The organism is Dermacoccus nishinomiyaensis (assembly GCF_900447535.1).
GTDB lineage: Bacteria > Actinomycetota > Actinomycetes > Actinomycetales > Dermatophilaceae > Dermacoccus > Dermacoccus nishinomiyaensis.
In genome coordinates, this window is the sequence record NZ_UFXX01000001.1 from 1,303,933 (window position 1) to 1,419,275 (window position 115,343).

Annotated in this window: 98 protein-coding genes, 2 tRNA genes, 1 pseudogene and 1 riboswitch (2 of these 102 only partly in view); of the genes and pseudogenes, 54 read left to right on the top strand and 47 right to left on the bottom strand. The window is 69.2% G+C overall.

Annotation, left to right across the window (positions count from 1 at the left end):
* Positions 1-253, bottom strand: partial view of a DUF2382 domain-containing protein gene (locus DYE07_RS06150; protein ID WP_172462955.1) — the beginning only. 374 nt of this gene lie to the left of the window's left edge; only the first 253 of its 627 coding nucleotides appear in the window; the start codon lies at positions 251-253; its stop codon lies beyond the left edge, outside the window.
* Positions 254-579: 326 nt separating this feature from the next.
* Between DYE07_RS06150 and DYE07_RS06155 the strand changes: the two genes are divergently transcribed.
* A complete protein-coding gene (locus DYE07_RS06155) occupies positions 580-1,047 on the top strand; it encodes an SRPBCC domain-containing protein (protein ID WP_038570291.1) in 468 nt (155 codons plus the stop codon).
* 230 nt (positions 1,048-1,277) lie between these two features.
* On the opposite strand, the gene DYE07_RS06160 is transcribed toward DYE07_RS06155, so the two are convergent.
* A complete protein-coding gene (locus DYE07_RS06160) occupies positions 1,278-1,559 on the bottom strand; it encodes a hypothetical protein (RefSeq protein ID WP_115296560.1) in 282 nt (93 codons plus the stop codon).
* Positions 1,560-1,711: 152 nt separating this feature from the next.
* On the opposite strand from DYE07_RS06160, the gene DYE07_RS06165 reads away from it, so the two are divergent.
* Both DYE07_RS06165 and DYE07_RS06170 read left to right on the top strand, forming a co-directional pair.
* Positions 1,712-1,975, top strand: coding sequence for a hypothetical protein (locus DYE07_RS06165; RefSeq protein ID WP_006946272.1), 264 nt, complete (start codon positions 1,712-1,714; stop codon positions 1,973-1,975).
* 285 nt (positions 1,976-2,260) lie between these two features.
* Positions 2,261-3,100, top strand: coding sequence for an SGNH/GDSL hydrolase family protein (locus DYE07_RS06170; protein WP_040014827.1), 840 nt, complete (start codon positions 2,261-2,263; stop codon positions 3,098-3,100).
* A gap of 25 nt (positions 3,101-3,125) precedes the next feature.
* On the opposite strand, the gene DYE07_RS06175 is transcribed toward DYE07_RS06170, so the two are convergent.
* Complete coding sequence (locus DYE07_RS06175) at positions 3,126-3,854, bottom strand: TetR/AcrR family transcriptional regulator (RefSeq protein WP_160126176.1); 729 nt, start codon at positions 3,852-3,854, stop codon at positions 3,126-3,128.
* An 87-nt stretch (positions 3,855-3,941) separates the two neighbouring features.
* On the opposite strand from DYE07_RS06175, the gene DYE07_RS06180 reads away from it, so the two are divergent.
* On the top strand, positions 3,942-4,955 hold the full coding sequence (locus tag DYE07_RS06180; protein WP_115296562.1) for a zinc-binding dehydrogenase: 1,014 nt from the start codon (positions 3,942-3,944) through the stop codon (positions 4,953-4,955).
* Between the two features lie 72 nt (positions 4,956-5,027).
* A complete protein-coding gene (locus tag DYE07_RS06185) occupies positions 5,028-6,794 on the top strand; it encodes an oleate hydratase (protein ID WP_115296563.1) in 1,767 nt (588 codons plus the stop codon).
* 139 nt (positions 6,795-6,933) lie between these two features.
* Here the strand turns inward: DYE07_RS06185 and DYE07_RS06190 are convergent, their stop codons facing one another.
* The 4 genes from DYE07_RS06190 to dnaK all read right to left on the bottom strand — a co-directional run bounded on the left by DYE07_RS06190 (position 6,934) and on the right by dnaK (position 11,272).
* On the bottom strand, positions 6,934-7,443 hold the full coding sequence (locus DYE07_RS06190) for a heat shock protein transcriptional repressor HspR (protein WP_115296564.1): 510 nt from the start codon (positions 7,441-7,443) through the stop codon (positions 6,934-6,936).
* Positions 7,440-8,456: a DnaJ C-terminal domain-containing protein gene (locus DYE07_RS06195; protein WP_006946096.1), complete on the bottom strand. Its 1,017-nt coding sequence runs from the start codon at positions 8,454-8,456 to the stop codon at positions 7,440-7,442. The genes DYE07_RS06190 and DYE07_RS06195 overlap by 4 nt, the downstream gene beginning before the upstream one ends.
* 178 nt (positions 8,457-8,634) lie before the next feature.
* Positions 8,635-9,264 carry a nucleotide exchange factor GrpE gene (locus tag DYE07_RS06200; protein WP_062255928.1) on the bottom strand — a complete coding sequence of 210 codons (630 nt, stop codon included), beginning with the start codon at positions 9,262-9,264 and terminating at the stop codon, positions 8,635-8,637.
* 121 nt (positions 9,265-9,385) lie between these two features.
* Positions 9,386-11,272 (bottom strand): molecular chaperone DnaK, encoded by a 1,887-nt coding sequence (gene dnaK / locus DYE07_RS06205; RefSeq protein WP_115296565.1) that lies wholly within the window; start codon positions 11,270-11,272, stop codon positions 9,386-9,388.
* 328 nt (positions 11,273-11,600) lie between these two features.
* On the opposite strand from dnaK, the gene DYE07_RS06210 reads away from it, so the two are divergent.
* Both DYE07_RS06210 and DYE07_RS06215 read left to right on the top strand, forming a co-directional pair.
* Positions 11,601-12,653 carry an alpha/beta fold hydrolase gene (locus DYE07_RS06210; protein ID WP_050786556.1) on the top strand — a complete coding sequence of 351 codons (1,053 nt, stop codon included), beginning with the start codon at positions 11,601-11,603 and terminating at the stop codon, positions 12,651-12,653.
* Positions 12,654-12,771: 118 nt separating this feature from the next.
* A complete protein-coding gene (locus DYE07_RS06215) occupies positions 12,772-13,218 on the top strand; it encodes a tetratricopeptide repeat protein (RefSeq protein ID WP_081873572.1) in 447 nt (148 codons plus the stop codon).
* A 97-nt stretch (positions 13,219-13,315) separates the two neighbouring features.
* Here DYE07_RS06215 and DYE07_RS06220 read toward each other — a convergent pair whose 3' ends face one another.
* Positions 13,316-14,179, bottom strand: a complete 864-nt coding sequence (locus tag DYE07_RS06220; protein WP_062255924.1) for an oxidoreductase — start codon at positions 14,177-14,179, stop codon at positions 13,316-13,318.
* Between the two features lie 66 nt (positions 14,180-14,245).
* On the bottom strand, positions 14,246-15,007 hold the full coding sequence (locus tag DYE07_RS06225; RefSeq protein ID WP_074041116.1) for a sulfite exporter TauE/SafE family protein: 762 nt from the start codon (positions 15,005-15,007) through the stop codon (positions 14,246-14,248).
* Between the two features lie 133 nt (positions 15,008-15,140).
* On the opposite strand from DYE07_RS06225, the gene DYE07_RS06230 reads away from it, so the two are divergent.
* Positions 15,141-16,064, top strand: coding sequence for a patatin-like phospholipase family protein (locus DYE07_RS06230; RefSeq protein WP_006946092.1), 924 nt, complete (start codon positions 15,141-15,143; stop codon positions 16,062-16,064).
* Between the two features lie 131 nt (positions 16,065-16,195).
* On the opposite strand, the gene DYE07_RS06235 is transcribed toward DYE07_RS06230, so the two are convergent.
* Positions 16,196-17,818 carry a DEAD/DEAH box helicase gene (locus DYE07_RS06235; protein WP_172462956.1) on the bottom strand — a complete coding sequence of 541 codons (1,623 nt, stop codon included), beginning with the start codon at positions 17,816-17,818 and terminating at the stop codon, positions 16,196-16,198.
* A gap of 410 nt (positions 17,819-18,228) precedes the next feature.
* Here DYE07_RS06235 and DYE07_RS06240 point away from each other — a divergent pair, with 410 nt between their 5' ends.
* The 4 genes from DYE07_RS06240 (at position 18,229) to DYE07_RS15110 (ending at position 21,922) form a co-directional block, all read left to right on the top strand.
* Positions 18,229-19,569, top strand: coding sequence for an MFS transporter (locus DYE07_RS06240; protein ID WP_115296568.1), 1,341 nt, complete (start codon positions 18,229-18,231; stop codon positions 19,567-19,569).
* A 229-nt stretch (positions 19,570-19,798) separates the two neighbouring features.
* A complete protein-coding gene (locus tag DYE07_RS06245) occupies positions 19,799-20,515 on the top strand; it encodes a peptidyl-tRNA hydrolase (protein WP_237723895.1) in 717 nt (238 codons plus the stop codon).
* 123 nt (positions 20,516-20,638) lie between these two features.
* The gene (locus tag DYE07_RS15105) at positions 20,639-21,451 is read left to right on the top strand and encodes an alanine racemase (protein WP_237723890.1); all 813 of its coding nucleotides are present in this window, start codon (positions 20,639-20,641) and stop codon (positions 21,449-21,451) included.
* 84 nt (positions 21,452-21,535) lie between these two features.
* Positions 21,536-21,922 (top strand): type III PLP-dependent enzyme domain-containing protein, encoded by a 387-nt coding sequence (locus DYE07_RS15110; protein WP_237723887.1) that lies wholly within the window; start codon positions 21,536-21,538, stop codon positions 21,920-21,922.
* 44 nt (positions 21,923-21,966) lie between these two features.
* On the opposite strand, the gene DYE07_RS15375 is transcribed toward DYE07_RS15110, so the two are convergent.
* The 4 genes from DYE07_RS15375 to DYE07_RS06270 all read right to left on the bottom strand — a co-directional run bounded on the left by DYE07_RS15375 (position 21,967) and on the right by DYE07_RS06270 (position 25,967).
* The gene (locus DYE07_RS15375; RefSeq protein ID WP_311200878.1) at positions 21,967-22,419 is read right to left on the bottom strand and encodes a metal-sensitive transcriptional regulator; all 453 of its coding nucleotides are present in this window, start codon (positions 22,417-22,419) and stop codon (positions 21,967-21,969) included.
* Positions 22,416-24,854, bottom strand: a complete 2,439-nt coding sequence (locus tag DYE07_RS06260; RefSeq protein WP_172462957.1) for a heavy metal translocating P-type ATPase — start codon at positions 24,852-24,854, stop codon at positions 22,416-22,418. The genes DYE07_RS15375 and DYE07_RS06260 overlap by 4 nt, the downstream gene beginning before the upstream one ends.
* Positions 24,855-24,856: 2 nt before the next feature.
* Positions 24,857-25,069 carry a heavy-metal-associated domain-containing protein gene (locus tag DYE07_RS06265; protein ID WP_074045985.1) on the bottom strand — a complete coding sequence of 71 codons (213 nt, stop codon included), beginning with the start codon at positions 25,067-25,069 and terminating at the stop codon, positions 24,857-24,859.
* A 97-nt stretch (positions 25,070-25,166) separates the two neighbouring features.
* Positions 25,167-25,967, bottom strand: a complete 801-nt coding sequence (locus DYE07_RS06270; protein WP_115297097.1) for an SDR family oxidoreductase — start codon at positions 25,965-25,967, stop codon at positions 25,167-25,169.
* Between the two features lie 252 nt (positions 25,968-26,219).
* Here DYE07_RS06270 and DYE07_RS06275 point away from each other — a divergent pair, with 252 nt between their 5' ends.
* Positions 26,220-26,684, top strand: a complete 465-nt coding sequence (locus tag DYE07_RS06275; protein WP_038566879.1) for an NUDIX domain-containing protein — start codon at positions 26,220-26,222, stop codon at positions 26,682-26,684.
* A gap of 176 nt (positions 26,685-26,860) precedes the next feature.
* Positions 26,861-27,259 (top strand): DoxX family membrane protein, encoded by a 399-nt coding sequence (locus tag DYE07_RS06280; protein WP_006945735.1) that lies wholly within the window; start codon positions 26,861-26,863, stop codon positions 27,257-27,259.
* A gap of 560 nt (positions 27,260-27,819) precedes the next feature.
* On the opposite strand, the gene DYE07_RS06285 is transcribed toward DYE07_RS06280, so the two are convergent.
* The 7 genes from DYE07_RS06285 to DYE07_RS06315 all read right to left on the bottom strand — a co-directional run bounded on the left by DYE07_RS06285 (position 27,820) and on the right by DYE07_RS06315 (position 36,685).
* Positions 27,820-28,545, bottom strand: a complete 726-nt coding sequence (locus DYE07_RS06285; protein ID WP_115296571.1) for an SDR family oxidoreductase — start codon at positions 28,543-28,545, stop codon at positions 27,820-27,822.
* A 470-nt stretch (positions 28,546-29,015) separates the two neighbouring features.
* Positions 29,016-30,209 carry an alcohol dehydrogenase catalytic domain-containing protein gene (locus tag DYE07_RS06290; RefSeq protein WP_062257463.1) on the bottom strand — a complete coding sequence of 398 codons (1,194 nt, stop codon included), beginning with the start codon at positions 30,207-30,209 and terminating at the stop codon, positions 29,016-29,018.
* A gap of 385 nt (positions 30,210-30,594) precedes the next feature.
* The gene (locus tag DYE07_RS06295; protein WP_115296572.1) at positions 30,595-30,906 is read right to left on the bottom strand and encodes a hypothetical protein; all 312 of its coding nucleotides are present in this window, start codon (positions 30,904-30,906) and stop codon (positions 30,595-30,597) included.
* A gap of 71 nt (positions 30,907-30,977) precedes the next feature.
* Positions 30,978-31,919, bottom strand: coding sequence for a 2-hydroxyacid dehydrogenase (locus tag DYE07_RS06300; protein ID WP_115296573.1), 942 nt, complete (start codon positions 31,917-31,919; stop codon positions 30,978-30,980).
* An 82-nt stretch (positions 31,920-32,001) separates the two neighbouring features.
* Positions 32,002-32,244: a hypothetical protein gene (locus DYE07_RS06305; RefSeq protein WP_006945682.1), complete on the bottom strand. Its 243-nt coding sequence runs from the start codon at positions 32,242-32,244 to the stop codon at positions 32,002-32,004.
* 198 nt (positions 32,245-32,442) lie between these two features.
* Complete coding sequence (ppc, locus tag DYE07_RS06310; RefSeq protein WP_115296574.1) at positions 32,443-35,349, bottom strand: phosphoenolpyruvate carboxylase; 2,907 nt, start codon at positions 35,347-35,349, stop codon at positions 32,443-32,445.
* A gap of 169 nt (positions 35,350-35,518) precedes the next feature.
* Positions 35,519-36,685 carry an MFS transporter gene (locus tag DYE07_RS06315; protein ID WP_040014707.1) on the bottom strand — a complete coding sequence of 389 codons (1,167 nt, stop codon included), beginning with the start codon at positions 36,683-36,685 and terminating at the stop codon, positions 35,519-35,521.
* Positions 36,686-37,060: 375 nt separating this feature from the next.
* On the opposite strand from DYE07_RS06315, the gene DYE07_RS06320 reads away from it, so the two are divergent.
* Positions 37,061-38,107, top strand: a complete 1,047-nt coding sequence (locus DYE07_RS06320; protein WP_074045979.1) for a lipid II:glycine glycyltransferase FemX — start codon at positions 37,061-37,063, stop codon at positions 38,105-38,107.
* 61 nt (positions 38,108-38,168) lie between these two features.
* A complete protein-coding gene (gene hrpB / locus DYE07_RS06325; RefSeq protein ID WP_074045978.1) occupies positions 38,169-40,895 on the top strand; it encodes an ATP-dependent helicase HrpB in 2,727 nt (908 codons plus the stop codon).
* 176 nt (positions 40,896-41,071) lie between these two features.
* Here hrpB and DYE07_RS06330 read toward each other — a convergent pair whose 3' ends face one another.
* From DYE07_RS06330 to DYE07_RS06340, 4 genes are all read right to left on the bottom strand, one after another.
* Positions 41,072-41,683, bottom strand: a complete 612-nt coding sequence (locus DYE07_RS06330) for an antibiotic biosynthesis monooxygenase (RefSeq protein ID WP_074045977.1) — start codon at positions 41,681-41,683, stop codon at positions 41,072-41,074.
* Positions 41,684-41,846: 163 nt separating this feature from the next.
* Complete coding sequence (locus tag DYE07_RS06335) at positions 41,847-43,940, bottom strand: thioredoxin domain-containing protein (protein ID WP_074045976.1); 2,094 nt, start codon at positions 43,938-43,940, stop codon at positions 41,847-41,849.
* 114 nt (positions 43,941-44,054) lie between these two features.
* Complete coding sequence (locus DYE07_RS14495) at positions 44,055-44,240, bottom strand: hypothetical protein (protein WP_136788793.1); 186 nt, start codon at positions 44,238-44,240, stop codon at positions 44,055-44,057.
* A 151-nt stretch (positions 44,241-44,391) separates the two neighbouring features.
* Positions 44,392-45,555, bottom strand: coding sequence for a phosphatase domain-containing protein (locus DYE07_RS06340; protein ID WP_074045975.1), 1,164 nt, complete (start codon positions 45,553-45,555; stop codon positions 44,392-44,394).
* Positions 45,556-45,722: 167 nt separating this feature from the next.
* Here DYE07_RS06340 and DYE07_RS06345 point away from each other — a divergent pair, with 167 nt between their 5' ends.
* Complete coding sequence (locus DYE07_RS06345; protein ID WP_074045974.1) at positions 45,723-46,016, top strand: GNAT family N-acetyltransferase; 294 nt, start codon at positions 45,723-45,725, stop codon at positions 46,014-46,016.
* Here DYE07_RS06345 and DYE07_RS06350 read toward each other — a convergent pair.
* Together DYE07_RS06350 and DYE07_RS06360 are read right to left on the bottom strand one after the other, a co-directional pair.
* Entirely contained in the window at positions 45,986-46,207 is a 222-nt protein-coding gene (locus tag DYE07_RS06350; protein ID WP_062257452.1) for a glycosyltransferase family 2 protein, read from the bottom strand. The two genes, DYE07_RS06345 and DYE07_RS06350, sit on opposite strands and share 31 nt — an antisense overlap.
* 773 nt (positions 46,208-46,980) lie before the next feature.
* Entirely contained in the window at positions 46,981-48,501 is a 1,521-nt protein-coding gene (locus DYE07_RS06360) for an amino acid permease (protein ID WP_115296575.1), read from the bottom strand.
* 387 nt (positions 48,502-48,888) lie between these two features.
* Between DYE07_RS06360 and DYE07_RS06365 the strand changes: the two genes are divergently transcribed.
* Positions 48,889-50,412 (top strand): MFS transporter, encoded by a 1,524-nt coding sequence (locus DYE07_RS06365; protein ID WP_006945703.1) that lies wholly within the window; start codon positions 48,889-48,891, stop codon positions 50,410-50,412.
* A 105-nt stretch (positions 50,413-50,517) separates the two neighbouring features.
* Here DYE07_RS06365 and DYE07_RS06370 read toward each other — a convergent pair whose 3' ends face one another.
* Positions 50,518-52,212, bottom strand: a complete 1,695-nt coding sequence (locus DYE07_RS06370; protein ID WP_083607266.1) for a long-chain-fatty-acid--CoA ligase — start codon at positions 52,210-52,212, stop codon at positions 50,518-50,520.
* Positions 52,213-52,476: 264 nt separating this feature from the next.
* Here DYE07_RS06370 and DYE07_RS06375 point away from each other — a divergent pair, with 264 nt between their 5' ends.
* The 8 genes from DYE07_RS06375 to crcB all read left to right on the top strand — a co-directional run bounded on the left by DYE07_RS06375 (position 52,477) and on the right by crcB (position 58,445).
* Positions 52,477-53,019: an O-acetyl-ADP-ribose deacetylase gene (locus tag DYE07_RS06375; RefSeq protein ID WP_115296576.1), complete on the top strand. Its 543-nt coding sequence runs from the start codon at positions 52,477-52,479 to the stop codon at positions 53,017-53,019.
* A 129-nt stretch (positions 53,020-53,148) separates the two neighbouring features.
* Positions 53,149-53,544 (top strand): MazG nucleotide pyrophosphohydrolase domain-containing protein, encoded by a 396-nt coding sequence (locus DYE07_RS06380; protein WP_115296577.1) that lies wholly within the window; start codon positions 53,149-53,151, stop codon positions 53,542-53,544.
* On the top strand, positions 53,541-54,116 hold the full coding sequence (locus DYE07_RS06385) for a methylated-DNA--[protein]-cysteine S-methyltransferase (RefSeq protein WP_006945687.1): 576 nt from the start codon (positions 53,541-53,543) through the stop codon (positions 54,114-54,116). The genes DYE07_RS06380 and DYE07_RS06385 overlap by 4 nt, the downstream gene beginning before the upstream one ends.
* Positions 54,117-54,201: 85 nt before the next feature.
* Positions 54,202-54,789, top strand: coding sequence for an RNA polymerase sigma factor (locus DYE07_RS06390; protein ID WP_062257442.1), 588 nt, complete (start codon positions 54,202-54,204; stop codon positions 54,787-54,789).
* Positions 54,789-55,403 carry a methylated-DNA--[protein]-cysteine S-methyltransferase gene (locus DYE07_RS06395; protein ID WP_062257441.1) on the top strand — a complete coding sequence of 205 codons (615 nt, stop codon included), beginning with the start codon at positions 54,789-54,791 and terminating at the stop codon, positions 55,401-55,403. The genes DYE07_RS06390 and DYE07_RS06395 overlap by 1 nt, the downstream gene beginning before the upstream one ends.
* Before the next feature lie 156 nt (positions 55,404-55,559).
* Entirely contained in the window at positions 55,560-57,599 is a 2,040-nt protein-coding gene (locus tag DYE07_RS06400) for a PhoX family protein (RefSeq protein ID WP_062257438.1), read from the top strand.
* 112 nt (positions 57,600-57,711) lie between these two features.
* Positions 57,712-58,098, top strand: coding sequence for a FluC/FEX family fluoride channel (locus DYE07_RS06405; protein WP_231729460.1), 387 nt, complete (start codon positions 57,712-57,714; stop codon positions 58,096-58,098).
* Positions 58,095-58,445 (top strand): fluoride efflux transporter CrcB, encoded by a 351-nt coding sequence (crcB, locus tag DYE07_RS06410; protein ID WP_006945705.1) that lies wholly within the window; start codon positions 58,095-58,097, stop codon positions 58,443-58,445. Before DYE07_RS06405 ends, crcB begins: the two co-directional genes overlap by 4 nt.
* Before the next feature lie 63 nt (positions 58,446-58,508).
* On the opposite strand, the gene DYE07_RS06415 is transcribed toward crcB, so the two are convergent.
* Together DYE07_RS06415 and DYE07_RS06420 are read right to left on the bottom strand one after the other, a co-directional pair.
* Positions 58,509-60,035 (bottom strand): sensor histidine kinase, encoded by a 1,527-nt coding sequence (locus tag DYE07_RS06415; RefSeq protein ID WP_115296578.1) that lies wholly within the window; start codon positions 60,033-60,035, stop codon positions 58,509-58,511.
* Positions 60,032-60,760 (bottom strand): response regulator transcription factor, encoded by a 729-nt coding sequence (locus tag DYE07_RS06420; RefSeq protein ID WP_006945717.1) that lies wholly within the window; start codon positions 60,758-60,760, stop codon positions 60,032-60,034. Before DYE07_RS06420 ends, DYE07_RS06415 begins: the two co-directional genes overlap by 4 nt.
* A 310-nt stretch (positions 60,761-61,070) precedes the next feature.
* Between DYE07_RS06420 and DYE07_RS06425 the strand changes: the two genes are divergently transcribed.
* The gene (locus tag DYE07_RS06425) at positions 61,071-62,135 is read left to right on the top strand and encodes a DUF8548 family protein (RefSeq protein WP_115296579.1); all 1,065 of its coding nucleotides are present in this window, start codon (positions 61,071-61,073) and stop codon (positions 62,133-62,135) included.
* Here DYE07_RS06425 and DYE07_RS06430 read toward each other — a convergent pair.
* Positions 62,126-64,459 carry a bifunctional metallophosphatase/5'-nucleotidase gene (locus DYE07_RS06430; RefSeq protein ID WP_115296580.1) on the bottom strand — a complete coding sequence of 778 codons (2,334 nt, stop codon included), beginning with the start codon at positions 64,457-64,459 and terminating at the stop codon, positions 62,126-62,128. The genes DYE07_RS06425 and DYE07_RS06430 overlap by 10 nt on opposite strands.
* A 269-nt stretch (positions 64,460-64,728) precedes the next feature.
* On the opposite strand from DYE07_RS06430, the gene DYE07_RS06435 reads away from it, so the two are divergent.
* On the top strand, positions 64,729-65,778 hold the full coding sequence (locus DYE07_RS06435; RefSeq protein WP_115297099.1) for a pirin family protein: 1,050 nt from the start codon (positions 64,729-64,731) through the stop codon (positions 65,776-65,778).
* An 81-nt stretch (positions 65,779-65,859) separates the two neighbouring features.
* Here the strand turns inward: DYE07_RS06435 and DYE07_RS06440 are convergent, their stop codons facing one another.
* A complete protein-coding gene (locus tag DYE07_RS06440) occupies positions 65,860-66,501 on the bottom strand; it encodes a hypothetical protein (protein WP_115296581.1) in 642 nt (213 codons plus the stop codon).
* A gap of 255 nt (positions 66,502-66,756) precedes the next feature.
* Here DYE07_RS06440 and DYE07_RS06445 point away from each other — a divergent pair, with 255 nt between their 5' ends.
* Entirely contained in the window at positions 66,757-67,653 is an 897-nt protein-coding gene (locus tag DYE07_RS06445; RefSeq protein ID WP_115296582.1) for a lysoplasmalogenase family protein, read from the top strand.
* 10 nt (positions 67,654-67,663) lie between these two features.
* Positions 67,664-68,149: a hypothetical protein gene (locus DYE07_RS06450; RefSeq protein ID WP_062255792.1), complete on the top strand. Its 486-nt coding sequence runs from the start codon at positions 67,664-67,666 to the stop codon at positions 68,147-68,149.
* Positions 68,150-68,321: 172 nt separating this feature from the next.
* On the opposite strand, the gene DYE07_RS06455 is transcribed toward DYE07_RS06450, so the two are convergent.
* Positions 68,322-68,735, bottom strand: coding sequence for a YqfO family protein (locus DYE07_RS06455; RefSeq protein ID WP_006945701.1), 414 nt, complete (start codon positions 68,733-68,735; stop codon positions 68,322-68,324).
* Positions 68,736-68,741: 6 nt separating this feature from the next.
* A complete protein-coding gene (locus DYE07_RS06460; protein WP_006945748.1) occupies positions 68,742-69,788 on the bottom strand; it encodes an ATP-dependent 6-phosphofructokinase in 1,047 nt (348 codons plus the stop codon).
* Between the two features lie 211 nt (positions 69,789-69,999).
* Here DYE07_RS06460 and DYE07_RS06465 point away from each other — a divergent pair, with 211 nt between their 5' ends.
* From DYE07_RS06465 to DYE07_RS06475, 3 genes are all read left to right on the top strand, one after another.
* A complete protein-coding gene (locus DYE07_RS06465; RefSeq protein WP_115296583.1) occupies positions 70,000-74,175 on the top strand; it encodes a Pls/PosA family non-ribosomal peptide synthetase in 4,176 nt (1,391 codons plus the stop codon).
* Complete coding sequence (locus DYE07_RS06470) at positions 74,175-75,554, top strand: M1 family metallopeptidase (RefSeq protein WP_115296584.1); 1,380 nt, start codon at positions 74,175-74,177, stop codon at positions 75,552-75,554. Before DYE07_RS06465 ends, DYE07_RS06470 begins: the two co-directional genes overlap by 1 nt.
* A 97-nt stretch (positions 75,555-75,651) precedes the next feature.
* Positions 75,652-76,494, top strand: coding sequence for a thioesterase family protein (locus DYE07_RS06475; protein WP_115296585.1), 843 nt, complete (start codon positions 75,652-75,654; stop codon positions 76,492-76,494).
* Positions 76,495-76,517: 23 nt separating this feature from the next.
* On the opposite strand, the gene DYE07_RS06480 is transcribed toward DYE07_RS06475, so the two are convergent.
* The 3 genes from DYE07_RS06480 to DYE07_RS06490 form a co-directional block, all read right to left on the bottom strand.
* Positions 76,518-77,681 (bottom strand): ABC transporter ATP-binding protein, encoded by a 1,164-nt coding sequence (locus tag DYE07_RS06480; protein ID WP_006945740.1) that lies wholly within the window; start codon positions 77,679-77,681, stop codon positions 76,518-76,520.
* A gap of 140 nt (positions 77,682-77,821) precedes the next feature.
* Positions 77,822-79,495: an ABC transporter permease gene (locus tag DYE07_RS06485; RefSeq protein ID WP_081873567.1), complete on the bottom strand. Its 1,674-nt coding sequence runs from the start codon at positions 79,493-79,495 to the stop codon at positions 77,822-77,824.
* Between the two features lie 10 nt (positions 79,496-79,505).
* On the bottom strand, positions 79,506-80,600 hold the full coding sequence (locus DYE07_RS06490; protein ID WP_115296586.1) for a thiamine ABC transporter substrate-binding protein: 1,095 nt from the start codon (positions 80,598-80,600) through the stop codon (positions 79,506-79,508).
* Positions 80,601-80,655: 55 nt separating this feature from the next.
* A riboswitch (TPP riboswitch) is annotated at positions 80,656-80,764 on the bottom strand.
* 270 nt (positions 80,765-81,034) lie between these two features.
* Between DYE07_RS06490 and DYE07_RS06495 the strand changes: the two genes are divergently transcribed.
* The 4 genes and pseudogenes from DYE07_RS06495 to DYE07_RS06510 all read left to right on the top strand — a co-directional run bounded on the left by DYE07_RS06495 (position 81,035) and on the right by DYE07_RS06510 (position 85,460).
* Entirely contained in the window at positions 81,035-81,370 is a 336-nt protein-coding gene (locus DYE07_RS06495) for a DUF4235 domain-containing protein (protein ID WP_115296587.1), read from the top strand.
* A gap of 288 nt (positions 81,371-81,658) precedes the next feature.
* Positions 81,659-82,423: pseudogene (locus DYE07_RS06500) on the top strand (DUF72 domain-containing protein).
* Positions 82,424-82,447: 24 nt separating this feature from the next.
* Complete coding sequence (locus DYE07_RS06505; protein WP_006945728.1) at positions 82,448-83,977, top strand: circularly permuted type 2 ATP-grasp protein; 1,530 nt, start codon at positions 82,448-82,450, stop codon at positions 83,975-83,977.
* Between the two features lie 199 nt (positions 83,978-84,176).
* Positions 84,177-85,460: a DUF4921 family protein gene (locus DYE07_RS06510; protein WP_040014711.1), complete on the top strand. Its 1,284-nt coding sequence runs from the start codon at positions 84,177-84,179 to the stop codon at positions 85,458-85,460.
* Between the two features lie 12 nt (positions 85,461-85,472).
* Here the strand turns inward: DYE07_RS06510 and DYE07_RS06515 are convergent, their stop codons facing one another.
* Positions 85,473-85,904, bottom strand: a complete 432-nt coding sequence (locus DYE07_RS06515; protein ID WP_040014727.1) for a nucleoside deaminase — start codon at positions 85,902-85,904, stop codon at positions 85,473-85,475.
* A gap of 64 nt (positions 85,905-85,968) precedes the next feature.
* On the opposite strand from DYE07_RS06515, the gene upp reads away from it, so the two are divergent.
* Positions 85,969-86,619, top strand: coding sequence for a uracil phosphoribosyltransferase (gene upp, locus DYE07_RS06520; RefSeq protein ID WP_006945708.1), 651 nt, complete (start codon positions 85,969-85,971; stop codon positions 86,617-86,619).
* Positions 86,620-86,725: 106 nt separating this feature from the next.
* On the opposite strand, the gene DYE07_RS06525 is transcribed toward upp, so the two are convergent.
* Complete coding sequence (locus DYE07_RS06525) at positions 86,726-87,817, bottom strand: small ribosomal subunit Rsm22 family protein (RefSeq protein ID WP_062255809.1); 1,092 nt, start codon at positions 87,815-87,817, stop codon at positions 86,726-86,728.
* A gap of 192 nt (positions 87,818-88,009) precedes the next feature.
* Here DYE07_RS06525 and DYE07_RS14690 point away from each other — a divergent pair, with 192 nt between their 5' ends.
* From DYE07_RS14690 to DYE07_RS06560, 8 genes are all read left to right on the top strand, one after another.
* Positions 88,010-88,186 carry a hypothetical protein gene (locus DYE07_RS14690; protein ID WP_006945715.1) on the top strand — a complete coding sequence of 59 codons (177 nt, stop codon included), beginning with the start codon at positions 88,010-88,012 and terminating at the stop codon, positions 88,184-88,186.
* 4 nt (positions 88,187-88,190) lie between these two features.
* On the top strand, positions 88,191-89,225 hold the full coding sequence (locus DYE07_RS06530; protein ID WP_115296588.1) for a PH domain-containing protein: 1,035 nt from the start codon (positions 88,191-88,193) through the stop codon (positions 89,223-89,225).
* A gap of 39 nt (positions 89,226-89,264) precedes the next feature.
* Positions 89,265-90,821, top strand: coding sequence for an APC family permease (locus DYE07_RS06535; RefSeq protein WP_115296589.1), 1,557 nt, complete (start codon positions 89,265-89,267; stop codon positions 90,819-90,821).
* A gap of 269 nt (positions 90,822-91,090) precedes the next feature.
* Positions 91,091-91,666 (top strand): peptide deformylase, encoded by a 576-nt coding sequence (def, locus tag DYE07_RS06540; protein WP_006945693.1) that lies wholly within the window; start codon positions 91,091-91,093, stop codon positions 91,664-91,666.
* Between the two features lie 59 nt (positions 91,667-91,725).
* Complete coding sequence (locus DYE07_RS06545) at positions 91,726-92,601, top strand: SMP-30/gluconolactonase/LRE family protein (protein ID WP_115296590.1); 876 nt, start codon at positions 91,726-91,728, stop codon at positions 92,599-92,601.
* 359 nt (positions 92,602-92,960) lie between these two features.
* Positions 92,961-93,033 (top strand) — tRNA-Arg (locus DYE07_RS06550).
* Between the two features lie 106 nt (positions 93,034-93,139).
* Entirely contained in the window at positions 93,140-93,859 is a 720-nt protein-coding gene (locus DYE07_RS06555) for a sulfite exporter TauE/SafE family protein (protein ID WP_115296591.1), read from the top strand.
* A gap of 194 nt (positions 93,860-94,053) precedes the next feature.
* Complete coding sequence (locus DYE07_RS06560; RefSeq protein ID WP_006945733.1) at positions 94,054-94,689, top strand: hemerythrin domain-containing protein; 636 nt, start codon at positions 94,054-94,056, stop codon at positions 94,687-94,689.
* A gap of 221 nt (positions 94,690-94,910) precedes the next feature.
* On the opposite strand, the gene selB is transcribed toward DYE07_RS06560, so the two are convergent.
* The 3 genes from selB to DYE07_RS06575 form a co-directional block, all read right to left on the bottom strand.
* On the bottom strand, positions 94,911-96,728 hold the full coding sequence (gene selB, locus DYE07_RS06565; protein ID WP_115297100.1) for a selenocysteine-specific translation elongation factor: 1,818 nt from the start codon (positions 96,726-96,728) through the stop codon (positions 94,911-94,913).
* A 118-nt stretch (positions 96,729-96,846) separates the two neighbouring features.
* Positions 96,847-98,202: an L-seryl-tRNA(Sec) selenium transferase gene (selA, locus tag DYE07_RS06570; RefSeq protein ID WP_115296592.1), complete on the bottom strand. Its 1,356-nt coding sequence runs from the start codon at positions 98,200-98,202 to the stop codon at positions 96,847-96,849.
* Between the two features lie 224 nt (positions 98,203-98,426).
* Positions 98,427-98,519, bottom strand: a tRNA-Sec gene (locus DYE07_RS06575).
* Between the two features lie 121 nt (positions 98,520-98,640).
* Here DYE07_RS06575 and selD point away from each other — a divergent pair.
* Positions 98,641-99,630, top strand: a complete 990-nt coding sequence (selD, locus tag DYE07_RS06580) for a selenide, water dikinase SelD (protein ID WP_006945665.1) — start codon at positions 98,641-98,643, stop codon at positions 99,628-99,630.
* 131 nt (positions 99,631-99,761) lie between these two features.
* On the opposite strand, the gene nrfD is transcribed toward selD, so the two are convergent.
* From nrfD to DYE07_RS06605, 4 genes are all read right to left on the bottom strand, one after another.
* Positions 99,762-101,105, bottom strand: coding sequence for an NrfD/PsrC family molybdoenzyme membrane anchor subunit (gene nrfD / locus DYE07_RS06585; protein ID WP_006945724.1), 1,344 nt, complete (start codon positions 101,103-101,105; stop codon positions 99,762-99,764).
* Positions 101,102-102,328 (bottom strand): 4Fe-4S dicluster domain-containing protein, encoded by a 1,227-nt coding sequence (locus tag DYE07_RS06590; RefSeq protein ID WP_006945686.1) that lies wholly within the window; start codon positions 102,326-102,328, stop codon positions 101,102-101,104. Before DYE07_RS06590 ends, nrfD begins: the two co-directional genes overlap by 4 nt.
* Positions 102,328-105,597, bottom strand: coding sequence for a formate dehydrogenase (fdh, locus tag DYE07_RS06595; RefSeq protein WP_172462958.1), 3,270 nt, complete (start codon positions 105,595-105,597; stop codon positions 102,328-102,330). Before fdh ends, DYE07_RS06590 begins: the two co-directional genes overlap by 1 nt.
* A 154-nt stretch (positions 105,598-105,751) precedes the next feature.
* Complete coding sequence (locus DYE07_RS06605) at positions 105,752-106,150, bottom strand: HAD hydrolase-like protein (protein WP_237723882.1); 399 nt, start codon at positions 106,148-106,150, stop codon at positions 105,752-105,754.
* 49 nt (positions 106,151-106,199) lie between these two features.
* Here DYE07_RS06605 and DYE07_RS06610 point away from each other — a divergent pair, with 49 nt between their 5' ends.
* The gene (locus DYE07_RS06610; RefSeq protein ID WP_006945659.1) at positions 106,200-106,853 is read left to right on the top strand and encodes a histidine phosphatase family protein; all 654 of its coding nucleotides are present in this window, start codon (positions 106,200-106,202) and stop codon (positions 106,851-106,853) included.
* A gap of 103 nt (positions 106,854-106,956) precedes the next feature.
* Here DYE07_RS06610 and DYE07_RS06615 read toward each other — a convergent pair whose 3' ends face one another.
* Positions 106,957-107,679: a hypothetical protein gene (locus tag DYE07_RS06615; protein WP_115296594.1), complete on the bottom strand. Its 723-nt coding sequence runs from the start codon at positions 107,677-107,679 to the stop codon at positions 106,957-106,959.
* A 181-nt stretch (positions 107,680-107,860) separates the two neighbouring features.
* Between DYE07_RS06615 and trhO the strand changes: the two genes are divergently transcribed.
* The 6 genes from trhO to DYE07_RS06645 all read left to right on the top strand — a co-directional run.
* Complete coding sequence (gene trhO / locus DYE07_RS06620; protein ID WP_231729477.1) at positions 107,861-108,679, top strand: oxygen-dependent tRNA uridine(34) hydroxylase TrhO; 819 nt, start codon at positions 107,861-107,863, stop codon at positions 108,677-108,679.
* Positions 108,680-108,896: 217 nt separating this feature from the next.
* Complete coding sequence (locus tag DYE07_RS06625; RefSeq protein ID WP_237723878.1) at positions 108,897-110,654, top strand: ABC-F family ATP-binding cassette domain-containing protein; 1,758 nt, start codon at positions 108,897-108,899, stop codon at positions 110,652-110,654.
* A gap of 62 nt (positions 110,655-110,716) precedes the next feature.
* The gene (locus tag DYE07_RS06630; protein ID WP_006945671.1) at positions 110,717-110,890 is read left to right on the top strand and encodes a CsbD family protein; all 174 of its coding nucleotides are present in this window, start codon (positions 110,717-110,719) and stop codon (positions 110,888-110,890) included.
* A 357-nt stretch (positions 110,891-111,247) separates the two neighbouring features.
* Complete coding sequence (locus DYE07_RS06635) at positions 111,248-112,717, top strand: amino acid permease (protein WP_006945676.1); 1,470 nt, start codon at positions 111,248-111,250, stop codon at positions 112,715-112,717.
* Between the two features lie 169 nt (positions 112,718-112,886).
* Positions 112,887-114,404 carry an amino acid permease gene (locus DYE07_RS06640; RefSeq protein WP_115296596.1) on the top strand — a complete coding sequence of 506 codons (1,518 nt, stop codon included), beginning with the start codon at positions 112,887-112,889 and terminating at the stop codon, positions 114,402-114,404.
* A 187-nt stretch (positions 114,405-114,591) separates the two neighbouring features.
* Positions 114,592-115,343: the 5' portion of an amino acid permease gene (locus tag DYE07_RS06645; protein ID WP_074040599.1), read on the top strand. Its footprint extends 724 nt past the window's final position; the window shows 752 of its 1,476 coding nt (coding positions 1-752); its start codon is at positions 114,592-114,594; the stop codon falls past the right edge of the window.

Consider the following 115,343-nt stretch of genomic DNA (forward strand, 5'->3'; position numbering starts at 1 on the left):
CGCGCACGACGTCGACGACCTCGCGGCGCACGGGGACGGTGATCGTCACCTCTTCGACGACGACACGCTTGCGAACCTCGACGCGCCCGGCCTCGGCGCGCTCGACACCCGCGACGAGACGCTCCTCGTGCAGGACGACGCCCGCTTCGTCGGAGTCCACGCCATCGCGACGCATTCCGGCAGCCTGCTGACGCGTGTCCTGCTCGTAGGCCTCGGCGTCGAAGGGACGCTCGTCAGGGCGGTTCTTCGTCATCTGCAGACTCCTTCGTGTGGTGAGCGCGGCACCCCGCTGCGCCCGTGACCGGTTGGGGGCCATGGCGGCCCCGTTCGACGATCACGCTACCCGAGCGCCCGTCACGGCGCGATGCTCTCTCGGGGTGAGGCAGACGCTCACCGGGAGGGCGCGGCTGCCGTCCAGGTGCACGCGCCACGTGCGTGATTCGACGACGGCGCCCGATGGCCCTCAGCCTGCCGCCGCCCCTTCGCCGCGAGCGCGCCCGCCCACACACGTCGCCCGCATCGACGCCGAACCGCCCTGAACGCCTTGCGAAGACGCGCGCCGTGAGCCAAGGTGAAGACATGACTGACGAGAAGAAGATCATCGTGACCCGCACCATCGAGGCCCCGGCGCAGGACGTCTTCAACGTCCTCACCAACCCGGCCGAGCACGTCAAGCTCGACGGCTCGGGCTTCATCCGCAGCGTCGACCACGGCGACCGCATCCAGAAGGTCGGCCAGGTGTTCACCATGAACATGGTCGGCGAGCACATGGGCGGCGAATACCAGACCGACAACCACGTCACCGGGTACGCCGATGACAAGCTCGTCGCGTGGCAGACGGCGCCCGCCGGCACCGAGCCCAAGGGCTGGGAGTGGATGTACGAGCTCGAGGCCCACGGCCCGAAGGAGACCGCCGTCACCCTGACGTACGACTGGAGCAAGGTCACCGACAAGGAACTGCTCAAGAAGGTGCACTTCCCCCTGGTCGAGAAGCACGCCCTCGAGGAGTCGCTCGCGAAGCTCGAAGAGCGCGCCACGTCGAACTGACGCCCGTTCATCGGTGAGGCCCCATTCCCGCGCGGGAATGGGGCCTCACCGATGCTGGGAGCAACTAGTCCGATGTGCCGGTCGACGGCGGCAACGCGTCGGTGAGGTCGCGCAGTCGCCACCCGGCGCGTCTCTTGGCCCGTCAGCACGCCCGGCGGCGTTTAGCTCAGCGCGTCAGCACGACCGGCGGCGCGACCTGCGTCGCGTCAGCTCTTCCGACGCCGCGCCGCTCAGTCCGTCGGCAGCTGCGCGGGGTTGGGGTCGAGCCAGCCGTCATGCTCCTTGGCGAGCGCGTCGAAACGCTCGGTGAGGGCCTGCGCGACGGCCGAGGCAGGATCGTCGACAGTGTCCTGCTTGACGTAGACGCCCCACTCGTGATCCTCGTCGTCCTCCTCACCTGCCAGCGCCTCACGCACGACGCGCACGTCGGTGAAGTCACCCGATTCGAGCAGGTCGTCCGCGATCTCCTCGGCGACGTCACGCTCGGGAAACAACATGAGGTACTCGGTCATGGGCACTACTGTGCCAAGGAAACCTGGGGATTGTCATCGTCGCCGCGCCCACGCGAGGCGGTAGATTGGCGACTCGAGTGGGGCGGCTCGAGTCAGACGACTCCAGTCGAGCGGCTCGAGTCAAGCGCGTGGATCGAATGTGAGGAATCGTCATGGTGTGGGCCCTCGTCGTCGCCGTCGTCCTGCTCCTGCTCATCGGGTGGAGCAACCTGACGCTGCAGAAGCAGGTGCGTCACCTGCAGGAGGAGATCACCGATCTGCGTGCGGGCCAGGATCTGTCCGAGCGCGTCAGCTACCTCGTGCACAAGGGTCGCGAGATCGAGGCCATCGCGATGTATCGCAGCGCGACGGGCCTCGGCCTGCTCGAGAGCAAGAACGCCGTCGAAGTCATCGCCAAGAACAACCCCCAGCTCTGACGTGCCGCTGGCGCCCCTGCCGCCGGCGTCAGAGCGCGTCAAGCCGCGTCAGGTCACTCTTCTCGTGGCCCGCTCCTCACCTGCGATCTACGTCCACGTGCGCGATTCTTGGTCATATCGACGAATGTGGACGGGAATCGCAGATGGGACAGGAAGCGCAGATGGTCACGGCGTCTCGTCGATAGCTGCTCGTCCACCTGAGTTCACCCAGGCTTCATGCCCCGGATCACCCACGGCCAGCCGGACGCCGACATCGGGCCACGCGAACGACCTACCGTCAGCCCGATGAAGGGACGTTACGTAGCGGTCGGAGACTCGTTCACCGAGGGCGTCGGTGACGCGAACCTCATGTACCCCAACGGCGTGCGCGGGTGGGCCGATCGTATGGCCCGCCAGATGGGGCGCGTGGACGCGACGTGGGAGTACGCGAACTTCGCCATCCGCAGCAAGCGTCTCGACGAGATCGTCGACGAGCAGTTCGACGCCGCCCTCGCGCTCGAACCGACGCTCATCTCGTTCTACGCCGGCGGCAACGACATCCTCGCCGTCCGCTCCGACATGCCCGCCATCATGGAGCGTTACGAGGCCGCGCTGCAGCGCCTCGTCGGATCGGGCGCGGAGGTGCTGCTGTTCACGACGTTCGACGTGAAGATCTCGACGGCGCTCGAGCCGCTGCGGCGGCGCATCGTCTTCTACAACGACGCCGTGCGCGAACTGGCCCGCCAGTACGGCTGCCTGCTCGTCGATCACACCCAGTTTCGAGAGTTCGACGACCCGCGCATGTGGGCGTTCGACCGCATCCACATGAGCCGGCTCGGGCACAAGCACCTCGCCGCCTACGTGCTCGCCGAACTCGGCATCCCCCACACGCTCAAACTGCCGGAGCTGCCTCCGTTCGAGGCGCCGCACTGGCGCGAGAGCATCCGCACCGAGAGCCGATGGCTCGCCACCGAGGTGATCCCCCTCTTCCGGCGCCGCATCAACGGCGTCCGTGAGGGCGATACGCTTCCCCCGAAGTGGCCCGAACCGATCCGCCCCGCGGACGGCATGAAGCGACTGGCCCGTGCGCGCGCGGGCGACGCCGTCGAGGTCAGGGCACGCGCAGGTGAACGCCACGCCGGCTGAGCGCCCGCGTCACGCTCACGAGCGATCAGACGCCCGCGCCGCGCACCGCGACGTCGACGAGATCTCCGAGGCGGCGCGCCACGGATTCGACCTCGGCGCGTCCGGTACGCGTGCGGTTCAGCTCGAGCACCCCACCGGAGACGATGAGGCCCGCGGCGGCGACGCTGCGCTCCGCGTCACCCCCCGCTGCGACGAGCAGCGCCGCGATGGCGTCCTCGAGACCGGCGACCAGCGCGACGACCTTCTCGCGATACGGCCCGGGCGCACCGAACAGCACCTCCCGTCCGACGACCATCGCGTTCTCGGGGTAGTCACGGGCCTGCTGCGCGAACGGTTCGAGCAGACGCAGGACGTGCTCGCGCACCCCACCGTCACCGGCGTCGTCGGGCAGGTGATCGTCGACGAGATCACGCCACTCGTGTTCGACGACCATCATGAGCAGTTCCGCCTTCGTCGGGGCGTACTGGAACACGGTGCCGGCGGCGACGTTGGCGCGCTTGGCCACCTCGGCCGTCGTCATGCGCTCGTACCCCACCTCACCGAGCAGGCTCTCGGCAGCCGCGAGGATGCGGGCCTGCTTGTCAGCCTTGTTGCGCGCGCGACGACCCTGCTGGTCCGAGCCGCTCACGACGGGACGTCGGCAGGTCACGACCGTGGCGTCAGGCGTACCCGGCGTGGGGGCCGGCCTCGTCGGGGCCGTCGAACCGGCCGACGGTGCCGCGGAGGCGGCCGTGGCGCTGAGGGGAAGCGACATGGATCGAAACATTACCCGGGCCGAAAGGCCCTGGTGGCGCCGCAAAAAATGAGTACAGTCAAAAATATCGGAAACGAAGGAGACACCATGGACACCATGAAGGCCGCACGCCTCGACGTCACGCACCACACCCTGAACGTCGAGGAGGTACCCGTCCCGACGCCAGGGCCGGGCCAAGCCGTCATCGAGGTGAAGGCGGCGGGCGTCTGCCTGTCGGACGTGCACCTGCTCGAAGGGCTCATCGCGCCGCAGTTCCTCGACAGCGAGAAGGTGACGCTCGGTCACGAGGTCGCGGGCGTCGTCACCGCCCTCGGTGACGGCGTGCCGACACTGCCCGGCATCGAGGTGGGCAGCCGCGTCCTGCTGCAGGCCGGCCACCGCCTCCCGAACGGCCGCATCCTGACGCGCGGCGTCGACTACGACGGCGGGTACGCCGAATACGCCCTCGCGCAGGCCGAGACGCTCGTCCCGATCCCCGACGACCTCCCGTTCGAGCAGGCCGCCATCATCCCCGACGCCGTCTCGACGCCGTGGGCAGCCATCCAGACGAGCGGGCGCGTGCGCGCCGGCGAGGCCGTCGGCGTCTGGGGCCTCGGCGGGCTGGGCATTCACGCCGTGCAGTTGCTGCGTCTCATCGGCGCCTCCCCCATCGTCGCGATCGACCCGCTCGAGGCCGCGCGCGAACGGGCGCTCGCCGTCGGCGCCGACGTGGCGTGCGCCCCTGAAGACGCGGAGGACGCCATCCGCCAGCTCTCGCCCCGCGGTCTCGACGTCGCGTTCGACTTCGCGGGCGTGGCCCCCGTGCGGGCCCAGGCGATGGCCTCCCTCGCGCCGCAGGGACGTCTCGTCATCGTCGGCCTCGCCGGGTGGCCCATCGAGATTCCGTCCGACACCGCATTCGCCTACAAGCAGCTGACGCTGCGCGGCCACTACGGCAGCGAGGGAACGGACGTCCACCAGCTCGTCGCGTTGACCCGCACGAAGCGGCTCGACCTGTCGGCGTCGATCAGCGGGGTCTTCCCGCTCGAGGAAGCGCCCGAAGTGCTCGAGCGGCTCGCGCGCAAGGACGGCAACCCGATCCGTTTCATCCTGCATCCCTGACGGCGCACGCAGCCGTCCCCTCACCCATCGTCCCGCGCGATGATCTCGCGCACCCGACCTCGAGGAGGTCCCATGTACTACAGCAGTGGAAACTACGAAGCCTTCGCCCGTCCCCGCCCGCCGAAGGACGCCGCGAGCAAGCACGCCTGGATCGTCGGCAGCGGCCTCGCGGGCCTCGCGGCGGCCGTCTTCATGATCCGTGACGCCGCCGTCCCCGGCGAGAACATCACGATCCTCGAGAAGGGCTCCCTCGCCGGTGGCGCCCTCGACGGGATCGAGGAGCCCGAGAAGGGGTTCGTCATCCGCGGTGGACGCGAGATGGAGAACCACTTCGAGTGCCTGTGGGATTGCTTCCGCACGATCCCCAGCCTCGAGGTCGAGGGCGCGTCCGTGCTCGACGAGTTCTACTGGCTCAACAAGGACGACCCGAACTACTCGCTGCAGCGCGCCACCGTCGAACGCGGCCAGGACGCGCACACCGACGGGTTGTTCACGCTGAACAAGAAGGCGCAGAAGGATCTCGTCAAGGTGTTCCTCGCGACGCGCGAGGAGATGGAGAACAAGCGCATCGACGAGGTGTTCGGCCGCGACTTCCTCGACAGCAACTTCTGGCTCTACTGGCGCACGATGTTCGCGTTCGAGGAATGGCACAGCGCACTCGAGATGAAGCTGTACCTGCACCGCTTCATCCACCACATCGGCGGACTTCCGGACTTCTCGGCGCTCAAGTTCACCAAGTACAACCAGTACGAGTCGCTCGTGCTGCCGATGACGAAGTGGCTGAGCGAGCAGGGTGTGCGTTTCCAGTACGACACGGAGGTGACGGACGTCGAGTTCGACCTGACGGCGTCGGCCAAGCGCGCGACCCGCATCGAGTGGACCCGCTCCGGCGAGCACGCCGGTGACACGGGCGTCGACCTCGGGGACGACGATTACGTCCTGATGACGATCGGCTCGCTCGTCGACAACTCCGACGAGGGCGATCACCGCACCGCCGCGACGCTGAACCGCGGCCCTGCCTCGGCGTGGGACCTGTGGAAGAAGATCGCGCGCAAGGATCCGTCGTTCGGGCGCCCCGAGGTGTTCTGCAGCTCCATCGACGAGACGAAGTGGGAGTCGGCGACCGTCACGACGCTCGATGAGCGCATCCCCGAGTACATCCGGCGCATCGCCAAGCGCGACCCCTTCAGCGGACGGGTCGTGACGGGCGGCATCGTCACCGTCAAGGATTCGAGCTGGCTCATGAGCTGGACGGTGAACCGCCAGCCGCACTTCAAGAAGCAGCCGAAGGACCAGATCGTCGTGTGGGTCTACAGCCTGTTCGTCGACACGCCCGGCGACTACGTCAAGAAGCCGATGAGCGAGTGCACCGGCGAGGAGATCACCGCCGAGTGGCTCTACCACCTCGGCGTGCCCGAGGCTGACATCCCCGAACTCGCGGCGACGGGCGCGAAGTGCGTACCGGTCATGATGCCGTACGTGACGTCGTTCTTCATGCCCCGCAAGGCCGGTGACCGCCCTGACGTCGTGCCGGAGGGCGCGGAGAACTTCGCCTTCATCGGCCAGTTCGCCGAGACCAGCCGCGACTGCATCTTCACGACCGAGTACTCGGTGCGCACCGGCATGGAAGCCACCTACCAGTTGTTCGGCGTCGAGCGCGGTGTGCCCGAGGTGTTCAACTCGACCTACGACGTGCGGACGCTGCTCGACGCCTCGGCGCGCCTCAAGGACGGCGAGAAGACCGAGCTGCCCGGCCCCGCCGTACTGCGCCGCAAGATCGCGAAGGGGCTCGACTCCACCGAGATCGGCGTGCTGCTGCGCGAGCACGGCATCCTGTGACGGCAACCTGACGCCCGCATCGCGCGCCGAGGCCCTCATCCCGAGTCGGGGATGAGGGCCTCGGCCATGCAGGTGTTGTACGACGACGGTGTGGCGCTGCGTCGTGCGCTCCGGAGCGTGCGTCGTGACGAGCTCGGGCTCAGCGGGTGCTGTACGGCCGGAGCGAACGCCCGATCGAGCGCGGGCGCGGTCGTTCGCCGGGCCCCAGCGCGACGATGCCGTCGCGTCCGGCCGCGAAGACGCACGTGTGAGAGCGCGATTCGAGTGCGTCCCGGTACTGCGCGTTCTGTTCGCTCAGCTCCTCGATCTGCGCCCGTAGCGCCGTGACCTGGTGCTCGAGCTCCATGATGCGTTGGATGCCGGCGAGCGAGACTCCCTCCGACGACAGCTCCTGCACCCGACGCAGCTGCGCGATGTCGCGCATCGAATAGCGGCGGCCGCCGCCACCCGTGCGTTCGGGGGTGACGAGCCCCAGACGGTCGTACTGGCGCAGCGTCTGGGCGTGCATCCCGGCCAGTTCGGCGGCGACGGAGATGACGTACACCGGCTTCGCCGGAGCGTCGAGGCCGTGCAGCCGCTCGTCACCGACGCGTCCGTTGTGGTCGTCGACGATCTCGCCGAGCCGCCGTTCGACCCGCGACGGCGTCACGACGCGGCCTGACGCGCCTTCGCGAGCAGCTCTTCGCGCGGGTCGGCTTCGCCCGCCGCGAGGGTCTCGACGGCCCGACGCTGCTCGTCGGTGAGCTCCTTCGGCACGACGACGTGAACCTTCGCGATGAGGTCGCCGGTCGCCTTCTTCGTCTTCACGCCACGGCCCTTGACGCGCAGGCTGCGGCCCGAGGGCGTGCCGGGCGCGACGCGGACCTTGACGCTCTTGCCGTCGAAGGTGGGCACCTGCACCGTGGCGCCGAGGGTGGCCTCGGCGAACGTCACGGGCAGCTCGACGGTGAGGTTGTCACCGTCGCGGCCGAAGACCGGGTCGGTGCCGACGCTGATGTGCAGGATCATGTCGCCGTTCGGGCCACCGCCGAAGCCGGGACGGCCCTTGCCGCGCAACCGGATCTTCTGCCCGTCCTTCACCCCGGCCGGAATGCGCGCGGTGAAGCTCTGACCATCGGCGTCGCTGATGCGCACCTCGCTGCCCTCGACGGCCTGACGGAACGTGATCGACGCGCGCGCCTCGACGTCCTCGCCTCTCTGGGCGGCGCGCTGACGGGAGCCGCCGCCGAAGCCGGAGCTGAACCCGCCGCCCCCGAAGCCTCCGCCGGCGCCACCGAACTGGGCGAGCAGATCTTCGAGGTTGATGCCCTGCTGGCCACCCGCCCCACTCGAATAGGTGCGGTAACCGCTGCCGCCGCCCCCGCCGAACATCGACGAGAAAACGTCCTCGGCGCCGCCGGCACCGCCGCTGAAGCGGGCGCCGCCTCGCGCCATCTGACGCACGGCGTCGTACTCCTGACGCTGCTGCGGATCGGAGAGCACCTGGTTGGCCTCGCCGATCTCCTTGAACTTCTGCTCAGCGGAGGTGTCACCGGGGTTCTTGTCCGGGTGGTACTTGCGGGCCAGCTTGCGGTAGGCCTTCTTGATGTCCTCCTCGCTCGCGTCCTGCGCGACACCGAGGGTGGCGTAAAAGTCTTTTTCGAACCAGTCCTGACTGGCCATGCGCACCTCCTTCGTGGTTTCACGCCCGCCGGTTGCGGACCGGGCGTGCATCGCGTGCGCGTGCGAATGGGGTTTTCAGTTGTGTGTCGGCGGCGCCCGGTGGGGGCGCCGCCGCGACGTCAGCGAAGCAGGTTGCCCCGCGGCACGAAGCGACCCGGCTCGGCCGCGGCGCGCTCGATCAGCCTGCGACCGAGACGCGGGCGGGACGCACGACGCGCTCGCCCACCTTGTAGCCCGGCTGCAGCACCTGCACGACGAAGGTTCCGTCGACGCCCTCGGGCGCCTCGGCCTCGACGTGCATGAGCGCCTCGTGGACGCTGGGGTCGAACGCCTCGTCGACCTCGCCGAAGCGTGCCACACCGAAGCGGTTGAGCGTCGATTCGATCTTATCGGCGATCTTGCTCATCGGGCCCTCGGTGAGGTCGCCGTGCTGGCGCGCGAGCTCGATGTCGTCGAGGACCGGGATGAGGGATTCGACGACCGAGCCGATCGTCGTCTCCTTCTCACGAGCCCGGTCGCGCTCGACGCGGTTGCGGTAGTTGACGTACTCGGCCTGGATGCGCTGCAGGTCGGACAGGCGCTCCGCAGCGAGCTTCGTGTCCGGGTGCTCGGCGACCGCGTCGTCAGCGCTCGTCGCGTCGGGGCCGGCCTGCGTGGCGGCCTCGTCGGAACGCGTCTGCAGGTTCTCGGGCTGCTCTCCGCCGGGCAGGTCGGAACCCACACCGCCGGCGAACGAGTTGTCGGTCTCGCCCTGCGTCGCACCGTCGGCGTTGTGGGGCGTGGCGCCGCTCGTGTTCTGGTCCGTCATGACGGACTCCTTCCTGCCACCTCCTGGTGGCGAAGCGGCCGGTGGGCTCCCCGTGGGCAGCCCACCGGCCGTACTCGTGTCAGGGGCCGACCGGGGTGCGCGTGGCACCCCGGTCAGGCACTCACTTGGAGGTGTCGTCGTCGTCCTCGACGACCTCGGCGTCGACGACGTCGTCGCCACCCTGCTTCTGCTCGCCTGCAGCGCCCTCGGCACCGGCCGCACCCGCGGCGTCGCCGTTCTCGGCCTGCGCGGCGTACATCGCGGCGCCCATCTTCTGGCTGGCCTCAGACAGCGCCGTGGCCTTCGCGTTGATGTCCTCCGGCGACGCGGACGACTCCGGCTTCAGGGCCTCCTTGAGCTCGGCGAGGGCGCTCTCGGTGGCCGACTTCTCGTCAGAGGGCACCTTGTCGCCGTTCTCCTCGAGGAACTTCTCCGTCGAGTAGATGAGAGCCTCGCCCGTGTTGCGGGCCTCGGCCTCCTCGCGACGCTTCGCGTCCTCGGCGGCGTGCTCCTCCGCCTCGCGGACCATGCGCTCGATGTCCTCCTTCGGCAGCGCGGAGCCACCGGAGATCGTCATCGACTGCTCCTTGTTCGTGCCACGGTCCTTCGCGGAGACGTGCACGATGCCGTTGGCGTCGATGTCGAACGTGACCTCGATCTGCGGCACGCCACGCGGCGCGGGAGCGATGCCCGTGAGCTCGAAGTTGCCGAGAGCCTTGTTGGCCTTGGCGATCTCGCGCTCACCCTGGAACACCTGGATGTCGACGGACGGCTGGTTGTCCTCAGCCGTCGAGAACACCTCGGTGCGCTTCGTCGGGATGGCCGTGTTGCGCTCGATGAGCTTGGTGAAAAGCCCACCCTTCGTCTCGATGCCGAGGCTCAGCGGCGTGACGTCGATGAGCAGCACGTCCTTGCGCTCACCCTTGAGCACACCGGCCTGCAGCGCGGCGCCGACGGCGACGACCTCGTCCGGGTTGACGCCCTTGTTCGGCTCCTTGCCACCGCACATCTGCTTGACGAGCTCGACGACGGCCGGCATGCGGGTCGAGCCACCGACGAGGACGACGTGGTCGATGTCGGAGATCTTGACGCCCGCGTCCTTGATGACGTTCTCGAACGGCTTCTTCAAGCGCTCGAGCAGGTCCTTCGTCATCTGCTCGAACTGAGCACGCGTGATCGTCTCGTCGACGTGGATCGGGCCGTTCTCGCCCATCGACAGGTACTGGAGGGAGATGTTCGTCGAGGTCGAGCTCGACAGCTCCTTCTTCGCCTGCTCCGCGGCGTCACGCAGACGCTGCATGGCGATCTTGTCCTTGCTCAGGTCGACGCCGGACTCGCTCTTCACCTTGTTGATGAGGTGGTCGACGATGCGGTTGTCCCAGTCGTCGCCACCGAGCTTGTTGTCACCGGAGGTGGCGCGCACCTGGATGGTGGAGAAGCCGTCCTCCGCGTCCTTGCCCACCTCGAGCAGGGAGACATCGAACGTACCGCCACCGAGGTCGAAGACGAGGATGAGCTCGTCCTCCTTGCCCTTGTCGAGGCCGTAGGCGAGGGCCGCGGCGGTGGGCTCGTTGACGATGCGCAGGACGTTGAGGCCCGCGATCTCGCCGGCCTCCTTCGTGGCCTGACGCTCGGCGTCGTCGAAGTAGGCGGGAACCGTGATGACGGCGTCCGTGACCTCTTCGCCGAGGTAGGCCTCGGAGTCACGCTTGAGCTTCATGAGAATACGGGCCGAGATCTCCTGCGGCGTGTACTTCTTGCCGTCGATCTCCGTCGTCCAGTCCGTGCCCATGTGGCGCTTGACGGAACGGATGGTGCGATCGACGTTCGTGACCGCCTGACGCTTCGCGATCTCGCCGACGAGGATCTCGCCGTTCTTCGTGAACGCGACGACGGATGGGGTGGTGCGACCGCCCTCGGCGTTCGCGATGATCTTGGGCTCGTTGCCTTCGAGAACGGCGACGGCCGAGTTGGTGGTACCGAGGTCAATACCGACTGCGCGACCCATGGTGGGATCTCCTTCGTTCGATGAAACGACGATCTGTGCGCGCGCCCTGCAGGCGTGGCCCACACCGTCAGATTGACTGATATTGACTCAACTCCGTTTCGCCGTGAGTGTCAACCCTCGGCTCACCAAAGTTGCTGTTACTTGACTCAACTTGTTTGATCCGCACTTCATTCCCCGTCGCAGAAGTTTTCTCCGGGCCCCGTCTCGTCAGCCTTGGACGAGCCTCGCCCGTCGCGCGGACGCCGCCACTACCCCTGGGTAGGATCGCGGGATAGACAGGGCGAGCGCGTGTGGGTTCGCCGGCGCCGCGGGACGATGGAGAGCGACGATGCGGACAGAGCCCGAGCAACACGCGACGAGCGGAAACGTGACGGTCTCGCGCGTGCAGCACGGCCCCTCCCAAGCGCGCGTCACCTCGATCAGCGGTCCCCGCGGTCGCGACTTCGTCCTCGTCGCCGGCATCGGAGTGGCCTCCGACTATTACGTTCGCCTCGCCCTCGATCTCAATCAGGTCGGCACCGTCCACGCCATCGACCTTCCCGGCTTCGGCGGCGTTCCGCACGGCAAGCAAACGCCCGGGATCGAAGGATTCGCGGATCTCGTCGAGGCCGCGATCACCCAGCTCGAGCTGGACGACCCGGTCCTCGTCGGGCATTCCATGGGCTCACAGGTCGTCACCGAGGTCGCGGCGCGGCGCCCGGATCTCAGCACCATCGTCCTCATCGGCCCCGTCGTGAACTCTGCCGAGAGCAGCATCGCGCGCCAGGCGTGGCGCCTCGCCCAGTGCGCCGGGCGCGAACCCTTCGCGATCACCGTGCACGTCCTCATCTCCTACGTGCTCTGCGGGCCGTGGTGGTTCTTCAAGGTGCTGCCGAAGATGATGAACTACCCGATCGAAGAGCGGCTCCCGCACGTGCGCGCGCACACCCTTATCCTGCGTGGGCAGCACGACGCGACCAGCCCGCGCTCCTGGGCACGGCACCTGTGCGACATCACGCCGCACGCACGCGCCTGGGAGATCCCGAGCGCAGCGCACTCCGTCATGTACGCGCACGCCGGCGCCGTGGCCGCCTTGATCATCGAGCACATGCAGCACCCCGAAGCCGCGCACGACGACCCTCGCGATCGACAGATCGACCAGCGCACGAACCCCGACGAGCGCCGCTCGCTCGTGCGCTTCCTCTCGCGACTGCGTGGCGGTGCGACGACGCTGCGCGGGATGGTCACCGGCGACGATGCGCTCGTCGCCCGCGGCAGCCGCCGCTCCCTCGCCGGATACGACGGCCCGCACGACTCCCCCGACGTCGATGCCGTACCCCTCGACGCCGCGGAGGCCGCGGAGGACGAGTCGACGTCCGAAGCGGCACGCACGACGGACTGACGAACCCCGCGGTGTGCTGCCACCACTCGTCGGCGCGCGGTTCGGAGGCGAGGTGATCGGGAACAGCGGCGCCGCAGCGATGGTTGACGCGGACACACCGCGACGCACAGGAGCAGCCATGAGCGACGAGACCTTCGAGCCCACCACGCCGATGAAGGCGCACGAGCCGGCGGCCACGCCGACGATGGAGCAGATGCTCGGCGCGGCGACCAGTCCGTCAGGCCTGCACACGATCACCGACCCGAGCGGCGACCCCTACGAGACCCTGCGCACGGCCAAGGAGCTGTTCGACGTGCGCAAGTACACCGAGGCGGCGCGTCTCATCGAGGGCATGACCGGCACGCCGGAGGGCGCGTCGCGTGATGCTCGCGAACTGCTCGCCCGCAGCTACTACCACTCGGCGCAGCTGACGAAGGCCACCGTCGCGGCCCGTGAACTGCTCGACGTCGACCCGACGAACGTCGACGCCGCCGTGCTCCTGGCCCGCTCGCTCGAGCGTGCGGGCAAGAAGGACGAGGCCGCCCCGGTGCGACGCCTCGCCCAGTCGCTCGGCGCCGACATCTGACGCACGTCGGAGGGCAGCATCTGGTCTGTGAGGGCACGGAAGAACGCTCCCATCGACGTCAGCTGCTGCCGCTGCGACGGTGCGCGGCACGCGCCGCTCAGCGCAGGGCGTTCAGCGTCATGAGGTCGTCGTCACTGAGGGTGACGTCGCGAGCCGCCGTGTTCTCCTCGAGGTGCGCGATCGACGATGTGCCAGGGATGAGCAGGACGTTCTCGGCGCGCGCGAGCAACCAGGCCAGGCCGACCTGCGCCGGCGTGACGCCGCGTTCGGCGGCCATGCGCTGCACCGCCCGGTCGTCGCCGACCTTCGGCAGGTGCTCGAACGCCGAGCCGAGCGGGAAGAACGGCACGTAGGCGACGCCACGCTCACGGCACAACTCGAGCGTGGCGTCGTCGTCACGCATGAGGAGGTTGTAGGCGTTCTGCACGCACACGGCGCCCGCGTCGAGCGCGACGCGCGCCTGCTCGGTCGAGACGTTGCTGACGCCGAACGCCTCGAGCTCCCCCGCCTCGACCAGGCCCTGCATAGCACCGAGCTGCTCCTCGAGGGGGCAGGCGTTCTCCTCGCCGATCTCGTCGACGGGCATGACGCGCAGGTTGACGACCGGCAGCCGCTCCACGTCCAGCGTCACGAGGTTCTCGCGGACCGCGGCCACGAGCTGGTCGGGGCGCTGCGCCGGCAGCCACTCACCCGACGGGCCCCGCACGGCGCCGACCTTGGAGACGATGACGAGATCGTCGGCGTAGGGATGCAGCGCCTCCTTGATCAGTTCGTTCGAGACGTTTGGGCCGTAGAACTGCGACGTGTCGATGTGGTCGATGCCGAGCTCGACGACGCGACGCAGCACGCGGACGGCCTCGTCGTGATCGCGTGGCGGACCGAACACGCCCGGCCCGGGAAGCTGCATGGCGCCGTACCCGACGCGTCCGACGCGATGACCGGCGAGAGTGAAAGTGCTCATGCGTCATTCGACCACGTCGGCCTGGGGGCAGGCGGCGGCGCCTCGCAGATGCTCGTCAGATGAGCGTCAGAGCGTGAGAAGACCCCGCACGAGCGCCGACGCGCCACCGAGCGCGGCGAGCGCCATCGCGAGTCGCTTCGCCTGCGCCGTCGTCACGCGAGGCGTGAGACCCTCGCCGATGCGGACACCGATGAGCACGAGCACGACGACGAGCGGCATGAGCCACCAGGGCGGCAACTCGGTCGAGCCCGTCGACCCGAGCGTCGTCTTCGCGATGACCGAGATGGCCCCCATCGTCATGAAGATGGGCTGGAGGGTCGCGGCGAACGATCGATGCTCCCACCGCGTCAGCCGGGAGTGGATGACGAGGACGGGCGCCGAGACCCCGCACAGCGTGTTGAAGAATCCGCCGATGCCGCCGGCGACGGGCGTCGGCCACGCGGACGTGACGTGCGGTAGACGGCCGAGGCGATCGGCGCCGACGGTGAAGCCGATTGCGCCGAGCACCGCCACTCCGACGACGACCTGCAGCCAGGCCGCACTGACCTCGCGTACGACCACGGCACCCACGAGAGCGCCCGGCACGACACAGGCGCAGATGATGCCGGCGCGCCGCCAGTCGACGTCACGTCGCAACGTCAGGGTGAGCAGCAGGCCGGAAACGGTCGTCGTCGCGTTCGCGAGCAGGACGCCATGGGCGGCGCCCATGATGAGCGTCAGTGTCGGAGCCAGGACGAGCCCCATGCCCGAACCCGACAGGCGTTGGAGCACCGCGCCGACGAGGATCGCCGCGACGACGGCGGCGAGCATCGCGGCGGTGAACTCCATCCGCACATCCAAGCAGGTCGTCCCCCGCCGCCGTTCCTCTGGTCAGCGGGCCACGTTGGTGGCCTGGGGCGGGCGGGAGGGTTTCACCCTCGCGTTTGGCCCGTGGGGCCGACGCGCGTCAGGATGGGGAACCGTGAAGACCGTCCTCGACGTCATGCGCCACCGGCGCGACAACTCGAGCCAGCCCCTGCGGCGTCACGACCACGCGCGCGTCACCGTCGTCCTCGAAGGCGGCAGTTCCCGCGCGGCCTACGGCGGCGGCATGGTGGCCGAGCTCGAGGCTCGCGACCTGCTCACGACCGTCGATGCGGTCTACGGCGCGTCGGCCGGAGCTCTCAACGGCGCCTGGCTGATCTGTGGCCGCGCCCGGGCCAATCTGCACGGCTGGTGGGCGCCGGAGAGCATGAATGCGACGATCCGCCCGTCGAACGCGCTGCGTCGCAAACCCGTCGTCGACACCGACGTCATCGTCTACGACCTGTACGAGAACGTCACGCCGATGGGGTTCGAGGAGATCCTCGCGAGCGATGTCGAGTACCACCCCATCGCCACCGACGCGGCGAGTGGCGACGCGGTCGACCTGGCGCCGATGATCCACGACAAGGCGAGCCTGCAGGACGCACTGCGCGCCACGGCGCGGCTGCCGGTTCTCGGCGGCGCACCCGTCGAGATCGACGGGCGACGTTTCATCGACGGCGGGATCGCTGAGAACATCCCCGTCGAGACAGCACTGGCCCAGGGCGCGACGCACGTGCTCGTGCTGCGCACCAAGGCGCCGTCGCTGGATCTGAGCCGCGACAAGGCGGTCGAGAAGCGACTCGTCGCGCGGTGGATGTCCCGTCACGCGCCCGGCGCGAGCGCGGCCTGGACGCGCCGCAACCTGCGCAAGCAGGAGCTCGAGCACCTCATGTCGCACGACGACCGGGTGACGCAGGTGGCGCCGCCCGCCGACGTCGCGCGCATCTCGGTCGTCGGCCGCGCTCAGGACGTGCAGCGACGTGCCGTCGAGGACGGTCAGCGCATCATGGCCGAGACCCTCGACGCCGCAGGGTTGTGATCGACGCCCGTACCCACCGGCGATTCTCGGTCACATCTGCAGATCTGCAGATGTGACCGAAAAGCGCACAAGGGGACGAGAATCGCCGATGTGGACGCCGTTCGCCGATGTGGACGGGAATCGCGGGAGGGTCAGCGCCCGGCGCGCGAGTTCGACGAGAACCCGGCTGCACCGCCGCTGCGACGAGCGCCGCCGGAGCGTCCTGCCGCACCCGAGCCACCCTGGCCACGCGCACCCGAACCACCACGCGAGCCACCCTGGCTCCGTGAACCCGAGCCACCGGACGGACGCCCGCCCGCCCGGTTGCCGTCGCGACCACCGGTCGCAGCGCCGCCGGAGCGTCCGCTGCCCTGGTTGTCACGGCCGGCGCCGTCCTGACCGCCGCGGCCGCCGCTCTGAGCGCCTCGGCCACCGGAGCGTCCTCCGCCCTGGTTGCGGCCGCCGGAGCGTCCGCCCTGGCCACGTCCGCCTTGACGCTGCTCGCCGCCGTCCTTCGGAGCCTTCTTGCGCGAGGGCTCCTGCACGGGTGCGGTGGGCAGTGCTGCGGCGACCTCGTCGGCGCTCATCGTGCGACGCTCACCGGGCGCGAGCTTCTCGAGCAGCGGGTGCGAGGCAGTGACGTTCGTCGTCGTTGCGTTGATCTTCGCCATGCGCAGCAGCGACTTCACGTCGCCGCGCTGATCCGGCGTCATGAGGGTGATGACGGTGCCCGCGGCGCCGGCGCGGGCGGTGCGGCCCGAGCGGTGCAGGTAGGCCTTGTGCTCGGTGGGCGGGTCGGCGTGGACGACGAGTGAGACGTCGTCGACGTGGATGCCGCGCGCGGCGATGTCGGTCGCGACGAGCGTCTCGACGGCGCCCGAGTGGAACGCGTCGAGGTTGCGCACGCGAGCGTTCTGCGACAGGTTGCCGTGCAGGTCGACGGCGGGAATGCCGCGGCCGGCGAGCTGCTTCGCGAGCTTCTTCGCGCCGTGCTTGGTGCGGGTGAACACGACCGTGCGTCCGGGTGCGGAGACGAGGTCGGTGAGCACGTCGATGCGCGAGTCGGAGTCGACGGCGAAGACGTGGTGCTCCATCGTCGCGACGGGCGACTGCGCCGAATCGGCCTGGTGCGTCACCGGGTTCGACAGGAACTTCTTGACGAGCACGTCGATGCCACCGTCGAGCGTCGCGGAGAACAGCAGGTGCTGCGCCTCGCGCGGCACCTTCGTCAGGATGCGTTTGACGCCGGGCAGGAAGCCCATGTCGGCCATGTGGTCGGCCTCGTCGAGGATGCAGACCTCGACGTCGGACAGGTCGCAGAAGCCCTGGCCCATGAGGTCTTCCAGACGCCCGGGGCACGCGATGAGGACGTCGACGCCCGCCTTGAGAGCCTTGACCTGCGGGTTCTGCCCGACGCCGCCGAAGACGGTCGTGTACGACAGCCCGGCCGCCGCGGCCAGCGGCTTGAGCGAGTCGGCGATCTGGTTGGCGAGCTCGCGCGTCGGCGCGAGGACGAGCGAGCGCGGGCGGTAGGCGTCGATCTCGTAGCGCGTCTCGTCGAGACGGGCGACGAGCGGCAGCAGGAACGCGAACGTCTTGCCCGAGCCGGTACGGCCGCGGCCGAGGACGTCGCGGCCCTTGAGCGAGTCGGGCAGCGTCGCGGCCTGGATGGGTGTCGGCGTGTCGATGCCGAGCTTGTCGAGGGTCTTGACGAGGACGGCGGGCACGCCGAGATCGGAGAACGAGGGCACAGATGACTCCTGGAGAGGTTGCATGGAAAGACGAACGATCGATGGTGAAAGCCCGCGCGGTGAATCCGCGCGTCGCAGGCGATCTCGCATCTCGACGATCGTCCGACTCTCATGCGCCACGCGTTCCCGAGATCGGAGGGCGTCGTTCGACGACGTGTGCTGCCCGTTTCGGCGCTGCCGCGCGCCGGGCGCACGACGAGCGCGGGGCGCTCCGATTCGAGGGGAGGCGCAGGGGCGAGTCGGCCACCTGCACGAAGCATCCAGTCTACGCGCAAAGGTTGCGAACCTTCACATGCCACTGTCACGGGCGTGGCATTCGTCGCATCATCGTGCTTGGCTGGAGGTCACCTATTCGCCCCTGGCGCCCGGCCCTCGCACCATGACGCTCGATGCACCACCCGAGCCAAGGACGCCTCCAGCACAAGGGATCTCCCATGGCAGCCATCCCCGTCGACGCGCCACGCGCCCTCGACGCCCATCGCCCGCTGAGCAAGACGTCGCTCGCCGTCGCGGGGTCGTCGACCGTCATCGAGTGGTACGACTTCACGCTGTACCTGTACCTGACGACGGTCATCTCGCGCGTCTTCTTCGGCGGCGGCACGAGCGGTACCGCATGGACGCTGCTGGTCTTCGCCGGCACCTACCTGATGCGCCCCGTCGGCGCCGCGTTCTTCGGCCATGTCGGCGACCGCATCGGGCGCAAGCCCGTCCTTCTCATCTCCATGGCCCTCATGACGTTGGCGATGCTCGCGACGGCCTGCCTGCCGACGTACGCCTCCATCGGGCCAATGGCGGGTTACCTGATGATCGCGCTGCGCGCCCTCATGGCGTTCAGCGTCGGCGGCGAGTACTCGGGCGTCATGACGTACCTCGTCGAGGGCTCCGAACCGCACCGCCGCGGCTTCGTCACGTCGCTGGCCTCCGCGGCGAGCGAGATCGGTGGCCTGCTGGCGGTCGGCCTCTCGGCGATTACGACGTCGTACTTCGTCGGTGACGACCTCGATTCCTGGGGCTGGCGCGTGCCGTTCTTCATCGGCGCGGCGATGGCTGCGACGACCCTGTTCATGCGCTCACGCATGGAGGAGTCGCCCGTGTTCGAAGAGGAATCCGAGGCGGACAAGTCGAAGAACCCGCTCGTCGAGGTGCTCAAGACCGAGCCCGCCGCGGTGTGGCGTGGTTTCGCCATCTCGGCGCTCGGGTCGATCACGTACTACGTCGGCATCGGCTACGCGCCGACGTTCCTGCAGTCCGCAGGCAAGTTCAGCGAGTCCGACGCCCTGTGGCTCGGTACCGCGGCGGCGATCGCCGTCATCCTCGTGACGCCGCTGGCGGGCCTCGCCGCCGACCGCTTCGGCCGCCGTCCCATCCTGCTCATCTTCGGGGTGCTCGCGGCCGTGACGTCGCTGACGATGTTCCAGCTCATGGCGAACGGCTCGACGGGCGCGGCGCTCGCGGGCGCCCTCGTGCTCGCCGCCGTCGCGGGCGGGTGGAGCGCCGTGGCCGCGTCGGCCATCGCGGAGCAGTTCAAGTCGAAGGCCCGCATGTCGGGCATGGCGCTCGGATTCACGACGGCGACCGCCATCTTCGGCGGGTTCGCGCCGCTCGTCGGGCAGAAGCTCATCGACTCGACTGGTTGGGCACCCGCGCCCGGCGCGATGATCGCCGTCGTCGCGATCTGTGTGCTGCCCGTCGTGTGGTTCCAGAAGGAGACGGCCCCGAACGTGACAGAGGGCAACGCCGCCAACGATCCGGCCTCCCCCACCCGCACGCCGTGACCATCTGCGATTCCTGGCCACATTCGCGATCTTCGTCCACGTCTGCGATTTCCGGTCACCTTCGCGATTCCTGATCCCATCCGCGAATCCCGGTCACTTTCGCACCGCCAGCCGTGACGGCGAAGGCCGCGCCCGACGCGTCGGGCGCGGCCTTCTCGGCGTCCGACACGGGGCAGCTCGCATCGTCGCCATTCTTCGCGCCCCGGGCCCCCTGGACCACAATGGTGCGGTGAGTGAGACGAGACCCGCGCCCGAGACCGACGCCCCGCCTCTGGCGATGCAGATCGCGCTGCGCGTCGAGAAGACCGCGCCACCGGACGAACTCGACGCCTGCGCCGCGGCCGCGCAGGCCTGCGTCGGATTGCTCGTCGAGGCCGAGCGCCGCGCGCACCCCGTCGTGTCCTCTGATGCCGCCCCCGACACTGCGATGCTCGACGCCATCGACGCCTGGCGCGGCATCGCCATCCGCAAGATCGTGAGGCGTTGCAGCGGCAAGCGCTGGAGTGACGCGCAAGCCCTCGACGGGGTGACGGCTCGTCACGGCAGCGCCGAGGCTCGTGCGTTCACGCCGGCGCCGACGTCACCGCTGCCGCCCGGGCTGAAGAAGATGCAGGTCGAGGGCACGCAGCTCCCGTCGCACCCCAACGATGGAACGAGCGACGCGCGCGACCCGCAGGACGTGGATGCGATGGTCACCGTCCGCCTCAGCCCCCTCGTCACGATGACGAGCGGAAAGAGCGCCGCGCAGTGCGCGCACGCGGCGCAGCGAGCGTGGGAATCGATGAGCGCCGACGAGCGCGCACGGTGGGCGGCCGACGACCACCGCGTCCGCATCGTGCGCGATACAGAGGCGCACTGGGCCGCGACGCCGGGCCGCGTCAGCATCATCGACGCCGGATTCACCGAACTCGACGGACAGCACGAGACGACCCGCGCGGACTGGTGACGCACCCGCGCACGTCACGATTCGTCGCCGAGCATCACGTGAACCGCGGTTTCCCGCGCAGGGAGCACAAGATTGCGGCCCGACGACCGGCAGAATGAATGCACCCGACCGTCAGGAGTTCTCGTGACCGCCACGCCCCGCCTCGTCGCCGACCTCGACGTGCTCGAACGCAACATCGACGCCATGGCGAGCCTGGGTCGTGACGCCGGTGTCGCGCTGCGGCCGCACGTCAAGACGCACAAGATGCCGGAGATCGCCACGATGCAGCGTGACGCGGCGGCGCACGGCATCACCGTCGCGACGATCGGTGAGGCCGAGGTCTTCGTCGACGCGGGCTTCGACGACGTGTTCATCGCCTACCCCTTGTGGGTCGACGACGAGGCTGGGCGGCGCCTGCGGGCCCTCGCGGAACGCGCGCGCATCGGCGTCGGCTGCGACTCGATGACGGCCGCGCGCCAGCTGCGCAAGCCGCTCGGCTCTGCGGTGGTCGAGGTGCTCGTCGAGCTCGACTCGGGTCAGCACCGCACCGGCATCCCGGCGCGTGACGCAGGCGAGCTCGCCGCGGGCATCGCGAGCCTCGGCTTCGACGTGCGCGGCGTCTTCACCTTTCCCGGCCACTCGTACTCGCCGGAAGGCCGAGCCCAGTCCGCTGACGACGAACGCGCTGCGCTCGCCGGCGCGTCACGAGCCCTGCGCGCCAAGGGAATCGAACCGCACGTTCGTAGCGGCGGGTCGAGCCCGAGCATGGCGTTCGCTGCACGCAACGGCGCTGGCGAAGGCGCGCGCGCGGGCATGCCGGGGGCTGCGTCGTCGTCGGGGAGCGCCCTCACGAGCCTGCCTGGCGCCACCTCCGCCGTCAACGACGGCGCGGGCCCGTCGACGGATGTCGCCCCCACGGAGATGCGGCCCGGCGCGTACGTCTTCAACGATGCGTAGCAGTGGGAACTCGGAGCCTGCGCGGCCGGGGACATCGCGCTCACCGCACACGCGCGGGTCGTCTCGCACTCGGGTGGGCGTCTCGTGCTCGATGCCGGGTCGAAGACGCTCGCTGCCGACAAGGCGCCCTGGGCGAGCGGCCACGGTCGACTGCTCGACCATCCCGACGCGCGCATCGTGCAGATGTCCGAGCATCACGCCGTCGTCGACATGGCCGGGGCCTCCCTGCCCGCACTCGGCTCGACGGTGCGCGTCGTGCCGAATCACTGCTGCAACGCGATCAACCTGGCCAACGCGGTCGACGTCGTACGCAACGGCACGCTCGTGGACACCTGGGCCGTCGCAGCGCGGGGGCATGAACAGCTGACGCCTTTCGCGTGCTCGAGTGTGTGGGGCGTGATCGATCCAGCGCTCGCACCGAGGCGCCGCGCAGGTGAGTCAGTTGGTGCCGGCCGAGTCAGTCCTGCGTGACTCGGCCAGCATCAACTGACCCGGCTGCGCGAGGCGGGCGAGCGTCAGCGCACCAATCGGCGCAGGGCGTCGCTGACCTCGGCGAGCTTGGTGGCCTGTTCGTCGCCCCCGGCTCGAGCAGCCTCGACGACGCAGTGGGCCATGTGGTCGTCGAGCAGCCCGAGCGCCACGGCCTTCAACCCCGACTGGATGGCCGCGATCTGGGTGAGGACGTCGATGCAGTACCGGTCGTCCGCGACCATCTTCTCGACGCCGCGCACCTGCCCCTCGATGCGCTTGAGCCGCTTGGACAGAGCATCCTTCGACCCGGCGTTCTCGTACCCCGGTTTCGACGGTTCACAGCACGACGACCCCGCGGCGTGATCGCCGCCATCGGACACCCCGTTGCCCGGCTCCACAGCGTCAACCATGGCGTCTTCAGCCCCCGTCAGAGCGTCGACGACGGGTTCCTGCCGCATCGCCTCCACGGCCGGCTCCTTCGACTTCGTCTCGCTCACGCGCGCCCACCCTCCTCGTTCGATCGATGACTCGGCCGTTGCTCCGCCGTCCCGGCGAATCCGCGCAACCGCAAGCTGTTGAGCACGACGAACACCGAGCTGAACGCCATCGCGGCGCCCGCGATCATGGGGTTGAGCAGCCCCGCGGCGGCCAACGGAATCGCTGCGACGTTGTACGCGAACGCCCAGAACAGGTTGCTCTTGATCGTGCGCAGCGTCCTGCGGCCCAGGCGGATCGCGTCGCCGACGAGACGCAGATCGCCGCGCACAACGGTGACGTCGGCCGCTTCGATCGCAACGTCCGTGCCCGTTCCCATGGCGATGCCGAGGTCGGCCTGCGCGAGCGCGGGAGCGTCGTTGACGCCGTCGCCGACCATCGCGACGACGCGCCCCTCACCCTGCAGACGCGTGATGACGTCGACCTTGCCCGCCGGCAGCACACCGGCGATGACGTCGTCGATGCGGACCGCGTCGGCGACGCTCCGCGCGGCGCGCTCGTTGTCGCCCGTCAGCAGGACGGTGTGCAGGCCGAGGCGCGACAGTCCGCGCAGGGCATCCGCGCTCGTCGGTTTCACGGTGTCGGTGACGGCGATGACGCCACGCGCCGCGCCGCCCCATCCGACGGCGACGACCGTCCCTCCACCCGATTCGAGATCGTCGAAGGCTCCACGCAGGTGGCCGTCGAGAGCCATGCCCCGGGCCGCGAGAGCATCCGGGCGGCCGACGATGACGTCGACCATGGCGGCTGCCTCCGCGTTCGGGCCGGGCACGCGCATTCGCCCCGTCACGCCCTCGCCGGGCATGTTGATGAAACCGTCGGCGGTCGGCAGATCGCCGACGCGGTCGCGGCCCGCGTCGGTGATGGCGCGAGCGATCGGGTGCTCCGAGCCGCTCTCGAGGGCTGCCGCAACAGCGAGCACGTCGTCCTCGGATTCACCACCGGCACAGACGATCTCACCGACCGACATCTCGCCGGAGGTGAGCGTTCCGGTCTTGTCGAGCACGACCGTGTCGATGCGATGCGTCGCCTCGAGCACCTCGGGGCCCTTGAAGAGCACCCCGAACTGCGCGCCGCGCCCGGTACCCACCATGAGCGCCGTCGGCGTCGCAAGACCCAGCGCGCAGGGGCACGCGATGATGAGCACCGCGACGGCTGCGGTGAACGCCGCTTCGACGTCCCCCGTCACGACGAGCCAGCCGAGGAGCGTCAGCACCGACAGCGCAATGACGACCGGCACGAAGATGCCGGAGACGCGATCGGCGAGCCGCTGCACGTCCGCTTTGCCGTTCTGCGCGTCCTCGACGAGCTTCGCCATCTGCGCGAGCTGCGTCTGCCCGCCGACGCGGGTGGCGCGCACCACGATCCGTCCGCTCGTGTTGAGCGTCGCCCCGATGACGGCGTCACCGGGGCCGACGTCGACGGGCACCGATTCGCCCGTCACCATCGAGGCGTCGACGGCGCTGTCACCGCTGACGACCTCGCCGTCGGTCGCGATCTTCTCGCCGGGTCGTACGACGATGCGGTCGCCGACGACGAGTTCGCCTGCGTTCACACGCTGCTCGCGCTCGACGCCGTCAGGGCCGGAGCGCAGGACGGTCGCCTCCTTGGCCCCCAGGTCGAGCAGGGCGCGCAGCGCGGCGCCGCTCGCGCGTTTCGAACGCGCCTCGACGAAGCGTCCGAGCAGCACGAACGTCGTGACGCCGGCGGCCGCCTCCAGGTAGATGTTCGACGCACCGTGCCCTCGCGTCGCGCCGAAGTCGAAGCCGTGCTTCATGCCCGGCATGCCGGCGTCGCCGAAGAACAGCGCGTACAGCGACCACGCGAACGCCGCGATCGTGCCGACGCTGACGAGGGTGTCCATCGTCGTCGCGCCGTGCTTGAGGTTCGTCCACGCGGCGCGATGGAACGGCCACGCACCCCAGACCACGACGGGCGCCGCGAGCGTCAGCGACAGCCACTGCCAGTTCGTGAACTGCAGCGGCGGAATCATCGCCATGAGCACGACGGGCACCGTCAGCACAGCGCTGACGACGAGGCGCTGCCGCAGCTCGCGCACGTGCGCGTCGGCCGGTGATTCGCCCGCTTTGCCGGCGCGAGCGCCGCTGTCCGCCCCGTCAGCGTCGGCCGATGACGGCGGGGAAACCGGTTCCGGCGTGATGACGCTCGCGCCGTAGCCGGTCTTCTCGACCGTTGCGACGAGGTCGTCGGGCGTCACGTCGTCGGCGAAGGCCACGCGTGCCTTCTCCGTCGCGTAGTTGACGCTGGCCTCGACGCCGTCGAGCTTGTTGAGCTTGCGTTCGATGCGGTTCGCGCACGAGGCGCACGTCATGCCCCTCAGCGCCAGTTCGACACTCTGCGTCGGCGTTGCCGGAGCCTCGGGGGCTACTGGCGCCGCTGGGGTGGGGGTCCGGGTCTGCGTGGTCGTCTCGATCATCCTCAGGCGAGCTGGTATCCGGCTTCGGTGACGGCGGCGTCGACCTGCTCGCGGCTCACGGGCTGCTCGGAGGTAAACGTCACGACGCCGCTCTCGTGGTTGGCGACGACGTCGCTGACGCCGGGGATCTCCTCGAGTTCCTCGCGCACGCTCATCTCGCAGTGGCCACAGGTCATGCCGATGACGGTGTACGTGCTGGTGTTCTGCTCAGCCATGACTGCTCCTTCGTCGTGTTCTACTGACACACAACACCATACCCCCAGGGGGTATTCCCCTCCGGTCGACCGTCGCCCGGCCCCACCGTCGCGCGCGTCAGTTCGATGCCAGGTGCGCGCCGAAGCGCTGCATCCCGCGGATCCACCGGTCGTAGTCGGCGCCCTTGGCGCGGTACATGTCGAGCACGTTCGCGTGGGGCAGCACGAGGAACGTCTCGTTCTCGATCGCGCGCATGACGTCGTCCGCCACCTGCGCAGGCGTGAGCACCGGGCCCGATTCGGTGACGGCGCGCTGCGCGACGCGCGAGGCGCCGCCGGTCTCGGTCAGCAGGTTCGTGTCGACGCCCATCGGGCACAGGCAGCTGACGCCGACGCCCTTGTCGCCGTACGACACGGCGAGCCATTCGGCGAAGGCGAGCGCCGCGTGCTTCGTCGTCGCGTACGTCGACGAGCCGATCTGCGTGAGCAGGCCGGCAGCCGACGCCGTCGAGACGAAGTAGCCGCGGCCGCGCTCCACCCATCCCGGCACGAGCTGCTGCGCGGCGCGCACGTGCGCCATGAGGTTGACGTCGATCGCGGTGACCCAGCTCGCCTCGTCGGCCAGATCTGCGCCCACGCCCACGCCCGCGTTCGCGACGTAGACGTCGACCGGCACACCGAACTCGCGTTCGGCGAGGACGATGACCTCGGCGATGTCGGCGGCGCTCGAGGCGTCACCGGCGGCAGCGACCACGTCGCCGTGGGCGGTGGCGAGCCGTTCGCGCGTGGCACTGAGACGTTCGCCGTCGAGGTCGGTGAGGGCGACCTTCGCGCCGCGTTCGAGCAGCGCCTCCGCAAGCGCCGCGCCGATGCCGCCTGCCGCCCCGGTCACCACGCACACCGCGCCGTGAACATCCATGTCTGCCACCTCGTTCATCGTCGTGAAGCATTGTTGAGCAATGCTCAATAGTTACCTCGATCACATCACAGACTGCGTCGGCCGCGCCAGGGGTTCATCGCCACCAGCTCTTCCGACCGGCGCCCGGCTGAGCGATCCGTGCGCATCTCAGCGCCGCCCGGCCACTGCCGGGCCGGGCGAACCACGCCCGGCCCTCGAACGACGTGCGACGACCTGCTCGGCTCCCCCGGCCCGAGACGATACGTTCGAGCCATGCCATGGAACCCACCAGAGATTCCCGCCTCCGCCGGCGCACTGCTCTTCGATCGTTCGGGGCGCCTGCTCATCCTCGAGCCGACATACAAGAGCGGCTGGACGATCCCCGGCGGCGCGATGGAGGCCGACGGCGAGAGTCCATGGGACGGATGCCGGCGCGAGGTGCTCGAAGAGACGGGGCTGGTCGTGACGAGCGGACACCTCGTCATCGTCGACACCCGCCCGGGCAAGCTCGAGCGCAAGCTGGGGCTGCGCTTCCTCTTCGACTGCGGCACCCTCGACGACAAGCAGATTGCCTCGATCCGCCTGCAGGCCGACGAGATCGCCTCCCACCGCTTCGCCGAACGCGACGAGGCACTGGCCCTGCTGTCGAAGCCCGTCGGACGGCGCGTCGCGCACGGCTGGGGCGCCCCTCACTGCCTCTACCTCGAGAACGGTCGGCCGGTCGACGGGGTGAACTGACGCCCCGGGGCTCACCCATCTGCGGTTGCCTCGGCCTGTTGACGCACCCCGCATCAGCCCGCAGGTCAGGCATCCACGCCCGCGGGAATGCGGATCGCAGCGCGACATCATAGGCTGGGCATCGAACGGAACGGCGCGCTCAGCGTCGTTGATTCTTCAACGAAGGTGGTATTCGCATGTTCAACCCCGGCAAGGCTCTCGGCCGCGCGATGGTCGGTTCGCTGTTCGTCTACGGCGGCCAGAACGCCATCAAGAACCGCGCTCACCTCGTGCCGATGATCGACGCCGCGCAGGAGCGCTACGGCCTCAAGGGTCAGCTCCCGCTCACGTCCGAGCAGCTCATCCAGGCCAACGGCGCCGGCATGATCGCCCTCGGCGCGGCGATGGGCCTCGGCATCAAGTCGCGTCTCGCCGCCATCGGCCTGCTGCCGTTGCTGGCCGCCACGACGGTCTCCGCCCACAACTTCTGGGACATCAAGGACGACCCGCAGGCCCGCAACCAGCAGATGACCGCCTTCTTCGGCAACCTCGCCGCCGCCGGTGGCCTCGTCACCGTCATCATGACGAAGAACTGACGCACCCGGCCGTCGAGGTCTGAGACGTATGCGATCGACGGCTGAGGAGTCGCCGTCCGAGAATTCGATGGCGGCCTTGCGCCGCGTCACGCGTGAGAGCCGGAACCCGGCCTGACAGGGTTCCGGCTCTCACGCGTTTTGTCCCGCAGCGGCCAGCGGCGCCAGCGGCGCCTCGGCTCTCAACGCGTGTCACCGCGACGCACGTAGCGCCGGGCATCCGACGTGATCGGGCTCGGCTCTCGCCGAATTGGTGGGCGGAGAACAGATCGGAAACCTCCCCGATCGCTTCCGATGGCCTGGCGAGCTTCTGCGACATCGACGAAACGCGTGCGCACCTCACGAGTCGACCTGGCACGTTCAGACCCTAGGCGCGAAGTGACGATAAGACGTCGACCAGCCCTATGTGCACGCGCACTCGATGAGCGACGGCTCGTGCCAGTGGGGTGTACCCACCCCACGAAAGTAGGCACCCTCTCAGGTGTGCACTTTCGAAGATGCGGAATCTAGGGACGGTCCTCTTGGTGGTTTCCCTCGTTGAGGTGGCCGGTCTTGCCGGATGGTCAGGCGATGCGTGCGCCGCCGTCGACGTGGATGGTCTCGCCGGTTACGAACGACCCTTCGAGCAGCCACAGGACGGCACGTGCGATGTCGTCGTTCCGCCCCACTCGGCCGACCAGGGTCGCGCGCCCGGAGTCCTCGAGAAATTCGTGCTTCGCGTTGTCTCCCATCGCATCCCAGCTGCCGGAATCGATGATGCCGGGCGAGATCGCGTTGACCCTGATGGGAGCGAGCTCCTTTGCGAGATGCGTGACGGCGTAGGTGACCGCCCCGTTCGTGATGCCCATGACGGCGTATCCGGGCGACGGGTTCCACGCGGCGACGCCGGAGAACAGCAGAAGGCTGCCGTCGGGGCGAACTGTCTTGGCTGCATGCTTCGCCAGCAACATCGGACCGATCACCTTCGCCTCGAAGGCGGAGACGACATGATCGTGGTCGAGCTGCGAGACCGGCACGTTGTGATGCGCAGACGCGGTGGTGACGATGTGATCGAGTGGTCCGACCTCGTCCAGAGCGCGCACGATGCTGTCTTCGTCGGTGATGTCGATGCTGACAGCTCGCGCTCCGGGGATCCGCTCAGCGGCCTCGCGCGCTTTCACCAGGTCGCGAGCACCGATGACAGGTGTTGCCCCTGCTTCGTGGATGGCGTTCGCGATGGCGAACCCGATATCGCGCGCGCCGCCGATGATGAGGATGTTCTGGCTGGCCAGGGGCAGGGTGGCACTCATGGGGTTCTCCCTTGCGTTGCGATAATGAGATGCGTTGTGCGGGGATCAGATGTGGCGACGCTCGCGCGCGTCCAGTCGCAGGGTGACAAAGGCAAGGGCCAACCCCGCTGCGGTCATCATAGCGCCGACGATGTTGGCCGAGGCGTACCCGAAACCGGCCCCGATGGCGGCGCCAGCGAGCCACGCAGACGGTCCGTTCGAGCCGACTGCTTCCATCGCACGAGGTGCCTGAACGCTTCCAGGGCCGGTCTGCCTCGACTTTGCGCAAGCGGGTGGCTCCGGGCCCGACTGTGCAATGTCCGAGGCGTGTCGTGTGCAAAGTACGGCGCATCTCGACATCGGTCAGCCGCATTCCTGGGCTATTGCAAAGGCCTGGTTTGAGCCAGTTGCCCAGGTTTGCCGGTGAACGTGTGAGTGGGGCCCCGCCAAATGCGGCGGGGCCCCACTCACACGTCAGGGGTGCAAGACGATCAGTGCTTGATCATCCCGTGCGGGTCGATGATGTACTTCTCGTCCGAACCCTCGTTGAACTTCACGTATGCGTCAGGGGCCTCGTCGAGGCTGATGACCTTGGTGTTGAGCATGTCGCTCAGGTAGGGCATGCGGTCCCACAGGATGGCCATCATGAGTTCACGGTTGTAGTGCATGATCGGCGCCTGGCCCGCAGAGATGCGGGGCGACTTGATCCACACCTTGCCGAAGTCGAGCGGGAAGGTGCCTTCCTTGCCTTCCTGCGTCGGCGCGAGCGGGTCCGGCCCGTAGACACCGATGACGCCCGTGGCGCCGCCGGCTCGGGTTGCGTCCATGACCTGGTTGATCGCGGCCTGCGGCATGAGCTTGTCCGCGTCGGAGCCGATGCCGTGAGCTTCGGCTCCGACGTAGTCGACGGCGCTGTCGACCATCGGCTCACCGAGGATGGCCTCGATCTGGTCGGTCAGGGGCACGTCCTTGGACAGGTCGATGGTCTCGCAGCCGCTGCGCTTGACGAGGTCGAGTCGCTTCTGGTCGTAGTCGCCGACGATGATGCACGACGCACCGAGCAGGCGGGCCGCAGCAGCGCCGCAGCGTCCGACGGGGCCAGCGCCGGCGATATACACGGTGGAGCCCGGCTTGGCGCCGGCTTCCATGAGACCGTGGAATGCGGTGGGGAGGATGTCCGACAGCAGCGCCAGGTCGCGGATCTTCTCCATGGCCTGGTCCTTGTCGGGGAAGCGCAGGAGCTGGAAGTCGGCGTAGGGTACGAACATGTACTCGGCCTGGCCGCCGTCCCAGTTACCCAGGTTGAAGCCGTAGGCGGCGCAGGAGGCGTCGGGGTTCGTCGTCTCGCACACCTCGGTGTGGCGGGCGCGGCAGTTGCGGCAGCGGCCGCAGGCGACGTTGAAGGGGACGGAGACGAGGTCGCCCTCGGACAGGAACTCGACGTCAGGGCCGACCTCGACGACCTGCCCAGTCATCTCGTGACCCATGAGCATGCCCTCGGGCACCGGGAACGAACCGCGGTAGATGTGCAGGTCGGACCCGCAGATGTTCGTTGCGACGATCTTGAGGATGACGCCGTGCGGGGCCTTCTGGCCGTTCGGCATCTCGAGCTTGGGGTAATCGACGGTGTCGACTCGCATGTCTTCGGTACCGTGGAACACCACGGCGCGGTTACCAGTTGCCATGTCTTTCACTCCTTCGACCGCCCCAGCTCGAAGCGGCCCGTCGAGGGGCCCGTGGATTACGGGTCTGCCTGTAGCTAACCAGAGTGCGGTTGTTTGTTCCAGCCCGATGCAACCGCGTCGGGGCATCCATATCGCGAGTTGAATCGCCCCGGGTTCGGTAGAGACTGTCAGTCGGCGCCAGGATCGACAGCATGGCAGCACCAGGGACTGCCGAAGAGTCGATTGCACCCCAACTCGACCAGCGCCATCACACGCTGCTCAACCGCTGTCGCCGGGCGCTGCTCGTCGCGCACCTGCCGACTGGTGGTCATGGGGGCGAGGTTCGCCGCGAAGCGCGCCTTCGGCCCAGACGGAGCCAGATCGCCCTGGCTCGCGGGCCGGAACGTTACGGCCTGTTCGCCAGCAACGTCCTCAACTGCGCCGCTGCCTCGTTCGCCGCCTGCTCGCTCATCTGCGACGGGTCCAACCCGATCAGCGGGCGAACCTGCAGCATCCAGTCCAGCCTCGCCTGCTGATTTGGGTCGTAGCTGACCTGCGGCAGGCCCTCCTCCTCGGCGATGTCCTCTGCCTCGTCGCGGCCTCGTCCACCATCGTCTTCTCCCACACGCTCGGAATCGGCACAAACGCCACCTGGCTCCAATCCGGGACCGGACTCGCGGGCGGAATCCGCAGTCTCGCCTGCCTCCGGCTCGGCCATGCCGAAAGGCCGAGGACGAGTCATGACGCTCGCCGCGAGGGTGGTCGTGGCGCAAGGGCCGTCATCGATCGTCAGTTGACGCGGGTGGGCAGCTCCTGGCCCGCACGGTGGGCGTCGATGTTCGCAAGGACGACGTCGGCCATCGCGCGGCGCGTCTCGTGCGTCGCGCTCGCGACGTGCGGGGTGATGACGACCGTGTCGAGGTCGCATAGCTCCTGCGGGATGCCTGGCTCGTCGGTGAACACGTCGAGCGCGGCGCCCGCGATCGCGTCATGCTGCAACGCCTCGATGAGCGCCTCCTGGTCGACGACGCTGCCCCGCGCAATATTGACGAGGTAGCCGTTTTCACCGAGGGCAGCGAGCACGTCGGCGTCGACGAGCGCCTTCGTCTGCGCGCCGCCAGGAGTCGCGACGACGAGGACGTCGGCCCATTCGGCCAGCGCCGCGGGGCTCTCCTCGTAGTCGTAGGCGACGTCCTTGCGCGAACGATTGTGGTACCTGATCTCGCAGCGGAACCCTTCGAATCGCGTCGCGATGGCCTGCCCGATGCGGCCGAGACCGAAGATGCCGACCTTCGCTCCGGTGACGCGCCGCTGCAGCGGGTACGGGCCGTCACTCTTCCAACGACCCTGTCGCGCATACCGATCCGAGGCGGAGATGGCGCGCATGACGTCGATCGTCAGGCCGATGGCGAGGTCGGCGACACAGTCGTCGAGGACGTCGGGGGTGTTCGTCACCGGGATGCCACGCGCGGTGGCCGCGTCGACGTCGGTGGCGTCGTACCCGACGCCGAAGTTGGCGATGAGTTCGAGGTTCGGCAACGCGTCGATGAGGCGCGCATCCGCTCCGACGCCCGCACTGCTGACAACGACGCGGATGTCAGCGGCGTGATCGTCGAGCATCGCGCGTCGGTCAGCGCCACCGCGTGGCCAGGTCAAGGCGCCGTCATCGACGAGCTGCTCGACGAGCGGCGGGTACAGCCCGCCGGCGCCCAGGATCAGTGTGTCGCTCATGCCCTCATCGTGGCATCCCGGTCACGCTCGAGCCGATGCGCCCCGCGACGCGCGCGGCACCACGGAGCGGGGCACCCAAGTCCTACGTGTCGGCCGCCAGCGTCTGGGAGACGACGATCAAGGTGCTCTCCGGCAAGCTGTCCGGGCCTGACGACATCACGACCCTCTGCGGGCGGCCGGGCTCTTCGAGTTGCCCGTTCTTCCTTGGCATGCCGATGAGGCGGCGCGCGTCAGCAGCGAACTGCCCCACCGCGACCCGTTCGACGCGATGCTCGTCACCCAGGCAGCCCTCGAAGACCTGACCCTGGTGACAGCCGACCGCCATCTTCTCGGCACCTCGCTCTGCCGCACCCTCGACGCCTCGCGCCGAAGACGACCAAGCGAGCTCCTGGCCGAGCCTGCGAGGTCAGCCCCCACCCCCACGCTGACGACGATCAAGCGAGCCCGCTGGGCGAGCGCTGAGGAGTCAGCGTCAAAGATCATCGAACTCCGGGTGACCGGGCAGCGCGCTCGCGCTGCCCGGTCACCCCGAGTTGCGCAGCGCTGTCGCCAGTCCGTTCATCGTGAGCAGGATGCCGCGTTTGAGTTGGGGGTCATCGTCGCCGGCGCGGTAGCGGCGCAGGAGTTCGACCTGCAGGTGGTTGAGGGGCTCGAGGTAGGGGAAGCGGTTGAAGACGGAACGTTTGAGAGCGGCGTTGTCCCACAGCAGGTCGTCGTGGCCGGTGATCTTCTCGTACATGGCGAGGGTGCGGGCGTGTTCGTCGCGGATCTTGTCGAACACGCGCGCTCGCAGGTCGGCGTCTTCGACGAGTTCGGCGTATTCGGCGGCGAGTCCGAGGTCGGATTTCGCCATGACCTGCGCCATGTTGGAGATGACGGAGCGGAAGAACGGCCAGCGTTCGACGTAGCCGCGCAGTTGCGCGAGGCGCGCGTCGTCGTCACCGATCCAGCGTTCGAGGGCGGTGCCCGTGCCATACCAGCCGGGCAGCATGACGCGGCACAGCGACCACGACATCACCCACGGGATGGCGCGCAGGTCGGCGATCGACGACGTCGGTTTGCGTGAGCTGGGGCGGGAGCCGATGTTGAGTTCGCCGATCTCGGCGACGGGCGTCGACGTCTTGAAGTAGTCGACGAATCCGTCGGTGCGGTGCACGAGGTCGCCGTACGCCTCGCGGGCGAGGGCGGCGATCTCGTCCATCGCGGCGTAGGCGTCGTCGACCTCGGACGGTTCGAGACCCTCGACGTCGAGCAGGGACGACTCGATCGTCGCGGAGACGAGTGCCTCGAGGTTGCGCGTGGCGAGCTTCGGTTCGGCGTACTTGGCGGCGATGATCTCGCCCTGTTCGGTGAGGCGCAGCGAGCCACGCACGGCGCCCGGCGGTTGCGCGAGGATCGCGTCGTAGCTCGGGCCACCACCACGTCCGACGGTGCCGCCGCGGCCGTGGAACAGCCGCAGTCGGATGCCGGCTTCTTCGGCCACCTCGACGAGGTCGAGTTCCGCGCGGTACAGCGCCCAGTTGGCGGCCATGTAGCCGCCGTCCTTGTTCGAGTCGCTGTAGCCGAGCATGACCTCCTGCAGCCCTCCGCCCTTGCGTGCAGGTGCACCCGGGTGCATCTGCACGCAGTGGGTGTCGGCGGGCGGCGCCTTCGAATCGACGAGGGCGCGGTAGGCGGGGACGGCGAGCGCCGCGCGCAGCGTCGTCGCGGAGACCTGCAGATCCTCGATCGTCTCGAACAGGGGCACGATGTTGACGCTGCAGCGCGGACCGTCTGGCGTCACCGTCAGCAGCCCGGCCTCCTTGAGCAGGACGGCCGTCTCGAGCATGTCGGACACGCTCGTGCACATCGAGATGACGTGGTTCGGCACGGCCTTCTCACCGAACGTCCTGACGGCGTGTGCGGCGGCCGCGGTGATCGCGAGTTCCTTCGTCGTCGTCTCGCTGAACGTCGCATTCGGCCCGGCGAGGGGACGGTTGTTCGCGAGCTCCGCGGTGAGCAGCTCGACGCGGGCGTCCTCGTCGAGCGCGGCGTAGTCGTCGCAGACGCCGGCCCAGGCGAACAGCTCCGCGATGGTCGCCTCGTGCGTCTCGGAGTTCTGGCGCAGGTCGAGGCCGTAGAGGTGAAAACCGAACGTGCGCACCGCTTCTCGCAGCGTGGCGAGTCGGTCGTCGGCGATCAGGTCGTCACTGGTGCTGCGCAGCGAGGCGTCGATGACGTCGAGGTCGGCGAGGAACTCCTCGGGCGTCGCATAGGCGACGTACGGGTCGTCAGCCTCACCGCCCTGCCCCGCGCCGACGGCGCCGGCTGGCCCAGCCGCGCCCGCCGCGCCCGCCGCGCCGGGATCGCCCGCATCAGCCCCCACGACGACCCCATGCGTCTCCATGAGTCGGTCGTGCACGTACGACAACGCCTGACGGTAGGGCTCGTCGTCGCGCGCGTCACCGGCGTCAGCCGCGTGCTGCGCGAGGGCCAGCAACTCGTCCGTGACGGGCGCCATGCGTCGGGAGAGCGACAGGCTCGTCTGCAGCTTGTCGAGCTCGTCGAGGTAGTGATCGAGCGCCGTCTCCGCGGCACGGCGTGTGGCGTAGGCGACGACGTCACCCGTGACGTTGGGGTTGCCGTCACGGTCGCCACCGATCCACGAACCAGCCTGCAGCACAGGATCATCCGCGATTCCAGCGCCCGGGAGCAGGGCCGCGAACGCGTCACGCAGCTCGGCGTTGAGCGTCGGCATCACCTCGAAGAACGCGGCGTCGTACCAGCGCAGGCCCGCGTCGATCTCGTCGGTGATCGTGATCTTGCTCAGCCGGATGAGGGCCGTCTGCCACAGCGTCAGCACCCACAGCTTGATCTGGCGCAGGTTCTCCGCATCCTCGCTCGGGTCGAGCTGCATGCGCGTGCGCTCCCGCATGAGGCGCTTGATGTGGCTCTGCGCCTCGAAGACGGTGCGGCGGCGCGTCTCCGTCGGGTGCGCCGTGATGACGGGAACGACGGTGGCGCCCGCCAGCCGCTCGGAGGCCGTGTCACCGTCGATATGGGCGCCGGCGAGCTTGCGGAAGGTCGCCGCGAGCGAGCCGTCCTGCGGATCCTCCCCCGCCGCGACGTGAGCGGCGCGGCGACGCTCACGGTGCAGATCCTCCGCGATGTTCGCGAGCAACGCGAAGTGGCTGAACGCTCGGATGACGTGGAGGGCGTCGCGCGTCGACAGCCCCGTCAGCGTGTCGCCGAACGACGCGCGGTCGACCTCCTGACGACGGACCCCGAACGCCCTGACCCGGGCGTCCTCGACGAGGCCGAAGACGCGTTCACCCTCGTGCTCGCGGATGACGTCACCGAGCAACCCGCCGAGCAGACGGATGTCGTCGCGCAGCGGCTCGGTGGCCGAGCGGTCCGCGTCAGTGGTCGTGAAGTGCAGAAGTTCTGACATGTTCGCCAGTATGCCGAGGCCGGCCCCCGCGTTTCAGCGGCGTCCAGGCCGTGTCACACGCCCGAAACACGCTTGCGCCACAGCGTGTTCGAGCTCGGGGGATGCGGCAATGACCTGACGTGCACGAAATGGCGCGGCTGGGCCCTGCGTTCGCCGCGCGATGCAGCCCTCAGGCCGTGACGCGACGCCGGTACGCGAGCACCATGGCGGTCGCCGTCAGTGTGCCGACGATGGCGACGACGAACACGGTGTGGATGTTCGAGACGTCGAGGACGAACGCTCCGAGGGCGGCTCCGCCGGCGATCGCGAAGTTGAAGATGCCCGAATCGAGCGCTGCGGCGGGCTCGGCGTAGGGCCCGGCGCTCGTCAGCACCCAGTGCTGCAGCACGACGGCCATCGCGCCACCGAACAGTCCCCACACGCCCATCGCGAGGGCCGCGACGGCGGGGGTTCCCGACAGCATGAGGCCCGCGATGCCGGCCGTCATGCCGCACGTGACGAGCAGCAGCGCGAGCATCGGGCGACGTCGCATGATGGGCGCTGAGCCGACGTTGCCGAACAACCCGGTGATGCCCATGACGAGCAGCATCGCGCCGACACCCGCGGGGCTGACGTGCGCGAACTCCTGCAGCGCAGGGCTCGCGTAGGTGTACGCGCAGAACTGCGCGACGACGAGCACCGCCGTCACGAGCAGCGCGAGACGCACCGGGCCGATCGACCAGGCGCGGCGGTACCCGTCGGTCGTGAACTTCTCGTCGACGAGCACGCTCGGCACGAGGAACCACAGCGCCACGGCAATGACGAAGCAGAACGCGGCGAGCGCGTAGAACGCGACGTGCCACGTCCACGTCGTGCCGAGCCACGTGCCGATCGGCACGCCGAGGATCGTCGCTCCCGACGCCCCCGCGAACGCGACGGTGGTCGCGAGCGCCGCGCGTTCGGGCGCGACGATGCGGGAGGCGACGATGGCGATGAGCGCCCAGAACACGCCGATGCCGAGCCCGGCGCACAAACGCGCTACGAGGTAGACGGCGACGTTCGTCGCCATCCCGGACGCCGTGGTCGCGGCCGCGACGACGAGCAGTGCCGTGAAGAGCACGACGCGGCGATCGAGGGTGCCGATGGCGAGTGACGTCGACAACCCCATGACGCCGGCGACGGCGCCGGCCAGCGTCACGCCGAGGCCTACGGCTCCTTCGGAGGCGCCCAGGTCGTCGCTGATCAGGGTGAGGACGCCGATCGGCAGCTCCTCGACCGTCACCATCGCGAAGATGCCGAGGGCGAGCACGACCACCCCCGGCCACCCTGACGCCCGCAGACCCCTGTGCTCGTTCATCGCCCTCCTTCGACAAGATGGCCGCCCCACAGGATCGGGGGCGGCAGATGAATTCCCAGTTTCTCAGACCTGGCGCTCTTGGCGAATCGCTGCACATCTGGGCGTCAACACCCGCCCCATCTGCGATTCCTGTCCCCATCCGCGATTTTCGTCCACATCTGCGATCCAGCGACCCAACGGCGATTCACGGACACATGTGACCGATAAGCGTCGTTGGGTAGGGGCTGATCGGGACCCAGGTGTCGCGCTCGCCGCCCGGCCCGGCTCCGCGCGGTGTCGGCGACGTGCCCGACGTCGAGGACGGCGATGCTTGACGCGCGGGGTGGATGCGTCACGATGGAGGGGAACATCCATTCCCGAGACGTAGGACGCACCGTGACGGCGCCATCAGCCTCCTCCACCACATCAGCCCCCGACGGCTGGAACGCCTCCGTCGCCGCGAACCCCGACGGCGGCGCATTCTTCCAGCTCGCGGAGTTCGCCGAGATCAAGGCCGACGCCGGGTGGAGGCCCCGCTTCGTCGACGCGGGCGGGGTCGCCGTCATGGTGCTCGAGCGGATCGTCCCGCCGCTGGGGCGGCTGTGGTACGTGCCGCAGGGCCCCGGGCTGGCGGAGGGCAGCGACCCGTCGGGCGTGCTGACGGCGCTTGCCGCGCAGGCGAAGAAGCGCCTCGTCTTCGCGATCAAGTTCGAGCCGCAGCTCGTCGATTCACCCGAGAACCGGGCGGCGCTCGAGGCCGCGGGCGCTCACCGCACGACCGACGTCCAGCCCACGTTCTCGACGGTGTGGCTCGACATCCGGCCCGACGCCGAGACCCTGCTCAAGGGCTTCGACTCGAAGGCGCGCTACAACATCCGCCGCGCCGTCAAGGACGGCGTGACGACCGCCGAGGTGCCGATCGACGACGCCTCGTGCCGCACGTTCTACGACCTGTTCGTCAAGACGGCCGAGGGGCGTTTCGTCATCCGCCCCTACGAGTACTACCGCACGTTCTGGCAGACGTACGGGCGCGACGGCCGCGGCGCCTTCTTCTTCGCCTACTACGAGGGTGAGGTCATCTCGGCAGACTTCGTCATGATCAACGGCCACCTCGCGAGCCGCAAGGACGCGGCGTCGGTGCCCGTCAAGAAGGTGCGCGGCGCCGCGGCGCTTCTCGTGCTCGACACGATCAAGGCGCTCAAGGAGCGCGGCGTCACCGACTACGACCTGTGCGGCGCCCCGCCCTCGGATCGCGCCAAGGACGAGACGCACCCGCTCTACGGCGTCGGACAGTTCAAGACGGGGTTCAACAAGGAGATCACCGACTACGTCGGCACCTGGCTGCTGCCCGTGATGCCGCTGCAGGCGAAGGCGTGGGAGGCCGGCGTCGAGAAGGCTGTGCGCAAGGCCCACTTCGTCGTGAAGAAGACGCCGTACTTCTGATCGGCGCCCGCGCATCCTGCGATTCGGGGCGAGATGCCGCGCGGGGCGAGAATAGGCCACGATGAATGCCCCCTTCGACCTCGACGCCATCGGACGCGGGCTGCCCTTCGCGACGGCCACCGCTGAGTTGACGCGCGCTCTCGACGCGGGCGCGTGCGTCGTCCAGGCCCCGCCCGGCACGGGCAAGACGACGCTCGCGCCGCCGCTCGTCGCGAACTGGCTCGCTGAGCGGGGCGACGCATGGCGCGACGTCGACCCCGCAGCGGCCCGTGGAGTGACGCCCGGCCGAGCCGGCCGCGTCATCGTCACCCAGCCGCGACGTGTTGCCGTCCGCGCTGCTGCACGGCGTCTGGCCCAGCTGACGGGGACGCGTCTCGGTGACGTCGTCGGCTACGCAGTGCGCGGCGAATCCCGCTCGAGCACAGCGACACTCGTCGAGTTCGTCACGCCCGGTCTGCTCGATCGGCGCCTGCTCGCCGACCCCGAACTGACGGGCGTCGGCGCCGTCATCCTCGACGAGGTGCATGAGCGCTCGATCGAATCCGACGTCGCGTTCGGCCTGCTCGCCGACGTACGCGCGCTGCGTGACGATCTCGTCGTCGTCGCGATGTCAGCGACGCTCGACGCACCGCGTTTCGCCGATCTCCTCGCCGCGACCACCACGTCGGGTGAGGCACCCCTCGTCGATTGCCCGTCTGCGCTGCACCCGCTCGACGTGCGATGGGCGCCGTTCGACTCGCCCCGCCTCGACGCGCGCGGCGTCACCCGGGCCTTCCTCGAGCACGTCGCGCGCATCACGACCCGCGCGCTGGATGATGCCGACACTCATGCCGGCGGGCGTGGCACTGCCGCAGCGACGGACGCCGTCGCCAACTTGGCCGGCTTGCGGGGCTGCGACGCGCTCGTCTTCCTCCCAGGTGCGCGCGAGGTGTCGATCGTCGCCGAGCAGGTGCGGCAACTGCGCCCCGAACTCGACGTGCTCGAACTGCACGGGCGCATCGACGCTGCCGAGCAGGATCGCGCGACGGCCGGTCGCGGACCCGGCGAACCGCGCCGCGTCGTCGTCTCCACCGCCCTCGCGGAGTCGTCACTGACGGTGCCCGGCGTGCGCCTCGTCGTCGACGCCGGGCTCTCGCGCGAACCTCGACGCGACGTCGCGCGCGGCATGAACGGCCTTGTCACCGTGGCGTGTTCGCGCGCCAGCGCGGTGCAGCGTGCCGGCCGTGCGGCCCGTCTCGGGCCCGGCATGGCGGTGCGTTGCTACGACGAGCAGACGTTCGCGCGCATGCCCGAGCATGTCACGCCCGAGATGGCGACGAGCGACCTCACCGACGTCGCCCTGACGTTCGCGGCGTGGGGCACGCCGGGCGGCACCGGGCTTTCCCTGCCGACGCAACCACCTGCGCCCGCCCTGCGCGAGGCGACGCACACCCTCGTCGGCCTGGGCGCGCTCGACGCTGACGGTCGCATCACCGCCCTCGGCAGGACGCTCGTCGAGGTACCCGCCGACCCGCGGCTCGCCCGCGCCTTGCTCGTCGCGGCCGAGCGAATCGGCGCCCGATCGGCCGCGGAATACGTCGCTGCACTCGCCGACGACGTCCGCTCGAGGGACGCCGACCTCGACCACGCGATCGCCGAGCTGCAGGGGCCGGCCCGTTCGCGGTGGGTGCGCGAGAGCGAACGCCTCACACGCGTCGTCGCGGCCGGCTCGAACGACGCCGGCGCCACCCCGGACCCCGGGTGGGCGCCCGGACACGCCGCGGCATCTCGACGGGCTCGCTCCGTGGACGCCGAGACCGAGAGCGACGCCGGTCTCGTCATCGCTCTTGCGTATCCGGAACGCGTGGCGCATCGCGTCGCCGAGGGCGTCTACCTCACGGCGTCGGGAACCCGTGCGGGGCTAGACGATTCACCGTTGACCGAGTGTGAGTGGTTGGCTGTCGCGGACGTCGCGCGTTCCGATGGTCGCGCCGCGCGTGGGACGGGCGCCGTCATCCGGTTGGCGGCCCCGATCACTCGACCGATCGCGGAGGACGCAGCGTCGCACCTGCTCGTCGACGAGGTGCGCGCGACGTGGGACGCGACCTCCGGCAAGATCGTGGGGCGGCGCGTCAAGGCGCTCGGCGCGATCGAGTTCTCGGCGACACCAACGTCCCCGACGCCGGAGGTGGCGCGACAAGCCGTCGCGAATGCTCTTGCAGCGCAGAGGCTTTCGTTGCTGACATGGAGCGATGCTGCAGCGGCGCTGCGACGTCGTCTGGCTTTCCTGCACCACCACCTCGCCGACCCGTGGCCCGCGATGGACGACGACACACTGCTCGCCCGACTCGACGATTGGCTCGCCCCGGAGCTCGACCGCCTCGCCCGTGGGGGGAAGCTCGCCTCCATCGACCTGACGGAACCGCTGCGTCGCCTGCTGCCCTGGCCCGACGCGACACGTCTCGACGAGTTGGCACCCGAGCGGCTGCGTGTGCCCAGCGGCTCCAGCGTGCGCATCACCTACCCACCTCTCGACGAACCGGGCGGCCCGCCCATCGTCGCAGTGAAACTGCAGGAGTGCTTCGGGCTGACGCAGACCCCGCGCCTCGCCGACGGGCGCGCACCTGTGCTGTTCCACCTGCTGTCGCCTGGGCAGCGACCCGTCGCCGTCACCGACGACCTCGCCTCGTTCTGGGCCGGGCCCTACGCGGGCGTGCGCGCCGACATGCGCGGCCGCTACCCGAAGCATCCGTGGCCCGAGGACCCTCTCACACACGTCGCGACGGCGAAGACGAAGAACCGCCTCTGACGCCCGGCGGCACTTCGGAGGCACAATCCTGCATGGCCGAGTTGCAGTCCCCCAACTCCCAACTCGAGGGCCGCAACCCCGCATGGCTGAGTTGCAGTCCGCAACTCACCGGCCGACAGCCTCAACCCGCCTGGCGACGCCGCAGCTCTGACGTCCGCGTCACGCCGGCGCAGCCGTCACTCCTCGTGCAGCCACTCGTCGAGCACGCGGGTGGTGAACGGCAGCATGATGTAGGTCATGAGCGGCGTGAGGATCGACGTCTGGATCAGCGTGCGCAACACGACGTGCAGGCTCGCGATGTGCGGCTGCAGCAGGTAGGCGGCAAGCACCGACATCGGGAAGAACACCGCCCAGATCATCGTGGCCTGCTTCCACCGCGGCGGCGCGAGACGACGGCCGGGCGCGGGCGCTTCGCCGGGCAGGACGACGTCACTGCTGTGCGACGGCTCGTCGAACCATCCCTCGATGCCGACGCGCTTCTCGCCGCGGGTGTGCTGCACGATGTCCGCACCGAACGACAACCACCAGGCGCGCTCGGGGCTGCGATCCCACGCGTCGAGGCACGCCTGATTGCGGAAACGACACAGCATGTGCCATTCCTGCGAGTTGCTCGACGAGCGCACCCACCCGGTGCCGAGGAAGCCCTCGAACTTCTCCGCCATCGCCATGCCGGCATGCACCCAGGCCAGCACCTGAGTCTCGTTGTCGGTGCTCATGTGGCGCGTGAACGACACCGTCACGGGCGCCTCGTCAGGCGCGGTCGGCGCGGCAGCGACAGCATTCGTCATACCCGTCATCGTCGGGCATGCACGGCGCAGACAACGAACCGAACCGGTGTCACATGCGTCACGCCGACGACGCTCGCCGCCCAGGCAGCACGCCCTGGGCACCCGTACCGCCCACCCTCATCACCCCCACGACGATCGGCGCTCGCCGCCCGCGCGGCGCACCTCAGATGTTCATCTCGTCCGCCCTCGTCACGGGGGCATCGCACACGAAGCCCCGGCACACGTACGCCGTCGCCTGGCCGTCGACCGCAGGGCGATCTGCCAGCAACGGCACCCCGCCGGCGTCGGCAGCGCCACGAACACGCACCAACCCCGGACTCGTCGAACGCCAGGCGCGCAGCCACATCTCATCCGCCTCGGCCGCATCAGGCGGCCCATCGACGGACCCCGCAGCCGCACCCCCATCCGCAGGGTCGACGACGGCGACCTGCACCGGCCCCGCAGCGAGCGCCTCCGCCGCAGCGAGCGCCCAGCCGGCGAACCGCGGGTTCGACGCCATCACACCCACGAGGCCGGACAGGCAGGCAAGAGCTCGCTCGCGGTATTCGCCGTGCCCCGTCAGAGCGAACGCCATGACGTACGCCGAGGCGAGCGACGACGCGCCGCACGGTTCGGCGTTGTCGCCGTCGGAGCGCGGCCTGATGAAGAGCTGCGACGCGTCCGACCCCGTGTCGTACACGGTGTCGCCGTCGAAGAACAGGCGCGCCGCGTCGTCGAGCAGACCGATCGCCACCTCGGCATGGCGCGTCTCGCCATTCGCCTGATGCAGCACCAACAGCCCCTCGGCGAGGTTGCCGTAGTCATCGGCGCAGGCGAGCGCCTCGCTCACCCGGCCTTTGAGCGACGCCCGCCGCAACCGCCCGTCGACGACGTGGGTCGCGAGCACGACGTCAGCCGCCTCCCGCGCCGCCGCCACCCACGAGGGTTGTTCGAGGATCATCCCGGCCTCGGCGAGCGCGGCGATGGCGAGGCCGTTCCATGACGTGACGACCTTGTCGTCACGGGCCGGCTGCGGGCGCTCGGCCCGCACCGAGCGCAGCCTGGCCCGAACGTCTGACCACCACGCGTCCGGGGAGCGGTCACCCAGCACCTCGGGCGAGAAAAGCTCGGCGGGGTCACGACGCAGCTGCAGGGTCGAGCGGCCGTCTTCGAACGTGCCGTGAAGGGTGACGCCGAGAAGCTCAGCGGCGCGCGCGCCGTCGCCGCGGCCCAGCACCTCGACGAGCTCCTCCGCGTTCCATACGTAGGTGAGGCCTTCGACGCCGTCGGTGTCAGCATCCAGCGCGGAGGCAAACGCCCCCTCACTGGTGCCGAGGCGCCGCATGATGAAGTCGGCCGCCTCGTAGGTCACGCGACGCGCCCAGTCGTCGCCGGTCGCGCGCCACAGATGCGCGTACACCCGCAGCAGTTGCGCGTTGTCGTACAGCATCTTCTCGAAGTGCGGCACGACCCAGTCGGCGTCGACGCTGTAGCGCGCGAACCCTCCGTCGAGCTGGTCGTACATGCCACCGCGCGCCATCGCCTCGCCCGTGCGGCGAGCCATCGCGAGGGCGTCCGCGTCGCCCGTGCGGGCGTGGTGACGCAGCAGGTGCTCGAGCGTCATCGACGGCGGGAACTTGGGCGCGCCACCGAAGCCGCCCCGGCCGTCGTCGAACTGGCGACGCAGGCCGACGACGGCACGCGTCAGATCGACCCCCACGAGCTGTCGTTCAGCCCGATCGCCCTGCCCGAGCAGGTCATCTCCCCCAGGCCCCAAACCCGTCGCGTCGGCAGGCGAGCGCGTCTGCATCGCCTCGACGATGGAACGCGCTGCTCCCTCGACGCGCGCCCGATCGTCACGCCACAACTCACCGATCGAGTGCAGCAGCGACGAGAACTGCTCACGCGGGAAGTAGGTTCCGGCGTAGAAGGGCTCACCGTCCGGCGTCAGCAACACCGTCATCGGCCAGCCGCCGTGCCCGGTGAGCGCCTGCGTGACGTTCATGTAGACGGCGTCGACGTCGGGGCGCTCCTCACGATCGACCTTGACCGCGACGAACCCCTCGGCGAGCTGCGCCGCGATGGCTGCGTCCTCGAACGACTCGTGCGCCATGACGTGGCACCAGTGGCACGCCGCGTAGCCGACGGACAGCAGCACGGGCACGTCACGATGTCGTGCCTCGGCGAACGCCTCGTCACCCCATTCGTGCCAGTCGACGGGGTTGTCGGCGTGCTGGCGCAGGTAGGGGCTCAGCGAGGCAGCGAGTCGGTTGGCCATGACCCCAAGCTAGGCCCCGACACCGACAACCGCGTCATCCCAAGGGATTCAGCATGCAGAGCGCCCCCGTCACGATCATCACGTGAAGGGGGCGCACATCGTCAGGTATCCGGTTCAGGCGGCCCGCGACAACTCGGCCGCCGGCTCGAGCGCCGCGACGGGCGCCTCGTCGGTCTCAGCGTCCGGCGTGACCATGACGTCGTCGAACATCCGTGTCTCGACTCCCGCCATCACGAAGACGAGAACGAACATGGTCACGACGACGAGAACGGCCAGACCCAACGCTGCTCCAAGGCTCATGCCTCCACCCTGACAGGTTTGCGCTCATAGCGGAACCCCGACGCGCGGCGGGGGATGGTTGCATTGACATATGTCACATTCGCCGGAGCCCGGGCGGCCGACGCGCGGAGGCACGCCTTCATCGTGACGCCATCGCAGCGCCATCAGGCGGTCACCGGCCCGACGCGTCCCGTTCCACCAGCTCGCGCATGGCACGCTCCTGCTCGGACGATCCCCACTCGACGTCGTCGAGCAGCCGGTGGGTCTCGTCGATGACGCGCTGCACGCCCGCCTCGGAGATCAACCCCAACTCGTGAGCCTTGGCGGCCGCACCGACGTAGGTGTCGACCACCCAGATCCCCTTCGCGGCGAGTTCGGCGCGGCGTCCGGCATCCAGGGCCACGACGTCGTGGATGAAGACGGCCTTGACGACGTCACCGTGCGCCTGCAAGATCTGCTCGCCGACGGCGATGTCCCCCTGCCCCGAATCGCCGACGAACACGAGGTCGTACTCGGGAAACAAGGTCGCGTAGTGCGCGATGTTGGCGACCTTCTTCGCGGCCATCGCGTCGTGCGTCGCGAGATGGAAGATGCTGCCCGTCATGATCGACAGATCCGCGAACCCGGCCTTGGTGAGTGACTCGCGGCTGTAGCTCTTCATCAACCCCAGGGCATCCGCAGGCCGCGCCGTGACGAACGTCAGGTCACCGCGCGAGAGCGGCGCGTCACGAGGTCCGAGGTCGAGTGCTTCGTAGAACGCGATGATGCCCGGGATGACGGTTCCGCGCGGGTAACGCGTCTCGTGGATCTTCGCCAGGGCGGTGTCGTCGATGTCGGACAGGGTCTTCGCCTGCCGCTCACCCTCGAGCGACGAGGACGCGGCGAAGTGGTCGAGAATCTCGGCGCGGATGACGTCGTCGTCGATGTCGGCGAAGACGAGACCCTCCAGATCGTGTCGGCCCTTCGCGAGGTTGAGCGTGTTCTTCAGGTGCGTCAGGTCGTTGCCCGTGTGGGCGAGCAGCATGTCACGGGTCGCGCCCTCCATAGCAGCCGACGTCGCGCCGCCCTGCATCCCGTGGATGACGGCGACCTGCGCCGCCATGCTCAACTCGTGACGCCTCGTGCGGGCGAGCAACTCGATGAGGGCGGTCTCGTTGTCGGGGCCGATGAGGCGGTCGTCCATGTCGTCGAACAGCTTGGTCGCGTCGACGTTCTCGAGGACGTCGTTCAGCTCACCGGCGGGCGCCTCGCGCAGCAGCGTGAGGATCTGCTTCTCATCACGCCGCCCCGTCGGGCCGTCGAGAAGAGAATTGACGAGATCGAGCGTGGCACCCACGAGGCCTCCCCTGGCCGAACGGCTGACGGCAGCCGATCACGGCGCCACCCGGGCGCACCACGCCCGCGGCGACAGCTTATCGAGCCTCGACGCGGCGCCCCGCACCTCACCGACACACCGCGCGGGATACTCGCCCGCCCGCGAGTTCGGCGTGCCACAGTGAGTGCATGAGCGACACCATCACCGTGAAGAAGAACACCGAGACCCACCGCTACGAGGGTTTCCTCGACGACGAGCAGGTCGGGTTCGCCGACTACCGCGAGGACGGCGACGTCGTCACGATGCCGCACACGATCGTGCCGGAGCGCTTCGGTGGCCGCGGTTTCGCGAGCCAGATCGTCCGTTCCGCGCTCGACGACGTGCGCGCGGCCGGCAAGAAGGTCGACCCGGTCTGCCCGTACGTCGCGTCGTGGATCGACAAGCACCCCGACTACGCGGACGTGCGCGTCACGGCCTCCTGAGCGGGCGGTTCGTGGCCCCAACGGCGCGCGAACACCGCGAGGTCCTCGACACCACGCGTCGACGACGCCGTCGGCGCGTGCAATACGTGCGCGCCACCGACCCATGCCATGGACAGCCCGGCCTGCTCGGCGCGCATCGCGAGATCGAGGTCGCCGATGGCCGGGTCGCGGTAGTCGGGGGCAGAAACCACCGAGCAACCGCCACTCGCGCACGCGGACGGCGAAGTTGCCCGACAGGAGCAACCGATGGTCCTCGTTCGCGTGCACGTCACCAGGAGGCGGGAACGCGCGGCGCGGGTGCGGGTCGACGAGCTGCGCGACTCTGCGTCGTTTCATGGCCGCCAGGTCATCATCGGCCGACAGGTAGGTGATGGGGCCGTTGAACAACCACCCGCGGCTCGTGCCGCACACGGCAAAGGCGTCGCGATACGCCTCGAGGAACCCTGGTAGTGGGATGCTGCGCGAATCGGGATGGATGAAACCCTCACGCCCCTGAGCGATGGCGATGCTGGCACCCATGTTGCCCGCCCGACCGATCATCAAGTCGGCCGCGTCGAGCTCGTGCAGCTGTACGTCGGGATCGTTCGCGAGCAAGGCGATCGATCGCGCTCACGCGAGATCGTCCACGACGACGTGCGGGACGCCGGATGCGACGTCGCGGAGGAATCGCCGCTGCTGCTCGAGCGAACCCAGATCTCCCGACGTCGCCGTCACGAAGGCGAGACGCGGCGGTGCCGACGAGGGTGCAGGAGACCACTGGGGCTTCGAGCGGAGGAAACGCTGAGGCACGCAAGACCTTCCGAGACATGCGCGACGAGGTCGTCGACACCCCGGTAACGAATCGCTTCTATCCCAAAATGCGACCCACATCTGAAAATTAGTCGCCGGTACAGCTCGAAACCGAACACCGCGCGCTGGCCGAGTCAGCACGGCCTGTCAACGCGCCCAGCCGGTCAACCCGCCATCAGGAGTGCGAGCGGGTGCGCGTGAGATCCGCCTCGAGCGGGTCGACCTTCTTCGACTTCGTCACGAGCTTGTGGCCGGCCCACACGGCGAGGAACAGCGGCAGGCCGATGTAGCTCTCGAGCAGGCCGCCGGGGTCGACGGTGCCTTCGAAGATCAGGTCTTTGTTCTGCAGCACGATGACGAGCGCGCACATGCCGAGCGCGACGACCGGCCCGAGCGGGTACCACTTCGCGCGGAACGGCAGATCCTCGACGCGGCCACCCTGTGCGACGTACGCCTTGCGGAACTTGAGGTGGCTCCACGCAATACCGCACCACGTGATGAACCCCGCGAGACCGGAGGCAGCGACGAGCCAGCCATAGGCGTCGGACGAGAGCAGGCTCAGCCCGTAGCAGCCGAGCGCGACGAGGGCCGTCAGCAGCAGCGCCGGCATCGGTACGGAACGGCGGTTGGTCTTGAGCAGGAAGCGGGGCGCCATACCCTTCTGCGCCATCGCGTAGAGCATGCGGGTCGAGACGTAGAGACCGGACGAGCCGGCCGACAGGATGGCGGTGAGAATGACCGCGTTCATGACGCTCGCCGCACCGACCACGCCGACCTTGTCGAAGATCAGCGTGAATGGCGACGCCTGGATGTCGCCGTCAGCGGCATTGACGAGGCGCGGGTCGGTGTACGGCAGCAGGAAGCCGATGACGACGAACGCGCCGATGTAGAAGATGAGGATGCGGAAGAACACGGCGCGGATGGCCTTCGGGATCGTCTTCTCGGGCTCGTCGGCCTCACCGGCGGCGACACCGATCATCTCGGTGCCCTGGAAGCTGAATCCGGCGATCATGAAGATCGCGATGATGCCCGAGAACCCGCCGACGAACGGCGCCTGCCCGGTGGTCCAGTTCTTCGTGCCGGGCGCCTCCGTCATGATGCCGAAGATCATGAGGACGCCGACGGCGAGGAACACGAGGACGGTGATGACCTTGATCGAGGCGAACAGGAACTCGCTCTCGCCGAAGGCGCGCACGCTGATCGCGTTGATGGCGAACAGGATGGCGAAGAAGACGAGCGCGACGAGACGCTGGTCGACGTCCGGCGCCCAGTAGTTGACGACGGCGCCCGCCGCCGCGATCTCCGCCGCGACCGTGATCGCCCAGTTGAACCAGTAGTTCCAGCCCTGCGCGAAGCCGAAGCTGCGGCTGACGAATCGGGTGCCGTACGCCTCGAACGAGTTGGCGAGCGGCAGATACGTCGACATCTCGCCGAGGCTCTGCATGAGCAACCACACCATGAACCCGATGACGCCGTACGCGACGAGCGCGCCGCCGGGGCCCGCCTCGTGGATCGAACCGGCGGAGGCGAGGAACAGGCCCGTCCCGATGGCGCCGCCGATGGCGATCATGTTGAGGTGGCGCGCATTGAGGTCGCGTCGCAGCTCGTTCTGACCACCCGCGCCAGGCGTCGGGTCGGCGACGGAGCCCGCCGGCCCTGACGGCTCGGCGGGCGTGGAATCGGCCTGTGTGGCCATGGCGTCTCCTGCGAGATCGAGAAGTGGATGACGCGGCGTGAGGACCGGTCGTTCGGTTCCTCGCCGGGGCACCTGCCCGGCGGGCGAGCCGGGCTCAGAGTAGCAACGCGAGCCGCCCGGAGAAGGGGCGACACGGGGGCCGACAACCCCTGCTGCGGCGTGAGATGTGCGGCAAATCACATCGTCGCGACAAAGCTGTGGCGCCGCGCTGCCTCAGCGGTGCCGAACCTCGCAGATCGGGGCCGCAAGGCGTCCGAGCACTGGACATTCCGGGGCATCGGCGATGGGATGAGAACCGTTTTTTCCCATTCGAGACGAACACCCACGAGCGACGAATGCGCTGCGGGCCCGGCTTCGCCCACCCGAACGTGCGCAGGAGAAACACACATGTCCCATACCGCTTCCGCCGCACCGGACGGCGAGCCCCGCGAGCTCGAACGCGACCACATCACCGTGGTCGAGAAAGCTCCACTCAAGAAAGCCATCACGGGCGCCACCATGGGCAACCTCATGGAATGGTACGACTTCGGCATCTACGGCTACCTCGCCGCCACGATGACGAAGGTGTTCCAGCCCGAGGGTGGCGACGACTCGACGAAGATGATCATCACCTTCGCCGTGTTCGCCGTCAGCTTCCTCGCCCGCCCTTTCGGTGGCCTCGTCTTCGGCCCCCTCGGCGACAAGATCGGGCGTCAGAAGACGCTCGCCATCACGATGCTGGCCATGTCGATCGCGACGGGCGCCATCGGTCTGCTGCCGTCGTTCTCGACCGCCGGCTGGTGGGCGTTCGCCGGTCTCATCATCTGCCGCCTCATCCAGGGCTTCTCCACTGGCGGTGAGTACTCGGGCGCAACGACGTTCGTCTCCGAGTACTCCCCCGACAAGCGTCGCGGCTACTTCTCGAGCTTCCTCGACACCGGTTCCTACCTCGGTTTCGCGGTCGGCGCCGCCGTCGTCGCACTGTTCAGCATCGGCCTCGGCTCCGAGACGATGGACGACTGGGGCTGGCGCATCCCGTTCCTGCTCGCTCTGCCGTTCGGCCTGCTCGCCATGTACTTCCGCATGAAGATCGACGAGTCGCCGACGTTCGAGAACACGCAGGCCGCCAACGAGGCAGCCGAGAGCAACGACGCCATCGACGAGTCGCAGACGCAGCTCGGCCCGGTCGGCATCATCAAGCACCACTGGCGCCCGCTGCTCATCGCCATGGCGCTCGTCGGCGCGACGAACACCGCCGGCTACTCGCTCACGTCGTACATGCCCGGTTACCTCGAGAGCAACCACGGCTACACCACCCTGGGTGCCGCTGCAGCCACCATCCCGGCGCTCGTGGCGCTCTCCCTGGCCGTGCCCTTCGTCGGGCGCTTGTCGGACAAGATCGGCCGCAAGCCCGTCTACTGGATCGCGATCATCTCGACGCTGCTGTTCACCTACCCGGCCTACATGATGATGGAGAACCAGACGCTGGCCTTCGTCGCGATGTTCATGCTGGCCTTCTCCGTCTGCTTCTACGTCGCGATGTCGGCCTCGACGCTGCCCGCGCTGTTCCCGACGGCCTCACGCTTCGGCGGCATGGCGCTGTCGTACAACATCGCCGTCTCCCTGTTCGGCGGCACCGCGCCGATGATCAGCGAAGCGCTCGTCAAGTGGACCGGCAGCAAGAACGCGCCGGCGCTCTACACGATGTTCTTCGCCGTGCTCGGCGGCATCGCATTGCTCGCGATGAAGGAGTCGGCGCGCAGACCGCTGCCGGGTTCGATGCCGACGGTCGCCTCCGACGAAGAGGCCCACGAACTCGTCGAGACGCAGCACGACAACCCCGACATCGTCCACGAGGACCTGCCGTTCGACGCGCACGACGCCGCGAACGCGGCAACCGCGGGGACCACTTCGGACGCCGAGAAGCACTGACGTCCGCTGCCGCGAGCGCTGAGTCCACAGCGCTCGCAGCCACGAAGGCCGCCACCCGATCGGGGTGGCGGCCTTCGCCGCCGTCTCGCCGCGACCACCGCTCGTTCAGTCGCCCTGGTTCGCGTGCTCGTGCAGCAGCTTGGTGACCTCGCGGCGCAGCACCTTGCCCATCGGGTTCGTCGGCAGTTCGTCGACGACGACGAAGCGACGCGGCGCCTTGTACGCCGTCAGCTTGCCCTTGACGTGGCGGCGCAGCGCCTCGGCGTCAGCATCGGTGTGGCCGTCGGCGAGCACGACGGCGGCGACGACGTCCTCACCGCCCGCGGTGGCGGGCAGCCCGACGACGGCGGCGTCAGCGATCGAGTCGTGTTCGCGCAGCACGCCTTCGACCTCACTCGGGTAGACGTTGAAGCCACCCGTGACGATCATCTCCTTGATGCGGTCGACGACCGTCAGGTAGCCGCCCTCACCCATCTCGACGACGTCGCCGGTGCGGAAGAAGCCGTCGTGGAACGCCTCCTGCGTCGCCTCGGGCTTCTTGTAATAGCCACCGAAGACCTGCGGACCCTTGACGAGCAGCTCGCCCGGGCCGGAATCCGGCGCGTCCTTCGTGACGTCCTCGGGGTCGGCGAGGCGGATCTCGACGTCGGGGAACGGCACGCCGATCGAGCCGGCGCGACGATCGTCGGAGATGGGGTTGCCGACGACGACTGGGCTCGTCTCGGTGAGGCCGTAGCCCTCGATGAGGTGGCCGCCCGTCGCCTTCTCCCAGCGTTGCACGAGCGCGGACGGCAGCGACATCGCGCCCGACAGGCCGATGCGGATGCCCTCGAGGCTGATGTCGCGCTTCTCCGCCTCGTCGAGGATGCGGGCGTACAGCGGCGGTACACCCGGCGCGAACGTCGGGGTGCGACGCTTCACGGCGTCGATGATGAGCGGCACCTCGGGGGCGGGCAGCATGAGCAGGCACGCGCCGAGGTTGATGCCCGCGAGGACGCCGATCGTCAGGCCGTACGCGTGGAACATCGGGAGGACGACGAGGAACGTCTCCTCACCGTCACGCAGCTGCGCCCACGCCTTGCCCTGCAGGCAGTTGGCGGCGAGGTTCGCGTGCGTGAGCGGGACGCCCTTGGGGGTGCCGCTCGTGCCCGAGGTGTAGAGCATGATCGCCGGGTCACCGGCCGATGGCTTGGGGTGGTCGGCGGGCAGCGTGCCGCGTGATAGCAGGTCGTTCCAGCTCAGCAGGCCCTCGGGCGCCGGGCCGGTGAGGCGCTCGCGCGACTCGCGCGCCTTCTTCACCGGCAGGCGCAGCGCGAGACGCTTGACGAACGGCAGCTCCGCCGTCACGTCGATCGCGACTATGTGGCGGACGCCGTTCTCCTGCGCGAGGTCGACGAGCATCGGGCTGATCTTGTCCCATGCGATGACGACCTCGGCCTCGTGGTCCTCGAACGGCGCGCGCAGCTCACCGATCGTGTAGAGCGGGTTGTGCTGCACCGCGATCGCGCCGATGCGCATGATCGCCTGCGTGACGACGACGTTCTGCGGGCAGCCAGGCAGCAGGACGGCGACGCGGTCGCCCGCCGTCACACCGAGGTCCAACAGACCGGCCGCGGCGGCGTCGACCTGAGCCTTGAGCTGGTCGTACGTCGTGACGCGCCCCATGAAGTCGATGGCCGGGCGCTCGCCGAATCGCGCGACGGCGGAGTCGAACTGATCGACGAGCGTCGCCGTGCCGTAATCGAGGCGCAGGGGCACACCGGGCGAGTAGGAGTTCGCCCACAGCGCGTTCGTCAGCATCGTCGTCATCCTCCATCGGCGCGTCGCGCCTCGTCACGGCTGGTCTCGTCACAGCACGAGGTGCCGAGCGGGATCGCCGGCACCGTCTTCGAGTGTATGCCCCGTCACGTCGAGCTTCTACACCCGTAGTACCCATCGGCGATTCCTGTCCCCTTCTGCGAACTACGTCCCCGTCGCGATTCCTGACCCCCTGTGCGATTTTCGGTCACATTCGCGAATCCCGTCCCCATCTGCGGAACCGCGGCGCGGTGCAGGATGGGTGCCATGAACGCCGTGACAGTCCACGAGGCCCCCTCCGTCGAGATCGTGCGAGGCGACATCACGACCGAGCAGGTCGACGCCGTCGTCAACGCCGCGAACTCGGGCCTGCTCGGCGGTGGCGGCGTGGACGGTGCCATCCATGCCGCAGCAGGGCCGCAGCTGCGCGAGGAGTGTCGCAAGCTGCGCGCGACACGGCTGACGGGCGGATTGCCGACCGGCGAGGCCGTCATCACCGGCGCGGGGCGGATGCCCGCGCACTACGTCATCCACACTGTCGGCCCGAATCGTCATGCGGGCCAGACGGATCCGGCTCTTCTAAGCTCCTGTTTCGCCGAGTCATTGCGGATCGCCGACGAGGCGGAATGCCGCTCCGTGGCCTTTCCCGCCATCAGCGCGGGCGTGTACGGCTGGGACGTCGAAGAGGTCGCGTGCATCGCTCTCGAGGTGGCGCGTTCCGCCCGATGTGCACATGTCCGGGCGATCCGTTTCGTGCTGTTCGACGATCGCGCACTCGCCGCTTTCGAACGTGCTGCCGACCGAGCCTGACCGCATCCCGGCCAAGGCGAGTCGGATCTCTCGCGGGCCGACCAACGGCATGGTGCGGGGAGCGTTCCTGCGGGCCGGTTGGGTGGCCACGTTCGATGGCTTGTCGGCGCCGCGTGGTTGGCTTCAACCATGGAGCTGAACGAGTGGAGTGGACGCATCGAGGGCATCTCGGCTGCGTACGGCGAGTACTTCGCTGTGGAGCGCACGCCGGAGTGGGTCCTGCTCAAGCTCACCGAGGAGGTCGGGGAGCTCACGCAGGCCTATCTCGCATCGAGCGGGCAGGGTCGAAACCGGGGCAAGAGCGACGACGAGCTGCGCCAGGACCTCGAGGGTGAAGTCGCCGACGCGTTCGCCATGATCCTGGTCTTCGCGCGGAGCGCGGGTATCGACATCGAATCAGCGCTGACGACGAAGTGGTTGCCGTGGGAGAAGTTCCACACCGATCGAGCCGCAGGTCTGGCCCCCGAGCCACTCGCCCATCGGTGGCCCGAGCCGTCCGACGATGACCCGCAGGCGTCGTCATGACCGTCGCGAGCCCTCCCCTGCTGCGCGGTGACGGCGCGAGCGCGCAGAATCGTCGGTCAACCCGCCTCGCGACGCCGCTGGGCGACATGCTCGTCGCCGTGAGCGATGACGGAGTGCTCGGCGCCTACTTCGACGGCCAGGCGCATCAGCCGGACGCGGCGTGGTTCGGGGCGCGAGTGGAGCAGCGTGACGATGCCCTCCTCGACGCCGTCGCGCAGCAACTCACCGCCTGGTTCGCTGGGGAGCGGACCGATTTCGACCTTCCGCTCGCTACGCTCGGCACCCCGTTCCAACGCAGCGTCTGGGAGCTGTTGCTGCAGATCCCTCCCGGCGAGACGACGACGTATGGCGAGCTGTCGGCGTCGCTCTCACCCGACGGAGTCGCCACCCCTGGCCAGGCACAGGGCGTCGGGCAGGCCGTCGGTCACAACCCGATCAGCGTCATCGTGCCGTGCCACCGCGTCGTCGGCTCGGGCGGTTCCCTCGTCGGCTTCGCCGGCGGCCTGGATCGCAAACGCTGGCTCCTCGCCCACGAGGAGAGCGAGACGACCCGTGAATCCCGTTTGTTCTAAACGGTTCTCGCGCCGCTCGGCTCGGTTGCGAAAAAAGTTCTCTCGCCGACCTCACACTTCGTCGTTCTCGGACGACTCCTGAGTGATGACACAGCAACCGCTCTTCCACGAGATCGTGGAACGCCATGGGCCGACGGTTCTGCGCGTGTGCGCCGCGACCCTCGGGCCCGGTGCGGACGCGGAGGACGCCTGGTCCGAGACGTTTCTCGCGGCTCTGCGGGGCTACCCGTTCGACGACATCGAAGACGTCGAGGCATGGCTCGTGCGCGTGGCGCGGCACAAGAGCGTCGACATCGTGCGACGGAATCGACGCGCCGCACCACACCCCGAGCCCGTCCGCGATCTCGAGGCGGCCCACGACTCGACTCGATCGCGGCGCCTCGGCGCCGGAGCCGTCAAGGACGACGACGCCGGGCAGGCGCTTCAACGCCTGTTCGTCGACGACGTCCACCCGGGCGCCGACGTCGGGGCCTGGGACGGCGAGTTGTGGAGCCACGTGGGCGCTCTGAGCGAACGGCAGCAGTTCGTTGTCGTGCACCGCTACGTGGGGCAGTGGACCTACCCGGAGATCGCCGACAAGCTCGGCTGCTCGACGGCGGCCGCCCGACGTTGCGGAGCCGACGCCATCGCCGCGCTGCGTCATCGACTCATCCCGACCCGAGAGGACACCTGATGACCAGCGACGACGTGTTCACCACGACCATCGACGCCTTCACCGACGCGGCATCGACCGAGGCGCTGACGAATCGGCTGCTCGAACATGTGCGTCCGCGGGACGTCGACGTCGTGTGGACGACGCACGAGACGCTGCTCGGCCGGCTCCTGCTCGCCTTCCGCGACGACGCCGTCGTCCGCGTCGCGTTCGAGTCGGAGGGCTTCGACGCCGTGCTCGACGACCTCGGTGAACGTCTCGGACGCCGCACGCTGCGCTCACCCCGGCGCGCCGACACCCTGCGCCGCCAGCTCGACCTGTACTTCACCGGGGTGCGCGTGGAGTTCAGCGTGACGCCCGACCTGTCGTTGTCGACCGCCCCCTTCCGACGGGAGGTGCAGTCGAGCCTGCCCACGATTCCCTACGGCCGCACCATCAGCTACGCCGATCTCGCCTCCTCGACGGGACGCCCCCGCGCGGTTCGCGCCGTCGGCAGTGCCTGCGCGAGCAATCCGCTACCCATCGTGCTCCCCTGTCACCGGGTCGTGCGCAGCGACGGCTCCCTCGGCAACTACCTCGGCGGCGTCGAGGCGAAGCAGCGGTTGCTCGAGCTCGAGTCCGCCGCCGCGCCTTAGGCCCACCTAAGTCATGCAGCCGGCTCTCAGGGTTTACGCCGACGACATCTGCGCGACGTCTCGTGTCTGCCTCGACGCCCAAGGATCGACCCGCGTGGGCGCCCCCACCGTCCGCCCTGATCAGCTCCCGACTTTCCGCCCCGGCGAGGAGACCCCATGAGCCCCAAGCTGCTCCCCCTCATCAATACCCGCCACGGTTCGCGCAGCGCGAAGACGTGCGAGTACCGCTGCGCCAACCAGTGCGACGCGCCGACGCCGAACACCTCAGGCAACGAGGAGTTCCAGACTCTCGCTCAGCGTGCCATCGCCCGTCGCGCGATGCTCACGGGCTCCGCGGGCGCCATGGTGCTCGCCGGTTTCGGCGCGCAGGCTGCTGCGGCGGACACTGCGCACGGCCACCACCCGCGACCCGAGCGCAACGTCGGGCGAGCCTCCTTCACCTCCGTCGCGCCGAACCGCAAGGATGACGTCGTCAACGCCGAAGGGTTCACGCACGACGTGATCATCCGTTGGGGCGACCCCGTCACCAAGCGCGCACCGCGTTTCGACGTCCACCACCAGACGCCCGAGGCACAGGCGCAGCAGTTCGGTTACAACAACGACTATGTCGGCATCATCCCGCTCGACGGTCGCCGCGCCCTGCTGAGCGTCAACCACGAGTACACCGACCCGGAACTGATGTTCCCGACCGGGACGGACGAGCTGCTCAAGAAGAAGATCGAGATGGCCGCGCACGGTCTGGCGGTCGTCGCCATCGAGAAGGGCCGGGCCAAGGGGTCATGGAAGGCCAGCGACCCGCGCTGCTCGCGCTACAACCGCCGCATCACGGCCAGCACGCCGCTGCGCGTCGACGGCCCCGCCGCTGGTCACGAGCTGCTGCGCACCAAGGCTGACCCCAAGGGCACGACGATCCTCGGCACCTTCGCCAACTGCTCCGGCGGCACCACACCGTGGGGCACGACGCTGCACGGCGAGGAGAACTTCCACGGTTACTTCGACGCCTCCGGCGCGCTCGACCCCAAGCAGGCCGATGCCTACAAGCGGTACGGCATCACCGGCCAGGGCAAGGGGTGGAAGGACGTCGACGAGCGCTTCGACCTGACGAAGACCCCGAACGAGGCCAACCGCTTCGGTTGGATCGTCGAGCTCGACCCGCTCGACCCGTCCGCCCCGCCCGTCAAGCACACGATGCTCGGCCGCGTGAAGCACGAAGGCTGCAACGTCACGATCGCACGTGACGGCCGCGTCGTCGCCTACACCGGCGACGACGAGAAGGGCGAGTACATCTACAAGTTCGTCTCACGTGACCGCTACCAGCGCAGTGCCTCGCCCGCCGCACGCCGCCACAACAAGACACTGCTGTCCGCCGGCACGCTCTACGTCGCGAAGTTCACCGGTGACGGCGACGCCGACGGCGTCCACGACGGCACGGGCACGTGGATCCCGCTCACGAGCGAGAAGAAGTCGTACGTTCCGGGCATGAGCGTCGCGGAGGTGCTCGTCCACACGCGCCTGGCGGCCGACAAGGTCGGTCCGACGCGCATGGACCGCCCCGAGGACATCGAGCCGAACCCCGTCAACGGCAAGATCTACTGCGCGCTGACGAACAACTCCGACCGCGGCAAGAAGTTCACCACGGACGAGGCCAATCCCCTGGCCTCGTCGATGACACGCAAGAAGCTGGGCGAGCCGCTCACGGCCACGTCCGGCAACCGCAACGGATACATCCTCGAGATCACGGAGGGCCGTGGCCGCTCCTGCGGCAAGGGGTACGAGACCTCGACCGACTTCACCTGGGATCTCATGCTCATCTGCGGTGACCCGGCCGCGCAGGAGACGTACTTCGCCGGCTTCCCGAAGGAGCACGTCAGCCCGATCAGCTGCCCCGACAACGTCGCCTTCGACGCCGTCGGCAACCTGTGGATCTCCACCGACGGCAACCAGCTCGGTTCCAACGACGGGCTCTTCCGTGTCCCGACGAACGGGCCGGAGCGCGGCCGCGTCCAGCAGTTCCTCACGGTGCCCTTCGGCGCCGAGACCTGCGGGCCGCTCGTCAGCCCGGACCAGCTTTCCGTCTTCACGGCCGTGCAGCACCCGGGCGAGACCGACGACGCGACGTTCGAGAAGCCGACGAGCACGTGGCCGCACACGGACGCCTTCCCCCGCCCGTCGGTCATCGTCTCCTACGCGAAATGACGATGCTCGTCTGACCGAGCGTGAGGCGTGAGGTCAGACGAGCAGGCGCCGGCGGCTCACCCGCGCATCGGGTGAGCCGCCGGCGTCATGCGTCATGGCCTAGGCTCGGGCCGTGAGTTCGCCCGCCTTGCATCGTCGCGTCTCGATGGTCGCTCTCGTCGCCCTGGGCGGCGCAGCGGGGGCGGTGGCCCGCGCCGGTGTTGCGGCCGCGATGCATGCGCCGTGGGCGACGCTGACGGTCAACCTCGTCGGCGCGTTCGTCCTCGGCGGGCTGCTCGAGTTCTTCACCCGCGCAGGCGACCGCCCGGCCTGGCGTCTGCTGCTCGGCACCGGGTTCTGCGGGGCCTTCACGACGTACAGCACGTTCGCGCGAGAGGTCGCCGAACGCTCCGCTGGGTCGGGAGTGGGCCTCGCCGTCGCGGAGGTCGCGCTCGGACTCGTAGCCGCGGCGGCGGGGGCCGTCGTCACCGCCCGTTGGGCACCTCGGAGCAGCGCATGATGACGTGGCCGCTCATCGCCCTCGGCGGCGCTGTCGGAGCCGTCCTGCGCTTCGTCCTCGACGGAGAGATGAAGGCCCGCGGCCCACGCACGTGGCCCCACTCGACGTTCGCCGTCAACCTCCTCGGCTCGTTCGTGCTCGGCGTCCTCACCGCGCATCCTCGCCCAGGATGGTTGAGCGCCCTCGTCGTCACGGGCGTCTGCGGCGGCTTCACGACGTTCTCCACCGCGAGCGTCGAAACGCTCACCCTGCTGCGCGCACGGCGCGCGGCCACAGCTCTCGCGTATGCGGTGGGCAGCGTCGTCGTCTGCGTCGCCGTCATCCTGTTGGCCCACCGCATCGCCTGACGGCCGGGCTCGGGCCGGCTGCCGAGCCGCGCATCCGACACCGCGACCGGCTGGAACCGAAGCTCACTCAGCCCCGAGCGCTGCGGGGCGGCGCGGCAACGTCACGATCGCCGTCGTGCCGGCAGTGCTGGAGTCGAAGTGGATGCTCGCCTCCATCGACTCCGCGAGTGCCATCGTGATGGCGAGGCCCAGCCCACCGCGACGATCGGTGTCCGAACGCGACGCCCCCTTGAAACGTCGCCCTGGTTCGGCGGCGACGGACGCGGGCAGCCCCGGCCCGTCGTCGGCCACCTCGACGACGACGCTGTCGCCGGCGTCGCGCACGCTGAGCTGCACGCGCGTACCGGCGGGCGTGTGGCGTCGCGCGTTCGTCACCAGATTGACGATGACGCGGCGCACCCCGTTCTCGTCGCCCACGATCTCGCACGCCTCGTCCGGCGCGTCGAACGCCCACAGGTGCTGCGGCGCCATCAGTTTCGCGTCGGACAACGCCTCCAACGCGAGGAACGTGACGTCGACGCTTTCCTGTGCCGCGCGTTGGCCGGCGTCGAGGTGGGCGAGGAGCAACAGATCCTCGACGAGGCGAGCCATGCGGATGCTCTCGCGTTCGATGCGACGCAGCGATGGCGCCAGCTCGAGCTCGAGCGCTCGGACGTCACTCGCCGCCCTACGTCCGTGGTCAGCGCCGCCATCCTGGCCCTCAACGCCCGGGAGGCCCCCGCCGGCAGAGTCGCCCGCCGCCTCGGATCGCTCGGCCTCCACGGCGCGCGCGAGCATCGACGCGGACAGCTCGGCATGCGATCGCACGACGGCCAGCGGCGTGCGCAGTTCATGGCTGACGTCGGCCAGCATGGTGCGCAGGGCGGCCTCGCTCTCGTCGCGGCGCGCGAGGGCCGCCTCGACCTGACGCAGCAGATCGTTGATGGCGTGCGTGAGCACCCCCACCTCGTCGGCGGCTCGTCGCGGTTCGGGCACACGGCGGCTGACGGCGTCCTCCACCGATTCCGCGGGTGTCTCGGCGATACTGCGCGCGGTGCGCGTGACGGCCTGCAGGGGCCGCACCTGACGTCGCGTCAGCCACACGCCGACGGCGCTCGCCACGATGCCCGCGGGCACCCACAGTGCCAGTTGCCACGCGGCGAGGCGGGTGAGGTCGCGCTCCGCAGGTTCCATGCTGACGGCAGCGAGCACCTCGGTGCCGGGCTGCCTCAGCGTGGCGACGCGCATGTCGTCGCGTTCGGGCAGCTTGACGTCGCGCAGGCCGTCCGGGCGATCGAGCTCGGTTCGCAGCGCGGTGGCGTCCTCCGCCGCCACCACGCGGTCGGGGCCGTTGGCGCGCACGTCGAGCCGGTCGCCACGTCGCACCATGACGATCGCCCCGGACGGTAGTTCTTCCGCCAGCTCCTGCGCCGACGTGTGCTCGTGGTTGACCGCAACGTGCAGGGTGTCGTCGATGCTCGCGTGGATGACGGCGCGTGACAGCAGGAACGAGGCGATGCAGCCGATGGCGGCGAGCACCATCGTCAGCGTCATGACGAGCACTGCGACGCGGGTGCTCAGCTTGCGTGGCCGCAGCCGTGCGAGGTTCATCCCGCGGCGGGTCGCATGGTGTATCCGAGGCCCCGCACCGTGTGGATGAGCGCCGGATGCGACCCGTCGATCTTCTTGCGCAGGTAGCTGATGTAGAGCTCGACGACGTGCTCACCGCCCTGGAAATCCTCTCCCCACACCGCGGCGAGCAACTCCTGCTTCGAGCACACGCGACGCGCGTTCTGCGCCAGGTGCCGCGCGAGCGCGAACTCGGTGGCGGTCAGACGGATCGGTTCGCCGGCGCGCGACACCTCGTACGTCAGGGTGTTGATGACGAGGTCGTCGACGACGAGATGCTCGCCCTGCCCCTGCGCGACCATGCCGCTGCGGCGCATGAGCGCCTCGGCGCGGACGATGACCTCCTCGAGGCTGAACGGCTTCGTCAGGTAGTCGTCAGCGCCCTGCCGGATGCCACTCACCCTGTCCTCCAACGCATCCCGCGCCGTGAGGAAGATGACTCCCGCCTCGGGCAAGATCGAGCGGATGCGGGCGAGGACGTCGAAACCGTCCGTGTCCGGCAGCCCGATGTCGAGGACGACGACGTCCGGGCTCTCGCGCCGCGCGAGGGCGACGGCCTGCGAGCCGGTCGTCGCCGTCAGCACCTGCCAGCCCTGGAACGTGAACGCCGCCGACAGCGACGCGAGCAGGCCCTCCTCGTCGTCGACGATGAGGACGCGCGCCGCACGTCCGGTGACGTGACGAAAGGATGCCTCGCGGGTGTTCATGCTCCCACGATAGAAGCCGCCGAGACGCGCGAAACAGACCACAGTTCCATGAGAGGGAATTCTGAGGAAGGGGCGATAGTTTCATCTTCGTGCCCAGGAAGGTGCTCCCGTTCCCCCCTGGTGTGATGCGTCCTGGGCACCCCAGCGGCGGTGGAGGTCTTGACCTTCACCGCCGCTTTCTTCCCACCGCGGGCGCATCGTCCACAGGCCGGACGGCTGGAGCGCTCTTTCCGCTGCCAGAGCAGGCTGATCCACAGGGTGGCCGTGCTGACGTTGGCGCCGCTCATGGCCCGCCCGCCACGCTCGAGCCATGAGCGACGATCTGGCACCCAGCCCCGTGTTCGACACCCCCGCGCCTGACACCCCCGACGACGCCGCACCGACGCTCGTCGGCGCGTGGATGAGCCCCGGCCTCCTGACACATGACAGTGTCGTGCCGCATGACGATCGGCTGCCGGGCGATTTCGGTGCGACCGGCCCCGGGGCGGACGATCCCGACGCGGGCGGCCCGGCGGAAACCGGCCTCGGGTCGGACGAGGCGCCGTCGGCCAGCCAGCCGTCCCCTGCTGACCCGACGGCCGGTGAGTCGGCCGCTCCCGAAGACGCGCCTGCTCCGGAGAACGAGCCAGCTCTCGAGGACGGTCTCGTTCCAGGGGACGATCTCGAGTCGTGCGCGGCGACCCTCGCAGTCGCCGTCGTGCTCGAGCGCGGCACTCCGTCTACATGGCGCGCCGTGCCGGTGCGTCAGGGCCTGAGCAGCGCCGTCATCGATGCGGTGATGACGCCCCGCGTCATGACGAGCACCGTCGACGCCGTCGTCGCCCGCCACGAGGCCGCGTTCGGGGCGGGCACCGCGTCGGAGCTGCTGCACGCGTTCGATCTCATGGGCGAGACGACGTGGCGGGAGGAGATCGGCACCGGCCACCGCACCCGCGCCAGTGTGGACGCACCCCACAAGAGCGCCGTCATCCGTCAGGCGGCGGCGCTCCTCGCGGGCCGAGGTATCGAGTCATGCGCCGACCTGGTGGCGGCCGCCCACGACGACGACCTCCGACGGGCCTGGTGCGTGCTGCCCGGCCAGTCGTCCGGCTCGACGTGGCGTCATCTGCTGCTCGCCGCAGGGTGCGACGACGTCATGCTGTGCCCCCTCACCCGATCCTTCGCGCGCCGCGCCACCGGCCACACCTTCACCGCCGACGAGCTCCACGCCGTCATCGTCTCCGCGGCCGTCCAGTTGGGCATCACGCCCGCCGCGATCGAGCACCAGATGTGGCGCGGCGCGCTCACGGCGAAGCGCCGCCGCCCCAGCGTGAGGGACGACGGCGCTGCGCGTGAGGGGGCCGATGAGCCCCCTGCTGTCGACGATCAGCTCTGACGGCGCAGCCGCATCGCGATGCCCGCACCGGCAGCTACCACGACGACAGCCAGGCCCGCGAGGCCTGTGACGGCGCGCTCGTTGCTCACGCCATCGGTGTCGACCTTCGGCCCCGTCGTCGTGGTCGGGGACGCGCTGTCAGAAGCGGAACCGGTCTCCGTCGCGCCGGTGGTGGAGCTCGTCGAACCGGCCGTCGGCGTCGTGGGCTCGGTCGTCGGCGTCGTCGGTTCCGTCGTCGGCGTCGTCGAACCGGCCGGCGGCGTCGTGGGCTCGGTCGTCGGCGTCGTCGGTTCCGTCGTCGGCGTCGTCGGTTCCGTCGTCGGCGTGGTCGGCTCGGTCGTCGGCGTTGGGGTCGTCGTGGCGCCGGCCTCGAGCGTCACGGGGAAGCTGCCCGTCGTGCCGGATTCCTTGGCCCTCAGCGTGATCACGGCGTCGCCGGCGGCGAGGTCGCTCGGGGCGGTGAACGAGATCGTGGCCTCACCGTGGTTGGCCGGGTAGGGCGGGGTGGCGGCGCTCGTCGCGCTGATCGGGAACGTTCCGACCACGTGGCCACCGATCGAGACCTCGACCGAGGTGTTCGTCGGCGAGTTCTTGCTCGTCATGTCGAAGCCGGAGGCGGTGAACTCGACCTTCTCCCCGGCCTTGACGTTCGTCGGCTGCCCGTGGATCGACAGCGACTGCTTGGCGTACGACGGCTTCACCGGGCTGTGCGCCTTGAGCCACTCGACGAACAGGCCCTGGTCGATGAGACCGGAGTCGGAGATCGGGCCCCCCTCGTTGAGGGCGGTGAAGTTGTCTCCGCCGGCCATGAGGAAGGAGTTGGACGCGACGGTGTACTTCGCCGCCGGGTCGATGGGCTTGCCGCCCACCATGACGCTGGTGATGCGCGAGCCCGCGGGCTTGGTCTCGTCGAACGTGTACGTGACGTTGCTCGACAGGCCCATCTTGAGGAACGGGCGGGAGGCGCCGTCGGGCTGCCACTGCTGCTCGAGGAGCTTGACGAACGTCGCGCCCGAGATCTCACGCGTCGCGACCGTGTTGTTGAACGGCATGACGGCCGCGGCCTGCGCGAACGTCAGGTTGCCCGCGGCGTCGGGGACGAGGTCGGCGCGCACGCCGCCGGGGTTCATGATGCCGATCTCGACGCTGCCCGGGCGACCGGGCGCGTTGAGGGAGTCGACGTAGCTCTGCGCGATGGCGTTCGACAGGTTCGACTCGGCGAGACGGTCGTCGCGCGAGCCGTCGGGCTTGAGCGCCGAGGTGATCGGGCCCGTGGCCTGTGCGATGACCTGCTGACCGATCTGCGCGGCGCGGGCGTTCGCCGAGTCGACGATGGAGGCGGCAGCGGTGTAGGCGGGCAGCGACGCGCAGGCGTCCGTCGGCGCCGTGACCTTGCGGTTGACGACGGAGTACTGCTTCACCTTCCCCGAGGCCTTGTCGTAGCCGAGGTTGAGGATGCCCAGGTTGTGCGCGTAGAAGTCGGTCTGGATGATCGGGCGCGTGCCGTCGCCGTCAGGCATGGGAGCGTCCCAGTCGTACAGCTGGTGGGTGTGGCCGGTGAAGATCGCAGAGACGTTCGCGCTCGTCTTCGTCACGATGTTCTTGAAGACGGGGCTCGCGGATTCCATCTGCTCCAGCGTCGCGCTGCCGCCCTCCGGCGCACCCTCGTGGTACTCGGCGACGACGACGTCGGCCTCACCGTTCGACGGGTCGCCGTCCTTCAGCTTCGCGGCGACACGGTTGACGGCGGCCACGGGGTCACCGAAGTCGATGCTCGCGATGCCGTCGGCGCCGACCATGTTCTTCGTGTCCGTCGTGACGGCACCGACGACGGCGACCTTGACGCCGTTGACGTCGAGCACCTTGTACTCGGGCAGCGCGGGCGTCGTCGTGCCCTTCTCGTAGACGTTGGCACCGAGGTAGGTCCACTGCGCGCGCGACTGGACGTGACCGGTCAGGTCGTCGAAGCCCTTGTCGAACTCGTGGTTGCCGACGGAGGAGACCTGCAGCTTCAGGGCGTTGAGGTAGTCGATCGACGGGTTGTCGTCCTGCGAGGCCGACTCGAACGGCGAACCGCCGACGTTGTCACCGGCCGAGATGAACGCCGAACCCGGGAACTCCTGCTCGGCCGAGGCGACGGTGCAGGCGAAGTCCTTCGTGAAGTGACCGTGGAAATCGTTGGTGCCGAGCAGCGTGACGGGCGTGAGGTCGGCGTCGAGCGTGGGAACGACGGTGGCGGCGTTCGCGGCAGGCGTCAGGGCACCGGCGAAGGCGAGTGCGAGCACACCGGAGAGGGCACAGGTGCGCGCGATGCGGTTGGTCATGAGGTTCCTCGAGGTTCGAAGTGTTCGGCGGACGCTCGGCCTGGGGCACGTCGCCGCTGCAGGAAGGACAGCGCCTCATTGTGCGCAGGCTGGCCACCCCCTGGGTGCCCCCAGCGCCCCCTGCGCATGATGTTCACCAACTGTTCGCCTGACGTCGTCGACCACGGGCGAAACCGCGGTGGCGGCCGTCCACCTCACCCACCCCGCCAGGCGGAATAGTTGAAATGTAAACTAGGTTGAACCAGGCAACCGATCGCCAGGAGGATCACATGCCCGCCGTCACCGCAGACACGCTCACGTTGCCGCGCCTCGCCGCACCCGCGGCCACGGCCCGCGAGCGCCGCGTCACCCGTCACGTGGCCGGCCCGAAGGGGTACGAGGGCGAGGGTTTCCCGGTCACGCGCGCCTTCGCCGGCATCCCTCACGACGAGCTCGACCCCTTCGTCCACATGGACGAGATGGGCGCCGTCAACTACGCCCCGGGCGAGCCGAAGGGCACCGACTGGCACCCGCATCGCGGTTTCGAGACCGTCACCTACATCATGGACGGGCGCTTCCAGCACCAAGATTCGCACGGTGGTGGCGGCATGATCGAGAACGGCGCCACCCAGTGGATGACGGCCGGTTCGGGCGTGCTGCACATCGAGACGCCCCCGGCCGAGCTCGTCGTCTCAGGCGGCTTCTTCCACGGCATCCAGCTGTGGGTCAACCTGCCGGCCTCGCAGAAGTTCGCCGACCCGCGCTACCAGAACATCGACGGCACGGACTCCGAGCTCGTGACGACGCACGACGGTGCCGCGCTCATCCGCATCATCGCCGGCTCCATCGGCGGCTTTCGCGGCCCGGGCAGCACGCACACGCCGATCATGATGGCGCACGCGACGATCCCTGCCGGCGTGCGCGCCGACATCCCGTGGGAGGCGTCCTACAACGGCCTCGTGTTCGTCCTGTCCGGTTCGGGCACCATCGGCAGCACGCCCGCTGACGGTTCGTCGCCCCGGCCCATCTCGGCGGGTCAGACGATCGTCACGAGCGCCGGTGACCTCATGACGCTGACCGCCGACGCCCGCCAGGACGTCGAGACCCCGTCGCTCGAGGTGCTGCTGCTCGGCGGTCGCCCCATCAAGGAACCCGTCGTGCAGTACGGTCCCTTCGTCATGAACACGAAGGCGGAGGTCATGGCGGCGTTCGAGGACTTCCGCTCAGGACGCCTCGGCCGCGTCCCCGCGGATGCCCTGCGCCCCTACCGCGCGACGGAGGCCGAACTGCGCGACGCCGTGGCCGCCATGCCGCACGGGGGCACCATCACGACCCCCTGACCACCGCGCCGCCGTCCCCATCGGCGATTTTCGTCCACCTTCGAGGCCGGCTCGTCGCCCACGACGGGCCGGCCGGCGTCGTCACCCAACGGGCAGAGCGGGCATCTGCATGACGAACCACACCGCGAAGCCGACGGCCAGTGCGAGGGTGACGATCGCGACGACGGCCGTGACCGCGGGCGCCGTCCGAGGGCGTGGGCGCTGACCGCGCGGGGCTGCGATGACCTTCGGCAGCCGCCACACGTAGGCGAGGACGTGCGTCGCGGCGCAGATGATCCACCCCCAGAACGACGCCTCGTGCAGCGTCAGCCAGATCGTGTCCGGTTCGTACAGCGTCACGATGCCAGTGCCGATGACGCTCGCAGTGAGCACCACGAGCAGCGGCGCAAGCAGTCGCAGGACGATGAACGGTGGCCCTGACGCGACGTAGCGGCCGTCGCGCGTGTAGTAACGCACGAGCCGGTAGCCGGTGGAGGTCAGCTTGACGAGGACGACGACGCCCGCGGCGATGCCCAGCCCCGCATGCCACTCGATGAGCCCCTCGACGTCGAGCAAGGTGACGCCGACGGCGCTCAGGATGAGGACGAGCGAGGCGCCGAGCGTTGCGGTCAGGCGTGAGTTGGCGACGACGCCGTCGTCCGCGGCGGGCTTGTCGACGCTTTCGGGGCGGAACAGCTCGGCGGGGAAGACCACCTCGTCGAGCGGTTCGGGCAGGCGATTCATGCGCCGATCATGCGGCCGCGCAGCGAGATGCGCCAACCAGTGCAGGCAAACCTGAGCTCGCCACCTCGTGCTCACTGCGGCGACACAGAACCCGCCCCGCGAAGCTGCCTGCCCGTTATCCACGCCCGCGGGGTCGATATCCACCGCGAGGCCATCGCGAAGCTGCGATGCTGAGGGGACGAGAACGGCGCTGACGCGCCCCCGAGACCGAACCCGAGTTCGAGGAGAGATGACGATGACGCACGGTGAGCGGGTATGAAACTGCGTCCTCTGCGCCACCGTTCGGCAGGCCGCGCAATCGCCTCACTTCCCGGCGCGGCCACGCGCCCTGCAATCGCTCGCCTCGCGACGACGCGCCCCTCGGCCGCGGCATACGTCGTCGTCGCTGCGACGACCAGCCTCGGGGCTCTGTTGCCCGACGATCGCCTCCACGCCGTCACCAAGCATCTCGTCGCACCGCTCGCCGCGCTCGACGTCGCGACTCGCCCGGGGGCGTGGATCCCGCGTCGCCGTCGTACCACCGGCACGCTGCTCGTCGCCCTCACCGGCTCGGCCATCGGCGACCACCTCATGCTCGCCGAGTCGCGCAGCGAGGGCGCGGCGGCTCGCCGTCGTCTGCGTCGCGGCGCGGCCGCATTCGGTGTACAGCAGCTCGGCCTGCTCACCGTCATGCGCACGCGCGGCCAGCGCTTCACGCCGCGCACGATCGCAGTCGGCGTGACGACGCTCGCCGCGCTCGCCGTGGTCGATCACGTTGCCGCCCGGCGCGATTCCGTCTCGTCGATCGTGCCGGACGACAGCGCTCCGAGCGCCGCTCACAACCCGGACGCCGCCAGGGTTCAGCCGCGCGCCGCCGAGCCGCGCACGCCCGACGCGCCATCGTCCGCACTGCCCGACCCTGTCGTCGCGACCTACGGGGCGCTCCTCGTCGCCATGGCCATGCTCGCCCAGGACGACGCCCGTACCGCCCGTGGCGGGGCCATCTTCCTCACGAGCGACGCCCTCATCGTCACCCGACAACTGCTGCCGCACAGCAGGCTGCGGCGCGTCGCCGACACCGCCGTCATGGCGACGTACACCGCGGCGCTCGCGATGCTCCTCGACGCGTTGGCCGCCGACGACATCACTCCCGCGCGATGTCACCGCGGGTGATAATGCAGGCATGGCTCTGCAGATCGACTACTTCGCCGCCGCGTCCGACGAGGAGGCCGCGGCGCTCGTCAACCTCGAGACGGGCGTGCGCTCGATCCCGTTCGACGACGAATCCGACGCTCCGGCAGTCGAGTACGACGTCGTCCCCTCCCAGGTCGTCGATCCGGGCCTCGCGCTCGGCTACCTCAACGAGCTGTTGACGGGCGTGCCCGTCGAGGAGTTCGTGACGAACGGCTGGCCCGCGCTCGTCGCGACGAGTGACGACGAGCAGAAGTTCGTCCTGCAGGTCGACCCGGGATTCGTCGCGCTCATGTCGACGCGCGAGGGGCCGTTCGGCGACCTCGCCGCCCAATGGGCCGCCGTCGAAGCACCCGAGGACGCCGACGAGTGGGAGGCCGACCCACGTGAACTCGGCGAGTTCCTGGCCCAGTTCGTCGCGCTCGCGCTGACGGCCGGCGACGAGGGCAAGCACGTCTACTGCTGGCTGTGGCCCTGACGGGTCTGGGTGCTCGCCGGCCCGGCGCCGCAGGAGACGCCCGCCGGATGGCAGGTCACTCACACGTAGGCGCGCAACTGCGTGCCTCCCTGTTCGCCAGTCGCCATCCTGCATCACGCGAGGCCACCGCAGCGCGTCATGCGAGGCCGCCACGCCGCATCACGCGCAGCGATCACCTCGCAAGATCCTCCCTCGACAGCGCACGGTAGGCGTGCCAGGCCGGTTCCTCGTACGGGTGCGCGGCGAGCATGGCGTCGAGCGCCCGCACGGCGTCGCGCCGCGGGCACACGACTTCGATGCGCTGCTCCTGCACGACCTCGGGGCGCCCTACGGCGCCGATGTGGGGCTGCGCGCCGGCGAGCGGTTCGAAGCGCCCTTCGCCGGTGACGCTGAACGAGCACGCGCGGTAGTCGCCGATCGCACCCGCCCCGGCCCGCGCCGCAGCGTCACGCACCGCGTCGACGTGGCTGACAGGGGCGAACACGACGATGACGACGAGGTCGTCGCGGCCGCCCGCACCCCCGTCACCGGCGCCGAGGTACTGGCCCCCACGCCGGACGGCGCGCGCCCAGCGCGTCTCATGCACCGTCGATCACCCGAACAGGACGGCTGCCTCGTCCCACTGCTTGCGCGGGACGGTCTTGAGCTCCTTCGTCGCCTCGGCCATCGGCACCGTCACGATGTCGATGCCCGAGAGCGCCACCATCTGACCCCACTTGCGCTGCATGACGGCGTCGATGGCGGCGTGCCCGAAGCGCGTGGCCAGCACGCGGTCGTAGGCCGTCGGCACACCGCCGCGCTGCAGGTGGCCGAGCGTCGCGGCGCGCGTCTCGATGCCGGTTGAGCGTTCGATGAGCGGTGCGAGCGCCTCACCGATGCCACCGAGGCGCGGGCGTCCGGCGGCATCGAGGCCGCGTTCGGCCGCGATGTCCTCGAGTTCGCCCTTGTCGTTCTTCAGCTGGAACCCCTCGGACACGACGACGACGGGTGCACGCCCGCGCGCCTGCGTCAGCAGTACCCATTCGGTGATCTGCGCGAGCGTCACCGACACCTCGGGGATGAGGATGGCGTGGGCGCCGCTCGCGAGCCCGGCGTGCAGTGCGATCCAGCCGACGTGACGGCCCATGACCTCGACGACCATGCAGCGGTGGTGCGCCTCCGTCGTCGTGCGCAGTCGGTCGATCGACTCGGTCGCGATGGAGACGGCGGTGTCGAAACCGAAGGTGTAGTCGGTGCCCGACAGGTCGTTGTCGATGGTCTTCGGCACGCCGACGACGGGCAGCCCGTCAGCGGCGAGACGCGCGGCACCCGACAGCGTGCCCTCGCCTCCGATCGCAATGATCCCCTCCATGCCGTGCCGTTCCATGACGGCGCGGATCGCGTCGGGGCCTCCGACGCCGTCGATGCCGTTGTAGGGGTGCGTTCGGGAGGTGCCGAGGATGGTGCCCCCCTCCTTGGACAGCCCACGCACGCGACGGCGTGGAAGGGAGAACACGTCGTCGACGATGAGGCCGCGCCACCCGTCACGGATGCCGGCGAACTCCTGCTCATAGATCTTGTCGCCCTTCATCACCGCGCCACGGATGACGGCGTTGAGGCCGGGGCAGTCGCCGCCAGAGGTCAGGATGCCGATGCTCATGCGCCTAGTTTCTCCCATGCGCGGCGGCAGGGGGCACCCGCACCGCCGGGTGGGACGTCGCGTCTCTCCCTACGGACGAGTAGACCCGCAGCCATGTGGATGGGACGGCAGCCGGCGCGACGCATCGCGCGTGCGCGGGGGACACCCGTCGGGAGGAGCGTTGCCCATTACGATGAGGTGTCACCACACCTCGACGGCAGGATCCGTGAGCATGACGCGCCCCGACGACACGACGCCTCAAGCCCCTGTTCCCACCGAGCCGGAGGCTGCGGAGCCAGAGCCATCCGGAACCCGCGACCCGTTGCTGCGTGGCGATCTGGCTCCCGCGCCGCGCACACTCGTCGACATCCTGCGCGCGAGCGTCGCCGCGCACCCGGACGACCCGGCCGTCGACAACGGCCAGGACGTGCTGACGTACGCCGAATTCGCCCAGGCCGCAGAGCAGTTCGCCGACGCCCTGCACGAGCTGGGCATCGGTTCGGGTGAGCGCATCGGCATCCGCATCCCGTCGGGAACCCTTGATCTGTACGTCGCGATCGCGGGGACGCTCGTCGCGGGCTGCGCGTACGTGCCGGTCGACTTCGACGACCCCGACGAGCGCGCCGACACCGTCTTCGGCGAGGCCGACGTCGCCGCCATCATCGGCAAGGACCTCGTCATCAGCCCCCGCGCGCCGCACGCCGACGACGCCGCGGCGCATGACGACGTGCGCACCGGCGACCCTGCCCTCACCGACGACGCGTGGATCATCTTCACCTCGGGTTCGACGGGCAAGCCGAAGGGCGTGGCCGTCACGCATCGCAACGCTGCGGCGTTCGTCGACGCCGAGGCCAACCTGTTCCTGCAGAACGCACCCATCGCGCCGGGTGATCGCGTCATGGCGGGTCTGTCCGTCGCGTTCGACGCGAGCTGCGAGGAGATGTGGCTCGCGTGGCGCTACGGTGCCTGCCTCGTGCCCGCACCGCGCAGCCTGGTGAAGTCGGGCATGGATCTGGGGCCGTGGCTGACGGCGAACGACATCACGATCATCTCGACGGTGCCGACGCTCGTCGCGCTGTGGCCGCACGAGGCGATCAAGGACGTCCGCCTCGTCATCCTCGGCGGCGAGGCGTGCCCGCCCGAGATCGGTGCCCGTCTCGCGACCGAGGCCCGCGAGGTGTGGAATACCTACGGCCCGACGGAGGCGACCGTCGTCGCCTGCGCCGCGCAGCTGACGGGTGAGCCACCCGTGCGCATCGGCTTGCCCCTCGACGGGTGGGATCTCGCCGTCGTCGACTCCGAGGGCAACCCCGTGCCGCAGGGTGAGGCGGGCGAGCTCATCATCGGCGGCGTCGGCCTCGCGCGCTACCTCGATCCGGCCAAGGACGCGGAGAAGTACGCGCCGATGCCGACGCTCGGGTGGGATCGCGCGTACCGAAGCGGCGACATCGTCGTCAACGATCCGATCGGTCTGACGTTCCAAGGCCGCGCCGACGACCAGATCAAACTCAACGGCCGACGCATCGAGCTCGGCGAGGTCGACTCCGCGCTGCTGCAACTGCCGCACGTCAGTGGTGCGGCTGCGGCGGTGCGTACCTCGGAGACGGGCAACAAGCTGCTCGTCGGCTACCTCACCGTCAAGGACGGCTTCGACCGCAAGGCCGCCACCGCGCACCTGCGCGAGACGATGCCCGCGGCGCTCGTGCCGCAGCTCGCCGTCGTCGACACGCTGCCGACGCGCACCTCCGGCAAGATCGACCGCGATGCGCTGCCATGGCCCCTCGAGATCCCGATGGGTGACGGCGACGGCGAGACGTTCACGGGCACGGCGGCGCGGCTGCAGGAGCTGTTCGCCAGCATCCTGGGCACTCCCCCGACGTCGCCGGACGACAACTTCTTCGACCTCGGCGGCGGCTCGCTGACGGCGGCGCAGCTCGTCGCGCGGCTGCGTGAGACGAACCCGGAGATCACCGTCGCCGACGTCTACGAGGCGAACTCGATCACCGAACTCGCCGCGACGATCGACCAGATGTCCTCTCCCACCGGGCGATTGAACGACAACGTCGTCAAGGTGCGCCGCAGCACGCAGACGTTGCAGGTCGTCGCGTCGCTCGCTGTACGCCAGTTCTCGGCGCTGCGTTGGCTGACGTGGTTGGGTGCCGGCGCGAACCTCGCGCACGCCTCCGGCATGACGTGGGTGCCGACGCTGAGCTGGTGGTGGATCCTCGTGGGCTGGGTGCTGTTCGTCGCCCCGCCGGGGCGGATGCTGCTGGCCGCCGGATTCGCCCGCACCATCCTCGCGGGGGTGACGCCGGGCGCGTACAGCCGCGGTGGACGCACCCACCTGCGCGTCTGGCTCGCCGAACGCATCGCCGACGAACTGGGCGCCACCAACCTCGCCGGTGCGCCGCTCGTCAAGTTCTACGGCCGCCTGCTCGGCTGCGACATCAAGAAGCACGTCGACCTGCACAGCCTGCCGCCCGTCACCGGCTTCCTCACGCTCGGCAAGGGCTGCTCGATCGAGCCCGAGGTGGAGCTGCGCGGGCACTGGATCGACGGTGACACGTTCCATCTCGGACGCATCGAGGTCGGACCGAACGCCCGCGTCGGCACGCGCTCGACGCTGCTGCCCGGCGCCCGCGTCGGCAAGCGCGCGGAGATCGCTCCCGGTTCGGGCGTGTTCGGTCGGGTGCCCGCCGATCAGCTCTGGTCCGGGGCGCCTGCCGAGCACATCGGCACCGCACGCGGCCCGTGGGACGAGCAGGCGCCGCCGAACAAGCCGATCTGGCTCGTCGCGTACGGCGCGACGGGCATCGCCGCGTCGCTCATCCCATCGGTGGGTTCGGCGGCCGGGCTGGCCGTGCTGTGGCCCTGGCTGCGTCACGCCGACTCGGTCGCGGACATCGCCCGCATCGGCGCGATCGGCGTCATCCCGGCGACGCTCGTCGGTTTCGTCGTCACGGCACTCGTCATCCTGGCTGCGGTGCGCGCCCTCGGCCGCGGCCTCGTCGCCGGCCACCACCCGATTCACGGCGGTCAGGGCTGGCGCGCGTGGACGACAATGCGCATCCTCGACGAGGCCCGCACCTGGCTGTTCCCGCTCTACTCGAGCACGCTGACGCCTAATTGGCTGCGCGCGCTCGGCGCGAAGATCGGACGTGAGGTCGAGGCCTCGACCGTGCTCATGCTGCCGAAGATGGCGGACGTCGGCGAGGGCGCGTTCCTCGCCGACGACACCCTCGTCGCCAACTACGAACTCGGCGGCGGCTGGATTCGCATCGCGCCCGTCAAGGTCGGCAAGGGTGCCTTCATCGGCAACTCGGGCATGGCCGCGCCCGGGCGCAAGGTGCCGAAGCGCGGCCTCGTCGCCGTACTGTCGGCCGCGCCCGCACGCGGGGCGGCGAAGAAGGGCACGAGCTGGCTCGGCTCGCCGCCGCAACGTCTGCGCCGCCAGGCCGGTGAGACGGACGCCTCCCGTACCACCGCGCCGCCGACAAAGCTGCGTGTCGCGCGCGCCGTCGTCGAGGCGCTGCGGATCATCCCGCAGTCGCTGCACTCGGCGCTCATCGCCGGTGCAGCGCTGACGATGCTGTGGGTCGCCGACACGCACTCGTGGTGGCTGGCGGCGCTGACGGCAGGATTCGTGCTCGTCGGCTTCGGCGCGCTCGGCGGGGCGTCCGCCGTCATCGCGAAGTGGCTACTGGTCGGGCGCCTGCGCGTCACCGAATACCCGCTGTGGAGTTCGTTCGTGTGGCGCAACGAACTCGCCGACACGTTCACCGAGGTCGTCGCCGCGCCCTGGCTCATCCGCGCCAACGGCGGCACGCCGGTGCTCAACCTGTGGCTGCGCGCGATGGGAGCGAAGATCGGCCACGGCGTGTGGTGCGAGACGTACTGGTTGCCCGAAGCCGACCTCATCCGCCTCGGCGACGGCGCCTGCGTCAACTCGGGTTGTGTCGTGCAGACTCATCTGTTCCACGACCGCATCCTCGCGATGGACACCGTCACCCTCGGCGCCGGCGCGACGCTCGGCCCGAACAGCGTCGTCCTGCCCGCCGCGAAGATCGGCACACACGCGACCGTCGGGCCGACGTCCCTCGTCATGCGCGGCGAGAGCGTGCCTGACAAGACCCGCTGGCTCGGCAATCCCATCGGCCCGTGGATCGAGGACGAGAACCCCGCCGACGCCCGCCGCGACGGCGGCGAGATGGAAACCGACGACGCCGTCGCGCACGATGACGAAGCGGCGCGCACTTCGCAGGGCGCGACCCACGTCGAGTTCCACGACGAACCGTCCTCACCGGTAGCATCCGACGAACACCCCGGCGACGGGCAGCCCGTCACGAACGGCGCCTCCTTCGAGGGACGCGACGCCACGCCGACCGCACGACCCGAAAGCGATTCCTGATGTTCAGCAGCACTCCGAGCGGCGGCGCCGACCCCTACGTCCCGGGTCACGGCGATCTGGCGTTCGGCGTCGATTCCTACGATCTGACCCTCGACTACACGCCCGCCGGTAACCGTCTCGACGCCACGGCCGTGCTCGCCTGCCGCATCGTCGACGACGTGCCGGAGGCCTCGCTCGACGACGGCGGGGTGCGCCGGATCGAACTCGACCTGCATCACCGGCTCAAGGTCGCGAAGCTGACGGTGTCGGGCGCGAAGATGGCGCGGTTCGGCCAGGAGCGTTCGCGGCTGTTCATCCGGTTCGCGCAGCCGCTCGCGCCGGGCGCGCGCTTCACCGTCACCGTCGCCTACAAAGGTTCGCCCGGTCCGATGCGCGGGCCCGATGGCGACGCGGGCTGGGAGGAGCTGGAGAACGGCGTCATCGTCGCGTCGCAGCCCCACGGTTCGCCGACGTGGTTCCCGTGCAACGACCGTGCCGCGGACAAGGCCGTCTACCGCTTCGCCGTGACGACGGATGCCGAGTACCACGTCGTCGCCAATGGCACTCTGCTGCGCCGCCGTCACACGGGCCGACGTGCGACGTGGACGTACGAGTGCACGGCACCCATGTCTCCGTACCTGGCGACGTTGCAGATCGGGCCGTACCAGACCCGTCAGATCCAGGCGAAGCCGACGGACGTCCGCCTCGTCTTCCCGCCTCGTCTGCGTGAGCCGGTCCGAGAGGCGTTCTCCGACCAGCTGCACATGATCGATTTCTTCTCCTCGCGCTTCGGCGCGTACCCCTTCGCCTCGTACACGGCCGTCATCACCGACGACCCGCTCGAGATCCCCCTCGAGTCGCAGACGTTGTCGACGTTCGGTTCGAACTTCGCGAACCGCGGCTGGGACGCGCAGCGCCTCATCGCGCACGAACTCGCGCACCAGTGGTTCGGCAACGCCGTGACGGCGGCGTCGTGGGAGGACATCTGGCTCCACGAGGGTTTCGCCTGCTACAGCGAGTGGCTGTGGAGCGAGGAGATCCATCTCGGGAGCGCCGACCAGCGGGCGCGCGAGGCGTGGCTGCGCCTGTCGCGGCTGCCGAAGGATCTGCGCCTGCACGATCCGGGCCCGAAGGACATGTTCGACGACCGCGTCTACAAGCGCGGAGCGCTGACGCTGCACGCCCTGCGCCTGACGATGGGTGACGCCGCGTTCTTCACGCTGCTGCAGCGATGGGTGGCCGAGAACACCGGCAAGACGGTGACGACGCAGCAGTTCGTGCGGCTCGCCGACGAGGTGGCTGCCGCAGCCGGCGTCGAACCCGTGGGCGCCCTCATCGCCGAGTGGCTCGAGACCCTCCCCCTGCCGCAGCTGCCTGGGCCAGGCTCCACGCGCGTCTGACCCGCTCGAGCCACTGAATGTGGACAGGAATCGCAGATGGGTACGCGGCGCCGCCACCGAAGCGATCCAGGTCACACCAGATGGGTAGGGTGAGGGCATGCCAGCTGATGCACCTGAGCTTCCCGCGTTCACCCCGCGCGAGGACGTCGACGCCTACTTCATCTCCCGCCTCGGGACCCCCGAAGGAGCCCCCGAGGGCGCGCGCCTGTTCGATCCGACGATCCACGTGCAGGGCGCCTGGAACGAGGGCGAGCAGCACCTCGCCGCGTCGGCAGGGCTCATGGTGCACTGCATCGAACAGCACGAGCCGCGCGACGACATGCAGCTTGCGAAGATCACCTTCGACGTCCTCGGCTTCATCCCGCTGCGTCCGACGCTCGTGTCGGTGCGCACGATCCGCCCCGGCCGCACGATCGAACTCGTCGAAGCGACGTTCAGCGTCGACGGACGAACCATCATCGTCGGGCGCGCGTGGCGTCTGTCGAAGCAGGATTCCTCGCCGGTGGCGGGCGCCGACGTGCCCGCCATGCCGGCCCTCGAAGAATGCACCCCCTACAGCATGTCGAGCATGTGGCCGGGCGGCTTCATCCACTCCCTCGACGGCTACGAGGCCGAACCCTACGTGCCGGGCCGACACCGCGTCTGGCTGCGCACGCAGCTGCCGATCGTCATGGGTGAACAGATCACCCCGACGACGCACTTCCTCTCCGTCATCGACGGCGCCAACGGCATCGCCGTCCGCGTCGATCCGCGCGAGTGGATGTACCCCAACGTCGATTTGACGGTGCACCTCTTCCGCCAACCCGACCCCACCGCAACGGGATTCGACACCACCGTCGCGATGGGCGAGAGCGGGCTCGGCGTCACGATGACGTCACTGCACGACATCCACGGCCCCGTCGGACGCATCGCGCAGAGCCTGACGGTCCGCAAGCTCTGACGCGCGATGTTGCCCGGGAATCGTCAGTGGGTGAACTGCACGCCCTGGGAGGCGTCGAGCACGACGCCGACGCGGGCGCCGGGCTCGAGCGCGGCCGGTTCGACGTCGCCGGGGTAGGCCACAGCAGCCAGCTCCAGCATGGGCAGCGCATCGAGCCGGACGCTCACGCGCGTCAACTCGTCCGCCACCGCGCTGTGCACGATGCTCGCCGCCAGCGCGCGGGGGGCCCGGGCGTCACGCGCTCCGGCCGCTTCGCCCCACGAGGAACCATGCGTCGCCCCGGCGTCACGCATTGCGACACCGTCTCCCGAAGAGGAGCCGGACGCCGTTCCTGTCGCAACCACCCGTAGGGCACTCTGACGCAACTTCCAACGCCCCGGCGCGAGGCCCACCGCTGTCGCCTCGTCGGGGTCCAGGGTCGTCGTGAAGCCGAGGAAATCGGCGGTGTCTTCGTCGGACGGCACGGCCCACACCTCAGGCGCGGCACCGTGCTGGACGATGCGTCCGTCGCGCATGACGGCGATGTCGTCGGCGACGGTGAGCGCCTCGCCGTGATCGTGCGTGACGAACAGTGCGGTCGCGTTCTCGGCGGTGAGGATGGCCCGCAGATCGGTCGACAACCGCTCGCGCAGGCCTCTGTCGAGGGCCGAGAGCGGCTCGTCGAGGAGCAACAACCGCGGTCGCACCGCGAGGGCCCGCGCGAGCGCCACACGCTGCTGTTGACCGCCGGAAAGCGTTGCGGGAGAACGCTTCTCGTAGCCAGGCAGCCCGACGAGGTCGAGCAGTTGCCCGACGCGTGCGGCCTGCTCGGCGCGCCCCACACCACGTCGCGCCAGCCCGTAGGCGACGTTCGCGGCGACGTCGAGGTGCCCGAACAGTTGGCCGTCCTGGAACATCAGCGCGAAGTCGCGCTTGTGCGTCGGCACGCGCGTCACGTCGTCGCCGTCGAAGCTGACGCGCCCCGCGTCGAGACGCTGCAAGCCTGCGACGGCGCGCAGCAGCGTCGACTTGCCGCAGCCGCTCGGGCCGAGGACGGCGAGCACGCGCCCGGCGTCGACGGTGACATCGACGTCGTCGAGCGCCGGTGACTCCTGGCCGGCGAACGTCACGCGGGCGCCGCTGACGACGAGCCCGCGCGCCGCCTCCGCGGCCCGCTCACCATCGGCCCGCTCGCCACCAGACGTCATCCCCTCGGACCGCGTCCCACCGGCTCGCAACCCGTCGGACCTCTCGCCACCAGACGGCATCCCGTTGGCCCGCTCTTCACCGACCGGCGTCCCACCAGCCCACGCCGGACCGGCGTCGCCTCGCCTGGGTCGTCCCACCATCAGCCCATCCTCCCTGCGGCGACGCCGCCGATCTTGTCGACGGCCACCATGACGAGGCCAGTCACGGCTGCGAGCACGACGGACGCTGCCATCGCGCCACCGAAGTTGGCGTCACCGGGGCGCCCGATCAGCTGGTAGATGACGACGGGCAACGTCGGCGAATCAGGTTGCGCGAGAAAGGCCGTCGCGCCGAACTCGCCGAGCGAAACCGCGAGCGCGAACCCGGCTGCCGCGACGAAGGGTCGCCACAGCACCGGCAGATCCGCCGTCATCCATGCCCGGACCGGCGAGGCCCCGAGCGCGGCGGCCGCCTCGCGCGGACGGGGGTCCAGCGAGCGCAGCACGGGCGTCAGCGTGCGCACGACGAGCGGCAGCGCGACCATTGCCTGCGCGATCGGAATGAGCGCTGACGACGAACGCAGGTCGAGAGGCGGCCGGTCGAGCGTGATGAGGAAACCGAAACCGACGGTCACGGCCGAGACGCCGAGCGGCAGCATGAACGCCGCGTCGAGCAGCCGGACGACACTCCGCCCCTTCGGGCTCGCCGCGCGCCACGACACGACGACGCAGACGCACACCCCCAGCACGAGCGCGAGCAACGCAGCGTCGATCGCGATGCGCCAGCTCTGCGAGAGCGCACCGACGACCCCGAGGTCACCCAATCCGCGATAGTGCTGCACCGTCCAGCCGCCATCGGAACGCAGCGAGCGCACGAGCAGCGTCACCAGCGGCGCCAGGATGAGCGCCCCGACAGCGGCGGTGAGCGTCAGGGCAGCCACGTCACCGCGCCCAGGACGTCGCAGCGCCGTCTGCTGCGTCACGCCACGCCGCACCCGCTCGTCATGACGCCCGATGCGCGAGCGTTCGCTGACGACGAGCAGCGCCGCGACGAGGACGAACTGCGTCACCGACAGCACCGCCGCGGCTCGCAGGTCGAGGAATTCGACGGTGAGGGAGTAGATCTCCGTCTCGAGCGTCGAGTAGCGCAGGCCACCGAGCATGAGGACGATGCCGAACGCCGTCGAGCAGAACAGAAACACGACGCTCGCGGCGCTGACGACGGCGGGGCGCAGCTGCGGCCACGTCACCGTCCGGAAGACCTCCCGCGGTGATGCCCCGAGTGCCGCCGCCGACTCCGCCGTGCGCGGGTCGAGCGACGCCCACATCGGCCCGACGGTGCGCACGACGACGGACACGTTGAAGAACACCATCGCGAGCAGCACCGGCTGCCACGAGCCGTCCCAGCCCAACCAGGCAAGCGGGCCGCCGTCGGCGAACAGCGACCGGAACGCGACGCCGACGACGACCGTCGGCAGGACGAACGGCAGGACGACGAGCGCGCGCCACACCCCCGCCCCCGGCACGCGCAGCCGGTACAGGGCGTGCGCGACGGGCACACCGAGCAGCACCGAGCACGCCGTCGCGAGCGCCGCCATCCACACGGTGAACCACAGCACGCGCAGGATGCGCGGGCGCGTCAGGACGTCCGTGAATCCGCCCAGATCGACGTGCCGACCCGGCGCGAGCCCACGCACCGCCATCGCTGCGACGGGCCACGCGAAGAAGATCGCGAGGAACACGAGCGGGACGACGGCAAGCGCGGCCATGACGAACGGCGCGCGAGCGCCCCGGGCTCGTGCGCCGCGACGCAGACCATCACGGGTGCCGTTCATCGCTCGGGCGTCACTTGGACGTGACGTCCTTCCACTTCGTCAGCCATTCGGAACGGTTCTTGTCGATGTCGGCGGGCGACACCTCGATCGGCTTCGTCGGCTGCTTCGCGTTCGCCGCCCACGCCTTGGGCAGTTCGACGTTCAAGTCGACGGGGAAGACGTACATCGAGTCGGGCAGCGACTTCTGGAAGCTCGCACCGTTCATGAAGTCGATGAGCGCCTTCGCGCCGTCGGGGTTCTTCGCCCCCTTGAGCACACCGGCGTACTCGGTCGATCGGAAGCACGTGTCGAGCAGCGCCGACGTCGTCGACGTGCCCGCCTTGTCGACGGTGAACGCCGGCGAGCTGTCGTAGCTGACGACGATCGGACGCTTGCCCTTGCCGCTGCCGGTGAAGTCGACCTCGTACGCGTCGCTCCAGCCCGACGTCAGCTTGAGCCCGTTCGCCATGAGCTTCTTCCAGTACGCCTCCCAGCCGTCCTGGCCGTAGTGGCCGACGGTCGCGAGGAAGAACGCCATGCCCGGCGAGCTCGACGACGCGCCCGGCGCGACCATGAGGTTCTTGTACTTGGGCTTGACGAGGTCGTCGAACGACGCGGGCTTCGTCTTGTGGTTCTTCGTGAACCACGCGTCGTCGACGTTGACGCACACCGACGCGGTGTCGATCGGCGACAGCTGCCCCTTGCCCTGGCCGTCCGGCAGCTCGTACTTCGACGCCGACGCAGGCGCGCCCTTCGGGCTGTACGGCTCGAGGACGTCGTTCGTCGTGACACGCGAGGCGAACGTGTTGTCGATGCCGAACACGACGTCACCGAGCGGGTTGTTCTTGCTCAGCACGAGCTTGTTCGCGAGCTCACCGGCGTCACCGGACTTCACGACCTTGACGGTGTAGCCCGTCTGCTTCGTGAACTCGGCCATGACGTTCTTGTCGGGCGCCCACGACTCGTGCGTCACCAACGTGACCGTCTTCGACGCGCCCGAACCCGACGCACCCGAGCCGCCCGCTGAACTCGACTTCGAGCCCGACGAGTTGTTGTCGACGCTGCACGCCGCCAGCGCACCCACGCACGCGAGCGCCAGCACGGCGCGGCCACCACGAGACATCATGTGAACGTTCCTCCTCACGGCCAGTGAGGGACGTCGTCGCCCGCACGTACGCGCGACGAGTGAGAACTCGACTTCCTCCGCCGGTGCTAACCGGGTCAGGTTCGAGGGTTTGGTGCCGGATGCGGCACGATCTCAGCGCACACTGCGCTCCCCTGTCGTTCGAGCGTGAGATTAGCACCGACCACCGACGGACGACACGCTTCGGCCCGCTTCGCACTCCGGCATCCCCGCTGACGGCTCGTGCGCACCTCACGCCGACGCCGGATCCCTCGTGCACGAGCCGGCCGCCACGACGCCCACCCCCGTCAGACCGGGCTGATGACCATGCCGACTGGCGCAGCGACACATGCACGCGCGAGGATGGACCCAAGACATCAACGGCCCGAGGCTCGACGACGCCTCACGACGGCCGACGACACGTAAGGGGAAACACCATGGGCAACCTCGTGTGGAAGGTGCTGAGCATGGGCGCCGGCATCGTCGCGAGCAAGATCGCGACGACCACCGCAACCAAGACGTGGAAGATGACGACCGGCAAGAGCCCGCGCAGCGCGAAGGACCCGAACGCCAGCATCATCGAAGCCGCGATCTACGCCGCCATCTCCACCGGCGCACTCGCCGCCGCCAAGATGTACGCCGAACGCCGCGCCGCCGACTACTTCACCAAGTCCGCCGGCCACCCGCCGCAGGCCCTCGTCAAGCGCGCCGAAGAAGAGGCCAAGGAAGCCCAGAAGGGCAAGAGCCAGGCGCCCGTCGTCGTCATGGAGTAATTCCCCTTCGTCCGCTTTCCGGCGTGGGAGCCTCGCGGGCTCGGCTCCCACGCTCGGTGCAGCAGACTCGGGGGCGTCCATGTTGCGCATGGAGCTGTTCGCTTGGAGGGTCAGGTTCTGCCTGGCCCTCCTCGCGTGTCTCTGGCCGACGCATCACTGAGCGTCGCGAATTTCGTCCACACCGGCGAATTTCGCCCACATTCGCGATTCACGTCCACCTCGGCGGATCTCGTCCACATTCACGTCCCGGCCGAACATCACGCCGCGCTCCGGTGGCATGCTGACGCCATGAGCACGGCCACCCGAGCGCAACTGCGCCTCGGCACGTCAGGGTGGACGTACGCCTCCTGGAAAGGCACCGTCTACCCCGCAGGCGTCGCCGACCGCGTGCGCCTCGAGTACTACGCGGCGAACCTCTTCGACACCGTCGAACTCAACGCCGGCTACTACCGCTGGCCGGCACTCACGAGCTTCGAGAGCTGGCACCGCCGCCTGCCCGACGGCTTCCGCATGACCGTCAAGGCCCCCAAGGGCCTCACCCACGTCGGCCACCTCACCGCCCTCGACGAATGGCTACCGCACATCACCCCCGCCCTCGACGCGCTCGGCGACCGCCTCGGGCTGTTCCTCGTCCAACTCCCCCCGGCTCTGCAACGCGACGATGCGCTGCTCGACGCCTTCCTCACTGCGATGCCGAGCCGCTTCGACATCGCCGTCTGATTCCGCCACGACAGTTGGCTCGACGACGAGGTCTTCGCGCTGCTCAAACTCCACGACGCGGCCTACGTCGTCATGGACGGGCCCACCCCGAAGACGCACACCGCCGACGTCCGCGTCACCTCCTCGAACGTCTGCATCCGCTTCCACGGCCCGAAGGGCGCCAAGCTCTATGGCGGCAGCTACTCGGACGACGCCCTTCTTGCATGGGCAATCGGCATCGACGGCCGGCTCACCGAGAGACGCACCGTCTGGGCGTACTTCAACAACGACATCGACGGCGCCGCCGTCGCCAACGCGCAGACCCTGGGCCGCCTCGTCCGCGAGCGCACGTGAGCCGTCTGCCGTAACGTCGTCCCCATGACCACGGCACAGGGCACGAACCCGACGAACGACGAGGGCGCCGAGGGCGAGATCGTCCCCGTGGCGTTCAGCGAATACCGCGAGCACGAACCCGAGACCCCGGGCGTGCACGACGAATCCGTCACCGACGATGCGGAGCTGCGCCCCGACTACGCGGCCGTCATCGAGCGCATCGAGACGCTCGGGCCCGACGAGGTGTCGCGCCGCCTCGAAGCGGCCGGCAAGGGCCTGACCGAGCTCGGCGTGACGATCAACTCCGAGGACGGCAACCGCCCGTACCCGATCGACATCGTGCCGCGCATCATCTCGGCCGAGCGCTGGGCCGAGCTCAGCGCCGGCGCCGAGCAGCGCGTCCGTGCGCTCGAACTCTTCCTGCGCGACGTCTATGGCCCCGGCGAGATCATCAAGGCGGGCCGCGTCGACGCCGACATGCTGCGTCGCTCGCCCGGCTGGTCCGAGGACGGCCAGCGGGTGCCCGCTGACTTCGTCCGCGCCGGCATCTGCGGCCTCGACCTCGTCTCGCCCGCGTCCGGCGAGTGGATGGTGCTCGAGGACAACCTGCGCATGCCCGGCGGGCTCGGCATGACGCACATCAACCGTGAGGTGCTCGAGAACCACTTCGCCGAGATCCTGCCGCCCGCGGAGACGCTCGAGCACCCGACCCGGACGTACGGGCTGCTGCACGAGTCGCTCATCGCGAGCGCAAGACTCGTCGACGGTGGCGTTGCCGAGGCCGAGATCGGCCTGTGCATGGTCTCCCCCGGCCCGACGGACACGACCTGGTACGAGCAGAACCTCGTGAGCGGCCAGGTCGGAGCCGCCATCGTGACGGCAGACGCCCTCGTCGTCGACGACGGCAAGCTGTGGCGCCTCGACGGCGGCGAACGTCACCGCGTGCACCTGCTCAACCCGCGCATGGGTGAGACCGAGCTGTTCGAAGCGAAGGGCGCGGACGGTCGTCCGCTCGGCGACGCGCTGCGTGACGTGCTCGCGGCGGGCGCGGTCGCCATCGTCAATGCGCCCGGCAACGGCCTCGCCGACGACAAGGCGACGTACGCGCTCGTGCCCGACATCATCGATTTCTACCTCGGCGAGAAGCCGCTGCTCGCGCAGGTGCCGACGCTGCTGTGTGCCCGCGAGGACCACCGCGAGGAGGTGCTCGATCGCCTCGACGAACTCGTCGTCAAGCCGATCGACGGCTACGGCGGCAGCGGCATCACTGTCGGCCCGGAGTGCTCGGCCGACGAGCTGGAGACGCGCCGTCGGGAGATCCGTGAGACGCCGGAGCGCTTCGTCGCGCAGGACATCGTGCCGTTGTCGACCCTGCCGACGCTCGTCGACGGCTCGTTCGTGCCGAGCCACGTCGACCTGCGCGCGTTCGTGCTGCAGCGCCCGGACGGGCAGGACGCCTCGCGCACCGTCGCCGTCACGACACCGGGAGCGATGACGCGCGTCGCCCCAGCGGGCACGATGATCGTCAACGTCTCGGCCGGCGGCGGCGCGAAGGACACCTGGATCCAACGCTGACGCCCGCATCGCGGCCCGGTGCGACGCTCGAAGCGCCCTGACGCGATCGTCGACGGCCGCGCCACCGTGCGCAGAGTTACGCCAACCTGCGCAGAGTCGCGCCCGGTCGCGCAGCCCCGTCTCCTCTGCGTGCAAGTGCACCCAGGTGCACTTGCACGCAGAGGAGACGGGGCGCGGCGCCGTGGGTGAGACTGAAGACATGACGCGCGACGCCAGCCAGCAGCCGACCGAGTTCATCCGCACGATGGCGGACGGCACGACGAAGCAGGTCAACCCGCTGAGCGGTACGAAGGTGTGGACGGTGCCCGGCCGCGGCGACCGTCCCCTCGGGCTCGTCCCGCCTGATGTCAAAGACCTCGTGGCGCAGGACTTCACGTCGTCCTGCGCGTTCTGCTCCGACCGCTACCTCGAGACGCCACCGGAGAAGGTGCGCTCGGTCCTCGCCGCAGGTTCCGCCGAGGGGTCGCGCTTCGTCCGACTGCGTGGTCTGACGCCGGCCGAGGTGACGTCGCAGGTCGCCGAGTTCCGCCGCATCCCGAACCTGTTCGAGATCATGTCGGTCGACTACTGGCAGGCCAACCACGGCTACACGTTCGACGACGCGATCGAGGCCCGCCGCCGCGCCTACGAGGCTGCTGACGGAGGGCGCGAACACCTGCTGCGCCTCGCGCGGGTGCGTCTCGGCGAGCGCGCCGAGGCCGCCACGGACGCCGAACTCCTCGACGCTGCAGGCGATTTCTTCGCGAGCACCCATGACGTCATCGTCGGCCGCCGCCACTACGTCGACGGCGCGACGCGCAGCGACCAGCTCGCCTCGTCAGGCGCCCTGACGCCGACCGAGCACCGCGAATACCTCGACCTGACGATCGACGCGATGGCCGAGCTGTACGCGACGAACCCGCACGTGCGCTACGTCGCGGCCTTCCAGAACTGGCTCAAGCCGGCGGGCGCGTCGTTCGACCACCTGCACAAGCAGATCGTCGGCATCGACGAGTTCGGCACCTCGACCGACCTCGACATCGATGCGGCGCGTCGCGATCCGCGCGTGTTCGAGGAACTCATCGCCTACGCGCGCAGCCACGATCTCGTCGTCGCGGAGAACGCTCACGCGATCGCCTTCGCCGGGTTCGGCCACCGCTACCCGAGCATCGAGATCTGGTCGACGTCCGGCACGTGCGAGCCATGGCTCATGACCGACGACGAACGTCACGCAATGGCCGACCTCGTCCACGCCGCGCATGCCGCGACCGGAGCCGACGTGCCGTGCAACGAGGAGTGGCACCACCGTCCGCCGTCCATGAGCGAGGTCGAGATCCCCTGGCACGTCGTGCTCAAGTGGCGCATCGCCAACCTCGCCGGGTTCGAGGGCAGCACGAAGATCTACCTCAACACCATCAGCCCCGCGGGCGTCCGCGACCGCGTCGTTCCCGCGCTCCGCCGGTTGCAGGACGAGGGCCGCCTCGCCCCCGGCATCCGCCTCTGATCGCTGCGCGCGTCACCGTCGGGTCGCGAAGAATTCCTTGAGGACCGCCGAACACTCGTCCTCACGGATGCCGCCGACCACCTCGATGCGGTGGGTCGAGCGTGAGTCGCGCACGACGTCCCACAGCCCGCCGCAGGCGCCGGCCTTGCGATCCCACGCCCCGAGGACGATGCGCGGCAGCCGCGCCTGAACGGCTGCCCCCGCGCACATGAGGCACGGTTCGAGCGTGACGACGAGGGTGCAGCCGTCGAGGCGCCAGCCCCCTCGCGACGCTGCAGCGCGCCGCATCGCGACGATCTCCGCATGACCCGTCGGGTCGCCGTCGACCTCACGAAGGTTCGCGCCGACGCCGATCACCTCGCCGTCAGGATCGACGACGAGCGCTCCGACCGGCACGTCTCCCGCTGCGCCCACCTCACGCGCCAGTTCGAGCGCGCGCCCCATCCACGCGTCGTACGTGAGCTCGATCGCTGGTGCCACGGGAAGATCCACGGGTTAAGTTTGTCCCATGCGCGTCATCGTTGCCGACCACCCGCTCATCTCGCACAAGCTCACGACGCTGCGTGACAAGCGAACCGACTCCCCGACGTTCCGTCGCCTCGTCGACGAACTCGTCACGCTCCTCGCGTACGAGGCGACGCGTGACGTCCGCGTCGAGGAGGTCGACGTCGAGACGCCGGTGACGACGGCGCGCGGCATCAAGCTCGCGACGCCGCGTCCGCTGCTCGTGCCGATCCTGCGCGCCGGCCTGGGCATGCTCGACGGCATGATGCGGCTCCTGCCGACGGCCGAGGTCGGCTTCCTCGGTCTCGTGCGCAACGAGGAGACGCTCGAGGCGACGACGTACGCGAACCGTCTGCCCGACGACCTGTCGGGCCGTCAGGTCTACGTCGTCGACCCGATGCTCGCGACGGGCGGCACCCTCGCCGCGACGATCGACTACCTCGTCGAGCGCGGCGCCGACGACATCACGGCCGTCGTGCTCATCGCCGCGCCGGAAGGCCTGGCGAAGCTCGAGGAGTTGACGTCGCACATCGAGGTGCCCATCACCCTCGTCACCGGTGCGATGGACGAGAAGCTCAACGAGAACGGCTACATCGTGCCCGGCCTCGGCGACGCCGGCGACCGTCTCTACGGCATCGCGACGCACGACGCGTGAGCGCCTGAGCCGCATTCTCGATGGGGGCCGAAATCCTGCAGTGCAGGGTTTCGGCCCCCATCACGCTCATTCGGGGCTGAAACACTGCATGGCAACGTTTCAGCCCTCAGCCCCGAGCACCCAGGTCGATGGCGTCGCCCCAGCCAGCGTCACGAGCCTGCTTGTAGGCCGGGCCGGCCTTCTTCGTCACGACGGCGCGTCGCACCTGGCCGGCGAGGCCTGAGGCGTCGAGCGCCTCGCACACCTGCAGCTCGACGAACCCCTTGTTCTTCTTCGGATGCCGGATGATGCGGGCGTCGCGCTCGCTGGGGCGCTGCGTCAGATCGACGCCGTCGCGCAACGGCACACCCTGCGCCACGTGCGCGGGCTCACGCACCATCGCGACGTACGAGAACTTCTCGTCCTCGTGCGACAGCTCGCCACCCTTGATCTGCCGGTGCACCGACGAACGGTTGACGCGCGCCGCGAAGTGGCACCAATCCGGTTCCGTCTTGGCGAGCAACGGGCACGCCCCCTGATGCGGACATGGCGCCGCGACCGACCACGACTGCTCGAGCAGTTGATCGCGGGCTCGCAGGATGCGCGCGTAGCCGTCCGGCGTGCCGGGTTCGACGATGACGACGGCGCGCGTCGCCGCTGACGTCGCCTCGGCGACGATGCGATCGGCCTGCTGCGGCGACAACTCGCTCAACACATAGGAGACCGTCGCGAGATCGGCGCCGCCACCGGATGGCGCACCGACCGTCACGTTCCACGACCCGACGCGGCCCTCCTGCCACACGGTGCGCTCGAGGGCGGGCACCCCACTGGCGCGCGCGAGCCGCTGCCCCAGGTCGAGCGCGGCCGGCACCTGGTCGAGGACGCTGATGTCGCGCAGCGTCTCGAAGACGTCCGCCGCCGCCCAGGCCGCGGCGCCGGTGCCGCCGCCGAGGTCGACCATCGACGTCACCGAATCAGCGTCGAACACACCGGAATCGGCGAGGGCGCGCAGCGCCGAACGCACCGCACCGAACGTCGCGGGCATGCGGTAGTGGGCGTACGCGAGCACGTCGACGGGGCGCGCGAGAATGGGCTCGTCAGCCGCCGCGACGGCCCGATACCGGGTCGACAGGCGCGTGACAGCGTCACTCAACTGCTTGATCGCCGTACCGGAGGCTTCTCGTTCGAGCGCATCGCGCAGACTCATCGCCAGATCCACGCCGTCAGCGTACGCACCACCAGCGACAGCGGCGCGCGCGTTCCACGGCGGGCCCGACGGCGCGCACCCGCCGGCGAGCGCCGCGAAAACGGTTCGGCGCGCCTGCGCCGCAGCATGGGTGAACCCTGCAAGGATGCGAGAGTTGCCCGTGCCTTCCCCCGCGCGCTCCACCCACCAGAAAGAGACGACGCCATGGACAAGATCAACTTCAAGTCGATCCTGAAGTTCTTGTTGTTCGCGTTCATCATCTACGCCGTCTTCTCGAGCCCCGCGAAGTCGGCCGACGTCGTGCGCGCCGTCGGCGACGTGCTGCGCAACGCCGTCACCAACCTGCGCGAATTCTTCGACGCGCTGCTCGGCAAGAACTGAACCCATGGGCCCACTGCGCCCACATCAGGCGAGCGACCGCGTCGCCGGTTATCTCGCGCGCGGTGAGGACGTCGTCCTCGAGATGAAGCAGCACTGGGCGCGCGTGCTGCCCGCCATCACCTCGTGCGTCGTCGGGTTCGTCCTCGTCATCGTCGCGGGCATCTGCGCGCCCGCCTGGATGGGCCCGCTGACGAACGCCGCGTGGTGGATCTGGCTCGTCCTCGCCGCGCACCTCGCCTGGCGCGTCGTCGAATGGTGGGACCAGACGTTCGTCATCACGAACAAGCGCCTCATCCTATTGCACGGGTTGTTCGTCAAGAAGGTGGCGATGATGCCGCTGTCGAAGGTGACGGACATGTCGTACAACCGCTCGCCCGCCGCGCGGCTGCTCGGCTACGGCACGTTCAAGATCGAGTCGGCGGGTCAGGAGCAGGCGCTCAACGTCATCGACTACGTGCGCAACCCCGACGAGAAATACCGCGACATCTGCGGGCTCATCTTCGGTTTCGAGGACGAGGACGACCCGCGCCCCAGCGGGCACGCGGACGCGCGGCACGCCGACGACGAGGGCTACGACGACGAATGGCGTGACCCGTGGGTCGAGGACGACTGGCGCGACGAGTCGCAGCATGACGAGTCGTGGGATGGCGTCGGCTGGTCCGACGACGAACAACGCCGCGAGACGCCGCGCCGCGAATCGCAGCGTCATGAGTCGCAGCGTCACGGCCCGTCAGGCGGCGACGACACCCGCCCCCTCGCGGTCCGTCAGCCCCGAGCTCGCTACGGCCGCGGGCAACGTCGAGCCGCCGAGGACGACACCGATCCTCACGGATTTGTCACGGTTGACCACCCAAACCCCCACAGTGACACCGATCACACGTACCGTCAGCGGCATGACAGGGACGAGACGTCGCCCGAGCAGGGTGACGAATCGGCCTGGTGGGTGAGCCGTGAACACGCGACCTCACCTCAACCCGTCCGCCGACGAGGTCGCGACCACGATGTGGACGATGGCTCCACATGGCGAGACGGAACGTAATCTCACACGGTTCCAACCATCCGGTGAAAGGGCGCTCACATGAGCCTTTTGCGCACCAAGTCGATCGAAGCGTCGATCGCAGACTCGGAAGCCTCCGAGTTCCAGCTGAAGAAGAACCTGTCAGCGCTCGACCTGACGGTCTTCGGCATCGGCGTCATCATCGGCGCCGGCATCTTCACGGTGACGGGGCGAGCCGCGCACACGATGGCGGGCCCCGCCATCGTCATCTCGTTCCTCATCGGCGCCTTCTGCTGCGGTCTCGCGGCCCTGTGCTACGCCGAGCTGTCGTCGGCGGTGCCCGTCTCGGGCTCGGCCTACACGTTCTCCTACGCGACGATGGGCGAACTTATCGCCTGGATCGTGGGCTGGGATCTGCTTCTCGAGCTCATCCTCGCCGCGGGCGTCGTCGCCCAGGGTTGGAGCGCGTACTTCAACATCCTGTTCGGTGAGTGGGGGTTGAAGCTGCCCGACAATCTGCAGGGCGGCACCGGCTGGTTCACCCACTTCGACATCGCCGCCTTCGGCCTCGTCGCCGTGCTCACCTGCGTCATCGCGACGGGCATCAAGGAGTCGATGCGCGTCAACCTGACGCTCGTCGCCGTCAAGCTGTTCATCGTGCTGTTCATCATCGTGATGGGCATCCAGTACATCAACACGTCGAACTACACCCCGTTCGTGCCGCCGGCTCAGCACCTCGAGAGCACGTCCGACACGCTCAAGCGCCCCCTGTGGGAGCTCATGACGGGCATGGAACCGCAGGCGTTCGGCGTCATGGGCGTCATCTCCGGCGCAGCCCTCGTGTTCTTCGCCTACATCGGCTTCGACGTCGTCGCGACCACCGCCGAGGAGACGCGCAACCCGAAGCGCGACCTGCCGATCGGCATCATCGGCTCGCTCGCGATCTGCACGATCCTCTACGTCTCCGTCTGCCTCGTCATCACCGGCATGGTGAGCTACGACAAGATCGACCCCAAGGGCGCACTCGCCGCGGCCTTCCGCGATCACGGACATCCCGGGTACGCGCAGATCATCGCAGCCGGCGCCGTCGCGGGTCTCGCCACGGTCGTCATGACGCTGATGATCGGCGCCACCCGCGTCATGTACGCGATGTCGCGCGACGGCCTGCTGCCGATGGGCATGGCACGCACGAACCCCAAGACGGGCACGCCGGTCCCGATGACGCTCGTCATGGGCTTCATCATCGCGGTCGCAGCGGCGACCATCCCGATCGGTGAGTTCGAGGAGATGGTCAACATCGGCACCCTGTCGGCGTTCTTCCTCGTCAGCCTGGCCGTGCCCGTGCTGCGCAAGAAGCGCCCCGACCTCGAGCGCCCGTTCAAGGTGCCGGGCAGCCCCGTCCTCCCGTGGGTCGCCGCCGCTGTGTGCCTCTACCTCATGCTCAACCTGCCCGTGGAGACCTGGCTGCGTTTCGTGGTGTGGCTCCTCATCGGCTTCGCGATCTACTTCTTCTACGGCCGCGGCCACTCGCGCGTCGGTCGCAACCCGCAGCTGCAGGGCGGCGTCGGTGACGGCGTCTACGCCACCGACCTCGACACGTCGGTCGGTGACGGCGCCGAGGCGCTGCGCAAGAACTAGCGACGCTACTGAGCACACTCGCCTCGTTTCATCTCGAAGCCCCTCACCCGCATCGTCGGGTCGAGGGGCTTCGACGTGCTCCGTCGCCTCTTGTCGCAGCTCACCCGCGCCCGCGATCGAGCGGAATCGGTGGGATCGAGCGTCGGGGCACTCGATCCCGCCGATTTCGCTCGATCACGTCGGCGAGCACCCATGCACCCGGTCGCCCCACCCGAGGGCCCTAGAATGATCGACGCCCACCCGCCGACCCGCGTTCTTCGAGGTTCCTCATGGCTGTTCGCCCCATCACCATCGTCGGCCACAAGGCCCTGCACGCACCCACGAAGCGGGTCAAGGAGATCACCGACGACACGCGCGCCCTCGTCGAGGACATGTTCGAGACGATGGAGGCGGCGAACGGCGTCGGCCTCGCAGCCAACCAGGTCGGCGTCAAGCAGCGCATCTTCGTCTTCGACTGTCCCGACGACGAACTCGGCGATAACCGCCGCGGCGTCGTCATCAACCCGAAGCTCGAGAAGGGTCGCGTGCCTGCCGGCGAGGCCGACGAGGAGAACGACAACGAGGGTTGCCTGTCGGTGCCCGGCGAGCACTTCCCGACGGCGCGGGCCGACTGGGCGAAGGTGACGGGCACCGACCTCGACGGGAACGAGATCGTCATCGAGGGGCACGGCTTCTTCGCCCGCATGCTGCAGCACGAGACCGACCACCTCGACGGCTACCTCTACCTCGACCGCCTCACGCCGACGATGCGCCTCGAGTCGCGCGAGGCGGTCAAGGACCGCGGCTGGCAGTACGACGGCATCACCAAGTGGGACCCGACCGAACTCAAGGCCGAGGACGTCTGAGCCGACAGCGGCATCCGAGCATCGTCGCGGAGCGTTGCCGCCCGATATAGCCTGACGTCATGAAGGCTGAAGCTGTCGCGAAACCGCACGCCTACCACGGTGAGGGCGTCATCTGGGCCGACGATTGGGGCGGCGGCCACCCGGCGCTGCGCTACGTCGACATGCTGGCCGGGGACGTCCTCGAGCTCCAGCCGGGCGGTGATGTCACCCGATTCCACGTCGGGGACGTCGCGGCAGCGCTGCGTCCGCGCGCAGGTGGAGGCGCGATCGTCGCGACGGAGCGTGGTTTCGCACTGACGCGTTCGGTCGACTTCGCCGATCTGGAGCACACCGCCGATCTGTGGCCGTCGACGCACGAGCCGCGCACCCGGTTCAACGACGGTGGATGCGCCCCCGACGGGTCGTTCTACATGGGGTCGATGGCCTACGACCAGAGCGAGGGCGCGGCATCGATGTGGCGGCTGGCGCCGGACCGGTCGACGAGCCATGTCTTCGGTGACGTCACCATCTCGAACGGCCTGTGCTGGTCGCCCGACGGCACGCTCGCCTACTACAACGACACGCCGACCCGCATCATCTGGGTGTTCGACTGGAGCGCCGAGACCGGCCTGACGAACCGTCGGCCCTTCGTCCGGCTCGAGGACGGCATCGGCCACCCCGACGGGCTGACGGTCGACGCCGAAGGCGGAGTGTGGACGGCGCTGTTCGGCGGCTCCGCCGTGCGTCGCTACGACGCTGACGGCTCGCTCAGCGAGATCGTCGAGGTGGGGCCGAGCCTGGTGACGTGCCCGGCCTTCGGCGGCGACGACCTCGACCAGCTGTTCATCACGACCTCGCGAGAGAACCTGCCGGACGACGCGGAGCCCGACGCCGGCGCCCTCTTCGTCTGTACGCCGGGTATCCGCGGTCAACGCACCCTCCCCTTCACCAGCTGACCGCACCAGTCCGTCCCCATGTACGATTCTTGACCCTTCCGCGAACCGCGTCCACATCGGCGATTTACGTCCCCATTCAACGGACGTTGCCACCAGGGCGACCCGTGTCACGACGACTCGCGCCGACGCGTGCGAATGTGACGCTGATTCGCAGATGTGGACGCCGTTCGCGCGTGTGAACGTGGATCGCGGATGGGGACGCGATTCGCCGATGTGGATGAAAATCGCAGGTCATGACAGGCGGGGCTGGCGGAGGAGCACAGGCCGGTTCACAAGGGGCGGCCGAGCCGATTAGCGTTCCCCCGAGGATGCGTGTAGAGTTCTATCTCGTTGCAGCGGCCGCTGAGGCCGGGCAGCAAGCACCCGTAGCTCAACGGATAGAGCATCTGACTACGGATCAGAAGGTTTGGGGTTCGAATCCCTACGGGTGCACTCTGTGTTGAGACAGAGGAAAGAACCCCCGGCTCGCCGGGGGTTTTTGCTATGTCCGGGCCTTGCTCTCCGCGCGGCCCGACAACCTTCGCCGAAGTGGGGTCCGATGCCGCTCACCACCCTGCTGGTCCTCGGTCTCGTCGTCGGCGTCGGCGCCTTCGTGCAACGCATCGCCGGGTTCGGCCTCGCCGTCGTCGCAGCGCCGTTCGTCGTCATGGTCGCTCCGCAAGTCATGCCGGCGGCACTGCTATTCGTTGTCCTGCCACTGCCCGTGCTGGAGATGGCTCGGGCCCACCGTGACATCCGGTGGCGGCCGTTCGGGTGGGCGATGGCAGGCCGCCTCGCGACGATGCCACTCGGCGTCTGGCTCGCGGCCAACGCGTCGCACACCGTCACGTCACTCCTCGTGGCCGGCATGGTGCTCGTCGCCGTCGCCGGATCGCTCACGCGCTGGCGCGTACGCCCGTCGTCGGGCATCGCCCTCGGCGCCGGAGCCTTGACGGGCATCTCGGCGACGACGGCGTCGATCGGCGGCCCGTTCTTCGGCCTCGCCCTGCAGGAACTCACACCGCAGCAGGCACGCTCGACACTCGCGCCGTTCTTCCTCTTCGGCTCACTGAGTTCACTGCTCGGCCTCGCGATCGGCGGCCAGATCAGCGCTGACGGTCTGCGTGCCGGGCTCGCGTGGCTGCCGTTCATGGCCGTGGGCGCTCTCGCGGCGCAGCCGTTGCGGCACTCGATCGACGCGGTGCGCTTCCGCCACAGCATCCTCGCGCTCGCGACGGTCAGCGCCCTCGCCGTCATCGTCCGCGTCGCGCTCACCTGAACGCGTCCCTCTCGACGGCGAGCGCCACGCCGTCCGCGTCCCGCGCGTCGTCATCGAGCCCGCGACGCTGGGCGCGACGTCCCCGTCACGAACGCTTTGTCGCATAGGTGCACCTTGCTGGCGCAACGCCCTTCGTCAGCGTGAGATTGAGGGCAAACAGCCCCCGATTCCGGGGCCGTCTCACGGAGGTAGCCATGGACATCACCGAGATCATCCTGCAGCAGCACACCGCTCAGCGACGCGCGTTCGCCGTGCTCGAGGAGTGGCCGCGCGACGACACCGACGGTCTGGCCGCGCTGTGGAGCCAGCTGCGCATCTTCCTCGAGCTGCACGCTGAGGCAGAGGAGCTGTACTTCTACCCCGAACTCGTCAAGATCGGCACCGGCGGCGCAGACGCCGAGAGCAACGACGAGCAGGTCGAGGACGCGATCCACGACCACAACCTGCTGCGCGACGCCATCAAGCGCGCGGACGCCGCCACGACCGGGTCGAAAGACTGGTGGGAGGCCGTCGTCCAGGCCAACATCGCGAACTCCGACCACATGGCCGAGGAAGAGCGTCAGGACCTGGCCGACTTCCGTCAGCAGGCGAGCCTCGAACTGCGTCACCAGGTCGGCATCAACTTCCTGCGCCACCTCGCGGCGTCGTGGTCGAAGCCGCTGACGATCGAGGACAAGAACCCCGAGCGCTTCATCGCCGACGCCGAGAAGGCCGGCCCGAGCGGCGCCGTCCGCGCCGCAGCTGCTCAGGCGAAGGAGCAGACGTCGACGCGCGTCAGCGCCCACCCCGAGCCGTCGCTCAAGGCCGACGACCCGGAAGGCGACGACTGAGCTCCCCTGATCGAACGCAACGCGCCATCGCTGGGTCCTTCCCAGCGGTGGCGCGTTGCTACGTCTGTGCGGCTGGACGCACGTCGAAGATCGGCCCCGAGCGGCGGTCGGTCGGCGCCGGGCGCGGGTGGTGCGCCCCCGGCGCGCTCGGGTGGGCCTCAGTCGGTCGCGATTCCGACGCTCCGTCCGACGGTGCTGCGCTCGGCCCCGTCCAGCACGATTCAGCGCACGACGACGCGCGCGTTGCCGTCACGCCGCGTCCAGCCTCGCGCGTCGAGATGCTCGAGCAGGGGGATGACGACGCGGCGCGTCGTGCCGAGCGCCTGGCGCGCCTCGCTCGTCGTGAACGGTTGCGGCAGTCTTGCGAGCTCGCGCATCGCTCGCGCGGGCGCGTCGGGCAGCAGGACGATGTCGGCGGGCTCGGCCTTGAGTCGCAGGATCGCTCCGCGCTGTGCAGCCGCGGCGAGCTGCCGGTTGCCGAGGCCGAGCGCCACGAAGTCATCGGCTTCGGGGGCATCGAACGGGTTGGCGCGCAGCCGTTCTCGAAGTTGCTCCAGGGCCGCTTCATCGGCACCGAACGATGAGCCGTGGCGTGAGCCGACAACCCGCCCGTCGCGGATCACGAGACCCGCATCAGGGTTCGTCACGCCGCATGACTCGACGAGGGCGGGCAGCAGACGTCGGGGCACGCCGAGGCGCGTCTCGATGGCGCCTGACGGCAGCCCGGGGCTCAAGGGGTCGGCGGCGTCAGCGGTGACCGCCTCGATGATCGCGGCGCGCCAAGCCGTCGCCTGTTTCTCGTGCACGACGAGTCCCTCGACACGACCCAGGCCCTCCCCCGGCAGGGGCAGCCCCTCGCGCAGCACCTCGGGGCGGCGGGCCCCGACGGCGGTGACCCACTCGTCGCGCACCCAGCCGCGGTCGGCGACGAGTGGTTCGAGCTGCGCGACCGCGTGGCCGGCTAGGACACGTGCGCGCTCCCGACCGGCGCCGCGCCTCGTCAATGCCGCCGGGTCGAGGTCGAGCACCGTTGCCCCGCAATGGATCCGCCCCGCTGACGCATCGCGCACGATGATGCGATCCCCCAGCCGCAACGGCAGCGGATCGCTCAGCGTCAACCGCGCGTGACGCTCGTCGAACGGTCGCACCCGCGCCTCGACGGACGCTGTGCCGATGTGGACGCTGACCTCCGCCGACGCATCCTGCCACTCATGCCCGCCCTCGCTGCGCACGTCGAGGACGTTCACCCACGACGCCGACCCCGGCGTCAGCAGGGGCGTGCCGCGCGGCACGTCGTCGGTGTGCAGACCTCGCAGAGCGACCGCGACGCGCGAGACCGGCGCGACCTCGTCATGACGCTGCCCGAGCACCTGCAACGAACGCACGACCGCTCGTTCGTCACCCACCTCCAACTCGTCCCCGAGACGCAGCGTGCCCGCCGCGAGCGTGCCGGTGACCACGGTGCCGGTGCCCTTGACGGAGAACGAACGATCGACCCACAACCGCACAGGGGAAACCGTGTCCACGGGTGGCATCTGCGCGACGAGATCGTCGAGGGCGCACCGCAGTTCGTCGATGCCACGGCCGCTGACGGCGTCGGTCTCGACGACGTCGACAACTTCGAGTGACGTCGCGGCGATGTGGCCGAGCGCTGTCTCACGCACCTCGGCGACGCGCTCGGGCGTCGCCAGGCCACAGCGCGTGATGACGAGCAGGCCGTGCCTGAGACCGAGTGCGTCGATCGCGTCGAGGTGCTCGCGCGATTGCGCCTGCCACCCCTGATCCGCGGCGACGACGAGCATGACGGCCGGCGCCGGCCCGAGGCCCGCGAGCATGTTGCCGATGAAGCGACGGTGGCCGGGCACGTCGACGAATGCGAGCTTCTCGCCCGACGGCAGGTCGAGCCCCGCGAACCCGAGATCGATCGTCAGGCCACGCTTCTTCTCCTCCTCGAGCCGATCCGGGTCGGTGCCCGTGAGAGCCCGCACGAGGGTGCTCTTGCCGTGGTCGACGTGACCGGCCGTCGCGACGACGCGCATCAGCACTCACTCCCCGCGAGCCGCACCGCGCCGCCGCTGCGCTCGGCGACGTAGCCCCTGGCGGGGAGGAGCGGTGTCGTCGCCGACGGGGCCGTGGCATCACGCCGCGCGTTCATCGTCATGCGCGTCCTCCGTCGTCAGCTGGGGTGCCGGGTTCGTTGCCTACAGCGACGGCCCGGATCGCGGCGGCGACGTCGGCGTCCGAGGACGCAGGGACGCACCGCAGGTCGACGAGGCAGCGTCCAAGCGCGGTGCGGGCCAGGACGCACGGGCGTCCGAGGCGTAGCGCCTCCGCGAAGGGCTCCGGCAGGGCGACGGCGAGGCTCGGCAGCTCGAAACCAGGCGCGCCTCCCCCACCGACGCGTCCGATGACGTCGACGACCTCGGCGCCCGGAACGACGTCAGCGATGGCCGCCGCAAGGTGTGTCGTGCGCTGACGGAGCGAGTCGCGCGTCTCGTGCAGGGCGCGGGTAACGGGGGGTTCGGGGCCGCGCAGGGTGGCTTCGAGAGCGGCGAGCGTCAGCTTGTCGACGCGCATCGCGCGGGCCATCGGGTGGCGGCGGACGCGTTCCACGGCGTCGGCGTCGCCGAGAACGAGCCCCGCTTGCGGCCCGCCGAGTAGCTTGTCGCCGCTCGCGGTGACGACCGTCGCGCCATCGCGCAGCCAGCTCGTCGCGTCGGGCTCGTCGGGCAGCACCCGTTCGGGGGCGAGCAGGCCGCTGCCGACGTCCGCGATGACGGGGACGCCGAGCGCCGCGAGATCGCGCACGCCTGGCACCCCGGCGAACCCTTCGACGCGATAGTTGCTCGTGTGGATCTTGAGCACGGCGCCCACCCGGCGGCCGTGACGTTCGGCGTCGACGATGGCGTTCTCGTAGTCGCGCAGATGCGTGCGATTCGTCATGCCTACCTCGACGAGCCGGGCCCCGGCCGACTGCAGCAACTCGGGCAGACGGAAGCCGTCGCCTATCTCGATGAGTTCGCCGCGGCTGACGAGGACGTCCGTGTCCCCGGCGATCGCGAGGCAGGCGAGCAGCAGTGCCGCCGCGCCGTTGTTGACGACCAGTGCGCCGCCCGCGTCCGGCACCCGCTCCTGGAGCGCGTCGAGCGTTGCGCGGCCGCGCTTGGCGCGCGTGGCAGTGACGGGGTCGAACTCGACGTCGACGTACCCCGCAGCGCGACCGAGCGCCTCGACCGCGGCGTCGCTGAGAGGCGCGCGCCCGATGTTGGTGTGCACGACGACGCCCGTTGCGTTGAGGATCGCTCGCAGGGTGATGGCCGACTCGGGCAGGCGCAATGCGATGGCCGCGTCGATGCCGTCGGGGCTGATGGTGCCCGCGCGGACGTCGGCCTGGGCAGAGACGATGGCGCGCTTCACAGCGTCGCGTCCGAGCGCGCCTACCTCGTCGGCGAAGCGTGCGAGGAGCTCGTCGGTGCGCGGGATGCGTCGACGTGGGTCGTCGCTCGTGGCCATCGTTCCTCCAGGTCGAGTGCTGATGCGCCCCAACCTATCGGGCAGGTCTGACAATCCTGCGCAGCAACGGTTTTCACGCCCTTCGCCGCTCCGGCGCACTCATGGCTCGAGTGACCCTCCGTGGCGCGTCGCTCCGAGCCGCGGCGGCGAGCCCACGCGGCCGGAAGAGGGGCCAACGACGACACATGCGAGAAGCCCCCCAGCTCGCGGGGCCCTGAGACTTGCGGAGGCGGACAGGAATCGAACCTGCCAAACCGAGATGCTCGGTTTCACCGGTTTTGAAGACCGGGGGGCCCACCAGGAACCCGGACGCCTCCCTTGGTGCGTGTCAATCATAGGGGCGCTGGAGTCGTGGGTGCGCCGGGGCGATGGGCGGGCGGGGTCCGCGCGGCGTACCCGTCGGGGTCGTTGTCAGGGGTACGGCGTAGGGTCGGATGCATGGAGTCGATACGTCTGACGCAGTACGCCCATGGTGGCGGGTGCGCGTGCAAGATCCCGCCCGGCGAGCTCGAGGAGGCGGTGAAGCACCTCGTGGGGCAGCCAAATCCGAGTGTCATCGTCGGCCTCGACGACGGTGACGACGCAGCCGCCGTGCGCGTCGGCGAGCAGGCGGTGCTCTCGACGGCTGACTTCTTCACCCCTGTCGTCGACGACGCGTACGACTTCGGTCGCATCGCGGCCGCGAACGCGCTCAGCGACATCTACGCGATGGGCGGCACCCCCGTCGTCGCCATCAACCTCGTCGGCTGGCCGCGCGACGTGCTCGGCCTCGACATCATGGCCGAGGTGCTCCGAGGCGGCGCCGACGTCGGTGCGCAGGCGAACTGCCCCGTCATCGGCGGCCATTCGATCGACGATCCGGAGCCCAAGTTCGGCATGGCCGTCACCGGCATCGCTGACCCGGGCAAGCTCATGCGCAACGACGCCGCCGAGGCGGGCCTGCCCATCTCCCTGACGAAGCCGCTCGGCGTCGGTGTGCTCAACAACAAGCACAAGTCGACGGGCGAGGTTTTCCCGCAGGCCATCGAGGTGATGACGACGCTCAACCGCGACGCGTCGATCGCCGCCGTCGCGGCGGGTGTCAAGGCGGCGACAGACGTCACCGGTTTCGGTCTGCTCGGCCACCTGTGGAAGATGTGCCGCGCCTCGGGCGTTCGCGCCGAGATCGACTCCGCTGCCGTGCCGTACATCGAAGGCGCCCGCGACGCCGCAGCCGAGGGTTACGTCTCCGGCGGCACGCGTCGCAACCTCGACTGGGTGCGTGAGCACATCACCGCAGCCGACGGGATCGGCGAAGACGAACTGCTGCTGCTCGCGGACGCTCAGACGTCCGGCGGCCTCCTCGTCATCGGCGAGGTGCCCGGCGCGCCCGTGATCGGCCGCACCCTCCCCCTCGACGGCGGCGCCCCCGGCATCAGCGTGCGCTGACTCGAACAGCACAGCTGCACGAGAAATGCGCATCTGCACGGGTATCAGCAGTCACGATCCCGGTGCAGATGCGCATTTCTCGTGTACAGACCCGGCCAGCCGACGAGCCGACCCGCCAGACACGCGAGCGCTCAGAGGTTGACGGGCTTGCCGTCCGGGCCAGGCAGCGGTCGGCGCCCATCCGCGGTGCGGGGGGCGTCATCCGCCGAGGCCAGCCGCGGGCCTGTCGTGATGTTCTCCGTCCCGCCACGCGCGTCGAGGCGGCGGCGCTGCGGCCCCATCGTGTACTTCGGGTCCTTCGCCGATTCCATGCCGGCTTCGAACACCGCGAAGCGTGTGCACACCGAGCCTGCGACGAAGCAGGCCCCGGAGACGACGGACGCCACGCGCGAGCGTCGCGCGAACAGCGCCGTCCCGACGAACCCGGCGACGTTGAGCGCCATGCTCGCCTTGTTGAGCTTGCCGGCAGTACCGTGGTGCAGCGGCTCGCCGACGCCCTCGGCGTCGAGGTGCTTCTCGAGACGATTGAGCACGCCGAGGTCGACGGCCGACCCGATGAGCGCTAGCGCCCGGGCGGGGCCAGCCTTCTCGACTGGCGTCCACATCATCGCGTTGCCGCTCGCCGCGGCCGATGCTGAACCGCCGAACACAAACGGCAGGTACAGCCGCGACTCGTGCCACGTCGGCGTCGACGTGTTCGACAGCAGCACCGCCGTGTACGTCGCCAGCGGCGCCGCCATCGACGCACCGAGCGCGACGAATCCCGGTTCGGTGACGCCGAGCATCTTCTCGACGCCGACGAGTGCCCCGTTGACGCGCAACCCGGCGTCACGACGACCCGCAGCACGCGACTGCCGCCGCAACCACCGCGACCCCGGCACCTCGAGCGAGGACGCCGACGCGACCTCGCCTGCAGCCCCGGCCACGCGATCGAGCGCGCCGACCAGACCCGTCACGGTGCCGCTTCGCTTGAGCGGCAGCATCCGCAGCACCTCGAGGGCCGCGAGCGGCATCGCACCGCCGCTGAAACCGGAGAGGATCCACGTGCCCACCGACATCGGCGAGCTGAGCTTCGCCACGCGCATCATGTTGTAGAAGCGCTCCGGGCGACCCAGGTCGCCGATGAGCGACGCACCCGAGACGGCGACCGCAACGGCCGTCGTCAGGCGCGTCACGCGCTGCAGGGGTTCGTTGCCCGTCAGGTACGCGCCGGTCGCGAGCAGCTGAGAACCGCCCGCGAGGCCACCGAAGAACAGGTACGTCGGGATCGGCCATTCCCACGGCACGGGCTTGATGACGCCACGCCCGTAGTAGCTCTGGAACTCGACGTCCGGCACGAGCGCGCGCTCACCGCGGCCCTCGCGACCGTTCAGCCAGTCGGTCGGACGGCGACGCTTGCCGCCACGCCCGCCGCGACGGCGCCGCCCACCCTCGGGTTCAGGATCCCTATACGCATCAAGGGAATTCACGCTCACGCCACACCACCTCCGACGAACGCCAGCGCTGCTGCGGCCATCATTCCGCCGGCCGCCATCGCCATCCGCTTGTACGACTCCGGCAAGGTCTTCGACGGCGCCACCGGGTCCGGTGGCAGTCCGTACACCTCGGGATCGTCGAGCAGGAGGAAGACCGAACCGGTGCCGCCGACGCCGTCGTCGAGGTTCGCGCCGTAGAGGCGCGCCTCCGTCATGCCCTGCGCGTGCAGCTGCGCGACGCGCTCCTCCGCGATCGCGACCATCTCCGCATGCGTGCCGAACTTGATCGACGTCGTGGGGCACGTCTGCGCGCACGCGGGCGTCTGGCCTTCCTTCAATCGGTCGTAGCACAGCGTGCACTTCTGCGCGTTGCCGTGATTGACGGTCGCCGTCTTCTCACGCCGTTCGATGACGCCGAACGGACACCCGCCGACGCAGTAGCCGCAGCCGTTGCACACGTCGGCCTGCACGACGACCGTGCCGAACTCGGTGCGGAACAGCGCGCCAGTCGGGCAGTTGTCGAGACACCCGGCGTGCGTGCAGTGCTTGCAGACGTCGGACGCCATGAGCCACCGGAAATCCTGAGCCTCGTGCAGCGCCGTCGGCATGACGCCGTTGTCGGTCGCGACGATGTCGAGCACGTTGACCCCCGCCAATTCGTCCGTCACCTGCGCCCGTTCGACGTCGAGCGCCGGGGCGCCCGGGTCGAGCGCTGACGGCGCGTCGGTCGCGTAGTCGGTGTGCCCACCGGCGACGCGGATGGCGCGCGCGGCGTCATCCGGCAGGTCGGCGAGGTGCGACGCTTCGCCCGAGCCGCCCGCAGCGTCTGCACCGGCGCCGGAGGCCGACCGCAGCGTCGGCATGCCGAGGTCGACGAGCTTGCGCCCCGACTCACGGGCCCGCGCGATCTGCTCGCCCGACTGCTCGACGAACGCGACGTGACGCCACGTGTCGGCACCCAGCTCACCCGTGTTGTCGTAGGAGTAGCCGGTGAACTCGTACCCGTCCTCGGGGTTGCGGTTCCACTCCTTGCACGCGACCTCGCAGGCCTTGCAGCCGATGCAGATCGAGGTGTCGGTGAAGAAGCCCATGCGTTCGGCGAGGACGTCGTTGGGCGCACCACCCGTCAGCGTCGTCGCCTCCGGGGTGCCCCAACCCGCCTGCTTCGACGGGTCACCTCCACCCGCGAACTGCGAACGGATGTACTCGGTCACCAGGCTCATCAGTCACACTCCTGGCAGATCTCGTTGCCCGTCTCGACGGTGACGCCGGCGCGGCTCTGGTACTCACTGACGAGCTGCTCGTACTCGTCCCGATCCTGTGGACGGCGGCCCGGGCGGATGTCGCACATGCCCATCTTGCCCTCCTGGATCTGGGTGTTGCGATCGAGCACCACGCCGAGCAGGTCGTTGGCCGAATCACCATGCACCTGAGCGGACTTCGCGCTGCCCCAGTGGTACGGCATGCCGACCTGGTGCACCATGCGACCACCGATCTTGAGCGGCACCATGCGGTCGGTGACGAGCACGCGCGCCTCGATCGCCGCGCGAGCCGACACGACGGTCGCCCAGTCGCCGTTCTCGAGGCCCTTCTCGGCCGCGAGATCGGGTGAGACCTCGATGAACATCGACGGCTGCAGCTCCGACAGGTACGGCAACCAACGGCTCATGCCGCCGGCCGTGTGATGCTCCGTCAGGCGCCCGATCTGGAACACGTACGGGTACACGTCGCCACCCGGCGTGCCCTCGCTCGGCGCGTTGAGGTTGTCCTTACGACGGAACGTCACCCGTGTCGGGTTGGACTGCTGGCTGTAGAGCGGGTTACGCATCGGCGATTCCGCAGCCTCGTAGTGCGTCGGCATCGGGCCGTCGACGAGACCGAGCGGCGCGTAGAGCCAGCCCTTGCCGTCCGCCATCATGATGAACGGATCGTCGCCGGCGAGGCCGTCGGGCCCACCCACACCCTCCTTCGGACGGTAGGACGGGGCGGTCTTGAGCGGGAAGTCGGGGTTGTCCTTGCCGACCCACTGCCCCTTCTCCTCGTCCCACCAGATGAGCTTCTTGCGCTCGCTCCACGGCTTGCCCTCACGGTCCGCGGAGGCGCGGTTGTAGAGCGTGCGGCGGTTCGCGGGCCACGCCCACGCCCATTCGGCGGCCGTCTCGTCCTGCTCGTACCCAGGCTTGCGCCGCGCGGCCTGATTGACCCCGTCCTTGTAGATGCCGGCGTAGATCCAGCATCCCGACGTCGTCGAACCGTCAGCCTTGAGATCTGCGTACGTCGCGAGGGGCTTGCCCTCCGCGTCGGTTCCGTTGATCTCGGCCATGACCGATTCGGCGATGACCTCGCCGTGCTCGTCCTTGGGGTAATCCCACGTGATCGCCTTGAGTGGCTCGTCGATGGGGTCGCTCGAATCGGCCAGCCTGGCACGGATGCGCACCCCGACCTCGTGGAAGAAGTCGAGCTCGCTCTGCGCGTCGCCCGGCGGGTTGACCGCCTTGTGACGCCACTGCACGAGGCGTTGGGTCTGAGTGAACGTACCGGCCTTCTCGACGTGCGTCGCCGCGGGGAAGAAGAAGACCTCGGTGTCGATGTCCTCACTCCTCCACTCCCCGGAGGCGATCTCCGGCGCGTCCTTCCAGAACGTCGCGGTCTCGATGAGCTGGAAGTCGCGCACGACGAGCCACTTGAGGTGGCGTAGGCCCTCACGTTGCATACGGGCGTTGGCCGAGCCGACGGCCGGGTTCTGCCCGAGCACGAAATAACCCTCGACCTGGTTCTCGATCATGCCCATGACCGTCTGGTACGTCCCGTGCGCGCCGGACAGACGCGGCATGTAGTCGAGCCCGAAGTTGTTCGCACTTGTCGCGTTCTCGCCGTACCAGGCCTTTAACAGCGACACGGCGTACTTGTCGGCATTCGCCCAGTACCCCTTGGCGTCCTTCGACACGATCGAATCGATGTAATCCTCGAGCGTTTCGTGGTCGGAGACCCGCGGCATCGGAAGGTAGCCCGGCAGCAGGTTGAACAGTGTGGGAATGTCGGTCGATCCCTGGATGGTCGCGTGTCCGCGCAGCGCCATGATGCCGGCGCCAGGACGCCCGACGTTACCCATGAGCAACTGCAGGATCGCCGCGGTGCGAATCATCTGGGCCCCGCCGACGTGCTGGGTCCAACCGACGGCGTAGGCGAACATCGTCGTGCGCTCGCGACCAGAGTTGGCGACGACCTCGCGGGCGACGAGTGCGAAGTCCTCCTTGGAGACGCCGCACACCTCTTCGACCATCTCCGGTGTGTAGCGCGCGTAGTGCCGCTTCATGATCTGCAGCACGCACATCGGATCGGTGAGCGTCTCGTCGCGCATCACGGCCGAGTGCGCGAGCGTCGGGCCACCCGAGCCGTGCGTCTCGGCGCCACCGCTCGCCTGGTGGCCCGAGGAACCGCTCTTCTCGTCACTCGAGGTGCCCTGATCCGGTTTGCCGGGCGGCGTCTTGTACTGCCACGAACTCTGGTCGTACTGGCCCGTGGTCGGGTCGTACCCGGAGAACAGGCCGTCGAGATCCTCGGTGTCGACGAAGTCGTCGCTGACGATCGTCGCGGCGTTCGTGTACGCGACGACGTAGTCGTGGAAGTACGTCTCGGTCGTCAGCACGTGGTTGATCAGCGCGCCGAGGAAGACGATGTCACTTCCGCCACGGATGGGGATGTGCTTGTCGGCCACGGCGGACGTCCTCGTGAAGCGAGGGTCGATGTGGATGACCTTCGCGCCACGCGCCTTGGCCTCCGTCACCCACTGGAAACCCACCGGGTGGCACTCGGCCATGTTCGACCCCTCGATGAGGATGAGGTCGGCGTTCGCCATGTCCTGCAGTGGATTGGTGGCTCCACCACGCCCGAACGAGGCTCCCAGACTGGGAACCGTGGCGCTGTGTCAAATACGCGCCTGGTTCTCGATCTGTATGGCGCCCGCGGCGGTGAACAGCTTCTTGATGAGGTAGTTCTCCTCGTTGTCGAGCGTTGCTCCACCCAACGAGGCGATCCCCATGGTGCGACGCAGGCGGTTGCCTTTGTCGTCCGTCTCCTGCCATCCGCGCTTGCGGCTGGCGATGAAGCGGTCGACGACCATGTCGATGGCCTTGTCGCGCTCGATCGGCTCCCAGTCGGTGCCGCCCGGCTTGCGGTAGAGCACCTGCTTGATGCGTGAGGGGTTGTTGACGAGCTGCTCGCTCGCCGAGCCCTTCGGGCACAGGCGGCCGCGCGAGATCGGTGAATCCTTGTCGCCCTCGATGGCGACGACCTTTTCGTCCTTGACGAACACGCGCTGGCCGCAGCCCACGGCGCAGTACGGGCACACCGACTGCACGACGCGGTCGGCCGTCGTCGTGCGCGGTTCGAGCGTTCGAGTCTTCTCACTCGTCACTGCCGGGCCACGACCGAGGAAATCCTTCGATCGCACCTGACGCAGGACGGGCCACTCGAGGGGTGACAGACCCATTGAGCTCCCCTTTCGTCGCATGCGTGATCGTTCTGCGTCCAAGTCTAGACCCGAGAGCCGACAACCCAACCGTCAGGCGCCGCCCGGAGCGCCGATCACGTTGCCGGACGGCGAGATTCGCACGCCTCGAGCTCTCGCCGCGCCGTCGCGCAGATCACTGCGGGCAGGCCTCCTGCAGCACCTCGACGACCGACGGCAGGACGTGCGTGTGCGGGCTCGCCTCAAGCGTCTCGCGCGAGCCGGAACCCGAGAGCACCCCCGCGACGAGACCCGCCCCGCTGCGGGTGCCCGCGACGAGATCGGCACCCGTGTCGCCCGCGACGACGACCCTTCGGACGTCGACGACGCCGGCACGTTCCATCGCCCGGAAGATCATGTACGGCGCGGGACGCCCCGCCGCCACCTCGTCGGCCGTGACGAGCGCATCGACCATCCCGCCGTCCTCGAGCGGCCCGACGCGCCAGCCCACCCCGTCGAGCACCATGTCGGCGACGTCGCGGGTGAAACCGGTCGTCAGGGCGACCTTGAAGCCGGTGGCGCGGTGGATGGGCACGCTCGTGCGTGATCAGGTGATGTTCACCCCCGGCTGATTGGATGAGCGGGTGACCACCCTCCTGCTCATCCGCCACGGCCAGACCCCCAACAACGTCATCGGTGCGCTGGATACCGCGCTGCCCGGCGCCGGGCTCACCGAGCTCGGCCACGCGCAGGCCGACGACCTCGTGCCGCGCCTCGCCGATCGCCGCATCGATCGAGTCGTCGCGTCCGCCCACGATCGAGCGCGTCTCACGGCCGGACCGCTCACCGCCGAACGCGGGCTGACGCTGACGCAGGACGCCGGCTTCGGTGAGATCTTCGCCGGTGATCTCGAGATGGCGACGACGCACGAAGCCGCCGACATCTACCTCGACACGGCCTACGCGTGGGCCACCGGTGACCTCGAGGCGCGCATCCCGGGTGGCCCCGCCGGCGCGGAGACGCTCGAACGGTTCACCGAGGCACTCGAACGCTCCCTGGACGGGCTCGACGACGATGCGACGCTCGCCGTCGTCAGTCATGGCGCGGTGCTGCGGCTATGGGTGACGTCGCAGTGCGAGAACCTCACGCCGCGGGAGGTGCGTCAGCGTCGGATCCCCAACACGACCGTCCTGACGCTCGAGGGTCGGCCGGGCGCCTGGCGATTCGTGGCCTGGGACGAACCGCGCCTGCTCGACCTCGCCGCCGACGACCCGACGGCCAACGCCGACGAAGACTGAATAGCCCGCGGCGCGCATCGCGTCAGCCGTCCGCCGCCTGAGCCACATGATGCTGCCCGAGTCAGTCAGGACTGACTCGGGCAGCGCCACGTGACGCGACTGATCAGGCAGCCTGCGCGCTCGTGCTCGACAAGGTGGGCGCCGTGGTCGACGAACTCGTCGAACCCGAACCACCCTGCGTCTGGCCGCTCGGCGCGCCATCGTGGCGGGGTCCGTCATGCCCGCCCGGCCCGCCGGGCTTGCCGGCCGTCACAGTCACGGTCTTGAGATCCTTGCTGACGTCGATCCGCACGTGCGCACCCGCCTTCGTGCCGAACGCGTGGTAGGTGCCGTCGCTCTCCTTGTAGACCTTCTCGACGGTGACGCCCGAGTCCTTCGCCTTGACGGCGTTCTTGACGCCGGTCAGGGCGGTACCCGTCACCTCGGTGCCGCGGTGGTGACCGTGGTGGCCGTGACCCCGGCCGGTGCGGACGGTGACCGTCTTGAGGTCCTTGCTCACCTCGACCATGACGCGCTTGCCGGACCTCGTGCCGAACGCGCGGTACGAACCGTCCGGCGCCTGACGCACGCCCTTGACGGTGATCGACGCGTCCTTCGCCTTCACCGCATTCTTGACGTTCGTCGCCGCGGTCCCCGCGACCAGCTTGTCGTGCATGCCGCGCATGCCGTGCCCGTCCTGGCCGGCGGCGCTGCCCTGCTGCGTCGTGGTGTTCGGGGTGGAGGTGCCGGTGCTCACCGTCTGCGAGCTCGCGAGCGCCGCCCCCGAGACCGCGAGGGTGCTCACTGCGCCGACGCCGGCGGCGATCTTACGACCGTTCTTCGCCATGGTTGACTCCTTCATCCGTGGGCCTCGACCGTTCGTGGCCCGACGGATGCACGCTGACCGCCGCGGCTGTGATGAAGCTATGTGCACTACAAGGCGAGCCCATGCGTTCGCCTGCCGTCAGGTTCGAAGAAGCTGAGAGAATGCCGCCATGCCCGGCGCTCCCTCCGACGATCTCGCACCCATGACCTCTCCCGCTCCGTCCGCCCTCCCGTCGAGTGGCGATCACATCGCGTTCTATCGGTTCGTCGCGGTGCCCGACGTCGACGCCGCCGTCGTGCGGGTGCGCGAGCTGTGCGCTGCGCGCGAGGGTTTGACGGGGTCGGTCCTCATCGCGAGCGAGGGCGTCAACGGCATGCTCGCCGGAGCGCCCGAACAGGTCGACGCCTTCCGCGCGGCAGCGAGCGCCGACGCCGTCACGCGGGCCCTGTTCGACGGCATCGTCACCAAGCGCACCGCGTTCACACGTCCGCCGTTTCGCCGCATGATGGTCAAGGCGAAGCGCGAGATCGTGCCGCTGGGCGTCGACGGGCTCGACATGCCGAACCGCATGGAGGACGTGCGTGCCACCGACGTCGCGCCGCAGCGATGGCGCGAGCTGATCCGGCGCGACGACGTGATCGTCCTCGACAATCGCAACAGCTTCGAGTTCGGCGTCGGCCACTTCGAGGGGGCGATCGACCCGGGCGTCGAGAACTTCCGCGACTTCGCCGACTACGTCGAGGCGCACGCGCCTGCGTGGCGTGAGAGCGGGACGAAGGTCGCGATGTACTGCACGGGCGGCATCCGCTGCGAGAAGTCGAGCCCGTGGATGCAGGATCTGGGTCTCGAGGTCTTCCAGCTTCAGGGCGGCATCCTCAACTACTTCGCGCAGATGCCGGACGCCGACGTCGACTGGCGCGGCGAGTGCTTCGTGTTCGACGAACGCGTCAGCCTCGACACGCACCTGCGCGAGAGCGGCACGGGCGCCGCGGACGTCGACGAGCCCCGCCCCTCCGAGTGACGAGCGCGGGGCGCCTGCCCGACGGCACATGACATGTCGCCCCCGCTGACGAGTGCCCGCTGGGTCGTCGGGGCGTCGCGTCGTCGGGGCGTCGCGTCGTCGGGCCCACTGGCTGACGGACCGCCCAGCCCGCTGAAAATCGGGTGACGCCACCCCGCCACGCCGCCTAGCGTGAGGGTGTTCCCACCACTCCAGGAGGCCTGTGTATTCATCGTCCTTGCCCTCGGCCGGCGGCTCGTCCGGCAGCCACCTGCGCGTCGACGGCGTGTCGAAGAGCTACCCCGACCGTCGCGTCCTGACGAACATCTCCTTCAGCGTCGCGGGGGGCGAACGCGCCGCCCTCATCGGCGAGAACGGCACGGGCAAGTCGACGCTTCTGCGCCTCGTCGCCGGCCTCGAGCGCCCGGATGCGGGCAGCATCACCGCGCCCGGCAGCGTCGGTCTGCATCATCAACAGGCGCCGTTCGCCCTGACGCTGACGGCGCAGCAAGTGCTCGACGACGCCGCCGAGCCGATCCACGCTCTGGCGCGAGCGGTCGAGGTCGCGGGCGAGCGTCTCGCGCGAAACGCCGAGGACGCGCTCGCCGCAACCGAACTCGACGCGGCCCTCGCCGCGGCGGAGCGAGCCGATGCGTGGAACGTCGAGCACGCGATCGACGAACTCGTCGACGGCCTCGGCATCGGCGCAATCGCGCGTGACACGCCGATGAACGAGGTCTCCGGCGGCCAGCTCGCCCGCTTCTCCTTGGCGTGGATGCTCATCCGCCGTCCGCAGACGCTGCTGCTCGACGAGCCGACCAACCACCTCGACGATCGTGGCGCGCAGCTGCTCACATCGATGCTCCTGACGTGGCCCGGCCCGGTGCTGCTCGCGAGCCACGACCGTGCCTTCCTCGACGAGAGCGTCACCGACCTCATCGACCTCGACCCGCGGCCCCTGCCGCACCGGGTCGCCGCCCGCATCTCCGATGCCTCGGACGCCGGCGCCGCCCACGGCGTCACGCGTTTCACGGGCACGTTCTCCGACTACGTCCTCGCTCGCCACGACGAGCACGAACGCTGGGCGCGCCAGTATGAGGACGAGCAGGCCGAACTCAAACGGCTGCGCGCGAAGATGAGGGACGACCACACCGTCGGGCGCCCCGAACGAGGGCCCCGCACCGAGGCGCGCGGGGCGAAGAAGTTCTACTCGGACAAGAACGCCACCGTCGTCGCGCGCCGCGTCAACGATTCGCGCACGGCCTTGGAGCGACTCGAGAAGACGCAGGTGCGCAAACCCCCGGCCACGTTGCGGTTCAACACCGAGCGTTCCCTCGCGGCGGCCTCACGCCCGTCCGAACTTCCCGGCGGGCCGCTGCTCGCGGCGTCCGCCGTCAGCGTTCCGGGGCGTCTGGAGCCGACGAGCCTGACGGTGTCCGCCGGCGAGCGCTTCCTCGTCGAGGGGCCGAACGGGTGCGGCAAGTCGACGCTGCTGCGCGTCCTCGCCGGCGAGTTGGAGCCCGTCACGGGGTCAGTGCATCGCGAGCGCCGCGTCAGCGTCGGATTGCTCGGCCAGGACACGGCACCGCTCGCGTTCGACCGTCAGCCCTCTGCCGGCCCTGACGTCGACGCCCCGCACCTCGAGCCCGACACCACCGTCCTCGACGCCTACCGCGCCCGTGTCGGTGACGACCTGGCAGCGCGACGTCCGCTCGCGACGTTCGGCCTCATCGCCGGACGCGACGAGAACCGTGCGTTGGCCGATCTCAGCGTCGGGCAGCGTCGTCGTCTCGATCTGGCGTGTCTGCTCGCGTTGCCGCCGGACGTGCTGCTGCTCGACGAACCGACCAACCACTTCTCGCTCCTGCTCGCCGAGGACGTCGAACGGGCTCTTGACGACTACCCGGGCGCCGTCGTCGCCGCGAGCCACGACCGCATGCTGCGCTCGCGCTGGGCAGGAGAACGCCTCGCACTGAGCTCCCAGAAAACCCCCTAGCCACGCTCCGGAAAGCGGCGTAGGGTCGAGGCAACTGTTGTCCAGAGAAAGGAGTTCATGTCATGGGTATCGATGACAAGTTCGACAACGCCAAGGACGAGAAGCTCGGCCAGGCCAAGGAGGCCTTCGGCAAGGCGAGCGACGATCAGGGTCTCGAGGCCGAGGGCAAGGGCGACCAGATGGGCGCCAACCTCAAGCAGGCCGGCGAGAAGATCAAGGACGCCTTCAAGGGCTGATTGCCCGAAGCGTTGCCTACTTGGTCACGGGGCGCATCCTCACGACGAGGATGCGCCCCGTGTCGTATGTCCGCCCGGTCCAACCCTGCAGGCTCCCCCCGGGTACGAGCGCAGCGTCGACGGCCGATCGTCACGATGCGGTCTCGGTTGCGTCGCGTCCAGAGCGCTCGCCCAGGCCGCCCCGCAGCGTCAGACCGCGTCACCCACGCGACGTTCACAGGCCCCCTTAACACTCCCGTAACAATGGGGCGCGAGGGGTGTCACCTCGCTGGCCTAAAGTGATGAGCGGCACACCTGACCGGCGACGTGCGTCCCCGCGCGAGGCCGAGGTGTCCTCCTGTTCATGAAAGGCAACGTATGTCCTCGACTCCTGACGCGCTGAAGAATTCGGCCGCGTCCGATTCGCGCGACTCCGGTGACACCGGGTACGCCAAGCACCTGAAGAACCGCCACATCCAGATGATCGGCATCGGCGGCGCCATCGGCTCCGGCCTCTTCCTCGGCTCCGCGGGGCGTCTCAACGAAGCCGGCCCGTCCCTGATCTTCAGCTACGCCATCTGCGGCGCCGTCGCGATGATCGTCGTGCGTGCGCTCGGTGAGATGGTGCTGCACCGCCCGAGTTCGGGTGCCTTCGTCTCCTACAGTCGCGAGTTCATCGGAGAGAAGGGGGCGTACGCAGCGGGCTGGTTCCACTTCCTGAACTGGGCCTTCACTCTCATCGCGGACGCAACGGCGATCGCGACGTTCCTGTACTTCTGGAAGCCGGTGTCCGACGCCTTGCCGAAGTGGGCGCTCGCCCTCATCGCGCTGGCGATCGTTCTCGCCATCAACCTCATCGGCGTCAAGCTGTTCGGCGAGGTCGAGTTCTGGTTCTCCATCATCAAGGTCGCCATGCTCGTGGTCTTCATGGTGGTCGCGATCTACTTCATCGCGACGTCGCACCAGCTGGGCCCTGATACCGCAGGCCTGCGCAACATCACCGATCACGGCGGGATGTTCCCGAACGGGCCGAGCCACATGTGGACCCTGATGTCCGGCGTCATCTTCGCCTACGCCGCCATGGAACTCATCGGTGTGGCCGCCGGCGAGACGGAGAACCCGCGCGAGGTCATGCCGAAGGCCGTGCGCTCCGTCCTGTGGCGCATCCTGATCTTCTACGTCGGCACGATCACGCTGTTCTCGCTGCTCCTGCCGCACACCGCCTACCAGGCGGACACCTCGCCCTTCGTGACGGTCTTCGACCGCATCGGCTTCCACATCGGCGGCGTGAAGATGGCCGACATCATGACCGTGGTCCTCGTGACGGCGGTCGCCAGCTCGATGAACTCCGGCCTCTACTCCACCGGGCGCGTGCTGCGCTCGATGGCCGAGGCGGGCACGGCGCCGCGTTACCTGCGCAAGATGAGCAAGCACCAGGTGCCGTGGGCCGCGATCGCGACGACGGCTGCCTTCGGTCTCATCGGTGTGGCCATCAACTATGCGTGGCCCTCGGATGCCTTCGAGATCGTCCTGGAGGTCGCCGTCCTCGGCATCATCGGCGTGTGGGCCATGATCCTCATCTCTCACATGATGATGGTGCGCAAGGCGAAGCGCGGTGAGATGCAGCGACCCGACTTCCAGCTCAAGGGCGCGCCCTTCCTCAACATCGTCGCGCTGGGCTTCCTCGGCTTCATCCTGGTCCTGATGGCGACGCAGGGTGGCGTGCTGCAGAAGGTCGTCCTCATCATGGGCCCGGTCGTGGCCGCTCTCATGATCGGCGGTTGGTTCCTCGTCCGCAATCGGATCAACGCCGAAGCGTTCGACTCCGAGGACAACGCCATGGTGTGAGCCTCCGCTCATCACGTCTGATGCCCCGTCTACGTTCGTAGGCGGGGCATCACGCGTCGATGGCGTCATCTCAGAGCGGACACGTGTGTGCACGCGGTCACATCGGTGGCCTGGAGTGTGCCAGTCATGTGGCCTGGGCTACGGCCCTCGAGCAGTAAGGCATCCCTCGATGTCCTCCCTCCTCTCTGAGCCTGCGCCCACCTCCGGGTCCGCGGCTCCCGGCGCGAACGGCCCCGCCGACGCCCCGCATTCCCGCGACGCCGGTGACGCCGGGTACGCCAAGCACCTGAAGAACCGCCACATCCAGATGATCGGCATCGGCGGCGCCATCGGCTCGGGCCTCTTCCTCGGCTCCGCCGGGCGCCTGCACGAGGCCGGCCCGTCCCTGATCTTCAGCTACGCGATCTGCGGCATCGTCGCGATGATCGTCGTGCGTGCGCTCGGTGAGATGGTGCTGCACCGCCCGAGCTCGGGCGCCTTCGTCTCCTACAGTCGCGAGTTCATCGGCGAGAAGGCGGCCTATGCCGCCGGGTGGTTCCACTTCATCAACTGGGGCTTCACCGTCATCGCCGACTCGACGGCCATCGCCGGGTTCCTCATCTTCTGGAAACCGATCTCCGACGCGCTGCCGCAGTGGGCTCTGGCGCTGCTGGCTCTCACGATCGTGCTCGTCATCAACCTCATCGGCGTGAAGTGGTTCGGCGAGATGGAGTTCTGGTTCTCCATCATCAAGGTCGTCACGATCATCGCGTTCATGTTCGTCTCGATCTTCTTCATCGTGACGAGCAAGGATCTGTCGTCGGACGGTCAGCACGCCACGGCCGGCCTGCACAACATCACCGACAGCGGTTTCTTCCCGAACGGCGTGTCGCCGATGTTCATGCTGATGTCCGGCGTCATCTTCGCGTACGCGTCGATGGAACTCATCGGCGTCGCCGCCGGCGAGACGGAGAACCCGCGCGAGGTCATGCCGAAGGCGGCGCGCGCCGTCGTGTGGCGCATCCTCGTGTTCTACATCGGCACGATCACCCTGATGACGCTGCTGCTGCCGACCGACCAGTACAAGAAGGGCGAGTCGCCGTTCGTCACCGTGCTCGACCGCGTCGGGTTCCACATCGGCGGCGTCCACATGGCCGACATCATGAGCGTCGTGCTGATCTCCGCCGTCGCGAGCTCGATGAACTCCGGCCTGTACTCGACCGGCCGTGTGCTGCGCTCGATGGCGATGGCCGGCACCGCGCCGCGCTACCTCGCGAAGATGAGCAAGACGCAGGTGCCCTACTGGGGCATCTTCACGACGTTCGCGTTCGGCCTCATCGGCGTCGGCATCAACTACGCGTGGCCGTCGGACGCGTTCGAGATGGTCCTCGAGCTCGCGACGCTCGGCATCATCGGCGTGTGGTCGATGATCCTCATCAGCCACCTCATGATGGTGCGCAAGGCCAAGCGCGGCGAGCTGGAGCGACCCGACTTCAAGCTCAAGGGCGCGCCGTTCCTCAACATCTTCGGCCTGCTGTTCATGGCGGCCGTGCTGCTGCTCATCATGTTCGGCGACGACCCGAAGGCCGCCAAGGCCGGCTACATCGGCGGGCCCGTCCTCGCGGCGCTCATGGTCGGCGGCTGGTTCCTCGTGCGCGGCCGCATCAACTCCGAAGCGTTCGACGACGAAGCGTCACGCATGTCCTGACGATCGAATGCCCGACGTGACGGCGCCCCACCCGGCCGGGTGGGGCGCCGTCACGTCTGTGCACTCCAGACGCCTCCTCGTGACCGGATCGCTCACGGCGATGACGGCCCTGCGTGCGTTGATGCCGCACGCCTCCCCTAGTGTGTGCGTGCCCAGGCCGCACCCGGCCTCGACGTGAAAGGGAGCGATGTCGACCTCCGCCGACACCCAGAACAACCCGGCGCCCACCGCGGGACGCCCCGCCGACGCCGGTGACCACGGCTATGCGAAGAACCTGAAGAACCGCCACATCCAGATGATCGGCATCGGTGGCGCCATCGGCACCGGACTGTTCCTCGGTGCCGGTGGCCGCCTCGAGAAGGGCGGGCCGTCCCTGCTCATCTCGTACGCCATCTGCGGTGTCGTCGCGATGATCGTCGTGCGCGCCCTCGGCGAGATGGTCGTGCACCGCCCGAGCTCGGGCGCGTTCGTCAGCTACAGCCGGGAGTTCATCGGCGAGAAGGCTGCCTACACCGCCGGTTGGATGCACTTCATCCACTGGGCGACGACGATCGTCGTCGACTGCACCGCGATCGCCCTGTACTTCCACTACTGGGGCTTCTTCAGCGAGCACGTCCCTCAGTGGGTCATCGCAGCCATCGCCCTCGTCGTGACCGTCGCGATCAACCTCGTCGGGGTGAAGCTGTTCGGTGAGATGGAGTTCTGGTTCTCCATCATCAAGGTCACCGCCCTGCTGGGGTTCATGGCCCTCGCGATCTACTTCATCGTCTCCGGCCACCACGTCGGTGGTTCCGCACCCGGGCTGCACAACATCACCAACCACGGCGGGTTCTTCCCGCACGGTCTCGCGCCGATGTTCATGCTCATGCAGGGCGTCATCTTCGCCTACTCGTCGATGGAGCTCGTCGGCGTCGCCGCCGGTGAGGCCGAGAACCCGCT

Coding starts and splice junctions, on each gene's coding strand:
- DYE07_RS06215 (WP_081873572.1), top strand. CDS start 12,772: ATGAGCGACGAGACCTTCGAGCCCACCACGCCGATGAAGGCGCACGAG.
- crcB (WP_006945705.1), top strand. CDS start 58,095: ATGATGACGTGGCCGCTCATCGCCCTCGGCGGCGCTGTCGGAGCCGTC.
- DYE07_RS06330 (WP_074045977.1), bottom strand. CDS start 41,683: ATGACGAATGCTGTCGCTGCCGCGCCGACCGCGCCTGACGAGGCGCCC.
- ppc (WP_115296574.1), bottom strand. CDS start 35,349: ATGTCAGAACTTCTGCACTTCACGACCACTGACGCGGACCGCTCGGCC.
- DYE07_RS06275 (WP_038566879.1), top strand. CDS start 26,220: ATGCCATGGAACCCACCAGAGATTCCCGCCTCCGCCGGCGCACTGCTC.
- upp (WP_006945708.1), top strand. CDS start 85,969: ATGCGCGTCATCGTTGCCGACCACCCGCTCATCTCGCACAAGCTCACG.
- DYE07_RS06225 (WP_074041116.1), bottom strand. CDS start 15,007: ATGGAGTTCACCGCCGCGATGCTCGCCGCCGTCGTCGCGGCGATCCTC.
- DYE07_RS06630 (WP_006945671.1), top strand. CDS start 110,717: ATGGGTATCGATGACAAGTTCGACAACGCCAAGGACGAGAAGCTCGGC.
- DYE07_RS06515 (WP_040014727.1), bottom strand. CDS start 85,904: ATGGGGCGCGCGCTCGAACTGGCGCGTGAGGTGGGCGCAGCGGGAGAC.
- DYE07_RS06165 (WP_006946272.1), top strand. CDS start 1,712: ATGGTGTGGGCCCTCGTCGTCGCCGTCGTCCTGCTCCTGCTCATCGGG.
- DYE07_RS06240 (WP_115296568.1), top strand. CDS start 18,229: ATGGCAGCCATCCCCGTCGACGCGCCACGCGCCCTCGACGCCCATCGC.
- DYE07_RS06425 (WP_115296579.1), top strand. CDS start 61,071: ATGAGCGACGATCTGGCACCCAGCCCCGTGTTCGACACCCCCGCGCCT.
- DYE07_RS06560 (WP_006945733.1), top strand. CDS start 94,054: ATGGACATCACCGAGATCATCCTGCAGCAGCACACCGCTCAGCGACGC.
- DYE07_RS06180 (WP_115296562.1), top strand. CDS start 3,942: ATGGACACCATGAAGGCCGCACGCCTCGACGTCACGCACCACACCCTG.
- DYE07_RS06430 (WP_115296580.1), bottom strand. CDS start 64,459: ATGACCAACCGCATCGCGCGCACCTGTGCCCTCTCCGGTGTGCTCGCA.
- DYE07_RS06445 (WP_115296582.1), top strand. CDS start 66,757: ATGAAACTGCGTCCTCTGCGCCACCGTTCGGCAGGCCGCGCAATCGCC.
- DYE07_RS06400 (WP_062257438.1), top strand. CDS start 55,560: ATGAGCCCCAAGCTGCTCCCCCTCATCAATACCCGCCACGGTTCGCGC.
- DYE07_RS06385 (WP_006945687.1), top strand. CDS start 53,541: ATGACCGTCGCGAGCCCTCCCCTGCTGCGCGGTGACGGCGCGAGCGCG.
- DYE07_RS06280 (WP_006945735.1), top strand. CDS start 26,861: ATGTTCAACCCCGGCAAGGCTCTCGGCCGCGCGATGGTCGGTTCGCTG.
- DYE07_RS06545 (WP_115296590.1), top strand. CDS start 91,726: ATGAAGGCTGAAGCTGTCGCGAAACCGCACGCCTACCACGGTGAGGGC.
- DYE07_RS06380 (WP_115296577.1), top strand. CDS start 53,149: ATGGAGCTGAACGAGTGGAGTGGACGCATCGAGGGCATCTCGGCTGCG.
- DYE07_RS06370 (WP_083607266.1), bottom strand. CDS start 52,212: ATGCTGACGAACGCGCTGTGGGCGAACTCCTACTCGCCCGGTGTGCCC.
- DYE07_RS06200 (WP_062255928.1), bottom strand. CDS start 9,264: ATGACGGACCAGAACACGAGCGGCGCCACGCCCCACAACGCCGACGGT.
- DYE07_RS06235 (WP_172462956.1), bottom strand. CDS start 17,818: ATGCAACCTCTCCAGGAGTCATCTGTGCCCTCGTTCTCCGATCTCGGC.
- DYE07_RS06465 (WP_115296583.1), top strand. CDS start 70,000: ATGACGCGCCCCGACGACACGACGCCTCAAGCCCCTGTTCCCACCGAG.
- DYE07_RS06510 (WP_040014711.1), top strand. CDS start 84,177: ATGACGCGCGACGCCAGCCAGCAGCCGACCGAGTTCATCCGCACGATG.
- DYE07_RS06220 (WP_062255924.1), bottom strand. CDS start 14,179: ATGAGCACTTTCACTCTCGCCGGTCATCGCGTCGGACGCGTCGGGTAC.
- DYE07_RS06300 (WP_115296573.1), bottom strand. CDS start 31,919: ATGAGCGACACACTGATCCTGGGCGCCGGCGGGCTGTACCCGCCGCTC.
- DYE07_RS06555 (WP_115296591.1), top strand. CDS start 93,140: ATGCCGCTCACCACCCTGCTGGTCCTCGGTCTCGTCGTCGGCGTCGGC.
- DYE07_RS06260 (WP_172462957.1), bottom strand. CDS start 24,854: ATGATCGAGACGACCACGCAGACCCGGACCCCCACCCCAGCGGCGCCA.
- DYE07_RS14495 (WP_136788793.1), bottom strand. CDS start 44,240: ATGAGCCTTGGAGCAGCGTTGGGTCTGGCCGTTCTCGTCGTCGTGACC.
- DYE07_RS06295 (WP_115296572.1), bottom strand. CDS start 30,906: ATGGCCGAGCCGGAGGCAGGCGAGACTGCGGATTCCGCCCGCGAGTCC.
- dnaK (WP_115296565.1), bottom strand. CDS start 11,272: ATGGGTCGCGCAGTCGGTATTGACCTCGGTACCACCAACTCGGCCGTC.
- DYE07_RS06420 (WP_006945717.1), bottom strand. CDS start 60,760: ATGAACACCCGCGAGGCATCCTTTCGTCACGTCACCGGACGTGCGGCG.
- DYE07_RS06505 (WP_006945728.1), top strand. CDS start 82,448: ATGACCACGGCACAGGGCACGAACCCGACGAACGACGAGGGCGCCGAG.
- DYE07_RS06285 (WP_115296571.1), bottom strand. CDS start 28,545: ATGAGTGCCACCCTGCCCCTGGCCAGCCAGAACATCCTCATCATCGGC.
- selA (WP_115296592.1), bottom strand. CDS start 98,202: ATGGCCACGAGCGACGACCCACGTCGACGCATCCCGCGCACCGACGAG.
- DYE07_RS06615 (WP_115296594.1), bottom strand. CDS start 107,679: ATGGCGAAGAACGGTCGTAAGATCGCCGCCGGCGTCGGCGCAGTGAGC.
- DYE07_RS06360 (WP_115296575.1), bottom strand. CDS start 48,501: ATGGCCACACAGGCCGATTCCACGCCCGCCGAGCCGTCAGGGCCGGCG.
- DYE07_RS06155 (WP_038570291.1), top strand. CDS start 580: ATGACTGACGAGAAGAAGATCATCGTGACCCGCACCATCGAGGCCCCG.
- DYE07_RS06450 (WP_062255792.1), top strand. CDS start 67,664: ATGGCTCTGCAGATCGACTACTTCGCCGCCGCGTCCGACGAGGAGGCC.
- DYE07_RS06415 (WP_115296578.1), bottom strand. CDS start 60,035: ATGAACCTCGCACGGCTGCGGCCACGCAAGCTGAGCACCCGCGTCGCA.
- DYE07_RS06315 (WP_040014707.1), bottom strand. CDS start 36,685: ATGAACGAGCACAGGGGTCTGCGGGCGTCAGGGTGGCCGGGGGTGGTC.
- DYE07_RS06590 (WP_006945686.1), bottom strand. CDS start 102,328: ATGAGCCTGGTGACCGAGTACATCCGTTCGCAGTTCGCGGGTGGAGGT.
- selD (WP_006945665.1), top strand. CDS start 98,641: ATGGAGTCGATACGTCTGACGCAGTACGCCCATGGTGGCGGGTGCGCG.
- DYE07_RS06290 (WP_062257463.1), bottom strand. CDS start 30,209: ATGGCAACTGGTAACCGCGCCGTGGTGTTCCACGGTACCGAAGACATG.
- DYE07_RS06305 (WP_006945682.1), bottom strand. CDS start 32,244: ATGGCGGTCGGCTGTCACCAGGGTCAGGTCTTCGAGGGCTGCCTGGGT.
- DYE07_RS06440 (WP_115296581.1), bottom strand. CDS start 66,501: ATGAATCGCCTGCCCGAACCGCTCGACGAGGTGGTCTTCCCCGCCGAG.
- DYE07_RS06530 (WP_115296588.1), top strand. CDS start 88,191: ATGGGCCCACTGCGCCCACATCAGGCGAGCGACCGCGTCGCCGGTTAT.
- DYE07_RS06185 (WP_115296563.1), top strand. CDS start 5,028: ATGTACTACAGCAGTGGAAACTACGAAGCCTTCGCCCGTCCCCGCCCG.
- DYE07_RS06460 (WP_006945748.1), bottom strand. CDS start 69,788: ATGAGCATCGGCATCCTGACCTCTGGCGGCGACTGCCCCGGCCTCAAC.
- DYE07_RS06495 (WP_115296587.1), top strand. CDS start 81,035: ATGGGCAACCTCGTGTGGAAGGTGCTGAGCATGGGCGCCGGCATCGTC.
- DYE07_RS06335 (WP_074045976.1), bottom strand. CDS start 43,940: ATGGCCAACCGACTCGCTGCCTCGCTGAGCCCCTACCTGCGCCAGCAC.
- hrpB (WP_074045978.1), top strand. CDS start 38,169: ATGAATGCCCCCTTCGACCTCGACGCCATCGGACGCGGGCTGCCCTTC.
- DYE07_RS06640 (WP_115296596.1), top strand. CDS start 112,887: ATGTCCTCCCTCCTCTCTGAGCCTGCGCCCACCTCCGGGTCCGCGGCT.
- DYE07_RS06435 (WP_115297099.1), top strand. CDS start 64,729: ATGCCCGCCGTCACCGCAGACACGCTCACGTTGCCGCGCCTCGCCGCA.
- def (WP_006945693.1), top strand. CDS start 91,091: ATGGCTGTTCGCCCCATCACCATCGTCGGCCACAAGGCCCTGCACGCA.
- DYE07_RS06470 (WP_115296584.1), top strand. CDS start 74,175: ATGTTCAGCAGCACTCCGAGCGGCGGCGCCGACCCCTACGTCCCGGGT.
- DYE07_RS06490 (WP_115296586.1), bottom strand. CDS start 80,600: ATGATGTCTCGTGGTGGCCGCGCCGTGCTGGCGCTCGCGTGCGTGGGT.
- DYE07_RS06175 (WP_160126176.1), bottom strand. CDS start 3,854: ATGTCGCTTCCCCTCAGCGCCACGGCCGCCTCCGCGGCACCGTCGGCC.
- DYE07_RS06395 (WP_062257441.1), top strand. CDS start 54,789: ATGACCAGCGACGACGTGTTCACCACGACCATCGACGCCTTCACCGAC.
- trhO (WP_231729477.1), top strand. CDS start 107,861: ATGACCTCTCCCGCTCCGTCCGCCCTCCCGTCGAGTGGCGATCACATC.
- DYE07_RS06365 (WP_006945703.1), top strand. CDS start 48,889: ATGTCCCATACCGCTTCCGCCGCACCGGACGGCGAGCCCCGCGAGCTC.
- DYE07_RS06375 (WP_115296576.1), top strand. CDS start 52,477: ATGAACGCCGTGACAGTCCACGAGGCCCCCTCCGTCGAGATCGTGCGA.
- DYE07_RS14690 (WP_006945715.1), top strand. CDS start 88,010: ATGGACAAGATCAACTTCAAGTCGATCCTGAAGTTCTTGTTGTTCGCG.
- DYE07_RS06480 (WP_006945740.1), bottom strand. CDS start 77,681: ATGACGTCTGGTGGCGAGCGGGCCGATGGTGAGCGGGCCGCGGAGGCG.
- DYE07_RS06210 (WP_050786556.1), top strand. CDS start 11,601: ATGCGGACAGAGCCCGAGCAACACGCGACGAGCGGAAACGTGACGGTC.
- DYE07_RS06635 (WP_006945676.1), top strand. CDS start 111,248: ATGTCCTCGACTCCTGACGCGCTGAAGAATTCGGCCGCGTCCGATTCG.
- DYE07_RS06265 (WP_074045985.1), bottom strand. CDS start 25,069: ATGGCTGAGCAGAACACCAGCACGTACACCGTCATCGGCATGACCTGT.
- DYE07_RS06535 (WP_115296589.1), top strand. CDS start 89,265: ATGAGCCTTTTGCGCACCAAGTCGATCGAAGCGTCGATCGCAGACTCG.
- DYE07_RS06390 (WP_062257442.1), top strand. CDS start 54,202: ATGACACAGCAACCGCTCTTCCACGAGATCGTGGAACGCCATGGGCCG.
- selB (WP_115297100.1), bottom strand. CDS start 96,728: ATGCGCGTCGTCGCGACGGCCGGTCACGTCGACCACGGCAAGAGCACC.
- DYE07_RS06270 (WP_115297097.1), bottom strand. CDS start 25,967: ATGGATGTTCACGGCGCGGTGTGCGTGGTGACCGGGGCGGCAGGCGGC.
- DYE07_RS06195 (WP_006946096.1), bottom strand. CDS start 8,456: ATGGCCAGTCAGGACTGGTTCGAAAAAGACTTTTACGCCACCCTCGGT.
- DYE07_RS06170 (WP_040014827.1), top strand. CDS start 2,261: ATGAAGGGACGTTACGTAGCGGTCGGAGACTCGTTCACCGAGGGCGTC.
- DYE07_RS06345 (WP_074045974.1), top strand. CDS start 45,723: ATGAGCGACACCATCACCGTGAAGAAGAACACCGAGACCCACCGCTAC.
- DYE07_RS06485 (WP_081873567.1), bottom strand. CDS start 79,495: ATGAACGGCACCCGTGATGGTCTGCGTCGCGGCGCACGAGCCCGGGGC.
- DYE07_RS06475 (WP_115296585.1), top strand. CDS start 75,652: ATGCCAGCTGATGCACCTGAGCTTCCCGCGTTCACCCCGCGCGAGGAC.
- DYE07_RS06160 (WP_115296560.1), bottom strand. CDS start 1,559: ATGACCGAGTACCTCATGTTGTTTCCCGAGCGTGACGTCGCCGAGGAG.